This window comes from Sneathiella sp. HT1-7 (assembly GCF_020731145.1).
In the GTDB taxonomy this organism is placed as follows: Bacteria; Pseudomonadota; Alphaproteobacteria; order Sneathiellales; family Sneathiellaceae; genus Sneathiella.
Genome location: NZ_JAJFZN010000001.1, coordinates 803699 through 919041, shown reverse-complemented (window position 1 = coordinate 919041; position 115343 = coordinate 803699). Strand labels below are relative to the sequence as shown.

The 115343-nt window shown below is 54.2% G+C and carries 114 protein-coding genes, 1 tRNA gene and 1 riboswitch (2 of these 116 running past the window's edge); of the genes, 66 read left to right on the top strand and 49 right to left on the bottom strand.

The annotated features are described in order from the left end of the window. Positions 1-365 carry the 3' end of an AmpG family muropeptide MFS transporter gene (locus LKE13_RS04410; RefSeq protein ID WP_227948481.1) on the top strand. It extends 931 nt beyond the left edge of the window, so only the last 365 of its 1296 coding nucleotides appear in the window; its start codon lies beyond the left edge, outside the window; its stop codon occupies positions 363-365. A gap of 22 nt (positions 366-387) precedes the next feature. Further along, positions 388-1914 carry an acyl-CoA synthetase gene (locus tag LKE13_RS04405; protein WP_227948480.1) on the top strand — a complete coding sequence of 509 codons (1527 nt, stop codon included), beginning with the start codon at positions 388-390 and terminating at the stop codon, positions 1912-1914. Positions 1915-1928: 14 nt separating this feature from the next. Here the strand turns inward: LKE13_RS04405 and LKE13_RS04400 are convergent, their stop codons facing one another. Further along, positions 1929-2522 (bottom strand): hypothetical protein, encoded by a 594-nt coding sequence (locus LKE13_RS04400; protein ID WP_227948479.1) that lies wholly within the window; start codon positions 2520-2522, stop codon positions 1929-1931. 66 nt (positions 2523-2588) lie between these two features. Between LKE13_RS04400 and LKE13_RS04395 the strand changes: the two genes are divergently transcribed. Then, a complete protein-coding gene (locus LKE13_RS04395; protein ID WP_227948478.1) occupies positions 2589-3401 on the top strand; it encodes a phytanoyl-CoA dioxygenase family protein in 813 nt (270 codons plus the stop codon). Here LKE13_RS04395 and LKE13_RS04390 read toward each other — a convergent pair. Then, positions 3398-3862, bottom strand: coding sequence for a MarR family winged helix-turn-helix transcriptional regulator (locus tag LKE13_RS04390; RefSeq protein ID WP_227948477.1), 465 nt, complete (start codon positions 3860-3862; stop codon positions 3398-3400). The two genes, LKE13_RS04395 and LKE13_RS04390, sit on opposite strands and share 4 nt — an antisense overlap. A gap of 84 nt (positions 3863-3946) precedes the next feature. Between LKE13_RS04390 and hmgA the strand changes: the two genes are divergently transcribed. The 5 genes from hmgA to LKE13_RS04365 are packed head-to-tail and all read left to right on the top strand — an operon-like array spanning position 3947 to position 9036. After that, positions 3947-5254 carry a homogentisate 1,2-dioxygenase gene (gene hmgA, locus LKE13_RS04385; protein WP_227948476.1) on the top strand — a complete coding sequence of 436 codons (1308 nt, stop codon included), beginning with the start codon at positions 3947-3949 and terminating at the stop codon, positions 5252-5254. Next, complete coding sequence (locus tag LKE13_RS04380; protein WP_227948475.1) at positions 5251-6273, top strand: fumarylacetoacetate hydrolase family protein; 1023 nt, start codon at positions 5251-5253, stop codon at positions 6271-6273. Before hmgA ends, LKE13_RS04380 begins: the two co-directional genes overlap by 4 nt. Before the next feature lie 21 nt (positions 6274-6294). Then, the gene (locus LKE13_RS04375; RefSeq protein WP_227948474.1) at positions 6295-7245 is read left to right on the top strand and encodes an MBL fold metallo-hydrolase; all 951 of its coding nucleotides are present in this window, start codon (positions 6295-6297) and stop codon (positions 7243-7245) included. A gap of 7 nt (positions 7246-7252) precedes the next feature. Beyond that, positions 7253-8842 carry an FAD-dependent oxidoreductase gene (locus tag LKE13_RS04370; protein ID WP_227948473.1) on the top strand — a complete coding sequence of 530 codons (1590 nt, stop codon included), beginning with the start codon at positions 7253-7255 and terminating at the stop codon, positions 8840-8842. Continuing rightward, the gene (locus tag LKE13_RS04365) at positions 8839-9036 is read left to right on the top strand and encodes a DUF2783 domain-containing protein (RefSeq protein WP_227948472.1); all 198 of its coding nucleotides are present in this window, start codon (positions 8839-8841) and stop codon (positions 9034-9036) included. The genes LKE13_RS04370 and LKE13_RS04365 overlap by 4 nt, the downstream gene beginning before the upstream one ends. A gap of 20 nt (positions 9037-9056) precedes the next feature. On the opposite strand, the gene LKE13_RS04360 is transcribed toward LKE13_RS04365, so the two are convergent. Then, positions 9057-11459 carry an adenylate/guanylate cyclase domain-containing protein gene (locus LKE13_RS04360; protein ID WP_227948471.1) on the bottom strand — a complete coding sequence of 801 codons (2403 nt, stop codon included), beginning with the start codon at positions 11457-11459 and terminating at the stop codon, positions 9057-9059. Between the two features lie 210 nt (positions 11460-11669). Here LKE13_RS04360 and LKE13_RS04355 point away from each other — a divergent pair, with 210 nt between their 5' ends. From LKE13_RS04355 to LKE13_RS04345, 3 genes are read left to right on the top strand one after another with little or no spacing between them, the layout of a single operon-like run. Then, positions 11670-12449 carry a hypothetical protein gene (locus tag LKE13_RS04355; RefSeq protein WP_227948470.1) on the top strand — a complete coding sequence of 260 codons (780 nt, stop codon included), beginning with the start codon at positions 11670-11672 and terminating at the stop codon, positions 12447-12449. Between the two features lie 55 nt (positions 12450-12504). Next, positions 12505-12987, top strand: coding sequence for a MaoC family dehydratase (locus LKE13_RS04350; RefSeq protein WP_227948469.1), 483 nt, complete (start codon positions 12505-12507; stop codon positions 12985-12987). A gap of 18 nt (positions 12988-13005) precedes the next feature. Then, the gene (locus LKE13_RS04345) at positions 13006-13464 is read left to right on the top strand and encodes a MaoC family dehydratase (RefSeq protein WP_227948468.1); all 459 of its coding nucleotides are present in this window, start codon (positions 13006-13008) and stop codon (positions 13462-13464) included. A gap of 11 nt (positions 13465-13475) precedes the next feature. Here the strand turns inward: LKE13_RS04345 and LKE13_RS04340 are convergent, their stop codons facing one another. The 3 genes from LKE13_RS04340 to LKE13_RS04330 all read right to left on the bottom strand — a co-directional run bounded on the left by LKE13_RS04340 (position 13476) and on the right by LKE13_RS04330 (position 16303). Next, positions 13476-14012, bottom strand: a complete 537-nt coding sequence (locus LKE13_RS04340) for an ankyrin repeat domain-containing protein (RefSeq protein ID WP_227948467.1) — start codon at positions 14010-14012, stop codon at positions 13476-13478. Positions 14013-14059: 47 nt separating this feature from the next. Then, on the bottom strand, positions 14060-15016 hold the full coding sequence (locus LKE13_RS04335) for a hypothetical protein (protein WP_227948466.1): 957 nt from the start codon (positions 15014-15016) through the stop codon (positions 14060-14062). A 75-nt stretch (positions 15017-15091) separates the two neighbouring features. Further along, positions 15092-16303 carry an MFS transporter gene (locus LKE13_RS04330; protein WP_227948465.1) on the bottom strand — a complete coding sequence of 404 codons (1212 nt, stop codon included), beginning with the start codon at positions 16301-16303 and terminating at the stop codon, positions 15092-15094. 170 nt (positions 16304-16473) lie between these two features. Further along, positions 16474-16573: riboswitch (TPP riboswitch) on the top strand. Positions 16574-16625: 52 nt separating this feature from the next. Here LKE13_RS04330 and LKE13_RS04325 point away from each other — a divergent pair. From LKE13_RS04325 to LKE13_RS04310, 4 genes are all read left to right on the top strand, one after another. Then, positions 16626-17363 (top strand): hydroxyethylthiazole kinase, encoded by a 738-nt coding sequence (locus tag LKE13_RS04325; RefSeq protein ID WP_227948464.1) that lies wholly within the window; start codon positions 16626-16628, stop codon positions 17361-17363. After that, positions 17360-18448: a TRAP transporter substrate-binding protein gene (locus tag LKE13_RS04320; protein WP_227948463.1), complete on the top strand. Its 1089-nt coding sequence runs from the start codon at positions 17360-17362 to the stop codon at positions 18446-18448. Before LKE13_RS04325 ends, LKE13_RS04320 begins: the two co-directional genes overlap by 4 nt. 207 nt (positions 18449-18655) lie before the next feature. Beyond that, positions 18656-18913, top strand: coding sequence for a GlsB/YeaQ/YmgE family stress response membrane protein (locus tag LKE13_RS04315; RefSeq protein ID WP_227948462.1), 258 nt, complete (start codon positions 18656-18658; stop codon positions 18911-18913). 29 nt (positions 18914-18942) lie between these two features. Further along, positions 18943-19785 (top strand): alpha/beta hydrolase, encoded by an 843-nt coding sequence (locus LKE13_RS04310; protein WP_227948461.1) that lies wholly within the window; start codon positions 18943-18945, stop codon positions 19783-19785. Here the strand turns inward: LKE13_RS04310 and LKE13_RS04305 are convergent. From LKE13_RS04305 to LKE13_RS04275, 7 genes are all read right to left on the bottom strand, one after another. Continuing rightward, complete coding sequence (locus LKE13_RS04305) at positions 19775-25960, bottom strand: type I polyketide synthase (RefSeq protein ID WP_227948460.1); 6186 nt, start codon at positions 25958-25960, stop codon at positions 19775-19777. The genes LKE13_RS04310 and LKE13_RS04305 overlap by 11 nt on opposite strands. A gap of 72 nt (positions 25961-26032) precedes the next feature. After that, on the bottom strand, positions 26033-30541 hold the full coding sequence (locus tag LKE13_RS04300) for a MupA/Atu3671 family FMN-dependent luciferase-like monooxygenase (protein WP_227948459.1): 4509 nt from the start codon (positions 30539-30541) through the stop codon (positions 26033-26035). A 123-nt stretch (positions 30542-30664) separates the two neighbouring features. Further along, a complete protein-coding gene (locus tag LKE13_RS04295; RefSeq protein ID WP_227948458.1) occupies positions 30665-31300 on the bottom strand; it encodes a glutathione S-transferase family protein in 636 nt (211 codons plus the stop codon). 16 nt (positions 31301-31316) lie between these two features. Beyond that, a complete protein-coding gene (locus LKE13_RS04290; protein WP_415776480.1) occupies positions 31317-33008 on the bottom strand; it encodes a thiamine pyrophosphate-binding protein in 1692 nt (563 codons plus the stop codon). Positions 33009-33108: 100 nt separating this feature from the next. Further along, positions 33109-33906 carry a metal ABC transporter permease gene (locus tag LKE13_RS04285; RefSeq protein ID WP_227948456.1) on the bottom strand — a complete coding sequence of 266 codons (798 nt, stop codon included), beginning with the start codon at positions 33904-33906 and terminating at the stop codon, positions 33109-33111. After that, positions 33899-34684 (bottom strand): ATP-binding cassette domain-containing protein, encoded by a 786-nt coding sequence (locus LKE13_RS04280; protein ID WP_227948455.1) that lies wholly within the window; start codon positions 34682-34684, stop codon positions 33899-33901. Before LKE13_RS04280 ends, LKE13_RS04285 begins: the two co-directional genes overlap by 8 nt. Positions 34685-34687: 3 nt before the next feature. Continuing rightward, a complete protein-coding gene (locus tag LKE13_RS04275) occupies positions 34688-35152 on the bottom strand; it encodes a Fur family transcriptional regulator (RefSeq protein WP_227948454.1) in 465 nt (154 codons plus the stop codon). 90 nt (positions 35153-35242) lie between these two features. Here LKE13_RS04275 and LKE13_RS04270 point away from each other — a divergent pair, with 90 nt between their 5' ends. Continuing rightward, positions 35243-36253 (top strand): zinc ABC transporter substrate-binding protein, encoded by a 1011-nt coding sequence (locus LKE13_RS04270; protein WP_227948453.1) that lies wholly within the window; start codon positions 35243-35245, stop codon positions 36251-36253. Between the two features lie 2 nt (positions 36254-36255). Here LKE13_RS04270 and LKE13_RS18745 read toward each other — a convergent pair whose 3' ends face one another. Together LKE13_RS18745 and LKE13_RS04260 are read right to left on the bottom strand one after the other, a co-directional pair. Beyond that, on the bottom strand, positions 36256-36600 hold the full coding sequence (locus LKE13_RS18745) for a TraR/DksA family transcriptional regulator (protein ID WP_227948452.1): 345 nt from the start codon (positions 36598-36600) through the stop codon (positions 36256-36258). Positions 36601-36705: 105 nt separating this feature from the next. Continuing rightward, on the bottom strand, positions 36706-37269 hold the full coding sequence (locus LKE13_RS04260) for a TMEM165/GDT1 family protein (protein ID WP_227948451.1): 564 nt from the start codon (positions 37267-37269) through the stop codon (positions 36706-36708). Positions 37270-37591: 322 nt separating this feature from the next. Here LKE13_RS04260 and LKE13_RS04255 point away from each other — a divergent pair, with 322 nt between their 5' ends. After that, on the top strand, positions 37592-38488 hold the full coding sequence (locus LKE13_RS04255; protein WP_227948450.1) for a DMT family transporter: 897 nt from the start codon (positions 37592-37594) through the stop codon (positions 38486-38488). Between the two features lie 7 nt (positions 38489-38495). Here LKE13_RS04255 and LKE13_RS04250 read toward each other — a convergent pair whose 3' ends face one another. Further along, complete coding sequence (locus LKE13_RS04250; RefSeq protein WP_227948449.1) at positions 38496-39365, bottom strand: TauD/TfdA dioxygenase family protein; 870 nt, start codon at positions 39363-39365, stop codon at positions 38496-38498. A gap of 127 nt (positions 39366-39492) precedes the next feature. Here LKE13_RS04250 and LKE13_RS04245 point away from each other — a divergent pair, with 127 nt between their 5' ends. The 3 genes from LKE13_RS04245 (at position 39493) to LKE13_RS04235 (ending at position 43006) form a co-directional block, all read left to right on the top strand. Beyond that, the gene (locus tag LKE13_RS04245) at positions 39493-40221 is read left to right on the top strand and encodes a TetR/AcrR family transcriptional regulator (protein WP_227948448.1); all 729 of its coding nucleotides are present in this window, start codon (positions 39493-39495) and stop codon (positions 40219-40221) included. A gap of 105 nt (positions 40222-40326) precedes the next feature. Continuing rightward, the gene (locus LKE13_RS04240; protein WP_227948868.1) at positions 40327-41406 is read left to right on the top strand and encodes an NAD(P)H-dependent flavin oxidoreductase; all 1080 of its coding nucleotides are present in this window, start codon (positions 40327-40329) and stop codon (positions 41404-41406) included. 250 nt (positions 41407-41656) lie between these two features. Next, positions 41657-43006, top strand: a complete 1350-nt coding sequence (locus LKE13_RS04235) for a DEAD/DEAH box helicase (protein WP_227948447.1) — start codon at positions 41657-41659, stop codon at positions 43004-43006. 187 nt (positions 43007-43193) lie between these two features. On the opposite strand, the gene LKE13_RS04230 is transcribed toward LKE13_RS04235, so the two are convergent. Next, positions 43194-43269: transfer RNA gene (locus LKE13_RS04230), tRNA-Ala, on the bottom strand. A gap of 84 nt (positions 43270-43353) precedes the next feature. Then, a complete protein-coding gene (locus tag LKE13_RS04225; protein WP_227948446.1) occupies positions 43354-43812 on the bottom strand; it encodes an FYDLN acid domain-containing protein in 459 nt (152 codons plus the stop codon). A gap of 90 nt (positions 43813-43902) precedes the next feature. Here LKE13_RS04225 and aroA point away from each other — a divergent pair, with 90 nt between their 5' ends. From aroA to LKE13_RS04160, 13 genes are all read left to right on the top strand, one after another. Continuing rightward, positions 43903-45255 carry a 3-phosphoshikimate 1-carboxyvinyltransferase gene (gene aroA / locus LKE13_RS04220; protein ID WP_227948445.1) on the top strand — a complete coding sequence of 451 codons (1353 nt, stop codon included), beginning with the start codon at positions 43903-43905 and terminating at the stop codon, positions 45253-45255. Beyond that, on the top strand, positions 45252-45869 hold the full coding sequence (locus LKE13_RS04215) for a (d)CMP kinase (protein ID WP_227948444.1): 618 nt from the start codon (positions 45252-45254) through the stop codon (positions 45867-45869). Before aroA ends, LKE13_RS04215 begins: the two co-directional genes overlap by 4 nt. 147 nt (positions 45870-46016) lie before the next feature. Then, positions 46017-47756: a 30S ribosomal protein S1 gene (rpsA, locus tag LKE13_RS04210; RefSeq protein WP_227948443.1), complete on the top strand. Its 1740-nt coding sequence runs from the start codon at positions 46017-46019 to the stop codon at positions 47754-47756. Positions 47757-47811: 55 nt separating this feature from the next. Further along, positions 47812-48717: a signal peptide peptidase SppA gene (gene sppA, locus LKE13_RS04205; RefSeq protein ID WP_227948442.1), complete on the top strand. Its 906-nt coding sequence runs from the start codon at positions 47812-47814 to the stop codon at positions 48715-48717. A 55-nt stretch (positions 48718-48772) separates the two neighbouring features. Continuing rightward, entirely contained in the window at positions 48773-49057 is a 285-nt protein-coding gene (gene ihfB, locus LKE13_RS04200; RefSeq protein WP_227948441.1) for an integration host factor subunit beta, read from the top strand. A 68-nt stretch (positions 49058-49125) separates the two neighbouring features. Then, positions 49126-49503: a lipopolysaccharide assembly protein LapA domain-containing protein gene (locus LKE13_RS04195; RefSeq protein WP_227948440.1), complete on the top strand. Its 378-nt coding sequence runs from the start codon at positions 49126-49128 to the stop codon at positions 49501-49503. A 9-nt stretch (positions 49504-49512) separates the two neighbouring features. Further along, positions 49513-50451 (top strand): ornithine cyclodeaminase family protein, encoded by a 939-nt coding sequence (locus LKE13_RS04190; protein ID WP_227948439.1) that lies wholly within the window; start codon positions 49513-49515, stop codon positions 50449-50451. Between the two features lie 112 nt (positions 50452-50563). Next, positions 50564-51274: an orotidine-5'-phosphate decarboxylase gene (gene pyrF / locus LKE13_RS04185; RefSeq protein WP_227948438.1), complete on the top strand. Its 711-nt coding sequence runs from the start codon at positions 50564-50566 to the stop codon at positions 51272-51274. Continuing rightward, positions 51275-51931: a phosphoribosylanthranilate isomerase gene (locus LKE13_RS04180; RefSeq protein WP_227948437.1), complete on the top strand. Its 657-nt coding sequence runs from the start codon at positions 51275-51277 to the stop codon at positions 51929-51931. Positions 51932-51954: 23 nt separating this feature from the next. Beyond that, positions 51955-53166: a tryptophan synthase subunit beta gene (gene trpB, locus LKE13_RS04175; protein WP_227948436.1), complete on the top strand. Its 1212-nt coding sequence runs from the start codon at positions 51955-51957 to the stop codon at positions 53164-53166. Next, entirely contained in the window at positions 53163-53981 is an 819-nt protein-coding gene (trpA, locus tag LKE13_RS04170; protein WP_227948435.1) for a tryptophan synthase subunit alpha, read from the top strand. Before trpB ends, trpA begins: the two co-directional genes overlap by 4 nt. A gap of 12 nt (positions 53982-53993) precedes the next feature. Beyond that, complete coding sequence (accD, locus tag LKE13_RS04165) at positions 53994-54944, top strand: acetyl-CoA carboxylase, carboxyltransferase subunit beta (RefSeq protein WP_227948434.1); 951 nt, start codon at positions 53994-53996, stop codon at positions 54942-54944. A 12-nt stretch (positions 54945-54956) separates the two neighbouring features. Next, on the top strand, positions 54957-56258 hold the full coding sequence (locus LKE13_RS04160; protein ID WP_227948433.1) for a bifunctional folylpolyglutamate synthase/dihydrofolate synthase: 1302 nt from the start codon (positions 54957-54959) through the stop codon (positions 56256-56258). Positions 56259-56264: 6 nt separating this feature from the next. On the opposite strand, the gene LKE13_RS04155 is transcribed toward LKE13_RS04160, so the two are convergent. Next, the gene (locus LKE13_RS04155; RefSeq protein ID WP_227948432.1) at positions 56265-56954 is read right to left on the bottom strand and encodes a response regulator transcription factor; all 690 of its coding nucleotides are present in this window, start codon (positions 56952-56954) and stop codon (positions 56265-56267) included. 293 nt (positions 56955-57247) lie between these two features. Here LKE13_RS04155 and ribA point away from each other — a divergent pair, with 293 nt between their 5' ends. From ribA to LKE13_RS04140, 3 genes are all read left to right on the top strand, one after another. Then, positions 57248-58366 carry a GTP cyclohydrolase II gene (gene ribA / locus LKE13_RS04150; RefSeq protein WP_227948431.1) on the top strand — a complete coding sequence of 373 codons (1119 nt, stop codon included), beginning with the start codon at positions 57248-57250 and terminating at the stop codon, positions 58364-58366. A gap of 122 nt (positions 58367-58488) precedes the next feature. Continuing rightward, positions 58489-59322, top strand: a complete 834-nt coding sequence (locus LKE13_RS04145) for a hypothetical protein (RefSeq protein ID WP_227948430.1) — start codon at positions 58489-58491, stop codon at positions 59320-59322. A gap of 47 nt (positions 59323-59369) precedes the next feature. Next, positions 59370-59885 (top strand): L,D-transpeptidase family protein, encoded by a 516-nt coding sequence (locus LKE13_RS04140; RefSeq protein ID WP_227948429.1) that lies wholly within the window; start codon positions 59370-59372, stop codon positions 59883-59885. On the opposite strand, the gene LKE13_RS04135 is transcribed toward LKE13_RS04140, so the two are convergent. The 6 genes from LKE13_RS04135 to LKE13_RS04110 form a co-directional block, all read right to left on the bottom strand. Beyond that, positions 59886-60581, bottom strand: coding sequence for a YggS family pyridoxal phosphate-dependent enzyme (locus LKE13_RS04135; RefSeq protein WP_227948428.1), 696 nt, complete (start codon positions 60579-60581; stop codon positions 59886-59888). A gap of 102 nt (positions 60582-60683) precedes the next feature. Then, positions 60684-61523 (bottom strand): sulfotransferase domain-containing protein, encoded by an 840-nt coding sequence (locus tag LKE13_RS04130; RefSeq protein ID WP_227948427.1) that lies wholly within the window; start codon positions 61521-61523, stop codon positions 60684-60686. Positions 61524-61559: 36 nt separating this feature from the next. After that, positions 61560-62396, bottom strand: a complete 837-nt coding sequence (locus LKE13_RS04125; protein WP_227948426.1) for a sulfotransferase domain-containing protein — start codon at positions 62394-62396, stop codon at positions 61560-61562. Positions 62397-62422: 26 nt separating this feature from the next. After that, positions 62423-63253, bottom strand: a complete 831-nt coding sequence (locus tag LKE13_RS04120) for a sulfotransferase domain-containing protein (RefSeq protein WP_227948425.1) — start codon at positions 63251-63253, stop codon at positions 62423-62425. A 121-nt stretch (positions 63254-63374) separates the two neighbouring features. After that, positions 63375-64517: a porin gene (locus LKE13_RS04115; protein ID WP_227948424.1), complete on the bottom strand. Its 1143-nt coding sequence runs from the start codon at positions 64515-64517 to the stop codon at positions 63375-63377. Positions 64518-64932: 415 nt separating this feature from the next. Next, positions 64933-66078 (bottom strand): porin, encoded by a 1146-nt coding sequence (locus LKE13_RS04110; RefSeq protein WP_227948423.1) that lies wholly within the window; start codon positions 66076-66078, stop codon positions 64933-64935. A 341-nt stretch (positions 66079-66419) separates the two neighbouring features. Between LKE13_RS04110 and LKE13_RS04105 the strand changes: the two genes are divergently transcribed. The 6 genes from LKE13_RS04105 (at position 66420) to LKE13_RS04080 (ending at position 72441) form a co-directional block, all read left to right on the top strand. After that, a complete protein-coding gene (locus tag LKE13_RS04105; RefSeq protein WP_227948422.1) occupies positions 66420-66965 on the top strand; it encodes a DUF3576 domain-containing protein in 546 nt (181 codons plus the stop codon). A 114-nt stretch (positions 66966-67079) separates the two neighbouring features. Beyond that, positions 67080-69638, top strand: a complete 2559-nt coding sequence (gene leuS / locus LKE13_RS04100; RefSeq protein ID WP_227948421.1) for a leucine--tRNA ligase — start codon at positions 67080-67082, stop codon at positions 69636-69638. Then, positions 69625-70125 carry an LPS assembly lipoprotein LptE gene (gene lptE / locus LKE13_RS04095; protein WP_227948420.1) on the top strand — a complete coding sequence of 167 codons (501 nt, stop codon included), beginning with the start codon at positions 69625-69627 and terminating at the stop codon, positions 70123-70125. Before leuS ends, lptE begins: the two co-directional genes overlap by 14 nt. A 4-nt stretch (positions 70126-70129) precedes the next feature. Then, on the top strand, positions 70130-71149 hold the full coding sequence (holA, locus tag LKE13_RS04090) for a DNA polymerase III subunit delta (protein WP_227948419.1): 1020 nt from the start codon (positions 70130-70132) through the stop codon (positions 71147-71149). A 6-nt stretch (positions 71150-71155) separates the two neighbouring features. Next, the gene (locus LKE13_RS04085) at positions 71156-71803 is read left to right on the top strand and encodes an HAD family hydrolase (RefSeq protein WP_227948418.1); all 648 of its coding nucleotides are present in this window, start codon (positions 71156-71158) and stop codon (positions 71801-71803) included. Between the two features lie 17 nt (positions 71804-71820). After that, positions 71821-72441, top strand: a complete 621-nt coding sequence (locus LKE13_RS04080; protein WP_227948417.1) for a pyridoxamine 5'-phosphate oxidase family protein — start codon at positions 71821-71823, stop codon at positions 72439-72441. Positions 72442-72482: 41 nt separating this feature from the next. Here the strand turns inward: LKE13_RS04080 and LKE13_RS04075 are convergent, their stop codons facing one another. Both LKE13_RS04075 and LKE13_RS04070 read right to left on the bottom strand, forming a co-directional pair. Then, the gene (locus LKE13_RS04075) at positions 72483-73031 is read right to left on the bottom strand and encodes a GNAT family N-acetyltransferase (RefSeq protein WP_227948416.1); all 549 of its coding nucleotides are present in this window, start codon (positions 73029-73031) and stop codon (positions 72483-72485) included. Next, positions 73024-73269 carry a hypothetical protein gene (locus LKE13_RS04070; protein WP_227948415.1) on the bottom strand — a complete coding sequence of 82 codons (246 nt, stop codon included), beginning with the start codon at positions 73267-73269 and terminating at the stop codon, positions 73024-73026. Before LKE13_RS04070 ends, LKE13_RS04075 begins: the two co-directional genes overlap by 8 nt. Before the next feature lie 147 nt (positions 73270-73416). On the opposite strand from LKE13_RS04070, the gene LKE13_RS04065 reads away from it, so the two are divergent. Further along, on the top strand, positions 73417-74313 hold the full coding sequence (locus LKE13_RS04065) for a LysR family transcriptional regulator (RefSeq protein ID WP_227948414.1): 897 nt from the start codon (positions 73417-73419) through the stop codon (positions 74311-74313). Positions 74314-74343: 30 nt separating this feature from the next. Here the strand turns inward: LKE13_RS04065 and LKE13_RS04060 are convergent, their stop codons facing one another. The 7 genes from LKE13_RS04060 to LKE13_RS04030 all read right to left on the bottom strand — a co-directional run bounded on the left by LKE13_RS04060 (position 74344) and on the right by LKE13_RS04030 (position 81092). Next, positions 74344-74820, bottom strand: a complete 477-nt coding sequence (locus LKE13_RS04060) for a VOC family protein (protein ID WP_227948413.1) — start codon at positions 74818-74820, stop codon at positions 74344-74346. 48 nt (positions 74821-74868) lie between these two features. Next, positions 74869-75996, bottom strand: coding sequence for a ParB/RepB/Spo0J family partition protein (locus LKE13_RS04055; RefSeq protein ID WP_227948412.1), 1128 nt, complete (start codon positions 75994-75996; stop codon positions 74869-74871). 22 nt (positions 75997-76018) lie between these two features. Beyond that, positions 76019-76834 carry a ParA family protein gene (locus LKE13_RS04050; protein WP_227948411.1) on the bottom strand — a complete coding sequence of 272 codons (816 nt, stop codon included), beginning with the start codon at positions 76832-76834 and terminating at the stop codon, positions 76019-76021. Further along, positions 76827-77483, bottom strand: a complete 657-nt coding sequence (gene rsmG, locus LKE13_RS04045) for a 16S rRNA (guanine(527)-N(7))-methyltransferase RsmG (RefSeq protein WP_227948410.1) — start codon at positions 77481-77483, stop codon at positions 76827-76829. Before rsmG ends, LKE13_RS04050 begins: the two co-directional genes overlap by 8 nt. Beyond that, positions 77476-79338 carry a tRNA uridine-5-carboxymethylaminomethyl(34) synthesis enzyme MnmG gene (mnmG, locus tag LKE13_RS04040; protein ID WP_227948409.1) on the bottom strand — a complete coding sequence of 621 codons (1863 nt, stop codon included), beginning with the start codon at positions 79336-79338 and terminating at the stop codon, positions 77476-77478. The genes rsmG and mnmG overlap by 8 nt, the downstream gene beginning before the upstream one ends. A gap of 149 nt (positions 79339-79487) precedes the next feature. Continuing rightward, positions 79488-80819: a tRNA uridine-5-carboxymethylaminomethyl(34) synthesis GTPase MnmE gene (mnmE, locus tag LKE13_RS04035; RefSeq protein ID WP_227948408.1), complete on the bottom strand. Its 1332-nt coding sequence runs from the start codon at positions 80817-80819 to the stop codon at positions 79488-79490. A gap of 27 nt (positions 80820-80846) precedes the next feature. Next, complete coding sequence (locus tag LKE13_RS04030; RefSeq protein ID WP_227948407.1) at positions 80847-81092, bottom strand: DUF6489 family protein; 246 nt, start codon at positions 81090-81092, stop codon at positions 80847-80849. Between the two features lie 101 nt (positions 81093-81193). Here LKE13_RS04030 and LKE13_RS04025 point away from each other — a divergent pair, with 101 nt between their 5' ends. The 3 genes from LKE13_RS04025 to LKE13_RS04015 are packed head-to-tail and all read left to right on the top strand — an operon-like array spanning position 81194 to position 84714. Beyond that, complete coding sequence (locus LKE13_RS04025; RefSeq protein WP_227948406.1) at positions 81194-83236, top strand: thioredoxin domain-containing protein; 2043 nt, start codon at positions 81194-81196, stop codon at positions 83234-83236. Further along, the gene (locus LKE13_RS04020) at positions 83223-83702 is read left to right on the top strand and encodes a methylated-DNA--[protein]-cysteine S-methyltransferase (RefSeq protein WP_227948405.1); all 480 of its coding nucleotides are present in this window, start codon (positions 83223-83225) and stop codon (positions 83700-83702) included. Before LKE13_RS04025 ends, LKE13_RS04020 begins: the two co-directional genes overlap by 14 nt. A gap of 37 nt (positions 83703-83739) precedes the next feature. Then, complete coding sequence (locus LKE13_RS04015) at positions 83740-84714, top strand: quinone oxidoreductase family protein (RefSeq protein WP_227948404.1); 975 nt, start codon at positions 83740-83742, stop codon at positions 84712-84714. Positions 84715-84783: 69 nt separating this feature from the next. Here the strand turns inward: LKE13_RS04015 and rho are convergent, their stop codons facing one another. The 4 genes from rho to hemE form a co-directional block, all read right to left on the bottom strand. Continuing rightward, positions 84784-86043: a transcription termination factor Rho gene (gene rho / locus LKE13_RS04010; RefSeq protein WP_227948403.1), complete on the bottom strand. Its 1260-nt coding sequence runs from the start codon at positions 86041-86043 to the stop codon at positions 84784-84786. Positions 86044-86255: 212 nt separating this feature from the next. Continuing rightward, a complete protein-coding gene (hemJ, locus tag LKE13_RS04005) occupies positions 86256-86732 on the bottom strand; it encodes a protoporphyrinogen oxidase HemJ (RefSeq protein WP_227948402.1) in 477 nt (158 codons plus the stop codon). A gap of 28 nt (positions 86733-86760) precedes the next feature. Then, positions 86761-87792, bottom strand: a complete 1032-nt coding sequence (gene hemH / locus LKE13_RS04000) for a ferrochelatase (RefSeq protein WP_227948401.1) — start codon at positions 87790-87792, stop codon at positions 86761-86763. A gap of 9 nt (positions 87793-87801) precedes the next feature. After that, positions 87802-88839, bottom strand: a complete 1038-nt coding sequence (hemE, locus tag LKE13_RS03995) for a uroporphyrinogen decarboxylase (protein WP_227948400.1) — start codon at positions 88837-88839, stop codon at positions 87802-87804. Positions 88840-89234: 395 nt separating this feature from the next. Here hemE and LKE13_RS03990 point away from each other — a divergent pair, with 395 nt between their 5' ends. From LKE13_RS03990 to dnaQ, 5 genes are read left to right on the top strand one after another with little or no spacing between them, the layout of a single operon-like run. Beyond that, positions 89235-90068 (top strand): pyruvate, water dikinase regulatory protein, encoded by an 834-nt coding sequence (locus tag LKE13_RS03990; protein WP_227948399.1) that lies wholly within the window; start codon positions 89235-89237, stop codon positions 90066-90068. Continuing rightward, entirely contained in the window at positions 90065-90691 is a 627-nt protein-coding gene (locus tag LKE13_RS03985; protein WP_227948398.1) for a Maf family protein, read from the top strand. The genes LKE13_RS03990 and LKE13_RS03985 overlap by 4 nt, the downstream gene beginning before the upstream one ends. Beyond that, on the top strand, positions 90688-91554 hold the full coding sequence (locus LKE13_RS03980; protein ID WP_227948397.1) for a shikimate dehydrogenase: 867 nt from the start codon (positions 90688-90690) through the stop codon (positions 91552-91554). The genes LKE13_RS03985 and LKE13_RS03980 overlap by 4 nt, the downstream gene beginning before the upstream one ends. A 1-nt stretch (position 91555) precedes the next feature. After that, entirely contained in the window at positions 91556-92146 is a 591-nt protein-coding gene (gene coaE, locus LKE13_RS03975; RefSeq protein WP_227948396.1) for a dephospho-CoA kinase, read from the top strand. Next, positions 92139-92810, top strand: coding sequence for a DNA polymerase III subunit epsilon (dnaQ, locus tag LKE13_RS03970; protein WP_227948395.1), 672 nt, complete (start codon positions 92139-92141; stop codon positions 92808-92810). The genes coaE and dnaQ overlap by 8 nt, the downstream gene beginning before the upstream one ends. A gap of 9 nt (positions 92811-92819) precedes the next feature. Here dnaQ and secB read toward each other — a convergent pair whose 3' ends face one another. After that, positions 92820-93311 (bottom strand): protein-export chaperone SecB, encoded by a 492-nt coding sequence (gene secB, locus LKE13_RS03965; protein ID WP_227948394.1) that lies wholly within the window; start codon positions 93309-93311, stop codon positions 92820-92822. 96 nt (positions 93312-93407) lie between these two features. Continuing rightward, the gene (locus tag LKE13_RS03960; protein WP_227948393.1) at positions 93408-93905 is read right to left on the bottom strand and encodes an FxsA family protein; all 498 of its coding nucleotides are present in this window, start codon (positions 93903-93905) and stop codon (positions 93408-93410) included. A 169-nt stretch (positions 93906-94074) separates the two neighbouring features. On the opposite strand from LKE13_RS03960, the gene LKE13_RS03955 reads away from it, so the two are divergent. Genes LKE13_RS03955 through LKE13_RS03910 form a run of 10 tightly spaced genes read left to right on the top strand, consistent with a single transcriptional unit; the run spans position 94075 to position 101489 of the window. Further along, entirely contained in the window at positions 94075-94767 is a 693-nt protein-coding gene (locus LKE13_RS03955) for a Tim44/TimA family putative adaptor protein (protein WP_227948392.1), read from the top strand. 14 nt (positions 94768-94781) lie between these two features. Beyond that, positions 94782-96014 carry a murein transglycosylase A gene (locus tag LKE13_RS03950; RefSeq protein ID WP_227948391.1) on the top strand — a complete coding sequence of 411 codons (1233 nt, stop codon included), beginning with the start codon at positions 94782-94784 and terminating at the stop codon, positions 96012-96014. Beyond that, entirely contained in the window at positions 96014-96727 is a 714-nt protein-coding gene (locus tag LKE13_RS03945; RefSeq protein ID WP_227948390.1) for a TerC family protein, read from the top strand. Before LKE13_RS03950 ends, LKE13_RS03945 begins: the two co-directional genes overlap by 1 nt. Before the next feature lie 59 nt (positions 96728-96786). Further along, positions 96787-97560 carry a (Fe-S)-binding protein gene (locus LKE13_RS03940; protein ID WP_227948389.1) on the top strand — a complete coding sequence of 258 codons (774 nt, stop codon included), beginning with the start codon at positions 96787-96789 and terminating at the stop codon, positions 97558-97560. After that, positions 97560-98984 carry a LutB/LldF family L-lactate oxidation iron-sulfur protein gene (locus tag LKE13_RS03935; RefSeq protein ID WP_227948388.1) on the top strand — a complete coding sequence of 475 codons (1425 nt, stop codon included), beginning with the start codon at positions 97560-97562 and terminating at the stop codon, positions 98982-98984. Before LKE13_RS03940 ends, LKE13_RS03935 begins: the two co-directional genes overlap by 1 nt. Continuing rightward, positions 98984-99670 carry a LutC/YkgG family protein gene (locus tag LKE13_RS03930; RefSeq protein WP_227948387.1) on the top strand — a complete coding sequence of 229 codons (687 nt, stop codon included), beginning with the start codon at positions 98984-98986 and terminating at the stop codon, positions 99668-99670. Before LKE13_RS03935 ends, LKE13_RS03930 begins: the two co-directional genes overlap by 1 nt. Next, positions 99654-100337 (top strand): Smr/MutS family protein, encoded by a 684-nt coding sequence (locus LKE13_RS03925; RefSeq protein ID WP_227948386.1) that lies wholly within the window; start codon positions 99654-99656, stop codon positions 100335-100337. The genes LKE13_RS03930 and LKE13_RS03925 overlap by 17 nt, the downstream gene beginning before the upstream one ends. A gap of 24 nt (positions 100338-100361) precedes the next feature. Beyond that, entirely contained in the window at positions 100362-100727 is a 366-nt protein-coding gene (locus LKE13_RS03920; protein WP_227948385.1) for a helix-turn-helix domain-containing protein, read from the top strand. Further along, positions 100724-101176, top strand: a complete 453-nt coding sequence (locus LKE13_RS03915) for an MmcB family DNA repair protein (RefSeq protein ID WP_227948384.1) — start codon at positions 100724-100726, stop codon at positions 101174-101176. Before LKE13_RS03920 ends, LKE13_RS03915 begins: the two co-directional genes overlap by 4 nt. After that, the gene (locus LKE13_RS03910) at positions 101166-101489 is read left to right on the top strand and encodes a cupin domain-containing protein (RefSeq protein WP_227948383.1); all 324 of its coding nucleotides are present in this window, start codon (positions 101166-101168) and stop codon (positions 101487-101489) included. The genes LKE13_RS03915 and LKE13_RS03910 overlap by 11 nt, the downstream gene beginning before the upstream one ends. 283 nt (positions 101490-101772) lie before the next feature. Here LKE13_RS03910 and rfaD read toward each other — a convergent pair whose 3' ends face one another. The 7 genes from rfaD to LKE13_RS03875 all read right to left on the bottom strand — a co-directional run bounded on the left by rfaD (position 101773) and on the right by LKE13_RS03875 (position 108877). After that, positions 101773-102756 carry an ADP-glyceromanno-heptose 6-epimerase gene (rfaD, locus tag LKE13_RS03905; RefSeq protein ID WP_415776496.1) on the bottom strand — a complete coding sequence of 328 codons (984 nt, stop codon included), beginning with the start codon at positions 102754-102756 and terminating at the stop codon, positions 101773-101775. A 12-nt stretch (positions 102757-102768) separates the two neighbouring features. Continuing rightward, on the bottom strand, positions 102769-104244 hold the full coding sequence (gene rfaE1, locus LKE13_RS03900; protein WP_227948381.1) for a D-glycero-beta-D-manno-heptose-7-phosphate kinase: 1476 nt from the start codon (positions 104242-104244) through the stop codon (positions 102769-102771). Between the two features lie 5 nt (positions 104245-104249). Then, complete coding sequence (locus tag LKE13_RS03895; RefSeq protein WP_227948380.1) at positions 104250-104828, bottom strand: D-sedoheptulose 7-phosphate isomerase; 579 nt, start codon at positions 104826-104828, stop codon at positions 104250-104252. An 81-nt stretch (positions 104829-104909) separates the two neighbouring features. Beyond that, positions 104910-106148 (bottom strand): glycosyltransferase, encoded by a 1239-nt coding sequence (locus tag LKE13_RS03890; protein WP_227948379.1) that lies wholly within the window; start codon positions 106146-106148, stop codon positions 104910-104912. Between the two features lie 5 nt (positions 106149-106153). After that, positions 106154-106951 (bottom strand): DNA-methyltransferase, encoded by a 798-nt coding sequence (locus tag LKE13_RS03885; protein WP_227948378.1) that lies wholly within the window; start codon positions 106949-106951, stop codon positions 106154-106156. Positions 106952-106955: 4 nt separating this feature from the next. Beyond that, the gene (locus tag LKE13_RS03880) at positions 106956-107486 is read right to left on the bottom strand and encodes an ActR/PrrA/RegA family redox response regulator transcription factor (RefSeq protein ID WP_227948377.1); all 531 of its coding nucleotides are present in this window, start codon (positions 107484-107486) and stop codon (positions 106956-106958) included. 59 nt (positions 107487-107545) lie between these two features. Then, entirely contained in the window at positions 107546-108877 is a 1332-nt protein-coding gene (locus tag LKE13_RS03875; RefSeq protein WP_227948376.1) for an ActS/PrrB/RegB family redox-sensitive histidine kinase, read from the bottom strand. A 125-nt stretch (positions 108878-109002) separates the two neighbouring features. Between LKE13_RS03875 and LKE13_RS03870 the strand changes: the two genes are divergently transcribed. Next, on the top strand, positions 109003-109713 hold the full coding sequence (locus tag LKE13_RS03870) for a lipid-binding SYLF domain-containing protein (RefSeq protein ID WP_227948375.1): 711 nt from the start codon (positions 109003-109005) through the stop codon (positions 109711-109713). Between the two features lie 11 nt (positions 109714-109724). Here LKE13_RS03870 and LKE13_RS03865 read toward each other — a convergent pair whose 3' ends face one another. Beyond that, positions 109725-110270, bottom strand: coding sequence for an ankyrin repeat domain-containing protein (locus LKE13_RS03865; RefSeq protein ID WP_227948374.1), 546 nt, complete (start codon positions 110268-110270; stop codon positions 109725-109727). A 199-nt stretch (positions 110271-110469) separates the two neighbouring features. On the opposite strand from LKE13_RS03865, the gene phaZ reads away from it, so the two are divergent. From phaZ to LKE13_RS03845, 4 genes are read left to right on the top strand one after another with little or no spacing between them, the layout of a single operon-like run. Further along, positions 110470-112074, top strand: a complete 1605-nt coding sequence (gene phaZ / locus LKE13_RS03860) for a polyhydroxyalkanoate depolymerase (protein ID WP_321576131.1) — start codon at positions 110470-110472, stop codon at positions 112072-112074. Positions 112075-112080: 6 nt separating this feature from the next. Then, positions 112081-112530, top strand: a complete 450-nt coding sequence (locus tag LKE13_RS03855; RefSeq protein WP_227948373.1) for a YcgN family cysteine cluster protein — start codon at positions 112081-112083, stop codon at positions 112528-112530. Continuing rightward, positions 112520-113266 carry a M48 family metallopeptidase gene (locus LKE13_RS03850; RefSeq protein WP_227948372.1) on the top strand — a complete coding sequence of 249 codons (747 nt, stop codon included), beginning with the start codon at positions 112520-112522 and terminating at the stop codon, positions 113264-113266. Before LKE13_RS03855 ends, LKE13_RS03850 begins: the two co-directional genes overlap by 11 nt. Positions 113267-113294: 28 nt before the next feature. Further along, positions 113295-114506 carry a multidrug effflux MFS transporter gene (locus LKE13_RS03845; protein ID WP_227948371.1) on the top strand — a complete coding sequence of 404 codons (1212 nt, stop codon included), beginning with the start codon at positions 113295-113297 and terminating at the stop codon, positions 114504-114506. Positions 114507-114515: 9 nt separating this feature from the next. Here the strand turns inward: LKE13_RS03845 and LKE13_RS03840 are convergent, their stop codons facing one another. Beyond that, positions 114516-115343, bottom strand: partial view of a transglycosylase domain-containing protein gene (locus LKE13_RS03840; protein WP_227948370.1) — the end only. Its footprint extends 1287 nt past the window's final position; only the last 828 of its 2115 coding nucleotides appear in the window; the start codon falls outside the window, past its right edge; the stop codon is at positions 114516-114518.

The following is a 115343-nucleotide window of genomic DNA, read 5'->3' as shown; positions in this document are numbered from 1 at the left end:
GCGGATTGCTGCAAATGCTCTCCAACCTGATGTTTGCCGCGCAGGCCGCCATCGGTCATGACCTCGCCTTCCTCGCCCTTACCATCGGCCTTGAAAATATAGCGAGCGGGATGGGCACCGCCGTCTTCGTCGCGTATCTTTCCAGCCTCTGCAACACGGCTTATACAGCGACGCAATATGCACTCCTCACGTCCCTGATGGCGGTGGCACGCACTGTGCTGGTCTCTCCCGCCGGCTGGCTGGTCGAGCGCACCGGCTGGATCGAATTTTTCATCCTCACTACGATTGCAGCCTTGCCGGGTCTTGCGCTCCTCTGGTATCTTTCCTATCGTCAGCCGATTGAACAACAAGAAGGGGCCGCCTGAACCCCCTCGGGAGACAACCCATATGAATATCGCAAACCTGCTGGAACGCACGGCCAAAACCTATCCGGACTTGCCAGCCCTCGCCCATGGCACAAACATCACCGCGACCTACCGCGAGTTTGCCACGCAGGCAGCAGGGCTCGCAGGGGCACTTAGAGGCAAGCTTGGCCTTAGTGCCGGGGACCGGGTCGCGCTGATTATGAAGAACCACCCCGAATATTGGATCGCCCTTTTCGCTGTCTGGCGCGCCGGGCTGGTCGCCGTGCCGGTAAATGCCAAGCTGCATATCAATGAATTTCGCTATATTCTGGAAAACTCCGACAGTCGCCTCGTTTTTGCCACCGCGGAACTGGCGGACGAGATTACACCTCTCATACAGGATCTCCCCGAACTCAACACTGTAATTTCCGTCTATGACGAAAACTATCAAACACTGAAAAACGAACCGCCGCTCGCGTTGCAGGAAGCGGCGCCGGACGATCTTGCATGGCTGTTCTATACCTCCGGCACCACAGGCAAGCCCAAAGGTGCGATGATTAGCCACCGCAACCTGCTGACCGCCGTGCTCAGCTATTTCGCCGATGTTACCGCGCTCGACCCAGGTGATGCGGTTATTCATGCCGCGCCACAGACCCATGGCGCGGGCATGTATGGCCTACCCCTGATCGCCAAGGCGGGCATACAGGTGACACCTCTAAGCGGTGGTTTCGACCCAGCCGAAACGCTGGAGCTAATTGCGCATTACCCCAATTCCTGTTTCTTTTTTGCGCCAACAATGATTCACCGCCTGATTTCCAGCCCGGCGTTCGAAGGGGCGGATACGAGCAATCTAAAAATCATCGTCTATGGCGGCGGCCCGATGTATGAGGCGGATATCCGCCGTGCCATTGACGTGCTCGGCCCCCGTTTCGCGCAAATCTATGGACAAGGGGAGTCACCGATGACCATCACCGGCCTTTCCATGGCCCAGATCCGCGATGAAAACCATCCAAGGCGCAGCGAGATCCTCGCCTCCGTCGGGGTCGAGCGAACCGATGTCGAGGTAAAAGTGTTCGACGCCGACGATAATCCGCTTCCCGTCGGCGAAATCGGCGAGGTTGTGGTGCGCGGCGATGTCGTCATGCTGGGCTACTGGAAAAACCCGGAGGCGACGGCCGAAACCCTGCGTGGCGGCTGGCTTCATACGGGCGATATGGGCTGTTTCGACGCGGAAGGTTTCCTCACCCTGAAGGATCGCTCGAAAGATATGATTATCTCCGGTGGCACCAATATATATCCGCGCGAGATAGAAGAGGCGTTGCTCACCCACGCAGGCGTTGATGAAGTCTCCATCGTCGGGCGACCGCATGAAGACTGGGGCGAGGAAGTCGTCGCCTTCGTCGTCCCTCGCAAGGGAAGCGCCGTGACACCCGAAGAGCTGGACCGCCAATGCATCGAGCAGATCGCCCGCTTCAAACGACCCAAGGAATATTTCTTTGTCGATGAGCTGCCGAAGAATAATTACGGCAAGGTTCTCAAAACGGAACTGCGGGAAAGGCTGGGCGGATGATATTGGCCCCGTAATCAGGTCAGTTTGCGAATCGCCGCCGCCGCGACAGAAACATTATCGACACCCCAGAGGCCATCATTATACATGACAAAAGGAGCGGAGCCGTACCAACTCGCCCGGCCCCGCAAATATTTTTCCTTGTCATCTTGATAGGGGTTTGGTGCCTTCGCCTCGCTCAGCCGGAGGCGAATATCCCCTCGGTTTCCTGTAAGCCGTTTGAGTTGAAAGTTTGAAACCTCGCCTACAAGAAACGCCGTTTCATGCACCCGAAACAGGCCCTTGCGCAGAATGACCACGCGTTTGTCCGTCACGAAATAGGCGGTGCGATGGGCCCGCCATCCATAGCGAAGTGGGCTCAGCAAAAGCCAGAGAGACCCCAGTGCCAGCGTTATTTCCGGCAGGCGTGGATCGCTCACTCCGCCTGACACCCAAGCGAAAACGACGAGCAGGGCTGTCAGAAAGGTACCACAAATGCAAAACCAGAAATTAAAAAAGAGCGAGCGAAAAATACCCGGCCGTCCCGACCAGAGGAGGGTTTCATCCGGCCAGAGAACATGCGTCCGAAACCAGATTTCGGCGGAAGATGGCGATGGTTCTGCAGGGGTCATTTCACTTCCTCAGAATTTGCGGTATATATTAACGACAAAGGGCGCGCATACAACTCTGAGGCAAAAATGAATAATAATCTTATACGATCGGTCACGGATGAAGAAATCAGGACATTTCAGGAAGATGGCGTTGTCTGCCTTCGCGGGTTTTTCAATATGGACTGGATCAAGCGTCTGCGCGATTTGATTGATGAGGATATTGCCAACCCATCCGGCATGGTCAAGAGCATCGACGCGGAAGGGGCAACCGGGTTCTTTTTCGGGGACACCTTCGTCTGCCATCATCTCGACGGGTTCAAGGATGCGGTTTTTAATTCCCCGGCATCACAGATCGCCGCCTCGGTTTTGAAGGCTAATAAAGTCAACTTACTGTTCGATCAAATTCTGGTGAAGGAGCCCGATACCTCCACCCCGACCCCCTGGCATCAGGACTATACATACTGGCCCGTCGCCGGCGATCAGGTGGCAACGCTTTGGCTTGCCCTCGACCCTGTTACGTTCGAAAGCGGCGCGGTGGAGTATTTGCGTGGCTCTCATCGCTGGGGCAAGAAATTTCTCGCCATCAGCTTTGATCCTGATCAGAAGTATGAGGAGGAACTGCCAGAGGTCCCGGATGTAGAAGCCGCGCGTGAGGATTATGATATCGTCTCCTATGAGCTGGAGCCGGGCGATTGCACGCTGCATCACGGCCTGACCCTGCACGGGGCGCAACCGAACCGGACACCGAATGTCCGCCGCCGCGCCTATATCCAGCGCTGGGCCGGTCATGATGTCACTTATAATCCAAGACCAAATCTACAGAAAATGCTGCGCGATCCAATGATCCCGCCGGGGGCTCCTCTGGATAGCGATCTTTTTCCGGTCGTCTGGCAGGCTTAACCGGCTTTTCGCGAGCGCGACGCCGTTTCCTTATCTAGATACAACTCTTCAAGGGCCGCCAACCCCTTGAAGAGCGCTTCGCTGTTATCCTTGCCGAGACGCGCAATCAATTCATTCTCTATCCGCTGCATCTTGGGCACCAGATTCTTATAAGCTTGCTGCCCCTGTACCGTCAGGGAGATACGTTCCAGCCGCCGGTCATTTTCGTCTACTTCCCTTACAAGCCAGCGTTTCTGCTCAAGCGCGAAGATAGCGCGGCTGACTTTGGTCTTGTGCATGGTTGAATAATGAGAAATCTCGGTCGCGGTCATGGTACCCTTCTGCCCGAGTAGCGCGAAAGCCCGCCATTCCGGGCGACTCATTCCATATTCCGATTTATATGTGATACTCGCGTTACGACTGAGCGTTTCCGCCAACCGATTGAACCGATAGGGAAGAAATTCCTCTAATACGAGATTCATCAAAAATCTTTCTTGATAGTTACAGACCAGACTGTTACATATGTTACTAATTTAGACCGTAAAGATCAACAAGGATTTGTCCCTATGGCGCTCGCCTATATGACAGGGTTCAATAATGAGTTTGAGACGGAGGCACTTCCCGGTGCTCTGCCAGAAGGGCGCAACAGTCCCCAGAAATGCGTCTACGGCCTCTATGCAGAACAGTTTTCCGGCACTGCCTTCACCGCGCCCAATGCGACGAACGCCCGAAGCTGGCTTTACCGAATGCGGCCTTCAGTTCGCCATGTCCGGCATTTTACGTCCGTCGATCGCCCGCTCTGGAATTCCGCGCCTGCTGTGTATGAAGATGCGCCGCTCGGTCAGTTTCGCTGGAACCCAATCCCCTTGCCGGAGGACACGACAACATTCATTGCAGGCATGCGGACAATCACTACGGCAGGCAGCGTGCTATCGCAAGCCGGAATGGCAGCCCATATCTATGTTGCGAATAGCGACATGACCAATGACTATTTCTTCAACGCAGACGGGGAGATGCTGCTCGTCCCGGAAATGGGGCGGCTCAGGGTCATTACCGAACTTGGTATTCTGGAGATGGAACCGCTCGAAATCTGTGTTCTGCCGCGGGGCATGATGTTCCGGGTGGAACTGATGGACGGGAAGGCGCGCGGTTATATCTGTGAGAATTACGGCCCGCGCTTGACCCTGCCTGAAAGAGGCCCAATCGGTGCGAACGGCCTCGCCAATCCACGCGATTTTCAATACCCGGTCGCCGCCTATGAGGAAAAGGAAACACCCTGCCGGATTGAAACAAAATGGGGCGGGAAATTCTACGTCACTGAAATAGAGCATTCCCCGCTTGATGTGGTGGCATGGCACGGCAATTATGCGCCCTATAAATATGACCTCCGTCATTACAACACCATTGGATCTATCTCCTTCGATCATCCGGATCCGTCGATTTTTACTGTCCTGACGGCACCAACGGGTGAGCCCGGTACCGCGAACATCGATCTCGCTATTTTTCCGCCTCGCTGGCTGGTGGCAGAGGATACCTTCCGCCCGCCCTGGTATCACCGCAATATCATGAGCGAGTTCATGGGGCTTATTCAAGGCCAGTATGATGCGAAAGAGGAAGGGTTCGTGCCCGGCGGGATCAGCCTGCATAACATGATGCTGCCGCATGGACCGGATACATTCGGCTTTGAAAAGGCGAGCAATGCTACCCTTGCGCCACAGAAACTTGATGACACCATGGCTTTTATGTTTGAGACGCGCCTGCCGCAACTCGTCACCGAGTTCGCCGCCCACCATGACAGCCTCCAAAAGAATTACATCAATTGCTGGGACGGGCTGGAAAAGAAATTTAACGGAACCATTGAGGGAAAGAAATGAAGCTTGCGACTTTAAGGGACGGCAGCCGGGATGGCAGACTGGTCCTGGTCACGAAGGACCTCTCTCGCTGTGTTGCCGTACCGGACATTGCCGCCAATTTGCAGGGCGCCCTTGATAACTGGACGGCGTCCGCTCCAAAGCTTCAGAAAATTGCGGACAAGCTTGAAAGTGACGCTTCTATTGGAGAGAAATTTAGCGAAAGCAATGCCCATTCGCCACTGCCGCGCGCTTATCAATGGGCGGATGGTTCAGCCTATGTCAACCATGTAGAGCTGGTGCGAAAGGCACGCGGCGCGGAAATGCCCCTCTCCTTCTGGACTGACCCGCTGATGTATCAGGGCGGATCGGACAGCTTCCTTGCGCCCCATGACCCGATCCGGATGGCGGATGAAGCCTATGGTATAGATATGGAGGGTGAAATCGCGGTGATTATTGATGACGTGCCGATGGGCGCGAATATCGATCAAGCTCGGGCGGCCATTCGCCTCATCATGATCGCAAATGATGTGTCCTTGCGAGGCCTGATCCCGGCGGAACTTGGTAAGGGGTTCGGCTTTCTCCACTCCAAACCGTCTAGTGCCTTCGCCCCCGTCGCCGTGACGCCGGACGAACTTGGGGGGGCGTGGGATGGCGGACGACTGCATCTACCGCTTCTTGTTGACTATAACGGGAAGCCCTTCGGCAAGGCCAATGCGGGCATTGACATGACCTTCGATTTTGGCGAGCTGATTGCCCATGCGGCAAAGACACGCCCGCTCTCTGCGGGATCGATCATCGGTTCGGGCACGGTTTCTAACAAACTGGAGGACGGACCCGGAAAATCAATTGCGGAAGGCGGGGACGGCTTTTCCTGCATCGCGGAAATCCGCATGATCGAGACAATCAACGACGGTAAGCCCGTCACACCCTTTATGAAATTCGGGGATACCGTGCGGATAGAGATGAAGGATGCAGATGGCGCCTCAATCTTCGGCGCGATTGACCAAAAAGTCGAAAAATACACGCCCACTGGCGCATAACAAATCTAGAGGAAATTTATCATGAGCAAAGCATTTGCTTCACAAGGCGACATGGAAGAAAAAACCATCTCTTTTACCGAAATAGGCCCCGATCTCTGGGCCTTCACGGCAGAAGGCGACCCTAATACCGGCGTCATCATCGGCGATGACAGCGTGATGGTCATCGACACGCAGGCCACACCGCGTATGGCAAATATGGTGATGGAACGAATCCGCTCCGTTACTGACAAGCCAGTAAAATATGTCGTCCTTTCCCATTATCACGCCGTCCGCGTTCTTGGCGCCTCGGCCTATCAGGCAGAAGAGATCATTGCCTCCGACAAATGCCGGGCCATGGTCGCCGAACGCGGACAGGAAGACTGGGACAGCGAATTTGAACGCTTCCCTCGCCTGTTCGAAGGATATGAGAGCATTCCCGGCCTCACCTGGCCGACCATGACTTTTTCAAAAAAGATGACCGTCTATCTCGGCAAGCGGCGCGTTGACCTGATGCATCTGGGCCGGGCGCATACGGCGGGCGATACAGTTGTCCATGTGCCGGACGCAGGCGTGATTTTCTCCGGCGATGTGGTCGAGTATCACTCCGCCTGCTATTGCGGCGACGGACATTTCAACGATTGGGGCACCACACTCGACGCCATTGCCGCTTTCAACCCGAAATCCATTGTACCCGGGCGAGGCGATGCACTTGTCGGAGATAAGATGGTGACGGCCGCCCTCACCAACACCCGCGATTTCGTGGAAAGCACCTACCGCCCGGTCGCTGCTGTGGTTGCGCGCGGCGGGACGCTAAAAGAAGCCTGGGATGCGGTTCGCGCCGAATGTGACGCGAAATTCGGCGACTATGCCATTTATGAGCATTGCCTGCCGTTCAACGTCGCCCGCGCCTATGACGAGGCACAGGGCATCGATACCCCGCGTATCTGGACGGCGGAACGGGACAAGGAAATGTGGGCCTCCCTGCAAGGATGAACCAGACATGCACTATCAGAACCGGGAATATTCATTTGAAACGCCACCGGAGCTGAAGGGCGAGACCCCTGGAAAATACCCCGTTGCCATTGTCGGCGCAGGGCCCATCGGCATGGCCATGGCCATCGATCTTGCGCTGCAGGGGATCCGCACAGTCATTCTCGACGATAACAACGTGGTTTCCGTTGGGTCGCGCGCTATCTGCTGGGCCAAGCGCACCCTGGAAATTTTCGACCGCCTTGGCATCGGAGATAAGATGCTCGAAAAGGGCGTGACCTGGAAGGTCGGCCGTTTGTTCAATGGACAACAGGAGGTCTATAACTTCGATCTCCTGCCCGATGACGCCCACAAAATGCCCGCCTTCGTCAATCTCCAGCAATATTATGTGGAAGAATATCTGGTTGATCGGATTGCGGATTTCCCGGACCTCATCGATTTGCGTTGGCTCAGCAAGGTGGCGGGCGAAGATATCGCCGATGACGAAATTACCCTGCATGTCGAGACAGCGGAAGGGAACTATGATCTTGCCGCGGACTATGTTCTCGCCTGCGACGGATGCAACTCACAAATACGCCAACGCATGGGCCTCAATTTCGATGGACAAACCTTCGAAGAGCACTTCCTGATCACCGATGTGGATATGCCCGAAGCCCCATTCGAGAGCGATGAGCCAGAGCGCTGGTTCTGGTTCAAACCGCCCTTTCATACGGGTCAGTCGGCCCTCCTCCATAAGCAGCCGGACAATATCTACCGCATTGATTTACAGCTTGAACAGGGTGCCGATCCGGCTGAGGAAGCAAAGCCAGAGCGTGTAATTCCCCGTTTGAAACAGATTGTCGGTGACCGAGCGTTTGAAATTGACTGGGTCAGTGTCTACAGCTTCACCTGTGCCATGCTGGATAAATTCGTTCATGGTCGAATGATTTTTGTCGGCGATAGCGCCCATGTCGTCTCCCCTTTTGGCGCGCGCGGCGGTAATGGCGGCATTCAGGATGTCGATAATCTCGGCTGGAAACTGGCCGCTGTCCTGAAGGGAGAAGCCGCGCCGGAACTCCTCGAAAGTTATGATGAAGAACGGCGCCACGGCGCCCGCGAAAATATCATGAATTCCTCCCGCGCAACCAACTTCATGACTCCAAAATCGAAGATGGAAGCTGTTTTTCGCGATGCTGTGCTGAACCTCGCGAATGACCTCCCTTTCGCCCGCCGTCTGGTAAATTCGGGGCGTTTGTCGGTTCCTTGCGCTCTCGAGGGATTCGCGCTTCAAAGCCCGCGGAACACAACCCGGGGCCTCGCGCCCGGGACCCCCTGCCCCGATGCGCCGCTGGAGAATGGCTGGCTTTTAAATAAACTCGGTGGCGAGTTTATGTTGCTCACCGTCGGCAGGCGCGCAAAAATGACGGCGCCCGGCGGCGTGAAAGTCCTGCATTTTGAAGATCACCCCGGTGTGACCGCCCATTATGGCGATGACATGATCTATCTGATCCGCCCGGACCAGCATATTGCCGCCGCATTCGAGGCCGGAACTGGCGCCGAAAGCCTCAAATTTGCGCTCGCCCGTGCCATAGGCAAGTCTACATTGGAGACAACATCATGAACAACACGCTAAATACGGACGATCGTCTGCACCCACATGGCGATGATTTTTATGAATTACTGATGACCGCGCATGAAGGATTGGATTTCGACCAATCCGCCGCTCTCAATGCTCGGCTCGTCCTGCTTCTCGCCAATGAAGTCGGGGATTTCGACACGCTCGCTGCCGCCATAAAGCGCGCGTCTAAAAGCTGAATAGCGCGCGGGTCCCCCTGTCAGCTGGCGCCGAACTCGCCCCGCCACAAACCGATAGTCTCTGCTGCACCGGGAATCTGCTGCATCGGCTGTTCCGTAAAGCCATCCTTCAACTGACCGGTAAGATCGGTTTCGCTGACTTTCGTCATCAGTTTTTCGGAGACAACAACATCCGCATTCTTCGCGGCAACCGTCTTATCGAGCTTGCTTGCGAGCCCAATCGTATAACCGGAAACGCTAACCCTGGCATCTTCCCCTTCACCGTCAAGATGCGCTTTTACAGGGCCAAAATCAGCACAAATACAGAAATCTGCCGACTTGCCAGCAGGCAATTCCTGCTGCTCACCCCAATCGGAGAGAACAGACGCCAGTTCCCGCGCCGCCCGGAGACCATTCGATGCATCCTCTGAGCTTTCATCCGGTAGCCCAAAGATTGCCATAACGTCTTTCTCGCCGAACTGTTCCAGAAACCCGCCATGTTTGACCACTGTTTTTTCGATTAATTGAAAGAGTGCGTGCAGGAACTGCGCCGAACGAGTCGGTCCAAAACTCTTGGCCAGCGCCATAAAGCCAGCCATGTTGATATACAGCACAGCAACTTCAAACTCGTTATTGGCGGCAGGCGATTTTACCATACCCTCTGTCGAGGTGAGCGAGACCTTCTCCCCGCGCGCAGAGGTATCCATCATCGGGGCAAGGGACGCAGGTTTTTTGGGTTTTTGCGCAGGAACGGGCAAATCCGCTGGTTTCGGGCCCTCCGGTAGTGATTGATACGAGGGTTTTGGAGGCGGAACCGGCAATGGGCTTGGCTCTATCGGCGATGGTTTGGGTTTGGGCTTGGGTTTGGGTGATGGGAAAGGAGAGACATTATCTGCCACGGGTCCTTCAGACATCTCCTCGGCTTCTTCGATCTTGTCTTCTCTCGTCGCGGCACTTTCGTCCTGAAGGGGCTCTTCCTGAGTCTTTATTCCATCTTCGTCAGCGTTAAGACGCAAGCTTGCCTCGCCCTTTTCGTCCGGCTCGATCTCTGGATCACTTTCATCTTCACCCGCTTCCAGCGACGGCGTCTCTTCATCCACCACCTTGGCAACCCGATCAAACGTCCAAGGGGTAGTGAACTGCGCTTCTTCCGCCGCCTCCGCCTCTGTAAGGGCCGCGCGACGGCGCTTGGAGACGTGCTTTGCCGCCATCAGCACCGCTGTGCACAGGATCATCGCGAGTAGTGGGAAGCTCAACCCCAACCATAGGTTAAAGAGAATAAAGACCTGAATATTCCCCGCGACAAAAAGCACCATCGCAATCACCGCCAGGGTCAGAACAACCCATATACTCCGCGCAGCCGCCACCAGAGCAAAAAAGAGCCCCGTCAGTGCCAGCAACAAGATATCAAGGACGATAACCTGTTGTGACCGAACCAGCGGGTTCATCCGGTTGATATTGTCAATCACGTTGGCCAGATACTCAACCTCGGACATCGCGGGATCAAAGGGCGTGGACACATTATCCGGGGTGACTGAAGCTGCAAGTCCAACCAGCACCAGCTTGTCCTTGAAATTATCTGCAGGTAGACTACCGTCCAACAAATCGGAAAAGCGGGTCCGTTTGTAACTTCCGCCCGGCCCATGATAATTGACGGCGAGGCGCATCTGGTTATCTGTCGGCAAATAGAGACTGCCAATAGTCAGGCTTTCCCCGAAATTAACCTCTATTGCCTTCATCGGCAAATCGACCCAGCGACGATAGGCCTGCATGGCGAGCGATGGATAATACGATCCACCATAACCAATGACCGGATAGGCATATTGCCGGGTAAGCGTCCGTTGTTGTTCTTGAATAATATGGCCCGGCAGGGCGTTCTGCAGCAAATCCAAAGACGGTGCGAGATATCCACCCGCTTCCCCCGGTCGTTTAACCGACGGAGATTCGCGCTTGCGGAAGACGCTATACGCCGTTTTTTGAATAGCCACCGGCAAGGCTGAACGGGAGTTGGACGACGGGGTCATGGAAAAGACATAGGGAATGACCACGTTATCAAGGCGAGCCAGATCTGCCGCTAGATCACGTTCCCCCGTGGCATCTGCCGCCGCACCCGATACCTTCATTGGCAGTAGATTCGGATCGAGCACAACAATCCGCGCACCGCCCGTAGCGATGGCCTCTATCCCTTTTGCCAGATCAGCGGATGAAACAGGAATCCCCTTTGCCCCGTCCGATATTTTTTCAATCAGCACGAGTTCAATCGCCGGATCCGTAGCGATGGGACCGCGTAAGACAAACCGCGAGTCCAGAAGTTTTCCCTCAATCAATTGTATGAACGGCTTGTCGCGCAGGTTCACAAAGGCCACGATCAACGCGGCACAAATCCCCAGAACGATCATCGCCTGACTCATTCGGGTTATGGGGGAAGGAAGGCTTTTCGTCATTCTCTCGAAGAATTATCCGGATAATTGAAGGCCTTAACCTATCAGTATCGGATAAATTTGCTACTGATTTTTTGATCTCTAAACAAGAGGGTCCTGTGACAGCACCTTGACGCAGACCTTTACCTCCATCGATAAATTTGGAATACTCATCTTGCCGGTTAAAAACAATCAACAACTACCGGCCTGACCCGCCAGGGAAAGGGAGGAAAGATGCCATCCAATAATTATGTCCGGCTCCGGCAAATTTGTCTGGCCGCCGCCGATATTACTAAAACAGAGCAGGTTTTCAGCCATGTTTTCGGGCTAGATGTTTGTCACCGGTCGACGCTCGACAATTTTGGGCTGGAAAATATCATGTATGCGTTGAACGGCTGCTTTCTGGAGATTGTCGCCCCGACAAAAGAGAACACTGCCGTTGACCGGTTTCTCGCCCGAAACGACGGCCGGGGCGGATATATGGCGATCTTCGACTGCGCGGATATGGTCCGGCATAAAACACTCGCCGAAGAGGTCGGGGTCGCCCCGATTTACGAGAGGCGTAACGATAAAGCCGACCTTCTGCAGCTCAACCCCAAGCAGACCGGTGCCACCATGATGGAATTCGACCACCATTATGGTGATGATACGATGCTCGGCCATTATGAATGGGCGGGAGACGACTGGCATAAACATGTCAGCACGGATGTAACGGGCGATATTCTCGGTATTGAAATCTCCAGTCCCGGTGCCGAGGCGCGCGCCAAGCTTTGGAGCCATATTTGCGACCGGCCATTGACGATACAGGGCGGGACACGCGAGATCGACCTTGATTATGGTTATATTCAATTTACCGATACGACAGAGCAAGGGCGAGAACTTTTCACCGCAATTGATCTTACGGCAAAAAATCCGGAGGAAATGAAGCAGCGGGCAAAAGAAGCCGGCTGTCCGGTCACAGATGCAGGGTTCGATTTTTGCGGCGTCGAATTCCGTATTACACCCGCCGCCTGAAAATATTAGCAAACCGCGCTTCGGCGCCAATAACAACCCCGAGGAGGGGGACAGTATGACGATTTTGGATCTCGATAATTTTGAAACTGATTTCTGGAAGGATGTGGATAAACGCGCAACCTGGGACCAGATTATTCCGGGCGAACTGCGCGACACAACGCCGGTGACGCTTACCCAGGAGGTCATTGCCCGCTATGCCAAGGGTGTCGGGGAAGATAATCCGCTCTATTTTGACGAGGAATATGCAAAATCGACCATTTATGGTGGCATCATCGCGCCGCCTTCCATCCATATCCTGTTGATGTTCGCCTGCACCACCACGGAAGACTGGATGCGTTCCCCTGGCACCATCAATGCGGGGCAGAACTGGTCCTACCATGTACCGATCCGCCCGGGCGACACCATTACCATGCGCGGCACCGCGCTGGACCGCTTCATCCGGAAAGACAGGCTCTTCGCCGTGCATGAAAACACCTTCACCAACCAGCATGGTGAAGTTGTCTGTACTGGCCGCGGCCAAACCATCCGTCCCGCTTGATCGATAAAGGAATAGAAAATGACTGCAGAAGAACAGTTTAACCAGGTTAACGAAGGCGATGTGATCACCGGACGGCCCTTTACGGTTACCCGTGACACGATTCAGGCTTTCGCCGATGCCTCACTTGACTACAACCCGTTACATTTCGATGACAACTATATGAAAAACAAGTTCGGCAAGACGAGCTTTGACGGTGTTATCATGCATGGCATGCAAAATTTTGCGCTGATCACCCGCACGCTCACTGACTGGTTGATCCCGCGCGGCGGATTTCACCGGCGACTGGAGACACGCTGGCTGAAGCCGGTTCAGCTCGGCCATACCATCACACCCGTCGTCACCCTGCAAAGCAAAAAGAAAACGGATAAAGGTTACTGGCTGCTTTTTGATGTTGAGGTGAACAATCAGGACGGCATGCTCGTCGCTATGGGCAATGCCATGGCGGAATTTATCGATGTAATTCCGGGGAAGCGATAGAGAGACATGGCTCAAACATGGGCTTGATTTTTCAGGACTTCGACTATCTTATCGAGTCCGTTTCGCACCGCCTCTTCCAACGCTGTTGTTCCCTCGTCGATCCGTGTCTTGAGACACGGGTCGGCGCCACGCGCAAGCAGGATTTCTATCGCTTTTAAATCCCGTTGGACCACCGCATAATGAAGCGGCGTCCAGTCATTGATGCCTCGTTGGTGAATATCAGCCCCGTGATCAAGCAGGAGCGCTAACAATTCATACCTGTCTTCCCTGTCGGTTTCTAAAAGTGTGAAGAGCGCTGGAAAACCGTCCTCCACGCTGAAGTTCACATCCGCGCCTATATCGAGAAGCGCATGAATCAAAGAGGATGGTGACCAACAGAAAGCATATTCGAGAGGGGTTCCTGCGCAGCCCAGTTCATACGGTTGCTGGCTGTTGGGAAATCCCGGCGGGTCGTCAAGAAGGTGCCGGATCTCCACAAGATCGCCGGCCTGATAAGCGGCATGTAACGCAATGGCCCGCCGCTGTAACTCGAATAGGTCCTCTGCCATGCTCCTATGATATCAGGAAAAGGCGAATATAGCAGCGCAAAATTCGCTTATGGGTTTTCCGCCGTTGGTGCCGGATAGGCGCGGGTTATTACTTCTTTCCAGGCCGCATCGGTCCAAAAATCCTCCGGCTTTGAGACGGCAATGCCGCGCGCCGTCAGATCGTCACAGAATATATCGATGATAAGGTCCGAATTCAGGTCATGACTGTGATCGTCATAAGCCGCCGCTTCCGCCTCGTTCTTGAAGCAATAGCCCTTCCAAAGCACAGAAAGTCGCACTTCTTCAAACGGAAGCTTTGCAAATGGCTTGCCTCCATCATCCACCCGCCAGCTGTTATCTTCCGTCAAGGTGAGTGTGGCGTCATAACCTAAGTTATCATAGCGGTGATGCTCTGCCGTCGGGCCGACACTGCCGACCCGGTGGAACATATATTCATTATCCGCCAGAACACTGCAATTACTGTAGGGCGGCCGCTCGGTTTTTGATGGCGCACCAAGTCCATCTGGCCAATATTCGAATTCCCCGCCTTCACCGTCATAGAACCAAGTAATCGCTGAAGCGACGGGGACGGCCCAGTTATGGAACAGGCCGGAATAGCCCATCGGCGCCAGCATCCAACTTGGCACTTCGCGATTTTGCGCACCCCTGAAGAAAGGCAGATCCTGATGGGCGGGCAGTCCCTCTGCCGGCAGATTAAGGTTGGTCATCATCGCAACCGGACGGATCACCTCAGCCTTGAAAGATGTCTTTGCGGCCTCAATAAAGCGCGGATTATTAAAAAAAGGCTCCGCTCCATCAAAAACGACCTTACCGCCCAACGCCCAGAAATTGCGAAACCAGCCGCCGGACGTCTCCCCGACATCTTTATGGGCGGCGGAGAGGGTTTTATACGGGCTTCCCTTCTTGATCAGGTCAATTACCCCTTGCGGATCATCAAACGCCGGATCCAGCCGGACCGGCGGCGCCAATAGTTGTTTTGGCCGAACGATTGTATCGATACCCATAATCACTCCCCTTATTATTATTTTTCATAGAGTGTGTCACAATATCCATTTTCCAGCAAATGGTGGCGCTCGTGTCTACTCCGCCGGGCTGACGCTTGGCTGAATGGACCGGCGGACACGCCCCGGCAGAACCAGCGCCGCGAGAGAGATCAACATAGCGACAATGGCAACAACGGTAATCACACCTGAAAATCCAGCGCCCGCTTCCAGGATGTATCGCGCTGCCAGCAATGACAACGCGCCAATCACCAAATTAAGAAGTAGCTTGACCGACATGACTTTCGTTCGCCAGCCATCGGGCACATAACGCGCAATAACTGTATCGGTAATCGGGATCTGTCCGAAGACAAACGCCATGGCGAGCAAGGTTGCGAAAAAGAGCGCATAGTTCAATTGCGTCGCCATAATCCCGATCAGGATCGGCTGTGCGAGCGCAATAATAAACAGCACTGGTTTGATCCGGTATTTATCAATCAAACGACCGACCACGAGCTGCGCAAAGGCCGCAATTGCATAAACCAGCGCTGCGAGAAGACCCGTTGTCGCCACATTCTCGGTCACATCCGGCAAGCTGACTTCAAACATTCGGGGGATAACGAATGTCATGGTGCCAAAGACAAAACCGCCAGCGGAGGTGACCAGCGCAATGGCAATAAGGGCCCGTTTCCACCCCGGCGCAAAACCGACGATATCCTTCTCTCCCGCAGGAAAGGCGGGGGGGCGTGCCCCGCCACGCCGGGCAAAGATATAAAATCCAATGCCGGTAAGGATTGCGACAATGCCAGGCACGATAAATGCTAATTGCCAGTTATAGTCAGCAAGGATAAAGCCGGTAATCAACGGGGCCGCGGCAACGCCCATATTACCCCAGACACCATTCATTCCAACGCGCCAGCCAACACGGCCGCCGCCCTGAACCACCATGGCAAGACCCACCGGATGATAGATTGAGGCAAATAGCCCGATTGCCGCAAGACCAATGGCAATTTGCAACGGGGACTGGGCAAAACTGGTGGCAATGGCGGAAAGGCCGATTCCGATAAAGAAGACTGTGATCATGCCGACGCGATTCCATTTATCGGCAAGATAGGCGGCAAGCGGCGCCCCGGCACCAAAGAGAATAAGCGACGGGATGCCATAGGGTATCATCTCTGCATAGGCGCCATCTTCGGCAAGGCCAAAATAGAGCCCCGCGCTAAACGCCGCCTTTGCGAAGATCAGCATGAACAGATGATCAACAAAATGACCAAAATTGAGGAAGGTAAATCGCATCTGTTGCTGGGTCACGGAACTTATCCTGTTCTAGGGCGCCACCGCCGAACGGTATCCGCACATTTTTATAACACCAATTTATCATAAAGGCAGTCAGCCTGTCACAAGAGTTTTTCTACCTTGTCGGGTTAGAAAAATTGATCATATTTTCGCATTGCAAAGCAAATGAAAAACCCTAAGATAACAGCTGCTCATCGGGGTGCCTTAAACGGCTGAGAAGCATTCGCTGACCCGCAGAACCTGATCCGGTTAGAACCGGCGGAGGGAATTGAGGCCGGGTCATCCTAAAATATGTACATCGCGCCCTTCCCTTCAACGAATGAATGGAAGGAAAAGCATGCGCGAGGACCGAACTATACCGCTTTTACAGGCATTAAATACCCGTCGCCCGGCCGTTCACTGTCTCACCAATACGGTGGTGCAAGCGCTCACAGCCAATATGCTGCTCGCCATTGGGGCAATTCCTTCCATGTCTTCGGATCTGGAGGAAGTGGCCGGTTTCACGAAAAGCGCGGATGCGCTTCTCGTCAACATCGGCACCCTTGACGGAGATCTGAAAGCCTCGATCAAATTGGCCATTTCATCGGCAGATGACAATGGGCTTCCCTGGATACTTGATCCTGTTTTTATCGACCGCTCGCCGCCACGCGCTGCCTATGCGAGTGACCTTCTCACGCTTGGTCCGGCACTGATCCGGGGAAACAAGGGGGAAATCACCCTGCTTGGCGGCACTCCCGCCGATCTTGCCCAAAAAACCGGGGCCATCGTCGCTATGACCGGCGCAACGGATCTGATTACCGACGGGAGGGAGGAAATCACTCTGACCGGCGGCCATGAGATGATGAGCCGGGTCACGGGGATCGGTTGTGCAGGCACGGCACTTCTCGGGGCTTGCCTTGCGGTAGCGCCGCAAGATCAGCGACTGCAAGCCGTGGCAGCAGGTCTCTCTCTTCTGAGCAAAGCGGGTGAACAAGCCGCAAAGCAAGCAACCGGACCCGGCAGCTTCGCCTCACTGATCCTTGATAAAATATACCAGATTAGTCAATCCAGCCTTCAGGAAAGGAAGGAACCATGAAAAAACAGCCCCTCTCCCGCCGGAAATTTCTCACCGCCTCCAGTGTAGGCGTGGCGAGCGCAAGTGTTTTCCCTGCACCGTCCCTCGCAAGCGGCGCAATGCAGTGGAAAATGGTCACATCCTGGCCGAAAGGCGCACCGGGCGTCGGTGTCACCGCGCAACGACTCGCCGATCGAATTACTGCAATGAGCGATGGCAAGCTAACAGTTAAACTCTATGCAGCGGGCGAGCTGGTGCCCGCGCTTGAGGTTTTTGGTGCGGTTGGCGGCGGCACAGCCGAACTTGGACACACTGCGTCCTTTTTCTGGCAAGGTAAAGCGAAGGCAAGCGTCTTCTTCACCACTATTCCCTTCGGGTTGACGGCGCTGGAACATATGGCATGGATCAATCAGGGCGGCGGACAGGAACTCTGGGACACGCTTTATCAACCCTTTGATATCAAACCATTTATGGCCGGAAACACAGGCATTCAGATGGGCGGTTGGTTCAAGAAGGAGATTAAATCACTCGATGATTTGAGGGGCGTCAAAATTCGAAGTGCGGGCCTTGGCGGCGATTTGTTTGAAGAAATGGGCGCAACCTCCGTTTTGCTGGCGCCGGGAGATATCTTCCCAGGATTACAGAACGGACTGATTGATGCCGCAGAGTTTCTCGGCCCCTGGAGTGACCGGGCGTTTGGCTTTTACAAGGCTGCGCCCAACTATTACTGGCCATCATTCAACAAGCCGAACGGCACCGCCGAATGTCTTGTCAATCGCACGGCGTTTGAGGGATTGAGCGATGATCTGAAAGCCATCGTCGCCAATGCGTGCCAGTCAGAGAATGCGATCGGGCTTTCCGAATCCGACTGGGAAAATGCCCGCGCACTTGAAGATCTGGTGAAGAACAAAAAGGTGAAGCTTCGCAAGTTTCCGTCCGACCTGCTCGCGCGCGCACGAGAGTTAACGCCGGGCCTTCTGGACAAGTTCGTCGGCGGCGACCCGATGGCGGAAGAGATTCTTACCTCCTATCGCGCGGCACTCTCGCTTTCAAAAAGCTGGTCACGGATCAGCCGTCAGGCCTTTTTTGCCGCACGCGATACCTGAACACCACACCACCATTATGGTGAATGGAGCAAGAAATTACGGCAAATTCAGTACCATAATGGTGTCATTTTTGGCGAAACGCTGAGCCTTCGGCACCATAATGGAGAAGTTGCCATCTCCGACAGGATCAAGAAATCCATCTTGACACCCGCCCGCCCTCCCTTCCTAATGTTAGGAGTGCGGGAACTATGAAAGAGGTGGATTGTCATGGGAGTGGAAAGTCTTCTCATCTTCTTGCTGATCGGTGCTGTCGCTGGCTGGTTGGCCGGGCTGATCATAAAGGGCTTCGGGTTTGGCCTGATCGGCAACATCGTTGTCGGCATTATTGGCGCCTTCATTGCCGGGTTCGTCTTACCAAGAATCGGAATTGATATTGGTGGCGGCATTCTGGCGGCGATCATCCACGCAACGATTGGCGCAGTAGTGTTCCTGTTCATCATCAAACTCATCAAATCACGAGGCTGACGCAACCGAAAAGCGCGTCGGAATATTCTATGTCCCTGCAGAACGGCCTCATACTCCTTGGCGTGCTAATTGCCCTGATCGTGGTCGCCGGATTTGTTGGAATGCGCCTCTTTTACGGATCAATCTACAAATTCGATCAGGCGACCGACGGGCCAAAAAGCTATGGCCTTGACGGCGCTCGTGAAGTGACCTTCAAGTCTGAGGACGGAACGGAAATCACTGCCTGGATCAAGCCGCCGGACGAAGATACGCCGATAATACTATACTTCATGGGAAACTTTACCTCTATCGGCCCGTCCGTTGGGCGGCTGAAACCCTTTCTGGACAAGGGTTTCGGTGTGGCCGCTCTCGTCTATCGTGGATCAAGCGGTAAGGGCGGCACCCCGTCGGAAGAGGCTTTTGCCGCAGATGCTCGTGCGCTCTATGATCAGCTGAATGAGCTGATAGAGACAGAAATCCCCAAAAGCAGACGTATTGTCCACGGCTATAGTCTTGGAACAGGGATCGCCGTCCGACTCGCGGCGGAGCGGCCCATTGCTGCCCTGACCCTTGAAGCCGCTTTCGCCCGGTTTTGCGATTATTTCACAGATGCTTACCATGGATTGCCGTTTTGCCGTCTTATGTCGCGGGAACGCTATGATTCAATTGACCGGATAAAGGCGATAAACGCACCGCTCCTCATGCTGCATGGGGAGCAGGATACCGCCATCCGTATGACCACCGCCCGGCGGCTGTTTGACGAAGCGACGGAACCGAAATCATTCAGGATCTACGCAGATGGAAATCACACCAATCTCGCCGATCACGGATTGATCGAAGACAGCCTCACCTTTTATAAGGCACATGTCCCCGGCATGCCTGTCACTGATTAAGCAATAGCTCATTCAGAATCTTGCCAATCTCACTGATTGTCGGATCGATCATCATATTGAAATGGTCGCAATCAAAAATCATGACCTCGATATTGCCAGAGACGAATTCGTCCCAACCAAGTTTCGGGCCCGCCCGCAGGAAGTCCATGCTCGCCTGGCTGCCCTTGAACAAGAGCACATCGTTTGGATAATCAGACGGGCGATAGCGATGTTCGGCCGCCAGATAGGCACTCGTCATCCGCCGACCAACAAGCTCGTCCGGGATTTTGCTTCCCTTCTTGAGAAGTTCGGCGATTTGCTGCATTTCACGCCCGGCAGAACGGCTTTGCCACTTCCGAAGCGGCCACTTTAGCGCGAAGCTGAGGCTCCACTGGCGGGCCGTCCAGATTTTCTCAAAAATACTTGCAGGATGCGGATCAATGTCCGGCGCGAGGGTATCGAAGAAGATCAGGTTCCCGACCTCATGGCCTGCGGCGCGCAACTGTTGCGCCATCTCAAATGCAATCACGCCACCCCCGGAATAACCGGCGAGATTATAGGGCCCCTCAGGCTGGTTTTTCAGCACTGCAGCCAAATAGCAACTCGCCATCTCCTCGATGGTTTCATGAATTTCCGTCTCTCCGTCGGAGCCAAGCGCCTTGAGCGCATAAAACGGAATTTTTGAATCGATATAGCCGGAAAGGGACCGGAAATTGAGAACATTCCCGCCCGCTCCATGAACAAGATAAAGCGGCTTCACATGTGGTGCGCCCTTCTTGATCCGTACCAACGGAGACCAGCCATCCTCAACCGCAGACGTATCCGCACCGTCGGACGGTGATGTCACCTCGACATCAATATTGCCTTTCGCGATCACCACATCCGAGAGGAGGCGCAAGGTCGGTGCCTGAAATAGGGTGGCAAGCGGCAGGTCGGTTTCATATTCTTTGCGGATTTTCGCAAACAGACGCACCGCCGCCAGCGAATGACCACCAAGATCAAAGAAGTCTGCATCCGGATCGGCCTGATCTACACCGAGAAGGTCAGACCAGAAGCCAGCGATCGTTTTCTCAACTGAATTTGCATAAACGGTATCAACGCCGCCCTGTTCTTTACGGCTGCCATCAGCCTTTTTGCGTCGCTGAGCGCCGATCCGCGCCATTTCACGAGCGATATCAGCCATCGATGTCGGGGAGACGACGATCGCCCGCGCATCAGAGTTCAGCACACGGTTGAACACAGCAGGTGCATCTGCGGCGGCAATACCTTGCGCAATCATTATATCCACGAGTTGTTCCGGCGCACTGGCGGTATCGAAGCTGGTGCCTTCTATCCGGCTGAGTGCGAATCCCTCCAAAATCATCAGGGGCGTGCCTTTCTCATCGGAGAAAACAACGTCGAAGCTCGCGAACCGGCCCGGCGTTTCCGCAACAAGACGTGCCCGTGCCACAAACCGTGCCGGTAGCGGCCCCAGAATACGCAGGCGATCCACCGACATCGGCGCATAGAAAGCGCCTTCACTGCCAACATCGGACAGCAGGTTCAGGCCGATAGTTGCCGCCGTATCCGTCATTCCTGGATGGGCCGTATATTGACCAAGATCGGAAAGAAATGCCTCAGGCAGGGCGAAATCCGCCTCAACAATATTCGAACCAACGCGAATTTGCCCAACATTGTCCCAGCGTGGACCAAAATCGATCAACTCCTCTTGCGAATCCTGTCCGCTGCTATCGGAAATAGAGAGATTGCCCGTCGCGTGCAAACCTGCAGGCAGCTTACGATCCGTCAATCGCTTCAGAACAAGATTAGCGTGGCAATGCTCGATCAACGGCGCATCTGCGGAGGCGCTGCTCTGCACCTTGAAATCATAACCGCGCTCCGTCGGCGTGAGAGTAACCACAACCCGCGCACGGACGGCATCCGCAAATACCATCGGACTCAAAAGCGAGAGGGATTGGATTTCCCATTTGCGCCCCGATGCCGCCTGTTCCATTGCTACACGGGCAATCTCGATATAGGCCGTTCCCGGCAAAACCGGGACGCCCCCAACGACATGCTCGTTCAGTACCCAGAGTTCCGCCGGATCATAATAGGACGTGAAAGAGAACCCGCCTTTTTCATCCGTCTCCATCGGACCAAGCAGCGGATGGGAGCCAACAACATTCTCTTCCTGATTCCGATAGGCGCGTGCGGCCATGCCGATATCACGCCAGACACCCCAGGAAATTGCCAGGCCATCACGGCGCGACGCTGCGAGGCTTTCCAGGTAACTGTTCGCCGCGACATAGTCGACCTGACCCGGCGGCGCGGTAATGACGGAGGTAGAGGAAAAGACAGCAAAGAAATCCAGCTCTCCATCCGGCAACAGGGCCGAGAGATTTTCGCCGCCATCTACCTTCGGCGCGAGCACATTATGCGTATCTTCAAGGCTTTTACCGAGCATCGGCGCGTCGTCCATGATGCCTGCACCATGGAAAACCCCGTCAATACCACCGAATTCTGAACGCGCTTTCTCAATTGCTTTCCCGATAGCCGCCTTGTTTGTCACATCCGTGCTGAGGATCAGGACATCTCCGCCTGCCGCCTCTATCTCGCGGATCGCATGAATAGCATACGCCGTACGACTGTCTGGATGTTTCGCAAGAACGACGTCCCATTCCGCCCGGCCCGGGAATTTGGAACGACCGATTAACGCGACTTTCGCCTTGGCTGATGTGCCAAGATAACGCGCGAGTTCCAGCCCGATGCCGCCCACGCCGCCGGTAATCAGATAGCGCCCGCCATCTTTCACCCGTTTGGGCCGCCCTTCGGCCGGAGTGGCGGACAGAGAATCGAGTTGCTGCGCATACCGTTGATGCGCGCGAAAGGCGATGCAGTCATCTGCGGTGGCGCCGCCCTGTTCATCAAGAATAGCATGCGCCGCCCAGACCGGATCCTCCGCTGGCTCCAAATCAATATACTGGGCACTTAACCCCGGAATTTCCCGTGGCGCGACCCGCACAGGGCCGATCAACGTGCCAAGCGAGGGATACGGCGCCGTTTCTCCGGCAACGGAAAAACCGCCGCTCCCGATAAAGGTGAGACGCATGTCTTCCGACGGATCAGCAGACTGAATGGCACGAGCGAGGCAAAAGCCACTGTCGAACAACCCTTCCTGCCCCTCAACCGCCGCCGCCATCGGCCAGGCATGGATGATATAGCTTGGCATCTCCGGCAGATCGGCAAAGAGCGCGTCGTAATCCTCCGCCACGTCGGGGGCAAGTCGATAGCCTTCGTCTTCTTTGCGGAATTCATCCCCGGGCCGAACAATAATAACCGCCTCCCGCCGAGCGGAAAGCTCCGCCACGAGGGCGTCGGAAACCGGGTCGCCTCCATGAAAGATAAGCCAATGGCCGCCATGTTGCGCTTCAGTCGGGGGAACCGGAGAGAATTTCCAACTTTTCGTGACAAACCAGTCGTCAGGATTTTCCTGCCGGGTGAGATGCACAGCAATATCTGCGTCTGCCTCCCCGGCCCCTGCCGTTCGGCCAATTCCCGGCTCGATCCAGTGGCGGTCCCGCGCAAAGGCATAGGTCGGTAGGGAGACACGGCGCCCACCCGCCCCCGGCAAACTATCCCAATCGAGCGTGCCGCCAACTGTCCAGATATGCCCTGCCGCCGCCAGCGCCCGTGCCATATCGTCATCCGTCTCTTTCGGTGGACGGCCCGACGAAATCACGGCAAGCGGCTCATTCGCCCCCCGGCTCATCTCCGCGAGCGGACCCAGCGTTTGGCCCGGCCCCACTTCCAGCAGGATCCTGTTCGGCTTTTCAAGCACCGTCTGTATGGCATCGGCAAAGCGGACCGTCCGGCGCAAATGCTCGACCCAATAGTCAATGGTCGAAAAATCACCATTTTCCGGCCAATTCCCACGCAAAGTAGAGACAAAAGGGATCTCCGGCTCGGTCAATTGAATGCCCTGTATGCCATTTCGAAAATTATCAAGCTGATCATCGAGAATGCGGCTATGGGCGGCGACATTGATACGCACACGCGTGGCCTCATATTCCGTGCCCTTAAGCTCATTCTCCAGCGCGTCGATGGTCGCAATTTCACCTGAGACAACACAAAGATCAGGCGCATTCAGCGCGGCAATATCAAGCCGGTCACCAATCAGTTCCGTTACCTTTTCCCGTGGCGCCGGAATAATACTCATCGCGCCCGCGGCAGCAGCGTCCATTACCTTACCGCGCCAGACAACAATTTTGAGGGCGTCGGCGACCGACATTACCTTGGCGATCACTGCGCCTGCATATTCCCCCGCACTATGTCCGAGAACGGCGGCGGGCTCCACACCCCAGTTGATGAACATTTTCGCGTATGCATATTCAAGGATGAACAATGCCGGAATGGCATAACCCGACATCTCCATCTTCGCCCGCGCATCCGCATCATCGAGGCATTTTTCGAACATGACACTGCGAAGATCGGCAGGCGCATCCATCGACATCTGCGCGAAACAATCATCAACCGCCGCCCGAAACGCATCGGAACTTTCCAGTAAATTTGCGCCCGCGCCCGGATATTGCGCGCCGCCGCCCGGAAACATGAAGACAACCTCCGCCTTAGCGTTTCCAGCGGCACCCGACACGGCATGCTCCGCGACATCATTCCAAAGTGCAGCCTTGAGATCGTCTTTGGATTTTGCAACAAAAGTCCGACGCTCTGAAAACTCCCGACGCCCATGGCGCAAGGTATAAGCAGCATCGGCAAGCGAGGGCATTTCCGGCGTAGCGACAAATTCCCGCCATTTTTCCTGTAATCCGTCCAGCGCCTGTGTATTCCGCGCGGAAAAGGGAAACAGCCGCCAGCTCTCAGCGTCGATATTATCTGGTCGCTTGGGCGCTTCCTCGATAATCGCATGGGCGTTGGTGCCGCCAACGCCAAGCGAATTAATGCCGGCCCGGCGCGGAACGTTACCGCGCGGCCAGGGCTTGTTTTCCGCCACCACATAGAAGGGACTGTTTGCTATATCAAAACGGCTGTTCGGCGTCTTGTAGTTGAGCGAAGCAGGCAAGGTTTCATGGCGCAGGGCCTCCACCACCTTGATCAAGCTGGTTGCGCCCGCCGCCGTATCCAGATGGCCAATATTGCTCTTGACCGACCCAATCCCGCAATAGCCAACCCCGCCCTCACCATAGACCTGGGAAAGACCCGCAAGTTCGATCGGGTCGCCAACCGGCGTGCCCGTGCCATGGGCCTCGATATAGCTGACGGTTTCCGCCGGGATATCGGCGATGGCAAGAGCCTCGGCCGCCGCTTCCGCCTGCCCGTCTACGCTGGGGGCGAGGTAACCCGCCTTCTGCGCGCCGTCATTATTCACGGCGGAACCGATCAGCACTGCCTTGATATCATCGCCATCAGCAAGCGCATCTTCCAGACGGCGCAGAACAACAATCGCCGCGCCAGAACCAAACACCGTTCCCTCGCTGTCATCATCAAAAGGACGGCAAAGGCCATCCGGTGACTGAATTTCCCCCTCGACGAATTTATAGCCATGGCGATGTGGCAACTCGATGGACACACCACCGGCAATTACCATGTCACTCTCCATGGAAAGAAGACTAGCCGCTGCCTGATGCACAGCAACAAGCGATGTCGAGCAGGCCGTCTGCACCGCCACGGAGGGGCCCTGCAAATTCAGGAGATAGGAAAGACGTGTGGTGAGAAAGTCCTTGTCATTGCCTGTGTGACGAAGCAGGAACAGGCCAATTTCTTCCACAAGGTCCGGATTGGTAAGTAGATTGAACGGTAGATATGCCTGCAAACCAGAGCCCGCGAAAACACCGATCCGCCCATCGAAATTCTCGGGCATATGACCTGCATCTTCGAGCGCCTCCCACGCACATTCAAGGAAATGGCGGTGCTGCGGATCGAGGATAGAAGCCTCTCGCGGGGAAAAGCCGAAGAAACCGGCATCGAAGCATTCCATATCGGGCAAATAGTTTGCCGCGCGGACATAGTTCGGATCCGCCAATTCTCTCGGGCTGACGCCATTGGCAAGCATTTCCTCATCAGTGAACCAGCGCGTACCGATCCGCTCATTCACCAGCAGGTTCCAAAGCTGCGATACGCTGCGCGCAGACGGAAACCGGCCGGCCATGCCGACAATAGCAATCCTTTCAGAAGCCTGAATTCCCTCAATGCTGTCTGTCATTTTCTCGCTCATTTCCACCGTAACCGGCGGTTTGTTTACCTTGACAAGTTCTCATCCTGCCAAAAATCACATTTATTGTACAGTTGTCCCTGTTCTTCTCGTCATCCGGGCGCGCCGCGCCGCGGCGCGCTCTGCCCCGCGCTTGGCCGCCGACGACTCTCCATCCGCCTTGCCGTCACCATCGAGATGACCGGCCAGGGCCTGAATGGTTGAAAAACGGAACATATCGGTAATCGCCACTTCCTTGTCGAACAGTTCCTTCAACCGCCGCTGCACCTGCACTACCAGCAGGGAATGCCCGCCAAGATCAAAGAAATTATCGGTTACGCCCACTTCAGCAAGGCCCAGCGCCTCGCACCAGATTTTCGCAATAGCTGTTTCTGTGTCACTCTGGGCTGCTTCCGTTGCTGTGTTTGTCTGTCCTTGCGGTTTTGGCAGCGCCTTACGGTCAATCTTGCCGTTTGGCGTTTGCGGCATAACATCCAGCACGATCACTTGCGATGGCGTCATGAATTCGGGTAGCCGCTCTCCCAGTTTTTTGCGTACGTCTTGTGGGTCTATCTTGTGACCCGGTGCGGCCGTCGCAAACGCAACAAGACGTTTGTCACTCTCGCCCGTCTCAAAAACCGTGACCGCCGCATCTTTGACTTCATCCAGCGCACCAAGCTTTGCCTCAATCTCGCCAAGCTCAATCCGGTGACCACGCACCTTAACCTGATTATCCATGCGACCATGGAATTCCAGATTACCGTTCGGCATATGGCGGACCAAATCACCGGTCCGATAGAAGCGACCTTCAGCGGTATCGAGAAAGCGTTCCGCCGTCAACTCCTCACGCTTCCAGTAACCATCGGCGACGCCATCGCCACCAATCCAAAGTTCCCCGGCAACACCACTCGGTAGTGCCTGACCAAATTCATTGCGGACGGAATAGATCGTGTTGGCAATCGCCTCACCCAACGGAATCGTTTCTTCCACTGTTTCAAGATTGGCGACCGACGACCAAACGGCCGTCTCCGTCGTGCCATACATGTTCAGAAGCGACCCCTTTAAGTGGGAGCGTAAATTTCGCGCGAGATCGGGTGGAAAGCCTTCGCCGCCAACCATCATCACCTTGAGCCGGCCAAGCGCCGTCCGCCCTGCCTCTTCCGCCACCAGGAAGGAGGCCATCGATGGGGTACATTGGAAATGAGTGATGTCATGCTCGACAATCTGTTCCGCGACAGAGGCCTGACGTGCAACCCCGCCTTCGGCAAGCAGATTATTCTTCAGATCGTTGATATAGGTGAGATGTTTCAGCACGAGATCCGTATCAACACCAAAATCGATCAGGCAGGCAATCTCGTCCACACCCATGCGGGCAATCTCGCGCACCAGCTCCTGACAGCTGTCCGGTGTGCCAAACAAGCCACTGGTCTGGTAGTAGCGTTCAAACGCGTGATCAAGGAGAGCATCCGTCTCTTCGTCGGTAAGCTCTTGCTTTTCAAAGACTTCCTGCGGCGTCACGCCGCTTGCATCGGCCTTTTGCTTGAAGGTAGGAGAACTCCACGACGCCCGGCGGAGTAGATCGACCGAGCTTTTGAGATAGCCCTTCATCGGCCCGCGTACTGTTTCGCGCACCTGATCCTCATCCTCCCCCACAAACGTATGCAACATGAGAGAGACTTTTCCGTTACCGGGATGCCCGGCCTCACGCCAGGCCATGCGGTAGGCGCGGATTTTCTCGGCCACATCCTCGAATTTCTGGCCCAACAGATGGGTCAGCACATAACAACCCTTTGTGGCTGCTGCGGCGAAGGTTTCCGGGTTGCCCGCCGCCGTTAGCCAGAGCGGGATATCTCCGTTTACCGGATGCGGCAGGGTGGAAACTTCAATCTCTTCGCCCTTGTGGTTCGGTAATTTGATGCTCTCGCCGCGCCATAATTTGCGCAGGGTATCGACACCATCCAGCATCACATCTTTACGGTTTTCAAAATTTTCCGGTTGCAGCACAAAGTCATTAGGCTGCCAACCGCTAGCAAGGGCGATCCCGGCGCGCCCGGCGGAAATATTATCCACCAGTGCCCAGTCTTCAGCCAGCCGAACCGGATTATGCAGCGGCAACACGCAGGAGCCTGCGCGAATGCCGACATTCTTGGTCATCGAGGCCACGGCGGCGGAACTCACCGCCGGATTGGGATACAAACCGCCAAAGGCATGGAAATGCCGCTCCGGCGTCCAGACCGCCTCGAACCCGTTGTCATCGGCAAATTTCGCGCCCTGCAGCAAGAGACGATACGCCTCCGGCCCGCTTCCAGACGCTTCGGACGCAAAGTAGAACAGGCTGAAACCCGGAACCGTCGCCGAGGAAACGCCGTCCGTCTGCAGCACGATGGTAAAGCCACGCGCCAGCGTCCAGAAAATCTCCAACACCGAGATATCAAAAGAAACCGATGTGATAGCAAGCAACCGTACCTCTCCGTCATGGGGGACGGTCAGGTCGGTGCCAGTAAAGAAGTTGACGATATTCTGATGGGTCAGCATCACACCTTTCGGCGTGCCGGTTGAGCCCGACGTATACATCATATAGGCGAGGTCAGACGGCTCTCCGGTTGGAGCCGTGAAGTCACCATCGGTAGCATCCGGGTAAACAATTTTCTTTGGGTCGAGCCGGAATTTGAACTCGGTCGTCGGGCTGGCGACGATCAACGGCGCATTGCTGTCCTCAATCATGAAGGCAACACGTTCTGCCGGATAGGCCGGGTCAAGCGGCAGATACGCCGCACCGGTCTTCAAAATGGCAAGCAGGGAAACGATTAAATCGGTCGATCGTTCCAGACATAATCCAACGATTACGCCCCGTTTCGCACCGCGCGCCGCAAGAGCGGCAGCGAGCAGATCGGTGCGCGCCTCCAACTCCTCATAAGTGAGCACATCATCATCAGCTTTCAGTGCAATGGCATCAGGGGTTTTCGCCGCCTGTTCGCGAATTACATCGTGAATACGTTTATCACGCGGATAGTCGATGCCCATTGCATTCATGCCCGCCTGCTTCTCATTCGGATCAGTCAGCGGCAGGTCTTTTAACGCTGTGTCCTTCTGTGACGCAAAAGCATTCAGGAAGAAGGCAAGGTCACGCCCCATGGCAGCGAGGATATCGCGCGCGTAAAGCCCTGTCTTGGCGATCAGGCGCGGGGTATCCCCAAGCGCAAGAACGAGCAGACGGTCGCCTAATAGCTCCGCATCCGTTCTGTCATTCGCGGTGACCGCGACGTTCAACGCCCGCAAAGCTATATCGCGCGTCGCCGTATCGGGCAGGCGGGCAATCAGATCGATACTTCGGGGGCCTTTATTTTCCCCTTCCGTTTTGATTTTGGCAAATGACTGAAGTGTATCCTTCACACTGGCCGATGCCTCGACCGGCATAGTGACAAGCTGGCTCTCCGCGATCAGCGGATGCGCCATAGTGCCACCATCAACACCGCAGGAAACTGTCTTCGCCCCCATCAACAGGGAATGCCAGACGAGAAAACCGGCAGCCCCTTCGTCCAAGTCAAGCGGTTGATCGAGCGGCATGGGCGCAGAAATGACACCTGCTGCTGTATCCCGGTTCGACGGATAGGGTGATTGTAATGGCTGCGCGACCGCGAGCGCGTCCTGCCAATAAAGTTCTGCCTTTGCGATTGTCGTGAGGTCTTCATCGGAAAGGACTGGAACCAGTGGGATTTGCGCCCCTACCTGCAGCCCGACAGCGTTTGGGTGGCGTGGTTCTCCGGCGAGGCAGCGAAACGCCCCGACTGTGACATCATGATCGCTTGCGGATATCGTGATTCCATCGTTGTCCAGCGCAACAACTTGTCCCGGCGCGTTGGAGGCAGGACCATCCTTTATGGCGAGCGAGCCAACTAGAGAGACAGATTTTCCCGTCCATAGCTTCGCCGTGCCCAGCGGGTTGGCATAGGCTCCAAAATCAAGCGCGCGGACAATCCGATTAAGCTCACTGGCTGTTTTTGTGAAATCAAGTGCGCCCAAAGCTTCAGGCCGTTTCTCGGCTTCGTAGCGATTTCTCTCTGCGTCCTGCTCTTGCGGGCGGACGGTATCGGTTTTGAGTTCCCCGATCAACTCAGTGAAGGAGGCAAGCCCGGCCTCATAACATTTTGCATTGAGGCTCATTGAGGTTTCATCTGGCGAGATTTCAACCACGCGTGATTTCAGGATACGGCCCTCATCCGGGGAGGCGAGCATTTCATGCCAGGTGACGGCGTGGGATGTCTCGCCATTCATTAGCGCCCAGGACGTGACATTGATACCGGCATATTTTGGCAGCGGTCCATCAAAGAAGTTGATGGCAAATTTATTTGGTTGAACCGGAAGATGTTGCGGAAAAATCGTCAGATTGACGACACTGAAAAGATAATCGTAGGTTAGATCCTTGAGCCCTTCATCCTGTGGGTCGCCGAAAAGAGTTAGACCTTCCGCCTCGGCCCAAGCGCGAACACGCGGTTCACGGGTCATTATCGCGGTGATTTCACCGCCGGCACGCCGAAACTCTTCGGCACATTGAACAAGAAGCGTTCCTTCACCAATGAATAGCCCGTTCATTTTTCAAACCAGGTCCTTCGCCTTCGTATTTTTGTTGTTGTACTGAACTCCTTGAACTCAACATAGAAATAACCTGTTTATTAACCCTTAACGGTCGGAAATATTTCTAACTTATTCTCGTTATCATTCCGGAACGGGAACGTCAGATACATAATGAGGGATGTGATAACCCTTCTGCACTGCCGGACGACCCGCTATGCGGTTATACCAATCTTTTACATTCGGATACTGATTGAGATCAATTGTCTGCCACTCAAATCTTGATATCCAAGGCCAGATCGCAATATCCGCAACGCTATACTCTCCGGCGACATAGTCACGTTCAGATAGTGCGGTATCAAGCACGCCGTAAAGCCGTTTTACTTCATTGAGGTAGCGTTCCTCCGCATAGGGTGCCTTGCCCGGATTAAAGCGGACGAAGTGATGCGTCTGCCCCGCCATCGGCCCGAGACCGCCCATCTGCCACATCAGCCATTCCATCATCTGCCAATAACCGACGTCGTCCGACGGAATCAGCTTGCCGCCCGCCTTCTTTGCGAGATAGAGCATGATTGCGCCGGATTCCATCATCCGAACACCAGTGTCATGATCGACAATCGCCGGAATGCGGCCGTTGGGTGAAATCGCCAGAAATTCGGGCGTTTTCTGATCCCCGGCTGTGATATCAATGGGTTTCACCTCATAGGGCAGGCCCAGTTCTTCCAGCAGGATGGAGACTTTCCGGCCATTCGGCGTACCCCATGTATAGAGATCGATCATATTTCCTGTTCCTTCCTTAAGATGCTGTTGTTTTCTGCCCCTGTTCGCGCGCGGCCGAGAGGCTCTGTTCCGGGGTTAATACCTCCGGATCAACAATGATCTCAATTACCGCTGCCTTGCCGGAGGCCTGCGCCGCTGCAAAAACATCCGCAAAATCTTCCGTCCGGGTGACTTTCTCCCCGAAGGCCCCATAGGCTCGGGCGAGCGCCGCAAAATCCGGATTGGCGAGAGTGGTTGCGTGCACGCGGGCCGGATAGGTCCGCTCCTGATGCATACGAATAGTCCCGAGCATACCGTTATTGACGATAATAAAGATGACGGCGGCGTTAAACTGCATTGCCGTCGCCAGCTCCTGGCCCAGCATCATGAAACAGCCATCGCCATTGAAGCTGACCACGGTCCGCTCGGGTGCTGTAAGTTTGGCGCTGATCGCAGCGGGCACGCTATAGCCCATCGCCCCGCTGGTCGGTGCAAGCTGGGTGCGATATTTTTTATGTTGGAAAAAGCGATGCGCCCAAACGGCATAGTTCCCGGCCCCGGCGGTGATGATCGCATCTTCGGGTAAGGTGTCATTCAGGTAAGCGACGATCTTGCCAAGATTGACCGGACCCGGCACCTCGGTCGGCTTGATCCGCTCCAGATAGTCGGCGCGGGCATTCATGACCCAGCCTTCGCGCGCCTTCACACCCCCTGGCGCCATGGCGCGCGCAGCGGATGCAAATTCCGGCATTCGGGCGTTGATCGCAATATCGGGAAGATAAACACGCCCCAGCTCTGACGCCCCAGGATGGACATGGACCAACGGCATTGCCGGGTTCGGCACATCGATTAGGGTATAGCCCTGTGTCGTCATCTCCCCAAGGCGCGGCCCGACGACAAGAAGAAGGTCGCTCTCCTTAATCCGATTTGCAAGTTTTGGATTGATACCAATGCCTACGTCGCCCGCGTAATTTGGATGACGATTATCGAAACAATCCTGTGAGCGGAGCGATGCGCCAACCGGTATGCCGTGGCTTTCGGCAAACGCCTCAATATCTTTCACCGCCGCCTGGGTCCATGTCGCGCCGCCAACAATCATAAAGGGGCGCTCCGCCGCACCAAGTCGCGCCTCCAGCGCCATCATATCCGCAGCGGCCGGCGCAATGTTTGGGGCTTTTGCGGGGTGCGCGATGTCCGACACTTCCACCACATCGGTCAGCATATCTTCAGGCAAGGCAAGCACGACAGGCCCCGGCCTCCCTGACAATGCTGTATGAAAGGCACGGCTGACATATTCCGGAATGCGGCGGGCATCGTCGATTTCGGCGACCCATTTCGCCATTTCGCCGAAGACACGGCGGTAATCCATTTCCTGAAATGCCTCCCGATCAATGGCGTCGCGCCCGACCTGCCCGACGAAAAGGATCATCGGCGTACTGTCCTGAAAGGCGGTGTGCAGCCCAATCGAGGCATTGGTCGCGCCGGGCCCGCGTGTCACCATACAGATGCCGGGCCGACCGGTGAACTTACCATATGCTTCCGCCATGTTGGCCGCGCCGCCTTCATGTCGTGTGTTGATCATCCGGATGCTGTTGGCATGGTTATAGAGGCCGTCGATCACGGCGAGATAGCTCTCCCCCGGTACACAGAAAACTGTATCCGCTCCCTGAATTGCAAGTTGATCGGCGAGGATTTGCCCGCCCGTTCTGGCTTTCATCGACCCTGTCATTTCCATCCCTTGATCATGCCTGTTATATGGATGCGTGATCCTAACAGATTGCCCGGGCAAGCCAATGACAAGATTCAACTTTTCATCGCATTGACGGCAATCAAGAACGTCGGCGCATCGCCGCTACGATGGAAAGAAGCGCGAAGATGATCGCCGCCGCGGTGACAATACTCGGACCGGAGGGCGTGTCAAACTCAACAGAGCCGGAAATCCCGGCGACTACCGCGATCAGCCCGAAGACAGCCGCCCAGATCGCCATACTCTCCGGGGAGGAGACAAGCTGACGCGCCGTCGCCGCCGGAATGATCAGCATCGAAGTAATCAGAAGGATGCCAACGATACGAATGGACACCGCAACGACAATGGTCATCAACAACATGAGAAGGATATTCGCCCAGACTGTATTCACGCCTTCGGCGCGGGCGAGGTCCTCATGCAGGGTCATCAGGGTCAGCGACGACCAGTTGAAAACCAGCAAGCCTATTACGAGAAGACCGCCGCCATAGATCCAGTAAAGATCGCTGATCCGGACGGTCAGAATATCGCCAAACAAATAGCTGTAGAGATCGAAACTGACATTATTGAGGAAACTCAAGGCCACCATCCCGATGGAGAGCGCAGCATGGGCAAGAATACCCAGCAAGGTATCCGTCGCCAGTACCCGGCGTTGCTGCAGCCAAACGAGCAGAAGCGCAAACACAGTGCAGACGATGACTGTACCAAGATTGATATTAATGCCGTAAAGCAGGCCGAGCGCAATGCCGAGAAGGGCGCTATGGGCGAGCGAATCGCCGAAATATGCCATCCGCCGCCATACCACGAAGCAGCCCAGCGGTCCAGCAATCAGCGCAACGCCGATCCCCGCCGCAAGCGCGCGGAGGATAAAATCATCAACCATCAAGTTTTTCCAGGTGTTCGTGGGTATGGGATTGGGAGTGGTCGTGAGGGTGGGACGCCTCATCATGGTTGTGGTTATGATCATGGCTGTGGTTATAAACCGCCATAAGCCGTGCCATATCATTGCCGAACAGCGAAATAAATTCCGGATCGCGCGTCACCACGTTCGGCTCCCCATGGCAACAAATATGATGATAGAGGCAAACCACCTCCCGCGTGCTCGACATCACCAGATGCAGGTCATGCGATACCATCAGGATGCTGACATCTCGCTCAGCGTAAATTTTCTCAATCAGCTTGTAGAAAGCGAGCTGGCCCGTCACATCGAGATTCTGCGCCGGTTCATCCAGCACCAGAAGGTCCGGATCATCCAGAAGTGCGCGTGCCAACAATACCCTTTGCAGCTCCCCGCCAGAGAGCACATGGATCGGATGATCGAGTATCTCTTCTATCGCCGTTTCCCGCGCCACATTCAGCAAAACATCCTTCGGCGCCCTCTTGCGCAGGGTGAGAAACCGCCGTACCCGGATTGGCACCGTATGATCCGCCACCAACCGCTGCGGCACATACCCGATTTTTAGGCCGGCACGACGCACGACTTCTCCCTTGGACGGCGCATAGAATCCCATCATGCATTTCAGCAGCATGGATTTACCTGCGCCATTTGGCCCGATAATGGTGATGAAATCCTTTTCGCCAATGCTGAGCGATACATCCTCAAGGATGGTTTTTCCGTCGCGATACACGCTGATCTGACGGGCGGAGAGCAATTCAGTCATGTATTAGTGGACTCCGCGGCAGTCACTGCATTCGCCGGTGATCTCAAGTGTGACATTTTTTATTTCAAACTGGTTGCGCCAACTGGTCTTCGCCACCGCGTCTACGATATCGAGATTGCAGCATTCCTTCGCCTCCCCACAATCGGAGCAGATCAGGAAGTAACATTCGCGATGTTTTAAAGGATGACCGCAGCCAACAAAAGCATTCAGACTGTTAATCTTGTGCACGAGACCGTTTTCGGTGAGAAAATCCAGCGCGCGATAGACTGTCGGCGGCTTGATTGACGCAATCCGTTGATCCAATTGATCAAGAATATCATAGGCTTTGATCGGCCCATGGCTTTGCCAGACCAGTTCCAGAACCTTGCGCCGCACATCCGTAAAGCGTAAACCACGCGCGTCACAGATATCCTCTGCCCGCTGGAGCGCCTCCGCAATACAGTCGCTATGGGTTGTACAGTTATGCATTTCTTTTTTCCAAAAGGCAGGTTGACATGGTTATGTTATAATATAACATTTACGTTTCTTCGCAACCTTTAACTTGAAATTTGGACTTCCATGACGCGTTTTTTCTTCCGCCTTCTCATTCTATTCCTATTTCCCGCAACCGCTCTTGCCGCTGAAAAAGTGGCCGTTGTGACCACAATCAAGCCACTGCATTCCCTGGTTCAGGGCGTCATGGGCGAGACGGGGGAAGCCAAACTCCTCATCACCGGCATCTCCTCGCCGCATGGGTTCTCCCTTAAACCGTCACAGGTGCGCGACATGCAGGGGGCCGGGGCCATCTTTTACATCGACGAAGCGTTCGAAAGCTTCCTCAAAAATGCGTTGGAATCCCTGCCCGAAGATGTACGCAAGGTATCACTTTCCCACGCGGAGGGCGTAAAACTTCTGGAGCAGCGCGAAGGGGGCGCTTGGGACGAGCATGATCATGATCATGGTCACAGCCATGCGCATAGTGATGACCACGACGACCATGATGACCACAAAAAAGAGGGTCATGAGGATCACAAGGGTCATGAAAACCATGAAGGCCATGGCACTGAGGCAGATAACCTGCATCTTTGGCTGGATCCGGAAAACGCCATATATATAACCCGTGCTGTTGCTTACGAGCTGGGTCGCCTCTATCCGGAAAACCGGACGGTTTATAAAGAAAATGCACTAAAACAGATCGCCCGGCTTAACGATCTTGACACGACATTGCGCACCCGCCTCGCCCCGTTAAAGGGGAAGGCCTATATCGTATTGCATGATGCCTACCCCTATTTAGAGGCGCGCTACGACTTGATGGCAGTTGGCTCTCTCACGCTGGAACCGGACACACCCGCCTCGGCGAAGCGACTGAAGGAAATCCGGGAAAAAATACAGAAAACCAACGCTGTCTGCATCTTCCGGGAACCTCAGTTTGATGACCGACTGTTACAAACCGCCGCAGAAGGGCTCCCGGTCAGGCTCGGCACCCTCGACCCACTTGGTGCAGAACTCGAACCCGGCACGGAGCTTTACTTTACAATGATGAACACATTGGCGGATGGCCTCGCAGATTGTTTGCAGGATCCGTCCTGACCTTATGAGGCCCGGAGGATCTTCCCGCTTCTTTCCCGCGCGCAAGTAATACAAAGTGTCGTATAGGGAAGCGCCTCCAACCGGGCCTCATTGATCTGCTTCCCGCAAGCAGAACAGGTTTCATAGTTGCCAGCCTCGATCCGATCAAGCGCCGCCTTGATCATCTCAATCTCATGGATAATGGTTTCCTCCAGACGCTCATCAACCTCATCGCCCTCCCGCTCGATGGCCTGTTCCCCGAAGGAGGCACTGTGAGTGCCGCGAAGCCGCTGCTCAATCGATTCCAGCCGATTGACCTCCTCGGCGAGCTTGTCCCGTAATTGCTTTTCGACTGCTTTTGTATCCACGATGTATTCTCCTGAAAGACCATTTAGTTGATAGATAATCCCTTATCTTGGGGGTAAAGGCATTGATACGGATCAAACCCCCTGCGACCGCCGTATCAATGAAGATCAGGCTAGTTCTGTCATGAGCGAATAGACACCCGTCACTATAAATACCACAGCCGCGATGACCCGCGCGGCGCGCAAAGGTACATATCTCATAAGACCCGCGCCAAATAGGACGAGCGGTACATTGGCAAGAAGCATACCAAGGGTCGTGCCAAGAGTGACAAGAACCGGAGCGCCAAACTGCGCACCCAACAAGACCGTCGCGATTTGCGTCTTGTCGCCGATCTCGGCCAGAAAAAACAGTATCAGGGAAACCATAAGGGCGCCATAGGTATCCCACCGTGATGTCGGCGACTCCTCCCTATCAGGGAAGAGCAGCCAGAGTCCGACCGCGATAAAACTACCGCCGATGATCCATACCCCAAAGTCACTTTGAAGAAATTGTCCAAGCCACACCCCCGCCCAGGCCGATGCCGCATGATTAAGAACCGTTGCAATCAGGATCCCGGCGATAATGCTCCATGGCTTGTTGAAACGGGCAATCAGAAAGAGGGAGAGAAGCTGGGTCTTGTCGCCAATCTCTGCGAACGCGACAGTAATAACAGAGGTAATAAAGGCTTCCATAATTCTCTACCGGCGGGACAATAAACCGAAGACAAACAGCGGCCTCCCGCAAATGGGCCGTTATTTGCCTTAGGTCTTGTCGATACTGCATTTGTTTGCAATACGAACCTGCCACAAGCCTTGAGGGCTCGAGTATGTTGACAGGCTCACACAACCGAAATTGAGCGGACTACTCCCCTATGACGGCACAAAAGCTATCAATCTTCGACTCCCTTGTCCATGGGAAAGCCAAATTCGAATATCATACCTGATTTCGGATAGTTTTAGCGGGCGGGAAGTGACATTGTAGGCGCATCGAATGTTTCGGATATGAGGGTTAGGAATGTCGTCGCGTGCCTGGCTTATATTGCTGACGCTATCTGTCCTTTGGGGTGGCACTTTCTTCTTTATCGAGCTGGCGCTTGTTGATTTCACGCCCCTTACCATTGTCTGTCTCCGGGTGCTGCTCGCCGCGCTCGCCCTTTTTACTTATCTTAAGCTAAAAGGCGAGGCGATCCCGCGCGACCTGTCACTCTGGGTGATCTTTATGGTGATGGGACTGCTGAACAATATCATTCCGTTCAGCCTGATCGTCTGGGGACAGACGCATATCACGGGGAGCGTCGCCTCAATCCTGAATGCCACAACGCCGCTCTTTGCGGTCATCCTCGCGCATTTCCTTACGGCGGACGAGAAACTCAACCGTCATAAGTTTCTGGGCGTGCTGATTGGTTTTGGCGGCGTGGTGGTGATGATGCAACCGAGCCTGGCGGAGGGGTTCAATTTCGAAAGCATCGGGCAGATTGCCATTCTTGGCGCGGCGCTCTCATACGGATTCGCCGGGATCTGGGGCAAGCGCCTGAAGGGGACATCAGCATTGGTCAACGCTTTTGGGATGCTCGCCTGTTCCAGCGTGATCATGCTGCCGGTGGCGCTGATTGTCGATGAGCCTTTCGCGGCCAGCCCCGACTGGACCAGTCTCTCCGCCGTCGTCGCGCTCGCGATTTTTGGAACCGCGCTTGCCTATATATTCTATTTTCAGCTTCTCGCGCTGGCCGGCGCCGTCAATCTTCTGCTGGTCACCTTCCTGATCCCGGTGACCGCACTCCTCCTCGGAGTGGGTATCCTCAGTGAAGCGATCCACCCCCTTTCTCTAGTCGGGACCGCCATCATCTTCGCGGGCCTCGCCCTGATCGACGGCCGTATTCTCACCCTGTTCCGCAAACCAAAGAGGGTCTGACGCGACTTCAGAAGGGGCGGTCGCCCACAACCGTCACCCGTTCCAACAAACGATGCTCCGGAAAAAAGTCGCCAACCGCATAATGCTGGGTGCTCCGATTGTCCCAAAAGGCAATAGAATGAGGCTCCCAACGGAAACGCACCTGATAATCCGGCGTCGACGCGGTCCGGTAGAGTTTGGTCAGTAATTCCATACTCTCTTCCCTGGTCTTGCCTTTAATATTCGTCGTGAAAGGATTGTTCACATAGAGTGACTTGCGACCGGAAACGGGATGCGTGCGGACAATGGGATGCTCCGACGGCGGGTATTTGGCTTTCAGTTCCTTAACCAGATCCTCGGTTCCCGGCTGGGCATACATCGCCTGACGGAAGGGTTTCCAGTCATGCATGGCGGTCAGCCCTTCAATCTCCTCCTTGGTTTCATCATCGAGACCTTCATAGGCCGCCTCCATATCCGCCCATAGCGTATCGCCGCCGACTCTGGGTGAAATGATGCATCTCAGGATTGACCCAAGCGACGGGTCCTTCCGCCAGGTCACATCGCTATGCCATTCATCCGCAGTTATCTGGGACTTAGCAGTGCTTTCCACAACCATGATTTCCGGCGCGATATCCTGTGTCTTGAACCCTTCCTTATGCTGGGTGAGAGGGTGAATTTCCAACTCGCCAAACCGTCGGCCGAAGGCGAGATGCTGCTCGCGCGTAATATCCTGATCCCGGAAGAACAGAACCTTATATTTAACCAGAGCATCAGAAAGCAGGTCGATAACCTCCTGATCGAGGGATTCACGCAAATCCACGCCCGATACGACCGCGCCCAATCTCACCGTCATAGGTTCAAAATGCAATTTGTCCGCGACAATATTCAACATCACCATTTCCCTCTCCTTGTTTTTATGTGTTAATGGATCTTCATTAATTGATATTAATTAATCGGTTGTGATTATCTTGTCAAGACGATAATATGGGATTAGATATAGACCTTATTTTGGAAAAACGGCTCCCATGACAAACAGGAATATCCTTGAAAAGCGAGCAATTGATTCTCCGGACGCAATAGGCGAACCGTCACCTCCGCTTGACGGGACAAAACTCAGAATTGTCACCGCCGCGGAGAGGTTATTCGCCCTTCACGGTATTGATGGGGTTACCCTCCAGCAAATTTTAAAAGGGGCAGGGCAGCGTAATTCCTCTGCCATGCATTATCATTTTGGCACCCGCGATGCGTTGATCGAGGCCATTCTCATGTGGCGGGTCACCAAGATTGATACCCATCGCAACCAAATGATTGATAATCTGCTGGCAGAGGGCCGCGGCAATGATATCCGCGGGATTGTGGAGACGGCCGTCATTCCTTTCATCCGACCGATAGAGGAATCGGTGCAGCCAAGCTATTACAACCGATTTTTGCTGGAAGTGCATCGCAGTCCAACTGTCAGTTTTGACGACATCATCGCCGGTAAGGCCGACCGGGGAATCAAACGAATGAATGAGCTATTGCTGGGACAGCTTGAGAATATCCCCGCCGAATTGCGCATGACCAGAATCGCGACATTAAGATCGATGCTTATCTTCGCCGTTGCGGATATCGAGGCCGTGCGCTCCCGCAAGCTGAAGGAAAAAGGCGAATTCAATTTTGATCGCGCGGTCGAGAACCTGATCGATATGGCCAGCGCCGCCTTCATCGCCCCGATGTCCCTTGAGACCAGAAAGCAGCTGACACTCTCACCCTGATCGACAGGCGAACTCTCACTCTGTTGCACAAACAAAAAAGCCTGACCTCGTCGTCCTGAATTGCTACAACAAATTATCGGAATATAAGAAATGGGAGGGTGTGTGATGTGGCCGAACGAAAGACTACTTGATCTTCTGCAAATCGAGGTACCGATTATTCAGGCGCCCATGGCCGGTGCGAACGGCTCAGCGCTAGCGATTTCGGTAAGTGAGGCGGGCGGTCTGGGGTCTCTTCCCTGCGCCATGTTGAACGAGGACAAGATGCGCGCCGAAGCGGGCAATATTCGCCAGCAAACCGCAAATCCGTTCAGCATGAATTTCTTCTGCCATACCGCCGTTGCACCAACACCGGAGCAGCAGGCGGCCTGGACAGCACAGCTCACACCTTTCTATACGGAATACGGACTTGACCCGTCCGACATTGCGCCCGCCTCCATCCGCCGCGCCTTTGATGAAGGCATGTGTGAACTGGTCGAGGATATCAAGCCTAATGTGGTTAGCTTTCACTTCGGCCTGCCTGACGCCCCTCTGCTGGCGCGGGTCAAGGCCGTCGGCACGCGGGTTATTTCCAGCGCGACAACAGTTAACGAGGCCCGCTGGCTCGAAGCAAACGGATGTGATGCGATCATTGCGCAGGGTTATGAGGCGGGCGGTCATCGCGGCATGTTCCTGACAAAGGATATTACGGCGCAGGCGGGCACCATGGCGCTGTTACCGCAAGTGGTCGATGCCGTGAAAGTACCGGTCATCGCGGCCGGCGGCATTGCCGATGGGCGGGGTATCGCGGCGGCCTTTGCCTTGGGCGCTTCCGGTGTGCAAATTGGCACCGCTTATCTGTTTACGCCGCAATCCCTAATCAGCGATCTCCATCGCGCTGCCCTTCATCAAGCGACAGATGATCAAACCGTCATCACCAATGTGTTTTCCGGTAAGCCCGCACGCGGATTAATCAACCGGATTATTCGGGAGGTCGGGCCGATGTCGGAAGATGTACCGCCCTTCCCGACGGCCGGTGCCGCGCTTGCGCCCCTGAAAGCAAAAGCGGAAGAGGCCGGGTCGGGCGATTTCACCTCGCTCTGGTCAGGACAGGCGGCATCGCTTGCGCGCGATATGGATGCCAGCGAGCTTACCCGAACCCTCGCATCGGACGCCTTACAGCGTTTGCAACAGCTGGCCGGTAAATAGAGAAAGATTGACATTCCGTTATATTAGCGTATAAGTCGCCTCATTGCCGAAGCGATACCAGTAGAGTGTCGCGTTGCAGCTTTTCGCATGGCGCTAATTTCGATCTCTAATAATTAGTCCGTCGAAACCATCCCCGAAACAGCAATACATCTGCATCGATCGAGAAATTCGACCGGCCGTTTGTTTTGTCTGAATCTTGGAGCGTCTGCGCTGCAACAGGCCTTATAAAAACTGGAAAGTAACTAAAGTAATGACAAAATTTACAGACCTCGGTCTGAACCAATCCGTCCTTCGCGCAGTCGAAGAGGGCGGTTATGAAACCATGACACCCATTCAGAAACAGGCAATTCCCGCCGTTATGGATGGCAAGGACCTGATCGCCATTGCGCAGACAGGCACCGGCAAAACCGCTGCTTTCGCGCTTCCCCTGATCCAGAAGCTGCTGAGCGGCGAAGGCAAGCGGACGCCGAAAGCCGCCCGCGCCCTGATCCTCGCCCCGACACGCGAACTGGCGATACAGATTTCCGAAAATATCCAGGCTTATTCCAAATATCTGCACCTGAAGACTACGTTGATCTATGGCGGCGCAGGCGCCAAGCCGCAAATTAAGGCCATGGCCGCCGGTGTCGATATCCTGATCGCAACGCCGGGTCGCCTGCTCGATTTGATGAACCAGCGGCATGTCAGCCTCTCCAATGTTGAATATCTGGTATTGGACGAAGCCGACCGGATGCTCGATATGGGCTTTATCCGCGATATCCAGAAGATCATCGCGCAATTGCCAAAAGCGCGGCAGACCCTGCTCTTCTCTGCGACCATGCCGACATCGGTTGAAAAGCTCGCGAACAGCATTCTTCGGAATCCCCTCCGGATCGAGGTTGCCCCGGCGGCGACAACAGCGGAAAAGGTCGACCAGCATGTGCTGATGGTGCCGAAAGGCCGCAAGCGCGAACTGCTCGCCCATGTGCTGAAAGACGAAAGTCTGAGCCGTGTACTGATCTTCACGCGCACCAAGCATGGTGCGAACCGTGTCTCACGTCAGCTCGAACAGCTGGGCATCTCCTCTGCCGCCATTCACGGCAACAAGTCGCAGAATGCCCGCCAGAAAGCACTTAATGATTTCCGCGCCGGCGACACACGCGCCCTGGTGGCGACCGATGTGGCGGCGCGCGGAATCGATGTCGATGGCGTCACCCACGTGATCAATTTCGAGATTCCGAACGAGCCTGAAAGCTATGTCCACCGGATTGGCCGCACGGCCCGCGCCGGTGCGGCAGGCGCAAGCCTCTCCTTCTGTGATCATGAGGAACGCGCGTATCTGAAGGATATCGAAAAAAGCATCCGCCAGCCCGTCCCGGTGCTGGAGGACCACCCTTTTCATGCGGAAGGCATCGCTAATGCCCCGGCGGGCGAGGAAAGCAAGCCTTCGAACAACGGACGTGGGCGCCGTGGCGGTGGAAATGGACGCCCGGGGTCAGGGTCCGGCAACAGGCAGAATAATGGTGGCGGCCGCTCTGGCGCACCGAAAGCCCAACGCGCCGGTGCTGGTGCTGGCGGAGGCCGCCAACGTAACCGCCGCTCCCAACGAACCGCTGCGTAAGCTAGTCAACGCATAACGCGAAACTAAAAAGGCCCTGCCGAATTGGTGGGGCCTTTTTTAATGAACAATTTCGGCATTAGCGCCGCGCGAAGTAATTGCTACCGCCTAATGCACGGAAACATTCGCTCGTCAAAGCTTCAGGTACAACAAAAAAGCCCAACCGTTTCCGGTTGAGCTTTTGGAATAATGGTGGAGCCAGACGGGATCGAACCGACGACCTCTTGAATGCCATCCAAGCGCTCTCCCAACTGAGCTATGGCCCCATATTGGCGAGTAATCCCGCCGCGGGTTCGGAACCTATGCCGAAGCCCGCTTAGTTTCAAGTCAAAAATGCAGACCCGCTGAAATCAGCTTTCGTCGTCGCTTTTCGGCTTGATTACGACGCCGGAAAGATCGTCGTCATCATCGTCATCATCTGCAAGATCAACTGTATCCGGATCGATTAGATCATCATCGATATCGTCTTCGCGATCCGTATCGCCTTTCTCCAATGCCTCCGCAGCCTTCTTCTTAGCGGCGGCGGCCTTCTTTTCGGCCTCCGACGGCGTGGTTGGTGCCGACCGTCGTGGTTTCAGCAACCGCTCCGGTTTATTCTCCGCTCCGCAGGACGGACAGATAATCGGCGTTTTCTTCATGTCGTAAAAAGGCTTGCCGCAAGCACTGCAACGATGCTTTTCGCCCCATTCCGGTTTTGCCATTGTCACCTCATTCTCACCAGAGCGCCAATTTATGCAAAGGCGCCCAAACTCACCATTGAAGGAGGTGAAGTGCCAGAATAAAGGATCGCTGTCAAAAGTTTCTTTCATTTGGCCGCAGCTTTATGTGACATGTGTGGAAAAGCTTGCTAAAACCGAACGGATTTTTAAGCCTGTATAGAAAATTCTGGCAAGATATTTATGACGTCCCTTTCTTCCGCCCCCCGCCCCGTAACTGGACGGCATTCGCCGCCCCTGACCGGAACCGTCACGGTGCCGGGCGACAAGTCGATTTCCCATCGCGCCCTTATTTTTGGGGGGCTTGCAACCGGGACAACCCATATTTCCGGCCTGCTGGAGGGGGAGGATGTGCTTCGTACCGCCGCCGCACTCCGTCAACTCGGTGCAGAAGTTGTGAAGGATACCAATGGCAGCTGGCAGGTCACTGGCAATGGCGTCGGCGCCCTTGCCGAACCGGACGACGTTCTCGACATGGGAAATTCGGGCACGGCGGCGCGCCTCCTGATGGGACTGGTATCAAACAGCGCCTTCACCACTTTCTTTATGGGCGATGCCAGCCTGCATAAGCGCCCGATGAGCCGCGTGAGTATCCCGCTTGAGAAAATGGGCGCGCTTATTATAAGTCGATCTGGCGGGCGATTCCCCCTTGCGGTAACCGGCCGGACGCTGATGCCGATTGAGTATGAACTGCCTGTTGCCTCAGCTCAGGTAAAGTCTGCCATCCTGCTCGCCGCGTTGGATACGCCGGGCCTCACCCGCGTGACAGAGCCTAAGCCGACCCGCGATCACACGGAAAACATGCTCCGCCATTTTGGCGCAGACGTAACGGTGACCGACCTTGAGACAGGCGGCCGCCTTATTGAGTATCAGGGACAGCAGGAACTCACTGCCGCCGATATCGTCGTTCCGGGCGATCCGTCTTCCGCCGCCTTTATTGCGGTGGCGGCGGCGGTCCTGCCAGACTCTGACGTGACCATTACCAATGTCGGGCTAAACCCGCTACGCGATGGTATCTTTATTACCCTGGAGGAAATGGGCGCGAATATCGAAATTATGAACCCGCGCGAACAAGGCGGTGAGAAGGTCGGCGACATTCGTATTAAAGGCGGTGAACTTCAGGGAATTGAAGTCCCGCCAGAACGCGCGCCGACGATGATCGATGAGTTTCCTGTCCTCTTTGTGGCAGCCTCCTTCGCCAAGGGAACAACGGTAATGCGCGGATTGCATGAACTTCGCGTCAAGGAATCAGACCGAATTGCGGCGATGGCGGCGGGCCTTAAAACCTGCGGCGTTAACTTTGAGGAGCTGGACGACGGGTTGATCATCAAGGGCGACGGCAGCGCGCCGAAGGGTGGCGGGCATATCGAGACTCACCTTGATCACCGCATCGCCATGTCCTTCCTGATTATGGGTCTGGCGACACAAGAGCCCGTCACCGTCGATGATGGCCGGGTGATGGAGACAAGTTTTCCGGGATTTGTCGATTTGATGGGCACGCTTGGCGGCCAGATTACACCGGACAATCAGCCATGATTATTGCGGTCGATGGCCCCGTTGCTGCCGGCAAAGGCACCCTCGCCCGGCGAATCGCCGTGCATTATCGTCTTGAATATCTTGATACCGGGGCGCTTTACCGCGCCGTCGGACTAAAACTTCTCCGCGACGGACATGATCCGCATGACGAGGAGGCTGCGGTTAATGCGGCACGTCATGTGGGAGAGGTCCCGCTCGATGATCCCGCGCTTCGCGATGAGGCAACGGGGGAAGCAGCGTCTATCGTCGCGGCCAATCAGGGGGTCCGCGCGGCGCTTCTCCAATATCAGCGGGACTTTGCAAAAATTAAGGGTGGCGCGGTGCTGGACGGGCGTGACATCGGCACGGTTGTCTGCCCCAACGCGGATGTAAAGCTGTTTGTGACCGCAAGTGCCGAGGTGCGGGCGCGCCGCCGTTTCGACGAACTTGTCGCCAAGGGTGTAGAGACAACCTTTGAGGCCGTGCTGGAAGATTTGCACGCTCGTGACACCCGCGATATGGGCCGGGGCGCGGCGCCACTTAAAAAAGCTGACGATGCGCACTTGCTTGATACCTCAAAATTGGATATAGAAGCGGCAGTTACGGCGGCTTGCATGATTATTGATGCCGCCTGAATATAAAGGAGACCGTTCCGACCACGCCGGAACATTACATTAACAGCGCTTCTCTTGCGTGCGTATCCTGATTTGGAGAAGCCAGTGGCCATCGATCCGCCGGAAGACCGGTTTGGCCTGATACGAGGATCTTGAAGGAAATCAAATATGTCAGATACATCTCTTGCTGAAGAAGGCATGCCTGCTGTCGAGGATTTCGCAGCACTTCTCGATGAATCCTACGGCGCCAGTGACAGCCTTGAAGGCACAGTCATCAAGGGCACCGTTATCAATATCGAAAACGACCTTGCCATCATTGATGTCGGACTGAAGTCCGAAGGCCGTATTCCGCTCAAAGAATTTGCCGCGCCCGGTCAGGATTCAGACCTGAAAATTGGCGACACGGTCGAAGTCTTCCTTGAAAGAATTGAAAACTCCGCTGGTGAAGCCGTTCTGTCTCGTGACAAAGCCCGCCGCGAAGAAGCTTGGGAAAAACTCGAAGTTGCCTTTGGCGAGAACGAACGCGTCGATGGTATCATCTTCGGTCGCGTGAAAGGCGGCTTTACGGTCGATCTCTCCGGCGCTGTGGCCTTCCTGCCCGGCAGCCAGGTGGACGTTCGCCCCGTGCGCGACATCGGCCCGCTCCGCGGTATTCCGCAGCCTTTCCAGATCCTGAAAATGGATCGCCGCCGTGGGAACATCGTTGTTTCCCGCCGTGCCGTTCTGGAAGAAAGCCGCGCCGAAGCCCGCTCTGAGCTGATCGGCACGTTGGAAGAAGGCCAGACACTGGAAGGTGTGGTCAAGAATATCACCGATTACGGCGCCTTCGTCGATCTGGGTGGTGTTGATGGCCTGCTCCATGTTACCGATATTGCATGGCGCCGGGTCAACCATCCGTCAGAAGCGCTCACCATCGGTGAGACCGTCAAGGTACAGGTTATTCGCCTGAACAAGGAAACCCAGCGCATCAGCCTCGGCATGAAACAGCTTGAGGAAGATCCTTGGGAAGCTCTTGAAGCGAAATACCCGGTTGGCGCCAAATTCACGGGCCGTGTCACTAATATCACCGATTACGGTGCGTTTGTTGAACTTGAAGCCGGTGTTGAAGGCCTCGTCCATGTTTCCGAAATGAGCTGGACGAAGAAGAACGTTCATCCAGGCAAGATTGTCTCCACCTCTCAGGAAGTGGAAGTCATGGTTCTGGAAGTCGATCAGGCACGCCGCCGTATCAGCCTTGGCCTGAAGCAATGCATGGATAACCCATGGGATAGCTTCGCGCAGACAACGCCAGTTGGTACCGAGATCGAGGGTGTGGTCAAGAACATCACCGAATTTGGTCTGTTTGTCGGTCTTGAAAACGACGTCGACGGCATGGTTCACATGTCAGACATCGACTGGAGCCAGCCAGGTGAGCAGGCGATCCAGGAATATAAGAAGGGCGATACGGTAAAGGCGAAGGTTCTCGACATCGATGTTGAGAAAGAACGCGTCAGCCTCGGCATCAAGCAGTTGAGCGAAGATCCGTTTGCCGGTGCCGCAGAAATGAAGAAGGGCGCCGTCGTCACTTGTACGGTTTCCAAGACTCAGGACGCCGGACTTGACGTTGAAATCAGCGAAGGTGTTGTTGGCTTCATCCGTAAGGGTGAACTCAGCCGCGATCGTGCCGAGCAGCGTCCGGACCGTTTTGCCGTTGGCGACAAGATCGATGCCAAGATCACGGCCATCGACAACAAGACCCGTAAAGTCACTCTGTCGATCAAGGCACGCGAAGTTGCAGAAGAAAAACAGGCTGTTGCACAGTATGGTTCTTCCGATGCCGGTGCGTCTCTTGGCGATATCCTCGGGGCTGCCATGCGCAGTGCCAACAAGGATGACGACGCGGGTTCCGACGACAAAGCAGACGGGTAAACACCCATGTTGATATCCGCTATCGATCGTCATTCCTTTATTCGAAAGGCTGAAAATGTCTGTCGATAGCGAAAACTACGATATCAGGCGCCGCCTCAAGCGGCGCCTGTCTCTTTGGCGCCTGCTGGCAATTTTGCTGGTCATTGTCCTCGGCGTCTGGATTTTCAACGAGATGAGCGAAGAAGAGGTCAGAGACCATATCGCTCGCCTTGATGTTACCGAAATCATTGTCGAGAATGACCGCCGCGAGGAGGCCATCGACGACATTATCAAAGACCCGTCTGCGAAGGCGTTGATCGTTTATATCAACAGCCCCGGCGGCTCTACATACGGCAGCGAACGGCTTTTCAAAGCGCTGCGCCGCGTCGCGGAAACGAAACCCGTCACAACTGTGATCGGCACAGTTGGCGCGTCAGGCGGATACATGACAGCACTCGCCGGGGACCGTATTTTTGCGGGCGAATCCTCCATTGTCGGCTCCATCGGCGTAATTGTGCAGCTAACAGAAATCTCCGAATTGATGAAAAAGGTCGGCGTCAGCGCTACCGCCATTACCTCGGGCGCGTTAAAAGGCGAACCCTCCCCCTTCAAACCGATATCTGAGGCGGGACGCGAAAACCTTCAGGAAATGGTGACAGCGACTTATGACTGGTTCGTCTCCATGGTGACCCAGCGCCGTCCGCTGGATGAAACACAGGTCCGCGCTCTCGCGGATGGACGGGTCGTCATTGGCCTCGTCGCCGTGAAAAATGGCCTGATTGACGAGATCGGCGGCATCACCGAAGCGCAAAGCTGGCTGGAATCGGAACAGCAGATTCCGTCCGGCCTACCACTCCGTACCGTCGATTACAGCGAGCCAAAACCTCTGATTGCAAGGCTTTTGGGGGAAATGATGTGGAAAAGCGTTTTATCAGAAAGACTTACACTTGACGGACTGCTCTCCCTTTGGCAACCTGACTGATATTGGGAAAAGGCTAGACAAACGATAAAAAATTATCACTGACGGGGAGTGTCGAATGATAAAATCTGAACTTATTGCGATTATCGCGGAAAATAATCCCCATCTGTACCAGCGCGATGTGGAGCGTATCGTTACCACCATATTTGACGAGATTTCCGACGCCCTTGCGCGCGGCGACCGGGTCGAACTGCGCGGTTTTGGGGCGTTTTCCACCAAGGAGCGGGCCGCACGTGTCGGTCGCAATCCGCGCACCGGGGAGGCTGTGCAGGTGGATAAAAAATATGTGCCCTATTTCAAATGTGGCAAAGATCTGCGCGATCGGCTTAACACCGACGCTTAAAGGGTTCGCCATCGGCCCAAAATACCGTTAATCTGGCGGCAACAGTTGTCTGAACCAGAAGGACGTCCATGCTGAAATTATTTTTCTGGATACTTTTCCTTGTCATCGCCCTTGTCGTGGCGGCGCTAAGCATCGCCAATCGGGAAGTGGTGACTTTTTCCCTCGATCCGTTCCCCTTTGCGTTTGATTTACCGCTCTATGCCCTACTGCTGGCCGCGGGTTTTGTCGGCCTGATCGCCGGTGCCGTTGTGACCTGGCTGCGTGGACATACCGCACGCCATGAAAACCGCCTTTACAAGCGGGAGGTGGAGGAACTTAAAGGCAAAAACGTCCGCCTCACCCGCGAACTGGAAGAAGCCCATGCGCGAGAGAGCAAAGGCCCGGCGCCCGATGCACTGGCGCCGCCTATCACGGGGAAACAACAGCTTGAGCATCATGTCGGCTGATTGACCCAAATGCAGATTATCGACAATGCTAAAATCGCTGACGCGCTTCAATACCCGGCACTGATCGATGCCCTTCGCCGAATGTTTATCGATGGCTGTACCCAGCCGCTTCGTCATCATCACGGGCTGGACCCCGAAGATGAGAAAAAAGGCACCCTCCTCATCATGCCTGCCTGGCAATCAGGCGGGTTTCTCGGCCTCAAGACCGTAACGGTGATGCCGGAAAACGGCGCAAAGGGCCTGCCCTCTGTTCAGGGAACCTATATGCTGTTCGATGCTGTTGATGGCCGCGCGCTCGCCCTGATGGATGCGGGCGAACTGACAATCCGCCGAACAGCGGCTGCCTCTGCGCTCGCCGCCTCCTATCTTGTCCGAAAGGATGCATCTACCATGCTGATGGTCGGGGCTGGCGCCATGGCGCCCTGCCTTATCCGGGCGCATTCTGCGGTGCGGGACCTTAAAGAGATATCGATTTGGAACCACCGCCCGGAAAAGGCGGAAAAGCTCGCCGACGACCTCACGCGAGAGGGGTTTTCCGCCCAGGTTGTCACAAATTTAGAAGACGCCGCCCGGCACGCCGACCTCATTTCCTGCGCGACACTTTCCACCGAACCGCTGATCAAAGGCGAGTGGCTGAAGCCGGGCGCACACCTCGATCTGGTCGGCGCCTTTACCCCAGCCATGCGCGAAAGCAATGATGATGCCGTGAAAATCGCGACGCTGTTCGTGGATACGCGCGAAGGCGGCCTGAAAGAGGCAGGCGATATTGTCCAACCGCTGCAAACTGGCGTCATCAGGGAAAGCGATATTCAGGCCGATCTTTATGATCTCTGCAAGGGAACGCATGCCGGTCGCGCGTTGGATGATGAAATCACCCTCTTCAAGTCGACCGGTGCTGCCCTTGAGGATCTCGCCGCTGCCATTCTCGCCTATGAGGCAAACGGATAGGGCTATAGCCCCACTTTTTCGATAATTCTGCCGCTATCACTTTTCATTTTGCCAAAAGCCTCTATTATCGCCGCAGATTTCACCTATATCTCAGAAAATAGGAGGCCTTGCCATGAGATTGACGCCGCAAAATGCCGTTTTCACCGCAATTGACACAACCAACCTCGACGCCGCCGTCGCGCTTGGACGTGCGCTCGCGCCGATTTCGGGCGGCATAAAGCTCGGCAAGGAGTTTTTCACCTCCCACGGACCGCAGGGCGTCATGGCCGTCGCAGGCGAGACAACACCGCTCTTCCTCGATCTCAAGTTCCACGATATTCCCAACACCGTTGCGGGCGGCGTACGCGCGGCGGCAAAGTTTATCAAGCCGACGATGCTGACCATCCACGCAAGCGGCGGCCCCGCCATGATCCGCGCCGCTGCTGATGCCTCCGCTGAATTTGGCGAAGGCCGGCCCCTGATCCTTGGCGTTACCGTGCTCACCAGCATGGATGACGCAGACTTGAAAGCGGTCGGTGTGGATAGCCCGGCGGAAGAACAGGTCCTCCGCCTTGCCGAACTGGCGCAAAAGAATGGTGCCGATGGCGTGATCTGTTCCCCGCGCGAGATTCAGGCACTCCGTCAGACATGCGGGCCCGATTTCAAGCTGGTTGTTCCCGGCATTCGCCCTTTGGGTTCCGATCATGGCGATCAGAAACGGGTAAAAACCCCGATTGAGGCGATGACTGACGGCGCAAGCTATCTGGTAATCGGTCGGCCGATCACGGGCGCAGAAGACCCCGCCGCCGCCGCAAGTGCCATCGTCGGGGACATCGCCGCATAAATGCCTGTATCAGCAAAAATATGCGGCCTCAATGACGCCGCCGCGCTTGAGGCCGCCATTTTAAACGGGGCCGCCTTCGTGGGTTTTGTCTTTTATGGCCCAAGCCCGCGTAATATCTCGGCGGATGAGGCCGCCTTGCTCGCCTCGAAGGTGCCTATTCATGTAAAGAAGGTCGGCCTGTTCGTTAATCCGGACGATCAGTTGATCCACGACGTTCTCACCACCGTATCATTAGATTGGATACAGTTGCATGGAACGGAATCGCCTGATCGGGTGCGCGAGATCAAGGAAGCCTATAGCCTGCCCGTGATCAAGGCGATCAAGGTTGACAGTGCGGCATCACTTGAAGAAGTTGACCGCTATGACGGCGTGGCCGACATGTTGCTGTTTGATGCAAAAGAGCCTAAAAACATGGAAAACGCGCTTCCGGGTGGCAATGGACTGGCGTTTGATTGGGAATTGCTGGCGGACGCGAAAATCACCACCCCGTGGATGCTGGCGGGTGGGCTTGATGCAGAAAATATCGCCGAGGCAGTGCGCATATCGGGCGCGACGATCGTCGATACCTCCTCTGGCGTCGAATTCGAGCCCGGGCGCAAAAACCCCGCCGCGATTGAGGCCTTTCTGGTGGCAGTTGCCGCCATCGAGATAGAATGAAGAAATTTAAGGCGTAATACGACATGGTGAAACTGAACAGCTATCGCACCGGACCGGATGAAACCGGTCATTTCGGCATTTTCGGCGGGCAATTTGTCGCCGAGACGCTGATGCCGCTTATTCTGGAGCTGGATGCCGCCTATGAGGCATCGAAGAAGGATCCGGAATTCGCGAAAGAGCTTTCCGGATTGCTCAAGCATTTTGTGGGACGGGAATCCCCGCTTTATTTCGCCGAACGACTGACCGAGCATTATGGCGGCGCGAAGATTTATCTCAAGCGCGAGGATTTGAACCACACCGGCGCGCACAAGATCAACAATTGCATGGGACAGATCCTGCTCGCCCGCCGTATGGGCAAGAAACGCATTATCGCCGAGACCGGCGCAGGCCAGCACGGGGTTGCCACCGCCACCGTCGCCGCGCGGTTTGGTCTTGAATGCGCGATCTATATGGGCGAGACGGATATCGAACGGCAGAAACCCAACGTTTTCCGCATGAAACTGCTGGGGGCAGAGGTTGTCCCGGTGAAATCCGGCGCGCGGACCTTGAAGGACGCGATGAACGAGGCATTGCGCGACTGGGTGACGAACGTGGAGGATACCTTCTACATCATCGGCACCGTCGCCGGGCCTCACCCCTATCCTGAGCTTGTCCGCGATTTTCAATGCGTGATCGGGGAAGAAACCCGCCGCCAGATCATGGAGGCCGAAGGCCGCCTGCCCGATACCTTGCTTGCCTGTATTGGTGGCGGATCGAACGCCATGGGCCTGTTCCATCCCTTCCTTGATGACGAGAGTATCGACATTATCGGCGTTGAGGCCGCGGGCCACGGCATCGATACGGATAAGCACGCCGCGTCGCTTAAAGGCGGACGGCCGGGCGTGCTGCATGGCAACCGTACCTATTTACTTCAGGATGACGATGGCCAGATTTTGGAGGCGCATTCCATCTCCGCTGGCCTCGATTATCCCGGCATCGGGCCGGAGCATTCCTGGCTCAACGATATCGGGCGGGTCAAATATGTAAATGCGACGGATGCCGAGGCGCTGGAGGCGTTCCAGCTCTGCTGCAAGCTGGAGGGAATTATCCCCGCGCTGGAGAGCGCCCATGCCCTCGCCTATCTGGAAAAGCTCGCCCCGGACCTGCCGAAGGAGCATATTATCGTCGTTAACCTTTCCGGGCGCGGCGACAAGGACATTTTCACCGTTGCCGATGCGTTGGGAGTTGAGTTGTGAGCGAAACCCGTATTGACCGCCGTTTCAAAGCCCTGAAGGCTGAGGGGCGCGCCGCCTTTGTCACCTATGTGATGGCCGGCGACCCGAACCTTGAGACCGCGCTGAAGATTGTAAAAGGTCTGCCCGGCGCGGGCGCAGATATTATTGAGGTCGGCCTGCCTTTCACCGACCCGATGGCTGACGGACCCGCGATCCAGCAGGCGGGGCTTCGTGCGCTCGCCGCGGGCACCACACTCAAAAAGACGCTCAAGCTGATTTCGGAGTTCCGCATCGGTGATGACGAGACGCCAATCGTGCTCATGGGCTATTACAACCCGATCTACAGCTACGGCGTCGATCAATTCCTGATCGATGCGAAAGCCGCCGGGGTCGATGGCCTGATCGTTGTTGATCTGCCGTCCGAGGAAGACAAGGAACTTTGCCTTCCCGCGCGCGAGGCCGGGCTTAACTTCATTCGCCTCGCCACGCCGACCACAGATGACAAGCGCTTGCCGAAGGTTCTCGCCAATTCGTCGGGCTTCCTTTATTATGTCTCGATTGCCGGAACGACGGGCGCCGCGGCGCCAAAGCCAAGTGATGTGGCGATCGCTCTCACCCGGTTCCGCAAAACGACCGATCTGCCGATTGCGGTAGGCTTCGGGCTTCGGACCGGAGCACAGGCGGCGGAAATTGCGAAGATCGCTGATGGCGCAGTTGTCGGCACGGCGCTGGTGGAGCAAGTCGCGCTCGGTGATGGTGATGAAGACAAAGTAAAACGGGTGCTCGATCTGGCGCGCGAGATTTCAGCGGGTATCCGCAGCGTAAAAAAGACGTAACAGGACGCAAATATGAACTGGTTGACGAACAAGGTCCTGCCGAAATTCCGGCAACTGACAACAAAACAGGATACTCCCGATAATCTCTGGGTGAAATGCCCCGATTGTGGCCAGATGCTGTTCCATAACGACCTGCAAGCCAACCAGAATGTCTGCGCCCATTGCGACTATCATCTCCGTATTTCGCCAGTGGAACGGTTCGAAGCGCTGTTCGATGAGGCAAAGTATGATCTGATTGAGCTACCGGAAGTACCGGTCGATCCCCTGAAATTCCGTGATTCCAAGCGCTATACCGAGCGGCTGAAGGATGCGCGCCATAAAACAGGTGATATCGACGCGATGAAGGTTGCCCACGGCAAGATGAACGGCAACGCTGCCGTTATCGCCGTGCAGAATTTCGACTTTATGGGTGGATCCCTGGGCCTCGCAGTGGGGGAGGCCATTGTTGCCGCCTCCAAACTTGCAATTTTACAGAAAGCGCCACTGATCCTCTTTTCCGCCGCCGGGGGCGCGCGGATGCAGGAAGGCATTCTCTCCCTCATGCAGATGCCGCGCACAACTGTTGCAATTCAGCGCCTGAAAGAGAACCGCCTGCCTTTTATTGTCGTCCTTACCGATCCAACGACGGGCGGGGTCACGGCCTCCTATGCGATGCTGGGTGATATCCAGATTGCGGAACCTGGCGCGCTTATTTGTTTTGCTGGCCCCCGGGTGATTGAGGAAACGATCCGCGAAACCCTACCCGACGGATTCCAACGCGCGGAATTCCTGTTGGAGCATGGCATGCTGGATATGGTCGTCCATCGCAAGGATATGCGCGAAACCCTCTGCCGGATTATCGATTTGCTGGGTACAAAGCTGAAACTTCCGCCTGCTGTGATGAAGAATAGCGACAAGAAGACCGTCGCCAAGCCTTCTGTGGCGAAAGAGGAAAGCGCGGCAGCCAGCAGTTCCAAAAAATAGACTGGTTCCCTCGTGACCGGAACCCATAGCGATCGGATTCTCGCGCGGTTGATGTCGCTGCACCCGAAGGTCATTGACCTGACTCTCGATCGGATGCTCCCCCTGCTCGCAAAACTCGATCACCCGGAGCGGCGCTTGCCCCCCGTTATCCATGTGGCGGGCACCAACGGCAAAGGCTCCCTGCTGGCCTATCTTCGCGCCATGCTGGAGGCGGCAGGCTATCGCGTGCATGTCTATACCTCACCGCATCTGGTGCACTTTGCTGAACGCATTCGTCTCGCCGGAAACATTATCGACGAAGAGGCATTGAGCGAGCTTCTCCTTACGTGTGAAGCCGCCAATGGCGACATCCCTATTACTTATTTCGAGATTACTACTATTGCTGCGTTTAAGGCCTTTGCCGACACGCCTGGCGATATTCTTTTGCTCGAAACCGGGCTTGGCGGGCGCTATGACGCCACCAACGTGGTGGCACGACCCGCGCTAACCGCGATTACGCCGATCTCTCAGGATCACGCAGAATTTTTGGGCACCGATCTCGCCGGAATTGCCTGGGAAAAGGCGGGGATTATTAAACCAAACGCGCCTGTCGTCATCGGCCCCCAGGATCCTATCGCCCTCAATGTGTTACAAAAAACAGCAGAATCTCTAGGATCTCCGGCACATATATATAACAGAGACTGGTCCTGCCATAAAGTCGCGGATGGTTGGCAGTATGACGGAATGCAAGGCGCGCGCGTCTTTCCCCTGCCCGCCCTTCACGGAGTTCATCAGATTGAAAATGCGGGAACAGCGGTGGCCTGCCTCCACCATCTTGGTGGATTTACAGTCTCCGACGCGGCAATTCGTGAGGGGTTGCAAAAAGTTAACTGGCCCGCACGCATGCAACGGCTCTCAACAGGGCCCATTGTGGAGGCTTTGCCCGATAAGGTCGAGGTTTGGCTGGACGGTGGGCATAATCCGGCAGCGGCGGTACAAATCGCAAAAAGCTTTATAAGCTGGAATGAAACCGACCCGAAACCGACCTATCTGATTGCTGGAATGCTGAACACCAAGGACCAGAAAGCCTTCTTCAGCCAACTTGCACCCATAATCGAAAAGGGACATTGCATCACCATACCGGAGGAAGCGGCGGCAACACCAGCAGCGGATCTGGCGAATATGGCGCGAGGGGCCGGTCTCGAAATGACGGAAAAGCCATCCCTGAAGGCGGCGGTAGAGGATTTGAAACCCACACTCAGTGAGAAGCCCTGCCGCCTGCTGATAGCGGGCAGCCTTTACCTTTCCGGACAGATTTTACGCGATAACGGCTGAAATATGTTATGGAACGAGACGATAACCGCCCGGTTCTGTAATCAATATCTTCGCATCTGACGGTTCTGCCTCTATTTTCTGCCGCAGCCGATAGATATGGGTTTCCAAGGTATGTGTCGTCACCCCGGCATTATAACCCCAGACCTCATTTAAGAGGATATCGCGGGTCACCACCTTGTTGCCAGCGCGATAGAGATATTTCAGGATCGCCGTTTCCTTCTCGGTCAGGCGGACCTTTTGGGCCGTTTCCTTATGCAGCATCAGCTTCGCCGCCGGGCGGAAGCTGTAGGGACCAATGTTGAAAACGGCATCTTCACTCTGTTCATGCTGGCGCAACTGCGCACGAATACGGGCGAGCAGCACCCCAATGCGGAAGGGCTTGGAGACATAGTCATTCGCCCCGCTTTCAAGGCCGAGAATCTGATCACTGTCGCTGTCCTGCGCGGTAAGCATGATGATCGGCGCTTTGTTGCCGGTTTTGCGGATCAATTTGCAGGCCTCTCGCCCGTCCATATCGGGCAGGCCCACATCCAGCAGGATCAGGTCGAAATGGCTCTTCTTGATCTTGTCCAGCGCATCGCACGCGGTTTCTGCCTGCTGGGTCAGGAATTCCTCATGCAGGTCGAGTTGTTCCGCCAACGTTTCCCGTAAGGCATTATCATCATCGACCAGAAGAATCTTTTTGCCGCCCGTCATATGTTTTCCCCACTGTTATTATGCAACGGGACGCTTTCATACGTTCCGCTGCCTTAAAAATTGGTATCATATGGGGGTATTCAAGGGCAAGTAGGACAGATGGACGATGGTTTTCACGTTAAAGTGAAGGTTGGTGATACAAAAGCCAAAGGTCGGGGCGGTTTTTTGGGTCGCGAATTGGAAAAATGCTGGCTCCAAATCAAATGTGATAATATAACATTTGCAGCCCGCCATCTCCGCCTGCTAATAGTCTTGATACATCGCTGAACTCGCGAACCGGAAACCAGAATAATATGAGTAACAACAAGAACAAGACAGAGCTCAAACGGCTGCGCACCGTCGACCGCGCCATTGCAGACCTGCGCCGCGGACTGAGTGTAGTGGTGACAGGAAAAGACGAAGCCTCCCTTATACTCTCTACCGAGATGGCCTATGATGCGGAGCTTGAAACTCTCGCTGCGCGCAGCGGTGCGGAACCCGTTCTGGCCCTTACGGCCCATCGCGCAAATGTCCTGCATATCCAGCCGACTGGAGATGACACGGTCCGCCTGGTGATCGAGGATTGGATGGATGCACCATTGATGCGTGCGCTCGCCGATGCGGTTCATGATCTCGATCAGCCCTTTCGTGGGCCCTTCACCCGAATAAAGGAGGGGTTGCCGCCCTCAGTTTCTGGCGCGATTAAAATTGCCAAGCTGGCCCGATTGCTACCTTCTGTTCTGGCTGCCCCGCTGTCGATTGACAGGGTGGAAGCCGTTGCAACCGAACATGATTTATCGATTGTCAGTCTGGAAGATATTCTCGCGTTTGAGGATACCGCTGCGCTTAAACTGAAGTCTGTTGCCTCGGCCCGCGTACCACTTCAGGCGGCGGAAGACAGCACCTTTCACGCTTTTCGCCCCGAAGACGGGGGGATTGAGCATCTGGCAATTGTTGTTGGTGAGCCCAACCGGCGGGAGCCCGTGCTGGCGCGGCTGCATTCGGAATGTTTTACCGGCGATCTCATCGGCTCTCTCAAATGTGACTGCGGGGAGCAACTGCGCGGCGCACTGAAGGCAATAGCTGAGGAAGGCGGCGGCGTCCTCCTCTATCTCGCACAGGAGGGGCGCGGCATCGGGCTCATCAACAAACTCCGCGCCTATAAACTGCAAGCGCAGGGTTTTGATACAGTCGATGCCAATGAACGGCTCGGCTTTGATGCGGATGAGCGGGTGTTTCGCCCCGCCGCCGAGATGCTGAAACTGCTCGGCTTCAAGAAAACCCGCCTGATGACCAACAATCCGGAAAAGGTTGAGGGATTGGAGCGGCATGGCATCACGGTAACCGAGCGTGTCTCACATAAATTCCCATCCAACACCCATAACGAGCTGTATCTCGCGACCAAAAAGAAGCGTAGTGGGCATTATTTATAGGCGTGGGCAGAGTTAGGCGGCAATTTTTGCCGCAACATTAACACTTCCCGCCCCGCAGCCCGCAGATTCCAGCGAGTAATACTGGCACGCTCTTTGCTGATAATCTGAGCAAGGAGTACAATATGTCGATTAACGCCGTCACCCATGACCCATACGCCTATCTCGATCGGGCCCTGCCGAACGAGCAGGTCGCAATGTATGTGCCGCAGGAGCGGGTCGATACCTATGGCAACAAAGTATCCGACGAGGATGGCTTTGGTGAGGACGGTTTCGGTTTCGACGATTTTCTCGATATCATCAACCCCTTGCAGCATATCCCCGGCATTTCATCCCTCTATCGGGAAGTTACCGGCGACGAAATCAGCCCCGGCGCCCGCAATATTGGCGGCACTATTTATGGCGGGGCGATTGGACTGGCAGTTTCCGTCGTCAACTCCACGATTGAAGAAATAACCGGCAAGGATGTTGGCGGCCACGTACTCAGCCTGTTCTCCACCGACGAGGACGAGGCTGCGCCCGAAGAAATGATCGCCACCGCGCCGCCCGCAGCAGAAATATCACCTGCTCCGGAAGAGGCCGTTGCAAATGTGGCAAAAGCTCCTGGCGCTGTGGCGCCAATTGATAGCGCACCACTCGCAGCTCCCATCGTGCCGCAGGATCTGCCAAAAATGACGATAGAGGAGAAAATGCCTATGGCCTCTCCCATCGGACTGGAATGGAAAGGCAACAAACCCGCCCTTCTGCAACAGCTTGAGACAGCAAAAACACAGGATCTGAGCGAAGAGCAGCTCCATGCCGTGTTCAGAAGCTTTAATACTGCGCCCGCCGCCTTGGCTAACCCCGCGATAGATGCCAAAGCAGCCAGTATTGCCTATCAGAAAACCACCACCGCCATGGAAAATAGCGCAAGGCCCGTTGCAAGACCGATCGAACCCGCTGAGCGGCAGTCTCCCTAATGCATTCCGCGGATGACTTTGGTGCTTTGGCGCCCTAGACTTCTCCCATGAATATCGAAATCACGGATATAGACGGTGCCCGCGCACACCTGCGCTACGGTACTCTCACTTTTGACTGTGCCCTTGGCAAGGCTGGCATCACCTTGGCCAAACGGGAAGGGGATCACGCGATCCCCGCCGGACGGTTCCCGCTTCGTCAGTTATATTACCGGCCCGACAAATTCCCAAACCCTCCCGAATGTACGCTTTCCACACAAGAACTGAACAACCATGACGGCTGGTGCGATGCGCCGGATGATCCGCTCTATAATCAGTATGTCCGCTTACCGTTCAAGGCAAGCCATGAACAGCTCTGGCGGACAGATGAGGTGTATAACCTCATTGTTGTGATCGGATATAACGATGATCCGCCTGTAGCGGACGCGGGTAGCTGCATTTTTATGCATGTGGCACGAGATAATTATGCACCGACGGAAGGGTGTATCGCACTGGCGCAGGATGATCTTCTGACACTTCTTGCGGCAATCGAGCCATCAACCGAAATCGTGATCCCGGCCCCATAGTTACGGCGCGCTGCGGGCACCGAAAAGCGCCGTTCCGACCCGAACCGAGGTCGCCCCGAACTGCACCGCTGTCTCAAAGTCCGCACTCATTCCCATACTGAGGCGGGCAAGATTATTGCGCGCAGCAATTTTCCCAAGTAGCGCGAAATGCGGCGCGGGTTGCTCCTCCACCGGAGGAATGCACATCAGCCCGATGACATTTAGGCCGAGCCCCTCCCGACATTCGATGATGAAATTGTCTGCATCTTCCGGAAAAATACCGGCTTTCTGTTCTTCCTTGCCGGTATTGACCTGGATATAGACCGGAAGATGGCGCCCCGCCGCTGTCATTTCCTTGGCAAGGACCCGCGCAAGCTTTGGTCGGTCGACTGTTTGAATAACATCAAAAAGTGCCACGGCGTCTTTTGCTTTGTTAGTTTGCAAGGGGCCGATTAAATGTAGCTCGATATCGGGATAGCGGGCTTTCAGGTCAGGCCATTTTTCCTGAGCCTCTTGCACCCTGTTTTCCCCAAAATGCCGATGTCCAAGAGAGAGCGCCACTTCAATCGCCTCAACGGGCTGGCGTTTGCTGACCGCGATCAGGTCAACGTCGCCCGGAACCCGCGCCCATGTTTCGGCCGCTTTATGAATACGGCCCGTAATTTCTTCGAAATTATCGGCGATATCACTCGTGGAACTTGACGATGCGGTATCCATTTTTCTCTCCGGACTTTAAAATCCTAAATCCTGTAAAATATTGCCTTTAAGAGGACAAAATAGTCTCAATCTGCCAATTATGGTTAAAAATTGGTAAATTTCCTACTTATATCCCGGCGGCAGATATTTGAATTCTTTCATTACATCTTGATGAGCAGCAACAATTTTCTCAACCTGCTCCGGCGAAAGAGCCGTTTTCCACTGCCCGGATTTCCCAACCCTGAAGAATTTTTCTGCCTTATCAGATCGTTCGTTAAACCCTTTTTCCGCCTCTAGCTTTCGCGAGGTTTCAAAGGAGGAAAATTTAATTGCCCGTTTAAGCCGTTCCTTTGGCGGCTTAAGGCCTAGAAACTTTGCCAATTCGCTGAATGTTTTCTCCGGCTTATAAAGCATATCTTCGTATCGCAAGATATGACGGGCGGATTTATCCATCGCCTGCCAGGAGGTGACATGGTTTGACCAGGAACTCAGGAAATCCGGGAGTTTACGATCCGTTTCTCCACTATAGGCTTTGTCATCATTCATCATTTCAATGCCCTGATCAATTTCCAGCCCGTAGTGATCCGAGAGGGAAATCACCACATCCAGCGGATTGCGGACAATATAAATCGCGCCGGCCGTGAATTCCGGCGTTATCAATGAAATCCCGTGCTTTTTACCAAGCCAGTTATGGGTTTTTACAAAAACGGAATCGGGACGTGTGCGGGCATATGCCTGATGAACCCTCGGTATCAGCGCCGCACTTTCTTCGTCCGTAAAGCTGCTGAACGGTTTACCTGTCACCTGCTTATACCAAACCTTCTCCCCATCGCCGATGGTAAATCTGGTGAGTTCGTTAATATCCGCCGGTCGGTCGGCGTTGAGCAGCAAATTGTGCAGAAAAGTCCGCACCCAGGTATTTCCCGATTTCGGATAGGAGGCCAGCCAGATTATTCCGCCCATAAGTCAGCTTTCGCTTTGAAGTTTAAAATTGCTACCTTATTCAGGCAGATATCCGAAATATTTCATCGTCACCTGATGCGTATTGGTGATCTGATCGATCTGCGCATCCGTGAGTTTGTCCTTCCATTGACCGGCCTTGCCCACGCGGAAGAATTTGTCATTCTTTTTCGACTGCTCTTTAAAGCCTTTTTCATCTTCCTGTTTGCGCGCAACATCAAAAGAGGAAAATTCAATCGCCTTTGCGATCCGCTCCTCCGGCAGATCCAGGTTGAGGAATTTTACCATCTCCCCAAAGGTTTCCTCAGATTTGTCCTGCATATCTTCATACCGCATGACATGCATTTTTTCCCGGTCAAAATGTGTCCAGCTGTTGGCGTGTCCCGACCAGGAGCCGAAATACTGCCGTATATTTCCAAGTGCCGGAGCTTCATCGAGGAAGGCATTTGGGTCACCCATCAATTTGATCGCCCCGTCGATCGGAAGCCCAAAATGAGAAGAAACGGAAATCACCACATCCAGAGGATTGCGGATAACATAGATGGCACCCGCAGTGCAATCCATGTTGATCTGCGGTACCCCGTGCAACTGACCGTAAATTGAATGCGTCTTTACAAAAACCTTGTCTTCCTGCAAATCAGCAATCAACTGATGAACCTTGGGTCGCAAGGTGATCACCTGACCCATGGAAAGGCGATGATACGGCATCCCGGCCGCTTTTTCATACCAGGATTTTCGGGCATCGCCCGGCGTCAGATCGGAAAGGATGTTGATATCTACCGGTTTTTCCGGATCAAGCAGTAGATTATTTATGAAAGTTCGCGTCCAAGTGTTGCCCGACTTTGGGTAGGACGCCAACCAGATTATTTTACCCATGAAACTCGCCCAATCTTACTATTAATCTAGTCTGGGAGATAACCAAACTGATTCATTGTTTGATGGTGGCATTTAACAACTTTATTGACCTGCTTGCGAGACAAGATACTTTTCCATTGGCCTGATTTTCCAACACGAAAAAAATTCTCGTTTGTATCAGGGTTTTCGGTAAAGCCCTTCATATCTTCTTGCTTGCGCACTGCGTCAAAAGAAGAAAATTCAATAGCTCTAAGAAGGCGTTCCTTTGGTGGGCGCAGCCCTAGGAAATTAGCTAAGCCACCAAATACTTCCAAGGGTTTATCTAACATATCTTCATATCGCATAACATGTTTGTATTGAGGATTAAACGGCATCCAAGAATTCACATGATTAGACCAAGAGCCGTAAAATTGTTCAATATTGCTTTCAATTTCTGCAGATTTTGCTTTTGGATTATTTAGCATATGAATTGCTTGATCCAAACTTAGATTATAGTGACTAGCTAACGAGATGACGACATCAAGTGGGTTGCGGATGATATAAATCGCGCCGGCCGTATGTTCCATTGTTATCAAGGGGACCCCAAGGAAGTTTGCCAAGGCACTATGCGTTTTCACAAACACTGAATCGGGGTGTGATTTTGTAAAGATCTCATGAACCTTGGGTATCAAAGCTGCGATCTCTCGCCGGGTTAATTCTTCAAACGGCTTTCCACTCGCTTGCTCATAAAACTTCTTACCGCCATCCCCTAAAGTGAAATGATGCATACTGTTAATATCTGTTGGTTCTTTGGGATTTAGAAGCAGGTTATGAATAAAGGTCCGCGTCCAGGTGTTTCCTGACTTTGGGTACGATGCCAACCAGATAATTCCGCCCATAGCTTTTGCGCTTTCTTAAAAACAACCGTTCGAAGACAAAATAATCAACAGGATACAAACAGACAACAAAAAAGGAGGGCAGGAAAACCTGCCCTCCTCTGTCTTTAGAATTTCCTTCAGATTAGAAGGAAAGAGCTGTACCAACAAAGAATGTGCTTGTGTCGCCAGCCATACGAGTAGCTGAAGATGCTGCCAAATCATTGTCATCATACTGCCAACCACCGAATGCGGTGATTCCCGGGCCGAGTGTATACTGACCACCGACGAGCCAAGTTGTCTGGTCGGTGTCGCCACCGGCAGCAGGTTCAAAGGTCGTTTTGGAGTACTGTACACCAACTGCCCATGGGCCCATGCCGTATTTAACGCCAGCGGACCATGCTTTGCTATCGTTGTCGGAAACACCAGAGATGTTTTTGTCAACACCGTAACCACCACCAACTGTGAAGCCAGCAACACCGATAGATACGCCGAATGCATATTCTTCGTAATCGTCGCCATCACCTGTTACAGCAGCAGTTACAAGAGTAGAACCACCTGTTCCAGGGTTGAATGCGTAGACAGGAGCCGTTACGACAACTGTCGTATCAGCCTGCTGGTATGCAGCAGATGCTGCTACGTCGACTGAACCGAACTTGTTGACATAGTTAGCAGCTACTGACCAACCACGATCTGTACCAGAATCGTATGAAGGTGCAGCATACTGGGATTCGCCTGTGCCAGTCTGGCTAGATCCATCAGGAATATAAGAAGCACCCAACTGGAAGCCAGCGAAACGCGGCGTAAAGTAGGTGATCTTGTCTGAGTCAGAGAACATGTTCGGACGAGTCGTGTTGCCTTGGCCCGTAGGATAGATGTTAGCTGAGTCAGCAGAATACATTGGAACCGGTGATGGGCTCGTGTAATGCATCAGGTATGCAGCAGAGTCTTCAGAACCGAGAAGAACACGACCGAAAGAGCCTTGAACATAGATGTATGTTTCGTCGACCTGATCTGTTGCTTCATAAGCTTCAAGCTGAACGTTGACACCGAATTTCAGGCCATTGTCCAAAGTTGTTGAACCGGTGAAGAAAATTTCACCTTCTTGCGTTACACGGTCAGAAGTACGATCCGGCGTACCAGCTGGCTCATCGGAACTCTGATAGAAATAGGTGGACTGCATATAGCCGCCTACACCCAAGGCGATTTTTTCAGACGCGGAAGCCGGTGCTGCAGCGAGTGCACCAACGGCAACGAGCGCTGTCGTACCCAAGATTGCTTTTTTCATTTTGTCTCCCCTCTGCTCACAACAAGCTAGAGAACTAAGATTAAAATACAGACGCAAGGCCAAACGGCCCGTAAGTCAAGAGGGAGTAAAGAAGGTTAACGGCCATCTGGTCAAGCGCAAGACGATGGCCTTTTCTCCAAATTCGAATGACTGTGCTCAAAAAGTCACAATTAGGTCATACTTCGTTAATCATGTTTGCATTGGCACATCAGGAATGAGGCATAACCTATTTTATTTTCGTCGTTTTTAAAGGTCGCCAGCAAAAACAGTATCGACGCCCGGTTATATCAATATTTCTGCTATTTTCATGCCAAAACTGCGGCAAGTGCAGAATCCTGCTGCCGTGTCAGAATCTAATAAAAAAGAGGGCAGAATCTTTGCCCTCTTTCATATGCCATTCAAATTGAGTAGGGGTTTAGAAGCTTACAGCTGTACCCACAAAGAATGTGTTTGTTTTTCCGGCCATACGAGTTGCCGTACTTGCTGCCAGGTCGTTGTCATCGATTTCAACACCTCCGAATGCGGTGATTCCCGGGCCGAGTACATATTGACCGCCGATGATCCATGTCGTCGCATCAATATCGGCACCCGCGGCGGGCTCATCGGTACTTTTTGAGTACTGTACGCCAACTGCCCAAGGGCCTTGACCGTATTTCAGACCAGCGGACCAAGTTTTTCTATCATCGCCTGAAACACCTGATAGGTTTTCAATCTTTGAATAGCCCGCACCGACTGTAAATCCGGCGACACCAACGGATGTGCCGAAGCTATATGCTTCCTGATCTTCGCCATCAGCCGTAACTGCCGGAGTTACGAGCGTAGACCCACCTGTTGACGGATTAAACGCATAAACTGGAGCTGTAGTAGTGACTGTTACATCAGCTTGTTCATAACCGGCGGAGACACCTACATCAACGCCACCGAATTTGTTAACATAGTTGACAGCGACAGAGTAACCACGATCAAGACCGGTTTCCAACGCAGGCGCCTGGAACTGGGTATTACCGCTTGAGCCGGTTTCAGCATTTCCGTCGGGAACATAGGACGCACCAAACTGGAAGCCAGCAAACCGAGGCGAAAAGTATGTGATTTTGTCGGCATCGGAGAACATATTGTTATAGGTCGTGTTGGCCTGACCTGTCGGTGCAATGTTATTCGAATCCGCCGAATACATCGGAACTGGCGACGGGCTGGTGTAATGCATCAGGTAAGATGCACTGTTTTCAGAACCAAGAAGAACACGGCCGAAAGAACCTTCAACATAAATGTAGGTTTCGTCGATCTGGTCAGTCGCCTGATAAGCTTCGAGCTGAACGTTGACACCGAATTTCAGGCCATTATCGAGTGTTGTTTCGCCGGTGAAATGAATTTCACCTTCTTGAGTTACCCGGTCGGAAGTACGTGATGCTGTGCCTGCTGGCTCATCGCTGTCTTGGTAGAAGTAAGTGGACTGCATGTAACCACCAACTCCTAGCTGAATTTTATCAGACGCGGAGGCCGGTGAGGTAGCGAATGCGCCAGCGGCAACAAGCGCTGTCGTACCCAAAATTGCCTTTTTCATTTTGACTCCTGGCAGCCGAGCAACAGCTGCATAATAGATTGATAATAAAAGCGAATGACCGAGGCGCCCCAGCGGTCCGGCGGAATTAATGAGCAATGAATTGTGGCACGTCAAGCGATCCGGGATCACTTGTGACTAGCATCACAAACTTTCCCATGAAGTTTTTGTGAAGAGCGTTTTTATCGCTGACCTGATGGCGGACCCCCGGTTCAGGGGATATATTGGTTCACGGCCATTTTCTCCTGTTCTCAAAAGCGGAAAGCTGGCATAAACTCACCTTTTCTTGATTTCGCCCAATTTTGAGCGTTTAGTGGCCAGAGGAAATAAGGATTCAGACAGATATGACACGACAAAAATTATATGCATTAGCAGCCGGCTGTTGCTTGGCATTATTGCTGGCGGGTTGTGAATCTGATTTGAGCGCAAAATCCAACTTCCCGGAATCCAGCCGCGGCGTCGTTTATCAAACAGGAAATGTGCCGGACGATACAATTTTTGGAAAAGGCGGAATTTTTGGCGACGATGATAAAGATCTGCAGAATGGCGTCGGTTCCGGCGGTGGTCTTGGGGTTAATGCCTATCTGTGGCGCGCCTCGCTCGACACTCTCTCCTTTATGCCGCTTTCCTCGGCAGATCCTTTCGGTGGCGTGATTATCACAGACTGGTATTCCTCCCCCGATTCCCCAAATGAGCGTTTCAAGGTAACCGTTTATATTCTCGATCGGCGTCTGCGCGCAGACGGGGTACGCGTCACCGCCTTCAAGCAGAACCTCGATACCGTCAACCAGTGGATCGCTGTCCCGCTTGCACCCAAGGTTACGGCGGATCTTGAAAATGCCATTCTTTCCAAGGCACGCAGCCTTAGGGTAGCGCGCGAAGGCGAATAACCTTATAAGAACCGGGCCCATAAGAGTTCGCACCCCAATCTTTTATGAGAATGAGGAAGGCGGGCACAGGCGCCTTTTAGACACTTAAGATCAAGATGGAACGGGAAACAGCCTATGTCCCGCTATAATGCGAAAGAAGTAGAAACCAAATGGCAGGCCAGCTGGGCCGAGCATAAAAGTTTCGAGGTAGAGGCCGATCCGGCCAAGCCCAAATACTACGTGCTGGAGATGTTTCCCTATCCGTCAGGGCGCATTCATATCGGCCATGTCCGCAATTACACCATGGGCGACGTCGTCGCGCGTTACAAAACGGCGCAAGGCTTTAACGTGCTTCATCCCATGGGTTGGGATGCCTTCGGCCTGCCCGCCGAGAACGCCGCCCGCGACAAGGGCGTCCATCCCGCCGACTGGACTTACGCCAATATCGCCCATATGCGCGACGAGTTGAAGGGCATGGGCCTTTCCCTCGACTGGAGCAAGGAAATCGCGACCTGCCATCCGGGTTATTACGGGCATCAGCAAAAGCTCTTCCTTGATTTCTTCAAGAAAGGCCTCGTCTACCGCAAAGAAACCTGGGTCAACTGGGATCCTATCGATATGACCGTGCTCGCCAATGAGCAGGTGATCGACGGCAAGGGCTGGCGTTCCGGCGCCGTGGTCGAGAAACGGAAACTGGATCAATGGATGTTCCGCATTTCCGACTATAGCGAGGAGCTCTTAACTGCCCTCGACACACTCGACCGCTGGCCTGACCGCGTCCGCCTGATGCAGCAGAACTGGATCGGTCGCTCACAGGGCGCACATATCGCGTTTGATATCATTGGCGAGGATGACCCGCTCAATATCTATACAACGCGCCCCGACACCCTGTTCGGCGCGAGTTTCATGGCGGTGTCCGCCGATCATCCGCTGACCCAGCGGCTGGCGAAAGACAACCCCGAGATTGCCGCCTTCGTCGCCGAATGCCATCAGATGGGCACCAGCGAAGAAGCCATTGAAAAGGCGGAAAAGCGGGGCGTCAACACGGGCCTTGAAGTCGCCCACCCTTTTATTTCCGGCAAAACACTGCCTATTTATGTCGCCAACTTCGTCCTGATGGATTATGGCACCGGCGCAATTTTCGGCTGTCCTGCCCATGATCAGCGCGACCTTGATTTCGCGCGAAAATACGGCCTGGAGGTCACTCCTGTTGTGGCGCAGGACGGTGCGGACCCGGAAATTGGTGACGAGGCGTATACCGGCCCCGGAAAAATCATCAATTCCGATTTCCTGAACGGCATGGAGGTTGAGGCCGCAAAGTCCGAGATTATCCGCCGACTTGAGGAAATGGACAAAGGCACGGAAAAGATCAATTACCGGCTGCGTGACTGGGGCCTCTCGCGGCAGCGCTACTGGGGCTGCCCTATCCCGATGATCCATTGCGCTAAATGCGGCACAGTGGCCGAAGCTGAAGAAAATCTCCCTGTTAAGCTCCCTGATGACGTGACATTTGATAAGCCGGGCAATCCGCTCGACCATCATCCGACGTGGAAGCATGTCGATTGCCCGGAATGCGGCGGTGAGGCAACGCGCGAGACGGACACAATGGATACCTTCGTGGATTCATCATGGTATTTCGCACGCTTCTGTTCCCCGCGCGCCGATCAGCCGGTGGAGCGCGAGAAAGTCGACTACTGGCTGCCCGTTGATCAGTATATCGGCGGGATCGAACATGCGATCCTGCATTTGCTCTATTCTCGCTTTTATTCACGCGCGATGATGCAAACCGGCTGGTCCGATGTGGAGGAACCCTTTGCCGGGCTGTTCACGCAGGGCATGGTGACCCATGAGACCTATAAATCCACGACCGGCGAATGGCTGCTGCCCGATGAGGTGGATCATAATGACGCCGGGGAACTGATCGAACTCTCAACCGGCAACGCCGTCACCGTTGGCGGCGTCGAGAAGATGTCGAAATCGAAGAAAAATGTTGTTGATCCCGGCGCGATTATCGAAAAATTCGGCGCCGATGCCGCGCGTTGGTATGTCCTCTCCGACAGCCCGCCTGATCGCGACATGGAATGGACCGATGCGGGCGCAACCGGTGCCTGGCGCTTCGTCCAGCGTCTCCATCGTTATATCCTCGAAAATCAGGAAATGGCTGCCGCCTCCGGCACGGCAATGCCTGAAAAATTTTCCGAAGAAGCGATCAAGCTCCGCAAGGCCGCGCATAAAACGGTGGCACAGGTCACGGACAATATCGAGAATTTGCATTTCAACAATGCCATCGCGCGTATTTATGAGTTTATGAAGGCCCTGAGCGATTATAAATTCGAAGAAGATGCCAGCGGAAAGTGGGCTCTGCGCGAGAGTATGGAGATCATGGTCCAGCTCGTCGCGCCGATGATGCCTCACCTTGCAGAGGAACTCTGGCAGACATTGGATCATGACACCATGTTGGTGGAGACGCGCTGGCCGCAAGCTGATCCAGCGCTTATCAAAGAGGACCAGATTACCATGGCTGTGCAGGTAAAAGGCAAGCTGCGCGGCACCATAGAGGTGGCACTCGATGAGGACGCGGCAAAAGTGGAAGAAATTGCGCTCGCGCAAAAATCAGTCCAGAATGCAATTGGCGAAAATACCATTCGCAAAGTCATCGTTGTACCGAACCGGATCGTCAATGTCGTTATTTAGAGTCAGTCTTGTATTCCTCATTATGAGCCTCGCGGCTGCCTGCGGTTTTCAGCCGCTCTATGGCAGCGCGACGCGAAACGCCGGGGTACAGGAAAAGCTCGCTCAAATCTATGTGGAGCCGATCGGCGGACGGACGGGCCAGATCCTTCGCAATGAATTACTTGATCTTGCCAATCCGGGCGGCATTCCGAGAACGCCGGCCTATCGTCTTGCCGTCGTTATCGAGGTGCTGTCCGAGGGCCTCGCCATCCAGAATGACGACACCAAGACCCGCTATAACCTGACGCTCAACAGCAAATTTCGCCTGACCGATGCCACCGGGAAAGAGGCAATTTACTCCGGCTCAACACAAAATATTGCCTCCTACAACGTGGTGCAGTCGGAATTTGCCAACCTCGCCGCCGCGAATAACGCGGAAAAGCGCGCCGCCCTGGTCGCCGCCGAACAGATCAATCAACAGCTTTCCGTCTTCTTCGCAGGGCGATGATCCGGTGGAGCTGAAAAGCAACCAAATTCCCGCCTTTCTTAAGTCCCGCGACCCGAAATACCGCATTTTTCTCCTGTTTGGGCCCGATGAGGGCCTTGTGCGAGAGCTTTCCCGCGCGATTTGCGTGAGTATCGTTGAAAGCCTCGATGATCCGTTCCGTTATATAGAGATGGAGGCCAGCGATCTCAGCTCGGACCCTGCGCGGCTGTTGGATGAGGTGACGGCCATCTCCATGATGGGCGGGGAACGCGTTGTCCGCCTGCGCGGCGCGAATAACAACGCCAAAGGCTATATCGAGCCTGTGTTGGAGCTGGACCTCACCGACAGCGTACTGGTGATCGAGGCGGGGGACATTCGTAAAGACAGTGCCCTCGTTAAAATGATCAGCAAGGCGCCGAATGGTGCCGTGACGCCCTGTTTTCATGACAAGTCGCAGGATATCCTTAGCCTTATCAACGAGGTATTGGGCGCGGCGAACCTCACACCGTCGCGCGAGGTGATGGAGTATTTGCGCGAAAATCTCGGCGGGGACCGGGCAATTTCCCGGGGAGAGCTTGAAAAACTGGTGCTGTATATGCGCGGGCGGACAGATCCGATGACCCTTGCCGATGTGCGGGCCAATATCGGTGATTCCAGCGCGCAAAGTATCTTCGATGTGATTGATGCGACCTTGCTGGGCGATCTGAACGGGCTGGAGAAATACCTCAACAAGGCATTTTCTGCGGGGGAAAGCCCCATCGGCTTTCTTCGCATGATCCAGAATCAGCTGAAACAGCTGCACAAGGCCGCCGCAATCCGCGATGCCGGGGCCCGCGCCGAGGATGCGATCCGCAAGGCGGGCATTCCGTTTTTCAACCAGAAAAAGGCGGCGGCGGAGATTGGCGGCAAGTCGAGTGCGCATTTCGCGACCTGCCTCGACATCACGCTTGATGCGGAAATTAAATGCAAATCAACAGGTTATCCGGATGAAGCGATCTGCCGCCGGGCACTTATGCGCATTGCCATGGCCAACCGGAGGAGATAACGAGTCATGGCGCGCCCTGATCTGATTATTTTCGATTGCGACGGCGTCCTGGTGGATACGGAACCCACGTCCAACGCTGTCCTTGCTGAAAATCTCACTCGCCATGGCCTTTCCCTCTCCGCTGAGGAATGCACGGCCCTATTCACCGGGTGGAGCATGGTGAATGTGGAAAAGGAAGCAAAAAAGCTTGGCGCCTCGCTCCCGGAGGGGTGGATAAAGGAAGTCTACGCCGAAGAATTTGCTGCGTTGAAGCAAGGCGTGCCCGCCATGGCGGGAATCCACGACATTCTGGACCGTCTCGATGCGATCCGCCTTCCCTTTTGCGTTGCCTCCAACGGGAGTGAGGAAAAAATGGCTATTACCCTCGGCCAGACCGGCCTTCTCCCGCGATTTGAGGGGGCGATGTTCTCCGCCCATACGCTCAAAACCTCGAAACCCGATCCGGCGCTGTTTCAGGCGGCACTCGCTGCCTTCAAGGTGGAACCCGCCCGTGCCGTGGTGATTGAGGATAGCGTCCTCGGCTCGACCGGCGCCGCCCGCGCCGACATCCCCTGCTATGGCTTCGCCCCCCATCACAACGGTGCCGACCTCGCCGCCACCGGCGCGAAAGTATTTAAGGACATGTGTGAGTTAGTAGAGCTATTGAAAATTTGATTTTGGAATATACGACAATGCCGGATTCGCATGAAATTACGTCAATTGAGGCGTTAGAGGCGCTTTATGACGCCGTTAATCCCATTTCACTTGCGAAGGAGACACCGTCGCTCACACCGGAATACCGGCAATGGATCGAGAAATCGCCGTTCTTTGCTTTGGCAAGCTGCGGGCCGGACGGGCTTGATTGTTCGCCGCGCGGCGACGCAGTGGGCCAGCTTTTTCACGTTCTGGATGACCGGCATATCGCCATTCCGGACCGGCGCGGCAATCACCGTATCGATACCTTGCGCAATATTGTCCATGATCCGCGCATCGCGCTTCTCTTCCTGATCCCGGGGATTGAGGAGTGCCTGCGGATCAACGGACACGCCGTCATAACAACGGAACCTCAATTAATTCAAAGCTTTAAGGTTGGCGCCACGACGCCACGGTCGGTTGTTCTGGTTGAGATAGACGCTGTCTATTTCCAGTGCGCGCGCGCACTGAAACGCTCGAAACTCTGGGATCCGGCCGCACAAATTGACAAAAAAGACGTGCCGACGGCCGGTCAGATGACGAAGGCTGCCAAACCCGACTTCGACGCCAAGGCATATGATGCAGAGCTCCCCGCCCGCCAAAAGTCCACCCTATATTAAGGGCTGACAGGTTGAGCGGCGGGCGGGGTCACCAGAGCAAACTATTGCGGTCGCTTGGACCCGGCAACATCCGCAAAGTTTCGGCCTGACAGAGAGAAAATACCCTTTGTTAGACCCGTCTGGTGGGAGAAACTTGCACCAAACTTCCAGGCAAGGCGGCGCATGGCCGCATTATGAGGCAGAAAATTCACCTCAAGCCGGGCAATCCCGTTGTCCCGAGCACACCGTAACGCGAGCGCCATCAGGCGCGTGCCGATACCAATATCCTGCCAGTCGTCTTCGACACTAATGGCCAATTCGGCCGTATGGCGTGGCTTATCCCGATCAAACCGGAGTTCCACCACCCCACGAAGTGTATCTCCGATAAAGGCACCGCAGATAATTGGCATTGGCTGCCCTTCATTGCGGGCGTAATTGACAATTATCCGCTCAGAAACGGGCCCACCAAAACGCCACGCCCTGGTTTCCGGGCTTAGGCGGATCAGGTGATCCTGCAGCATATAATGCTCCATTGGGCGTAATTCCCGGTAAATCGGGGTGAGAATGCCATGCCGGGGCTGTAATAATGCCGTTTTTACAGGGTTAGTCATAATGCACCCTGGTTTGCTGATGCCGTTCCGTCATGGTCTCCATTTTACGGATTATCCATACACCGGCGTGTTTGCTCGCTTGCGCAAACTGTTGAATTTCTTTGCGGACCCACATCATGGCAACTCCAGACAGCCGGTGAACTTCTTCACTTCTAAGCCGTCGTGCCTCCCGAATGCCGCTGTTGATGTCCGCAAGTGTGATATTTCCGTCCGTTTTGCCTTGAAACAAATCATTCATCGAAATTTCCTCTTTTACTCTTGCGAAAGAAATCGTCTGCAGCCATATTTATGCTGCACTGCAATACATATGTTGCGTTGCGGTATTTGAAAAGGCCGACTTTGGTCATAGCTGCTGTGCCTGAGAGGAATAGATAGAGAATAGCCCATGGATATTGCCAGTCAGATGATCCTGTTCGCCAATGTGGTGGATCACGGCAGCTTTTCTGCTACGGCCCGCAGCCTTGGCCTCACACCGTCCGCGGTGAGCAAGCAGATCAGCCAGCTTGAGGATAAGCTCGGCGTGCGGCTTCTCAACCGTTCAACCCGGCATGTCACCACCACGTTGGAGGGGCGCAGCTTTTACGAACGCTGCGCACAAATTTCCGCGGAAGTGCATCGCGCCGAGGAATTGGCGCAGTCATTTAGCGGCCGTCCGCAGGGGAATTTGCGAATTGCTGCGACGGTTGCCTTCGGAAAAGCGCGTCTGATGCCACTTATGCCTGCCTTTACCGCCAGTTACCCCGCCTTAAAGGTGGAATTGGAACTTACCGACCGGCATATAGACCTTTCTGATTCTGAATTTGATCTCGCCATCCGCTTTCCGGAGCAAATCACCGATACGTCCCTGGTTGCCTGCAAGCTTGGGAGTAGTAAGCGTCTCCTCTGCGCCGCACCTTCCTACATCGCCGCCCATGGAATGCCCAAGTCCCCTGCAGACCTTAAAAACCATAATTGCCTCAGGATTTCTACAGTATCTCATTGGAATGACTGGCATTTTAAACGCGGAGATGAGACCTGGACTTATGCCGCGAGCGGTAATTTCAATGCCAACAGTGCCGATGCCGTTTATCATGCGACCCTTGCCGGGCTTGGTATCGCGCAGCTTTCGTCTTACCTTGTTGAGGCGGATATTGCCTCAGGTAATCTAATCACCCTCCTCCCCGACTATGAGGAAGACCCAACGGACATTTTCGCCGTCTATTCCGACAAAAGAAATCTCTCCCCCAAGGTACGCGTCTTTATCGACTATATGGTAGAGCATTTCCGTACCCTGCCGCACTAATTTTTTTGAGATAACTACCTGGTTTTACTCCTAATTTTGGGCCGGTCTCTCACCAAGTGCCTGATAGAGCATTAAAAGGTAACCATCAGGGTCGAGAACAAATATTTCACGTTGGCCCTGTTCCCTGTCACCAACGGTTCGCCAAATGTCACGAAGCGAGCTATGTATTGGCCAATTTGCGCACGCAAGAGCATCCTGAAGACTAGAAATATCGTCAACGCAGATCTGAAACATCACCCCCTGACCCAAAGGGGGTGTCATTGGCCCTGTTTCCCAACGGCCAGAGCGCTGACACAGCATAACCTGTGCTCCGCGGCCATCTTTAAGCTGTCGTTCAAGATATACGAATTTTTCGGATTCACGCTCATATGCGACACGAAATCCTAAAACATCGCACCAGAACGCCTGGCTTTTCGAAATTTCTTCCACCAAAAGCTCACAGACCAATGCATGCCAGCCGGAAGATAGCGGCCCGCCCTTATCATCGCTGTGGTTTCCTGCAGTCATATGGAATATATTGACGATCAATCGCTTTCGGAACAATTTTAAATTGAATTATTCTTTCAATGCGTCGCCAAGAGCGTCCTTGATTTCATCGTCGTAATCATATTCGGAACCGGCGTCTTCTATTTCGTCCGTTTCTTCAGCCGTAGTCTCTTCGGAGGCATCTTCCGCCGCGTTTACATCGGCTTCGGCGTCTTTTTTAAAGGCCGCGAACTCATCGCGGAGGTCATCCCCTTCTTCGATGGGGTCTTCCTCCTTGCTTTCATTGAGCGTCGGAAGGGGTTCACGGGTCAAACGCCGGCACGCATCGTCAAGCTGGTCGAGATTTCCGTAATTAATGGTCACCGTGCCGCGACCGTCGGCGAAATGATCAATCTCCACCGCCATGCCGATTGCATTTGTAAGATCATCTTCAAGTTCCCGTACATCCGGGCTCTTCTCAACCTTGGCCGCCTTGGGGACACGAGCGATTTTTGTCTCTGTGCGCGGTTCCTCATCGCCCCTTTTTGCCAGCTTTTCTGCGGCTCTTACACTTAATCCTTCTGCGACGATCTTTTTCGCCAGCTTCTCCGCATTGTCATGATTAATCAATGTACGCGCCGCACCGGCGGAGAGGCTTCCCTCCCTCACCATCGTCTGAACCGACGCGGGCAGGGTTAGAAGGCGCATCATATTTGCGACATGTGTCCGGCTTTTGCCAACATGCTGCGACAGACTTTCCTGGGTATGGTCAAATTCACCCATCAACCGCTTGTAGGCTTCCGCTTCCTCGATCGAGGAGAGATCTTCACGCTGAATATTCTCGATCAGCGCAATTTCCATCGATTCCGCGTCGGTCAGCTCCTTGATGATGACCGGCACCGTGTGAAGCTGTGCCTGCTGGGCCGCACGCCAACGCCGCTCGCCCGCAACAATTTCATATTCGCTATAGCTGCCGGGATTACGGCGCACTAGAATAGGTTGCAGAACCCCCTTTTCCGCGATGGAGGCAGACAGGCTCTCGAGCGCCTCCAGATCCCAGTCGAGACGCGGCTGATACTTGTTCGCACGGAGTTGCTCCACCGGAACTTCCTTGGCCGAGCGGACTTTATCCAGATCGGCATAATCCGTGGCGGCATCATCGCCAAGAAGGGCGGACAATCCCCGCCCCAGTTTCTTTTTTGAATTATCGTCAGACATCACTTATTCACATTCCAGCCCGTCAGGCTGCGTTCAGATGGCGTTCCCGCCGGATCACTTCACTGGCAAGGCGGATATAGGCCTGACTTCCGGCACAGCGATGATCATAGATCAGCACGGGCTTGCCATGGCTGGGCGCTTCCGAAATCCGTACGTTGCGAGGGATTACAGTCCGGTAAACCTTTTCGCCGAGGAAATCCCGGACATCCTGTGCGACCTGCAGGGAAAGATTATTCCGCTTATCGAACATGGTCAAAACAACACCCTGGATCTCCAGCGCCGGATTGAGAGTCAGACGCACCCGCTCAATCGTTTTTATCAGCATGCTGAGTCCTTCAAGAGCGAAAAACTCGCACTGCAGCGGCACGACCACCGCATGGACGGCCACCATGGCGTTGAGTGTCAACAGGTTTAGCGATGGCGGACAGTCAATCAGGATATAATCATAGTCGCCGCGGACTTCAGACACCGCGTCATAAAGGCGATGGCTTCGACGCGGAAGCTCAATCAGCTCCAATTCCGCGCCGGAAAGATCGGCGGTGGAGGGTACCAGGTCAAGCTGGGGGATATTTGTCTTATGGATAGCCGTCTGGATCAGCGTTGTTCCCATCAGAACGCCGTAAACATTGTGTTCCCGGTCTTCCCGGCCGATTCCGAATCCCGTGCTGGCATTTCCCTGCGGATCGATATCAATAATCAGGACGCGTTGCCCAATTGCGGCAAGGGCCGTTGCCAGATTGATAGTTGTGGTGGTTTTGCCGACACCGCCTTTTTGGTTTGCAATGGCCAGAATACGCGCCGTTGCCGAATTTCGAAGACCTGCAACATCCTTACTCATGATTTTCTGCCTCTCTTGACGATGATCGGCGGCGTAATCCCGTAATTTTCAGGATGTGACCGTCTTCACTTGTTAAACTACAACGTTTTTCGACGTCCATAATCCAACATTTAGAGGCTTTGGTCAATTCCTCATCTACATCTTGTCCCTTTAAAAAGAGAAATTCTGTTTCCTTATGAGCAAAGGGTGCCGCAAGATCGAGCAGTTTATCGAGGGGCGCCAACGCGCGGGCCGAAATTACATCGGCCGAAAAGGGCGAAATCTCTTCAATCCGGCCGCGATGGAGAGTAAGATTGGCCGATGTTTCACGTGAAACATTGCTCATGAACAGGCATTTGCGTTGATCGCTTTCAATGGCGTGCACATCGAACTCACTACAGATTGCCACTACCAAGGCCGGAAAGCCTGCCCCGCTCCCTAGATCAATCCAGCTTCCACTTTTTTTCGACGCCAGATCGAGAAGTTGATAACTATCCAGCATATGCCGCCGCCAAAGATCCTTGAGAGTGGATTTTCCAACGAGATTGATCGCCTTTTGCCATTTTTCAAGCAAGCCGCCATAAATAATCAACTTGTCCAATGTTTCACGTGAAACATTGCTGACATTCTGAAATCCGCCTGATCCAAGAGCCTTTGTTTGATCAGCCATGATGGCGATGCGCACCGCGCTTAACATGAGACAAAAGTGCCGTAAGAGCCGCCGGAGTTACCCCTGAAATACGCGCCGCCTGCCCGAGGGTTGTTGGCCTGACATCAGAAAGTTTCTGCCGAACTTCATTCGAGAGACCCGCCACCTGTTCAAAGCGCAGCGAGTCAGGAAACTGAAGAGATTCATCTTTGCGAAAATCCTGAATATCAGATTTTTGTCGTTCCAAATAGCCGCTATACTGAGCGTCAATGGCAAGTTGTTCCAAAATATCCGCCTTGATCTCCGAAACTTCTGGCCAAATGCGGGAAATATCCTCAACCCCAATGTCCGGATAGGCCAACAAATCACGCGCGGAACGGCGCACCCCATCCTGATTCACATTGAGCCCGTATTTACGCGCTTCGTTGGGTGTGAGGTTAAGATCATCAAATAGGGCCCGCGCTGTCGCGAGATCCTCTCGTTTTTCTGTAAATTGACTGGCTCGCTCGGATCCGACACATCCAACCTCCATCCCAAGGCCGGTCAAGCGTTGATCCGCATTATCCGCGCGCAAAATCAACCGGTATTCCGCACGAGATGTAAACATGCGATACGGTTCTTTCGTCCCGCGCGTGACCAGGTCATCGATCATCACACCAATATAGGCATCGGCGCGATCGAGAATAATATCCTCACCGCCGCCGGCCTGCCGCGCAGCATTGAGGCCTGCCATCAGGCCTTGGGCTGCTGCCTCTTCATATCCCGTTGTGCCGTTTATCTGTCCGGCAAGAAAAAGGTTCTTCAGGCGGCGCGTCTCCAATGTTGGCTTTAATTCGCGCGGATCAACGAAATCATATTCAATGGCGTAGCCTGGACGATACCATTCGACTTTTTCCAACCCCGGAATGGAGCGGAGAAACGCCATTTGAACATCCTCAGGCAATGACGTCGAAATACCGTTCGGATAAATCGTATCATCATCAAGCCCTTCGGGCTCCAGAAAAATCTGATGGCTTGATTTATCGGCAAAACGGACGACTTTATCCTCAATGGAGGGACAGTAACGCGGCCCCGTCCCTTCTATCTGGCCCGAATACATCGGGGCGCGATGCAGGTTGTCACGGATAATCCGGTGGGTTTCCTCGCTGGTGCCCGTAATATGACAATTGACCTGCGGTGTTGAAATTTCTTTGGTAAGAAAGGAAAAAGGCACAGGCACATCATCCCCGGCTTGTTCCTCCAACACGGACCAATTAATTGTTTTCCCGTCCAACCGGGCGGGTGTGCCGGTTTTAAGACGCCCGAGTTCAAAGCCAGCGCGCTCAAGCGTGATAGATAAGCCGTTCGACGGTGCATCACCAATTCGGCCCGCTGGAATTTTTGTTTCTCCCATATGGATCAGGCCACGGAGAAACGTCCCGGTGGTCAGAATCACTTTACCGGCTTGAATTTCCTCTCCGTCTGCTGTGATTACCCCGGAAACGGATCCATTATTAACAATCAAATCCTCGACCGCAGCCGCATGGATAGTCAGGTTCTGCTGGTTATGAAGGGCCGCCTGCATAGTCTCGCGATAGAGTTTCCGATCGGATTGCGCGCGCGGGCCTCTTACTGCGGGACCTTTCCGGCGATTAAGAAGACGGAATTGAATACCGGCCGCATCGGCAACCCGACCCATCACCCCATCCAACGCGTCAATCTCTCGCACCAGATGGCCCTTGCCCAACCCGCCGATGGCAGGATTACAGGACATTTCGCCAATGGTCTCGAGTTTGTGCGTGATCAGGAGAGTGGCCGCCCCAAGACGCGCGGAAGCCGCCGCCGCCTCGCAGCCCGCATGCCCCCCGCCAATGACAATCACATCATATTTGCTCATAGTCAGACCCTAATGAATAAGTCACCCTACATATAGAGTTGCCTGGTTTAAGACAAGCAGGGAAAGTATCGCGATTTCGAAATTTTTCACGTGAAACATCGTAAATGGCATTTTGGTCAATGTTTCACGTGAAACATCTCTTCAGTTCCCTATTTTCCGATGCAAAAATCACCGAAGATAACATCGAGGATGTCTTCGACATCTACCCGGCCGGTAATCCGACCCAAGGCCCGGACGGCAAGCCGTGCATCTTCGGCCGCTAGCTCAGGCTCCCGCGCCGATTCAAATCGGTTAAGAGCAGAGACACATTCTTCCAATGATTGACGATGACGGAGCCGTGTGAGTGCGGGCGCGCCAGAGAGATCGAGGCGGTTTATTATATCCGCCTCCAATGCGGAGATTAAATCATCGATTCCCTGCCCCATTTTCACGGAGAGGGAGAAAACATGGCAGGCCGAGTCTGATATAGCCCTATTCTCCGCGAGGTCCGTCTTATTTATCAAACGATAATCAGTCTTCTGAAACAGATCTGCAAACTCCGCAGGAATTTCAGGCGCATCAGCCGTTGTCATGAAAAGGCGTATATCTGCTGCTTTTGCCCGTTCTCTTGCCCGTCTAACACCCTCTCGCTCAATCATACTATCGGATTCCCGCAATCCCGCTGTATCCGCGATGGTTACAGGAAAACCCGCAAGATCCATAGGTACTTCAATAATATCACGGGTCGTTCCCGCTTCATCAGAAACAATCGCCGCGTCCCGGCGGGCGAGTAAGTTAAGAAGACTGGATTTTCCGACATTCGGTTCACCGAGAATGACAACATCCAGTCCCTCCCGAATTTTTTCTCCCCGATGCCCATCGGCAAGATGCGTTTCAATTTCCCCTCGCAAAGCCACTATTTTCGGCGCTATTGCTGTCGCAACCCCGTCAGGCAAATCTTCATCCGGGAAATCAATGTCAGCCTCCAGATGCGCAAGCGCCCCAATCAATTGCTCCCGCCAGCCATCATAGAGCCGCCCGAGTTCCCCCTGCATCTGACGAAGGGCTTGTCGGGCCTGCGCGTCCGTCTCGGCATTCACAAGATCGCCGAGCCCCTCTGCCTCAGTCAAGTCCATCTTTCCATGCTCGAATGCGCGACGAGTAAACTCACCAGGCTCCGCGGGGCGGAAATTTGGAAATCCTGATAGTTCCTCAAACAGCGCGGTCAGGATAGCCGGGCCCCCATGTAAATGCAGTTCCACAACATCCTCACCAGTGAAACTGTTTGGGCCCGGAAATAATATAGCAAGTGACTGATCTATAAGAGATTTATCAATCATCCTGAAGAGAGGACAAAGGACAGCGCGGCGTGGTTCTGGCCGAGATTTCCCGCTCAACGTCTCCAGCGCGTCAACAGAGCCGGGACCGGAGATCCGCACCACCGCCACACCGGCACGCCCTCTCCCGCTGGCGAGCGCGAAGATCGTTTCGGAAAAACTCATCGAAGTAACCAATCCAGAATGGCGCGGCTATTTACTGCCATTATCACCGTTGTTAAATTGAGACCAGAACATCTTTTGCATCTGCTCCAACCCTTGTACACCCGCGGGTAACCAGGTTTTCATCATATTTTCCGGATCGAGATTGGCGATATTTTCGAGCATCTTCGCCTGAAGCTCTTTCATCACCGCCTCCTGCATTTTCTCAACTTCGGGAAGCCCGAGAAAAGATCTTGCTTCCTGCGGCGTACAGTCAATATCAACAGTTATCTTCATGAGCGGCTTACTCCTCATTGATCCGGCGGTGGTTGCTCTGCTACAACAAACGACAATAGCCTCCTATATACCGGAATTGGGGGCCAAGAACAGGATTATAGATGAAAAATTTACTGAAGTTTGAGACCAGTCCCTATCTGCTTCAGCATAAAGACAATCCCGTGCATTGGCAGCCCTGGAGCGCGGAAACGCTCGCGCTCGCCAAAAAAGAGGGGAAACCAATCCTGCTCAGTGTTGGTTACGCGGCCTGTCATTGGTGCCATGTAATGGCCCATGAGAGTTTCGAGAATGAGGAAACCGCCGCGCTGATGAATGATTTGTTTATCAATATCAAGGTGGATCGCGAAGAACGGCCGGATATCGACCAAATCTACCAAAGTGCCCTCGCTCTTTTGGGTGAACAAGGCGGCTGGCCTCTCACCATGTTCCTCAATTCCAATGGAGAGCCTTTCTGGGGCGGGACATATTTTCCACCTGAGAACTCATATGGCCGGCCCGGCTTTCGCAATGTTCTACAGACAGTTTCGGACATCTTCAAGAATGAGCCGGAGAAAGTCACCAAGAACCGCGATGCGCTAAAAACGGCGCTTAAGAGCCTCAATGACACGCAAGAGGGAGAGCGGCCTAAGCTCACATTAGAGGTGCTGGAGCGGATTGCCGCCCGATATGCTGACGAAGCGGACCCGGTTCATGGCGGAATCGGATCGGCGCCCAAATTCCCCCAAACCTATGTATTGGAAAATATCTGGCGGAGCTATCTCCGCACAGGCAATGCGGCACTCTCCGAAGCCGTGATAAAGGCGCTCACCGGCATGTCGCAAGGCGGGATATATGATCATCTGGGCGGAGGTTTCGCGCGCTATTCCACTGATGCAGAGTGGCTCGCACCGCATTTCGAGAAGATGCTCTATGATAATGCGCAAATTCTTGATCTACTCCTGACCGTTCACCATGAAACAAAATCAGAGCTGTTTGAGGAGCGTATCCGCGAGACCGTAGGATGGTTGCTCCGTGAGATGGTGACGGAGGAAGGCGGCTTTGCGGCGACAATCGATGCCGATTCAGAAGGCGTTGAGGGAAAATTCTATACCTGGTCAAAGACGGAAATTGATGAGATTCTCGGGGAACATGCGCCGCATTTCAATGAAGTTTATGGCATTCTTCCTGAAGGGAATTGGGAAAATACTAATATTATCAATCGGTTAAAATATCCGGAACGGCTGGATGAGGAAACCGAAGCGACAATGGCGCCATGGCGCCAGGCGTTATTCGACCATCGTGAAAACCGCATCCGTCCGGGGCTGGATGATAAAGTCCTGACCGACTGGAACGGCCTGATGATTGCCGCCCTCGCCCGCGCGGGACAATATTTTGAGGAGGTGCACTGGATTGATGCGGCGGAGCGCGCCTTCGTCGCCCTCACAACTCATTCCATGGAACCAAATGGTCGGCTTTACCATAGTTACCGACTTGGACGGGCGATGCATACGGGCCTGCTGGATGATTATGCCAATATGGCGCGCGCGGCGCTCACCCTCCGTGAGATCACTGGCAAAGCCTTCTATCTGGAGCGCGCCGAACAATGGACAGAAATCCTGAATGAGCATTTCTGGGACGAGAAAGGTGGCGGATATTTCTATACGGCGGATGACGCAGAGGCATTAATCGTCCGGAGCAAGAATGCGCAGGATAATGCAGTGCCCTCCGGCAATGGCACGATGCTGGAAGTTCTGGCGAAGCTGCATTTACTCTCCGGTGCGCGGGAGCCATTCGAGAAGGCGACCAATCTCTTGCGCTGTTTCTCGGTCGAGCTCGCCCGCAATTTCTTCCCGCTCGCGACCCTTCTCAATAATTTTGAGACGCTGGTCAACGCTCGACAAGTGGTTATTGTTGGCCGTCGGAGTGATGCGGAAGTTATTGATATAATTAATGTTTTAAAGGATATTAGCCTCCCCTCCAAAGTTGTGAATATACTGGAAGATACGGAAAACCTACCCTTCGACCACCCGGCAAAGGGAAAAGGGAAACTCGACGGGAAGCCAACTGTTTATCTCTGCACCGGGCCAACTTGCTCTCCACCAGCAAATAATGTTGCTGCCTTTGCCGCCCTTTTGAAGGAGACCACCGCGCATGGCGCAACTTAGTTTGCATAGCCCTATTGGAGATCTCACCGTGACCGAGGAAGACGGGAAGATCATCTCACTCGATTGGGGATGGGTGCCAACAGAATGGCAACGCACAACACCGCTACTTGAAAAGGCTGTGGCGCAGCTAAATCTCTATTTTGATGGGGAAATTGGCGATTTCGATCTCCCGCTTGATCCACCGGGTACAGAATTCCAGAAAAAAGTCTGGGCAGAGATGCTGAAAATCCCGGCGGGGGAAACCAAAAGCTATGGGGACATCGCCAAAATCCTGAAATCCGCGGCGCAGCCGGTGGGGACTGCCTGTGGCGCGAACCCCATCCCTATTATCATTCCCTGCCACCGGATATTGGCAGCGGGTGGCAAGATGGGCGGATATTCCGGTGATGGAGGTCTGGACACGAAGGAAGCGTTGCTTCGGCTCGAAAAAGCCTTGCCAACTGAGCAACAATCGCTTGATATATAATAGAAATTCGCGGGCGCGATAGATAAAGGACAAGAAAATGACAAAAGCAATCGTACAGCATGAACATGGCGGTCCGGAAACCATGAAATGGGAGGATGTGACCGTTGGTAGTCCAGGTCCTGGAGAGGCACGCGTCCGTCATACAGCTGTTGGCCTTAATTTCATAGATGTATATTTCCGCACGGGTCTTTATCCCGCCCCTCTCCCCATTACGACAGGAATGGAAGCTGCCGGCGTGATTGAGGAGCTGGGCGACGGAGTTACAAATTTCAAGGTTGGGGATCGTGTGGCCTATGCGGGTCGGCCGATCGGGGCCTATTCAGAAGAACGGATTATGCCCGTTGATAACCTGATTGTCCTGCCCGATAGCATTGATGATCAGACGGCCGCGGCGATGATGCTCCAGGGGATGACAACGGAATATCTACTGCAGCGAACGTTTCACGTGAAACAAGGCGATACGATCCTGTTTCACGCGGCGGCGGGCGGTGTTGGTCTCTTTGCCTGTCAATGGGCGAAGCATATCGGCGCGACCATCATCGGCACAGTCGGATCGGAAGAAAAAGCGGAACTGGCCAAGGCCCATGGCTGCACCCATACAATTTTGTACCGGGAAGAAGATTTTCATGAAAAAGTCATGGAAATCACCGACGGCAAAGGCGTTCCCGTGGTTTACGATTCCATAGGCAAGGATACCTTCGAAAAATCCCTCGATTGTCTGTCCCCGCGCGGCCTGATGGTCTCCTTCGGGAATTCGTCGGGGCCGGTTACTGGTGTTGATCTGGGTATTTTAGGCGCAAAAGGCTCCCTCTATGTCACGCGCCCCTCGCTGATGACCTATAACGCGACCCGCCCGGAACTTGAAAAATCTGCAGGCGACATGATGAAACTGGTCGGCAGCGGCGCAATCAAGGTCAATATCGGCCAGACCTATCCCTTGAGCGAGGCCCGCAAGGCCCATGAAGACCTTGAAGGACGCAGAACAACAGGATCAACCGTCTTCACCGTCTGATCCATTTTACTTCCCGACAAAAAAGGCGCCTCAATCGGGCGCCTTTTTTAATGTAACAGTATGATTTTATTACGTATTCATGGAATCGAAGAAGTCGTCATTGGTCTTGCTGGATTTAAGTTTATCGAGCAGGAATTCCATGGCGTCGGTCGTGCCCATCGGGTTGAGGATACGTCGGAGAACCCACATTTTTTGCAAGGTGGCCTTATCAACCAGCAGCTCTTCCTTACGCGTACCGGATTTGGTGATATCGATGGCCGGGAAGACGCGCTTGTCGGAAAGTTTCCGATCAAGGATAATTTCAGAGTTACCCGTGCCCTTGAATTCCTCGAAAATAACTTCGTCCATGCGCGAACCTGTCTCGATCAGGGCGGTGGCGACGATAGTCAGCGATCCCCCCTCCTCGATATTACGGGCGGCACCGAAGAAACGTTTTGGGCGCTGCAGGGCATTGGCATCTACACCACCAGTCAAGACTTTACCACTTGATGGCACAACCGTGTTATAGGCGCGTGCGAGACGCGTGATACTATCGAGCAGGATCACGACATCGCGTTTATGCTCAACCAGGCGCTTCGCCTTTTCAATCACCATTTCGGCAACCTGTACGTGGCGCGAGGCTGGCTCATCAAAGGTGGAACTCACCACTTCGCCGTTTACGGAGCGCTTCATATCCGTCACTTCCTCGGGCCGTTCGTCGATGAGAAGAACGATGAGATAAACTTCCGGGTTATTGGTGGTGATGGAATTGGCAATATTCTGCAACAGAACAGTTTTACCAGTCCGCGGCGGCGCCACGATCAAGGCGCGCTGGCCCTTGCCCTGCGGTGAGACGAGGTCGATCACGCGGGCGGAATTGATATTGTTATCAGTGGGATCAGGGGTTTCCAGCTTGATGCGCTCATCTGGATAAAGCGGGGTCAGGTTATCGAAATTGATCTTGTGACGGGCTTTTTCGGGATCTTCGAAATTAATCTTCTGCACTTTGAGGAGGGCGAAATAACGTTCGCCATCTTTCGGGCTTCTAATCTGCCCTTCCACCGTATCGCCTGTTCGAAGTGAAAAACGTCGTATCTGGCTTGGGCTGACATAGATATCATCCGGTCCGGCGAGATAGTTCGCATCGGGTGAGCGCAAGAAACCGAATCCATCCTGCAAAATTTCAAGCACCCCGCCGCCGGTAATTTCGGCGCCATTTTCGGCCTCATATTTAAGAATGGCGAAAAGCTGTTCCTGCTTACGCAGGGTGGAGGCGTTTTCAATTTCACGCGTTTCCGCCAGTTCAAGGATTTCTGCTGGGGATTTTTTCTTAAGCTCTTGAAGATTCATCTATTTTACTACGCTGTATATGGAAGATAAAGGGATTAAAGGATCAGAATATGACGAGAATGTCGGAAACCGATGAGGTTGGGTCTTATGAAAATTGCTTATGTATTCGTAATGCAATGAGACCGTGGAACAGAGATTGTCCAGTGAAGTTAAGCCTCTATTGCCAGTTTTATCGGAATTAGTCAAATGAAATATGCGAAATTCGGCGGTCGTCAGAAAGGTTTAACAACCACCAAAATCACAATCCCGATTACCAGAACGGTCGGTATCTCATTGACGAGACGGTAGAATTTCGCGGGGCGAGTATTCTCATCCCTCTCAAACTCTTTTCGCCATTTTGACAAATTTCCGTGAAAACCGGCCATCAGAAAGACAAGGGTTAGCTTGAGCCATATCCAGGGCTCACTCCAGTCAACAATGCCGGGCGTGAACAACAGTAAACTGCCAAAAATGAACGTAAATATCATCGCCGGATTGATAATCCCGCGCAAAAGCCGCCGTTCCATGATCTTGAAAGTTTCCGACATCTCAGATCCCGGCGCCGCATCCGCATGATAGACAAAAAGGCGCGGCAGATAAAACATCCCCGCCATCCAGGCAATGACCGAGATGATATGCAGGGATTTCACCCACGGGTAAATATCAGCCAGAATGTCGTCCAAGGTCGGCCCCTCTTGATAAACCGTCAATCACATCCGCTATTTACGGGATTATGCGTCATGACGCCAGCATCAAACAATCTTTAAATCCGGAGGGACAGATCCGGGCGCCACTTTCACTGCCAATACCCGGGCCTGACACGCGTTTCACCATTCCGGCCAAACCATCAATAAAATCCGCATGAACCCCGACCGTATTTACCCGGAGATATTCGTCAACCCCAGCTTTCTTGGCAAGTTTGGCATATTCGATATCCAACTCGACCAGGGTTTCCGAATGCTCTGACACAAAAGCGATGGGAACGATCACCAGACTGATCCCTTCTTCGCCAGCGCGATGGATTTCAGTTTCTGTCGAGGGTTCCAGCCATTTCATCGGCCCGACACGGCTTTGGTAGCAGACTTTCCAGTCAATATTTTCCGCACCCAGTTTTTGGGCGACCTTGTCCGCCGTTTGCTCCACCTGCCATTGATACGGATCACCTTCATCAACGATCTTTTGCGGCAATCCATGCGCAGAAAAAAGCAGCCGGAAGGGTTTACCCTCTAATTCAGCGAGTTTTGGCGCAATCAACTCCGCATAGGCAGAAATCAGACCTTTTTCAGTCGGATAACAACAAAGACCGCCAGTTGGCGCATCAAGACCCACCTTGCTGGCCGTTTCCTGCCAATCTTTCAGGGAAGAGGCGCTGGTTGTTGAAGAAAACTGCGGATAAAGCGGTAGCAATATTACCTCGTCCGGGTTCCAGTCTTTGACCTTCCGCGTAACTTCATCGGCAAAGGGATGCCAATAGCGCATGCAGATAAAAGTCTTATATATATCGCTTGATCCCTCATTGAGCTTGGCTTCGAGGGTGTCGGCCTGCGCCACCGTTTGGGGAAGGATTGGCGAAGATCCACCCAGAAAAGCATAAATTTCCTGCGCGACGGGCGCGCGCCGACGGGAAATCAGCTTTGCCACCAACCAGCGAAGCGGTGTCGGCAAACGGATGATCGCTGGATCATAAAAGAGGTTGAACAGGAAAGGTTCCACCGCCTCCGGCTTATCGGGACCGCCAAGATTGAACAGGACAACCGCTTTTTTTGCCATGGCTTTTCCTTAATCCCCCCGAACAATTTCGGCCAACCGGGCAACATGCTCTGGCGGCGTTTGCGGGACAATCCCGTGACCGAGATTGAAGATAAAAGGATTTTTCCCAAGGGTTTCAAGGATTTGATTGATGCGGTCTTCCATCGCCGAACCACCAGAAACCAGCAGCATCGGATCGAGGTTTCCCTGTACCGGCACCAGGGATTGAACTTCGCGCGCCGCCCAGTCGAGCGGTGTACCCGTATCAAGGCTGACCGCGGTGACTCCTGTCTCTCTCACGAAGTCGATAATGTTACCGCCCACGCCCTTGGGAAAGCCAATGACGGGTAATTCCGGATGTTGGGTACGCAGACCCTCCACAATGCGTTTTGTCGGCTCTATGGCCCATTTCTTAAATTCATTATCGGGGAGTACACCGGCCCAGGTATCAAAAAGCTGGATGACCTCTGCCCCGGCGGCCACTTGCTTGAGAAGATACTCTGTTGTCGACTCAACAAGAATATCCATCAAGGCGCCGAAACCTTGCGGATCACTGTAGGCCCAGTTCTTGATATTGGCATAATCCTTCGATCCCCGACCTTCAACCATATAGGTTGCCACAGTCCAGGGAGATCCGGCAAAGCCGATAAGCGTGCAATCTTTCGGAATTGACTGGCTCAAACGTCCAACAGTCTCATAAACAGGATCGAGGGTTTTATGAATTGCCGTTACATCCAGCTTGCCAAGCTCTTTGGCTGAACGGATGGGATCAAGCACCGGTCCCTCGCCTTCCTTGTACGCAAGCGGTTGACCGAGTGCATGAGGGATGAGCAGAATATCAGCAAAAAGGATAGCGGCGTCCATGCCATAACGACGGAGGGGCTGCAAAGTAACTTCTTCCGCAAGTTTCGGGTTATAGCAAAGATCGAGAAAGTTACCTGCATCCGCGCGGGTTGCACGATATTCGGGAAGATAGCGTCCTGCCTGACGCATTAGCCAGAAAGGTGGTCTTGCTTGTACGTCTCCTGACAGGCTTTTCAGCAGGGGCTTGTTTGATGAAACTTTCACGCTTCTTCCTTCCCGGAATCTTATCCCTTTAAATAATATATTTAAATAAAAGGTAGTAGTTGTTGTTGTATGCCGTGGGTAACGGGGATTAAATTTTATCCCCGCCCTTTATAGAAATTCTGGGGATAAAATCCAGTTTTTCACATAGTCGTTGATATCTACGTGATAAAGGCAGTTTTGGCTCACATAAAAATCGGGGATAACGGGGATAAGTCATTTTCGTTTATCAAACATCAAAAATATACCCGTTTTTCGATAACGCGATTTTCCTTTTCCCACAGACGGACAAGTAGGCACCTAAAAAAAGCTCTAGCGGGGAGAAAAATTTTGGGTTTTCCCAGATAGCCATGTTATCCCTGTTATTCACATTACTCACAGGATAACCACGCAGCAATATGGATCAATTTCATCTTCATCTGGTGTCGGATTCAACCGGGGAAACCTTGCAATCCATGACCAAAGCCGCCTTGGTTCAGTTTGAGGGGATTTCACCTGTCGAGCATGTCTGGACATTAACACGGACTGTACGTCAATTGGATGATATCCTTGAATCCATTGTAAAAAAACCGGGGCTCGTGCTCTATACGCTGGTCAATAAGGAAATGCGCGATGTGCTGGAGCTGGGTTGCCAGAGGGTCGGCGTACCTTGCGTCTCTGTGCTGGATCCCGTGTTGGCGGCCTTCTCCAATTTTCTGGGTCAGGAAATTCGTCGCCTGCCCGGTCGGCAGCATATGCTGGACAAGAATTATTTCGGCCGGATCGAGGCTTTGAACTTCACCATGGCTCATGATGATGGCCAGATGACGGATGATTTGTATGAGGCGCAGATCGTTCTTGTCGGGGTGTCGCGTACGTCGAAAACGCCGACGTCCTTCTATCTTGCCCATCGCGGTTATAAGACGGCGAATATCCCGATCGTGCCCAGTATACCCTTGCCGGAGTCCCTTTTTAACCTCAATAAAAGGACAATGGTCGTTGGCCTGACAACTAGCCCGGACCGCCTCTCGCAGATCCGCAAGAACCGCTTGCTTAGCCTCAACCAGAAGGTCGATACGGACTATGTAGACCGCGAACGGATCAAGGAAGAGGTGATTTTTGCGCGTAAACTCTGCACCCGGGAAGGATGGCCGGTCATTGATGTTTCCCGCCGCTCGGTGGAGGAAACAGCAGCCCAGATCATCACCCTTTTTAACCGCCGCACGGAAGAAACCAGGGACAGAATGCTGTGAGTGGGGAAAAATTGGAGAATTCTGGGCCAGAACTTGTCCTGGCATCGCAGAGTATGTCTCGCGCCCGGATATTGGAGCGCGCGGGCCTTAGTTTTAATATCTTACCGGCAAATGTAGATGAGGATGAGGTCAAACACGCCATGCGGGGCGCCAAGGCGCCCGCGTCAGACACGGCAGTGGCATTGGCTGAACTCAAAGCATCCCGCGTGTCCCGGCAAATACCGGAAGCGTTTGTCATTGGCGCAGACCAGATCCTTGATTGCAACGACATCTGGTTCGACAAACCGGTGGATATGGATCATGCGCGGGCGCATTTGCTCAGTTTGCGAGGGAAAACGCATCGTCTCGCCAATGCGGTCTGCGTTGCCAAGGGCGGGGCCGTTATTTGGCGGCATGTGGATGAAGCACGCCTGACCATGCGCAATTTCGACGAAGATTTTCTCGACCGCTACCTCGCAGGGGCGGGAGAAGATATCCTCTCCTCCGTCGGAGCTTATCAGCTCGAAGGGTTGGGTGCGCATCTTTTTGCGAAGGTGGAGGGGGATTTCTTCTCCATTCTCGGGCTGCCACTCCTGCCATTGCTTGACTTCTTGCGCGGTCATAAAATCGGGATATCTGCATGATGGATGACAAGAAAAAAATCGCTGGTGTGATGGGGTGGCCGATCAGCCATTCCCTTTCCCCCCGACTGCATGGCTACTGGATTGAAAAATACGGCCTTAATGCGGATTATCGTGCCTGGCCAGTGAAGCCCGAAGACCTTCGTGAGACGTTTTCGCAGTTAAAAGAAGACTGCGCGGCGGAAGGTGGCATTTTTCGCGGCACAAATCTCACCATCCCGCTTAAGGAAACGGCGTTTGAGGTGGTTGATATCCTCGATCCGTCCGCAAAACGCATCGGCGCGGTCAATACAGTTGTTGTGGGTGAAGATGGCGCCCTTACGGGGCGGAATACAGACGGGGTCGGCTTCACGGACTCGCTTGGTGAGGAAATGGACGTCACGACGCTTTCGGGCGGAACGGCGCTTATTCTGGGCGCGGGAGGTGCGTCGCGCGCGATTGCCGTCGCGTTGAGTGATCTCGGCCTTGAGAAAATTATCATCTGTAACCGGTCGGAGGCGCGGGCGGAAATTCTCGCGGGGCATATCGGTGACATTGCCCGCGCTGGCCCATGGGATCGTCGTTCCTCCCTATTGGAGGGGGCGGATATCCTTGTCAATTGCACCAGTCTTGGCATGACCGGTCAGCCACCGCTCGAAATCTCGCTTGGGGGATTGAAAAAGACGGCAGTTGTCAGCGATATTGTTTATGTCCCGCTGGAAACGGACCTGTTGAAAAGGACGCGGCGACAGGGAAATATCGGAGTGGATGGCCTCGGCATGCTGCTGCATCAGGCAAAGGCGGGGTTTGAGGCCTGGTTCGGTGTAACACCCGAAGTGGACAACGGGTTGCGCCGTCATGTGCTGGATGGATTGAAAGGGAATTAACATGTTGCTCGTGGGCCTGACCGGATCTATCGGCATGGGAAAATCAACCGTGGCCGGGATGTTTCGCAAACTCGGCATTCCCGTTTATGATGCGGATGCGGAAATTCACAAGCTTTATGCCAAGGGGGGCGCCGGCGTAGAGCCGATCCGGTCGGCCTTTCCCGATGCGGTGGTCGATGATCAGGTGGACCGCCAACGGCTCAGCAAGCTAGTCGTTGGCAATGACGCAGAGATTGAGCGGCTGGAGAAGGTTATTCATCCGCTTCTATCCGATGGCCGCGCGGCCTTTTTTGAGCAGGCGCAGAAAGAGGGCCATACTCTTGTCGTGCTTGATATTCCGCTGATATTTGAAACGGGCGGTGAAGACCGGGTACATAAGATTGTTGTTGTCTCCGCCCCTGCCCATGTGCAGCGGTCGCGGGTGCTGGACCGGCCTGAAATGACGGAGGATAAGTTCGAGGCGATCCTCGCCCGTCAGGTTGATGATGCGGAAAAGCGCGAAAAGGCGGATTTTGTTATCGACACCCATCGCAGCATGGAAGAAACTTTTATGCAGATCAAGGAACTGGTGGAACATTTAAAAGATGCGTGAAATCGTCCTGGATACGGAAACAACGGGATTTGAGCCCGCGGACGGGGATCGGATCGTCGAAATCGGCTGTATCGAGCTCTACAATCATATCCCGACGGGAGAGACCTATCATCGATATATCAATCCGGAACGCGATATGCCTGAGGCGGCCTTCAAGGTGCATGGCCTCAGCGCGGAATTTCTAAAGGGCCATAAAGTGATCGCGGAGGAAATCGATGGTTTCCTCGACTTTATTGGCGATGACAAGCTCGTTATTCACAACGCGTCGTTCGATATGAAGTTTCTGAACGCGGAGCTGGCCCTTCTTGGTCGTCCGACCCTTCCCATGACCCAGAGTATTGATACTGTCACTATGGCGCGGAAGAAATTTCCTGGCGCACAGGCCAATCTTGATGCGCTTTGTCGCCGTTTCGGCATCGATAACTCGGCGCGAACCAAGCATGGCGCGCTTCTTGATGCGGAATTGCTGGCAGAAGTCTATCTGGAGCTGATCGGCGGGCGGCAGCGCGGGCTATCGCTTGAGGATAGCGGCGCTGGTGTGGTCTCCAATGTTGCGAAGGAAGTCCGCCCGCCCCGCCCGCATAACGCGAGCGATGCGGAGCGCGCCGCCCATGCCGCCTTTTTAGAGAAGATCAAGGACCCCCTCTGGCGGCAATCGTCGTAAAAGACGTCTTTAGGCGTGACCGGCGGGCTGCTGTTGCGCGGCGATCTGGTTTTTATGGTCCTGATACAGCCGGTTGAAGTCAATTGGATCAAGCATCAATGGGGAATAGCCGCCGTCCCGTGTGGCATCGGCAATAACACGCCGGGCAAACGGGAAAAGAAGCCGTGGGCATTCGATCATGCACACCATTTCGAGGGTGTCCGCCGGGAAATCCTTGAGCATGAACAAACCGCCATAGACCAGCTCGACCACGAAAGCCGCTTCTTCGCCATGATTGCCTTTTGCTTCAATGCGGAGTTCCACCTCATAGAGGTCATTGCCGCCTGCACGCGCCTGAATATTGACCGCAAGCTCGACCTGCGGCTGACCTTTGTCGGGATCGAGGCTGGCGGGTGCATTCGGGTTCTCGAAGGAAATATCTTTTACATACTGGCGAACAATCGCAAGGGAAGGCTGCGTCTGGCCTTCTGTTCCGCCGGGGGCGGTTCCTTCATCTGACATGAACGGGTCACTCCTATAAATATATGGGCCGTCTCGGCCTGCGGGATTTGCCAAAGTGGCTATCATGGATGCGTCGGACCGGCAAGTCCGGAGCGATTATTTTTCTTTATTCCAGGGACTGTCGGGGTTGGGTTCACTGCGATTCTCGATCGATGCGGGATCATCCTCAATCACTTCATATTCGCCATCGATAACGGTGCCGCCGCTTTTACGCCGGGTTTGATGCATGCCGGCGGCGACAAAATTTGAATGCTGCGCCATATAGGCGGCGAGCGCCCGACGGAGAGGCGGAATCAGCAACAAAAAGCCGATCGCATCAGTCACGAAGCCCGGTATAATCAGGAACAGACCGGCCAGCGCCAGAAATATTCCTTCAAAGATTTCATTGACCGGCGTTTCCTGTCGATCGAGCGCCGCGCGTGCGCGCATAAGCACGCCAAGACCCTGTATTCGGATCAGGAAAACGCCGATAAGAGCCGTGACGATGGTGATGATGACGGTGTTGAGCGCCCCGATTTCGCTACCGACTTGCACGAAGACCAGGATTTCGATCAGGGGAATACCGATCAGGGCCGCTAAAAACAATAAAGCCAAACTTGTTTATCCCTAACAAAGTTTCTATGTAACAGACAGGCGTGCAGGAAGTGGAGCGGTTGATAAGATACTGGACCTTGACCAACTAACCCTTTAACTTCTTATACAGACCTATCCTTTACATAAGGGTTATTGGACATTTTACCAAACCCAATTTGAAGATATCATTATGGACAACGGCTTTCAGTTCCTGGACATTATTTTGCTCGCGGCAGTTGCCGGATTTATTTTCCTACGGCTTCGCAGTGTGCTGGGCCGACGCATGGGCCATGAACAATCCCCACGCGAGGAGAAGCCACGCCGCCCGGTTGAAGGGCACAAAGGCGACTTAGAAGATAAGCCGAAGGAGGATAATGTTGTCCTTTTGGGTGACAATGCCCGAAACGTGGAGCCAAGCCCGTTTGCGGGCGCGCCCCTGATGATGACGCTTAGTAAAATACGGCAGCTCGACAAGACATTTGATCAGCGAACATTCGTTGAAGGGGCCCAGGCCGCCTATGAGGCGATTGTTGTGGCGTTTGCCAAAGGTGACCGAGACACGCTGAAAATGCTGCTTTCCGAGACAGTGTATGAGAATTTCGAACGCTCCATTCAGGAACGTGAAGATCGCAATGAAGTCATGTCGACGGATATCATCGCGGTTCATTCCGCTGAAATCACGGACGCTACGCTGGAAGGCAAGGAAGCCGAGATCACTGTCACGTTCGAGGCTGAGATGATCAGCATGACCAAGGATGAGGAAGGTGTCGTCGTCGCAGGGGATCCGCAGCCGCATACGGTGAATGAGCTCTGGACGTTCGCGCGCAACCTTAAATCCCGCAATCCGAACTGGCTGTTGATTACCACCCGCCGCGCAAACTAGGTCTCTGCTTAAAAATGCTGTTGCGTCCGTTCTTTTCCATCAATCGAAAAACCGGCGCCGGGCTGATTCTGATTACAGTTCTTCTTGTGGCGATTGCTATCTGGTATTTTCAGGTAAAACCACCAGCGGAAGATAACCTTACCCTTGAAAAAGCGGATTTTTCCTCCCTTCCCGGCTGGGATAAAGAGGACTTTACAGGCTTCTTTCCTGCTCTCCTGAAATCCTGCGAAAAAATAAATCGTCTGCCTGAAACCCTCGGAATGGGCGGCATTGGCTTGGCGGGCACCGCCGGGGATTGGCAACCGCTCTGCGCTGCCGCCATGGCGCTACCGCCTGATAATAGCGTGCGGCGACATTTTTTTGAAAATAACTTCACGCCTTTCCAGATCCTCAATAATGAGCAAAAATCCGGCCTTTTCACCGGCTATTACGAAGCGAGCCTGAAAGGTAGCCGCGAAAAAGAGCCCCCTTATCTTACGCCGCTTTACTTGCGCCCACCCGAGTTGGTGATGGTTGATCTTGGTCGGTTTCGTGACGAACTTAAAGGGCAGCGCATCGCCGGCAAGGTAGAGGGTGGAAACTTGCTCCCCTATCCGGACCGCACGGACATTGAAAGCGGAGCCCTTGCTGACCGGGAGTTGGAACTTGTCTGGGTGGATAGCGATATCGACGCCTTCTTCCTGCATATCCAGGGGTCTGGGCTGGTCGAGATGGCAGATGGCAGCGAACTCCGTGTTGGTTACGCCGCGCAGAACGGCCATCCCTATTTCGCCATTGGTCGCGACCTGATCGAAAATGGCTATGTCCCGCGCGAAGAAATGTCGATGCAGGCAATCAGGACTTGGCTTGAGGAAAACCCCGATAAAGCAACGGAACTGATGCAGAAGAACGCGTCCTTTGTGTTTTTCCGCGAGCTTGAAACGGGTGGCCCTATCGGCGCGCAAGGGGTGGAGCTGACGCCTGAGCGTAGCCTCGCCGTGGATCGCAAATGGTTGCCGCTTGGTGTACCGCTCTGGCTCGCAACCGAAGTTGCTCCTGCATCCAGCAGTGCGGAAGTTGAAAAATTCGAACGATTGATGATGGCGCAGGATACGGGCGGGGCCATTGTCGGCCCGGTGCGCGGTGATGTCTTTTGGGGCCATGGCGACTATGCTTATGATATGTCCGGCGGCATGAAGAGCGAAGGCGAACTCTGGATCTTGCTGCCGAACGCGCTGGCCGCGGCGGTAGCGGGCACAGAAGGCTAATGGAATTCCTGACCGACTATGCGCTTTGGGCAAGTTTTCTGTCGCTTACCGCACTGGAAGTTGTGCTTGGCATCGATAATGTTGTTTTTATTGCTCTGCTGGTCAATCACCTGCCAGAAGAGAAACGCCAAAAAGCGCGGGTTATCGGGATCTTGCTCGCGTTGTTCATGCGGATTGCGTTATTGTTCTGCGCCATCTGGCTAATTGGCCTGAAAGAACCCTGGGTCGAGTTTTTTGGACATCCCTTTTCCGGCAAGGATTTTCTCATGATAGGGGGCGGGCTGTTCCTGATCGCGAAGGGAACGACAAGCATCCATGATGAAATTTCCGAAGATCCGAAAGAGAACTACAAAAGTTATTCTGCGGGCTTTCAAATGACTATTCTGCAGGTCATTTTCATAGATTTCATCTTTTCGTTCGATTCCATCATCACGGCTGTCGGCCTGACTAACAATATCTGGGTGATTATCGCGGCAATGGTTGTTGCGATGCTGGTGATGCTGTTTTCATCAAAATTCATAGCAGAATTTATCGACGAACATCCAACCCTTAAAATGCTGGCCCTTTCCTTCATTATGATGATTGGTGTTTTTCTCGTTGCGGAGGGTCTCGGGTTTCATGTACCGAGAGGGTATATCTATTTCGGCATGGCCTTTTCCCTCGGGGTGGAAATCCTCAATATGTTGGTCAAGCGTCGGAAAACCCCACGCTAAGATTACTGGCGAAATCAGTGAGCAGACGGTATAGTTTTTTGAGTAATCGGGAGAAGTACATGTCCGCTCCGAATGAGAAGAAAAATGTGGCGCTTTTCGTCACCTGCCTAGTCGATTTGAACCGTCCCTCCATTGGTTTCGCTGCAGTCAAACTGCTAGAGGCGGCAGGGTGCACCATTGTGGTGCCAGAAGTACAAACATGCTGTGGCCAGATCGCCTATAATTCCGGGGATAAAGAAAGTACGAAAACCATCGCAAAGGCCGTCATCCGTGCGTTTGAAGGCTTTGACTATGTGGTTGCGCCCTCCGGCTCCTGTGCCGGGATGATCCGTCATCACTATAAAGAGCTATTCGACGGTGACGACACCATTATGGCGGCGGTCGAGGAGCTTTCCAGCCGGACCTATGAGCTGATGTCCTTCCTGCATGATGTTTGCGGCTACAAACCCGAGGATGTCCAACTTGACAGTACCCTCACCTATCACGATAGCTGCAGCTCTTTGCGGGAAATGAAGGTGCGGGATCAGCCGCGTGCGCTTCTGAGCGGCGTTAAGGGGCTGGAAATAAAGGAGGCGGAGGATCGGGAAGCTTGCTGTGGGTTCGGCGGGACCTTTTGTTTGAAATATTCCGAAATTTCGGAATCTATGGTCGATACCAAGATCGATAATTTGCTCGCAAGCGGCGCAGACACTCTCGCCGCCGGTGATTTGGGTTGTCTGATGAATATCGCGGGGCGCTTAAAACGCCGTGGCTCCGACATGAAAGTGATGCATGTCGCAGAGATTCTCGCCGGGATGGGGGATAAACCGGGCCTTGGGGAGGGCGATAACTGATGCAGGTTACCAGCCGCCGTTTCAAGGAAGGCGCTCATGACGCGCTTCATGATAAAAATATCCAGGAGGCTTTTTCCAAGGTAAAGAGCGGATTTCCGCTGGCCCGTGCGAAATCGGCCAGCGAACTCCCGGAATTTGAGGGGCTGCGCGATGAAGCCCGCGATCTCAAGAATCATATCCTTGAAAATCTCGACTATTATCTCGAATATTTTGAGGATCAGGTCCTGCTTCAGGGTGGGCGTGTGCATTGGTGCAGCTCTTACACCGAAGCGCGGGAAGTTGTGCTTCATATCTGCCGGGATGCCAATGCGAAGACAGTGACCAAGGGCAAATCCATGATCACTGAGGAGATGGGCCTGAATGATTACCTCTCCGAGCACGGGATAGAGCCGATCGAGACAGACCTTGGCGAATATATCATCCAGCTCGCCGATGAACATCCCAGCCATATTATTGCCCCGGCCCTGCATAAGACAAAAGATCAGGTAACAGAGCTTTTCCACGAAAATCACGCGAAATACGGGTTAAATGAGCGAATTACCGACCCACAGGCGCTGGTGAACGAGGCGCGGAGTGTCCTTCGCGATAAATATGTCGCCGCCGACGTTGGCATCACGGGTGCAAATTTCCTCATCGCCGAGACGGGATCGACCGTGATCGTCACCAATGAGGGCAACGGCGATCTTACCCAAAGCTTGCCGAAAACTCATATCGCCGTTTCCAGTATTGAAAAAGTTGTCCCGACGCTGGAGGATGCGAGCCTTTTCCTCCGTTTGCTGGCGCGGTCTGCAACGGGACAGGAAATGTCCGTCTATACCACCCTTTCCACCGGCTCCAAGCGGATGGAGGATATCGACGGCCCGGCAAATTTCCATGTGGTACTTGTCGATAGCGGGCGCAGCGACCTTCTGGGGAGTGACAAGCAGGATTTGCTCCGCTGTCTTAAATGCGGGGCCTGCATGAACCATTGCCCGGTTTATCAGGCTGTTGGCGGCCATACTTACGGTTGGGTTTATCCCGGGCCGATCGGTGCGGCTCTTAATCCGCATATGGTGGGCCTGGAAGAGGCGCGGCATTTGCCCAACGCCTCCACTTTCTGCGGACGATGTGAGGAAGTCTGCCCGGTGCGTATTCCCTTGCCGAAGATTATGCGGCACTGGCGCGAACAGGCGTTCGAGACGCAGATCACCCCGAAGCCGGAGCGTTGGGGGATTGGTGTGTGGGCCTATTTCGCAAAAAGACCCAAGCTTTACCGTTTGATGACCCGAATAAGCGCTCGCGCATTGAAATTAATGGCCGGAAAAAAGGGTGTGATCCGAAAACTGCCGCTGATGAAGGGTTGGAGTTCTGTGCGTGATTTCCCGGCACCGGAGGGTGCGACTTTCATGGAACAATGGAAAAAACAACAGCGGGAGGGGAAATAATGCCATCCCGCGACAGGATTTTCGCCCGTATCCGTCATAATCTGGGCCGCGGGCCGGTTAAAGAAGATGCCGCAAAGCTGTTAAAGGCCCGGATTGAGGGGCACGTGCCTCACACCATCCCAAAACGCACCGATATTCCCCATAAGGAACAGGTTGATCTGTTCCAGGCGAAGGCCGAGGCCCTCGACGCGACTGTCGCGCGCCTCTCAAATTTGGAGGAGGTGCCGGAAGCGCTCCGTGATTATCTCACGGCCCATAATCTGCCGCCCCGGATCAAGATGGCGCCCGATCCGGCACTTGATGACCTGCCGTTCGACAAAACCCCGATGCTGGAAATCACGCGCGGCGCGGCGGCGCCAAGCGATGAAGTCAGTCTGACCCCTGCCTTCTCGGGGATTGCCGAGACGGGCACGCTTTGTATGGCGTCGGGGCCGGATACACCCTCAACCCTTAATTTCCTGCCTGAAAACCATGTGGTGGTGATCAAGGCGAGCCAGATTTCCGGCACGATGGAAGAAAGCTGGGCGCGCCTCCGCAAAAAGTTCGGTGCGGGCAACCTGCCGCGCACCGTCAATTTCATTTCCGGCCCATCTCGTACTGGGGATATCGAACAGACTCTGATTATGGGCGCGCATGGGCCGCGTCGCGTGCATATCCTGATTGTTGACGATGGCCCGCAAGACTAACCGACCGAAAGGCCTGTCGAGAGCCGACCGCGATCTATGGGATCATGTTGCCCGCGGTATCAACCCGATTAAGTCGAACCGCTATAGCGGAACGGAAAATGACACCATAAAGGTGCCGTTGTCAGCAAGCCCTAAGAAAAACGCCACCACAATGGTGTCAAAATCGGCAAGAACAGACCCAAATACACCATCAGCTCGCCGTTCTCTCGACCCGGAGGCGCTCAAAAAAGCGATGGAAAGCTGGCCAAACGCCCATATTGACCGAAAGTTGACAGAGGTTAAGCCGTCGCTCCGCCAGAATGTGCCGGGGCTGGATAAACGCACGGCGGAACGGCTCCGCAAGGGTAAAATGGACATCGATGGAAAGCTCGATCTGCATGGCCTCACCCGCGCGGAAGCGCACCGGCGCCTCAGAAGTTTCATTACCGCGCAGCAGATTCAGGGAAAACGCTGCGTACTTGTCATTACAGGCAAGGGCTCCTCCCGCCAAAAAACGGATGACGCTCCCTTTATGGCACCGGAAAGAATAGGCGTTCTGCGCGAAGCTGTCCCAAAATGGCTGACCGCGCCGGATTTGCGCCATCTGGTTATTGACATCCGCAACGCACAGCCGAAACATGGGGGCAGCGGCGCGCTTTATGTTTTGCTCCGGCGCAGCCGCCCCTGATTTTGAGAGAATAAGGACAGTTCCATGACCCCCTTTGGCCTTCGCGTGCGGACTCTTCGCAAAAGCCGTGGGATTACGCTTAAAAAAATGGCCGCCGATCTGGATATCAGCGCTGCTTATCTTTCCGCGCTGGAGCATGGCCATCGCGGCCGCCCGTCCTGGTCCCTCGTCGCGCAGATCTGCGATTACTTCAACATCATCTGGGACGATGCGGAGGAATTGCAGCGCCTCGCCTCCCTCTCCCATCCGAAGGTGACAGTGGATACCAGCGGATTAACCTCGACAGCCACGGAATATGCTAACCTGCTGGCGAATGAGATCCGCGCCCTGCCGGAGGCGCGGCTGAAGGAAATGCTCGCCTATCTTAATAGCAACAGGTCAGAAAAATGAGCGACGCCCGCTCCGATAAAGGGGTCAAACTCGCGCGCGGGGTGCAAAAACTTCTCCATGACATGGGGTATGACAGCCTGATGGAGGTAAAACTCCGCATTCGCCGCCGCGTCGATGTGATGGGCATCAATGACAGGGGCCGGATTATCATTGTCGAGGTGAAATCAGGCCCCGCCGACTTCCGCGTGGATGAGAAATGGAGTGAATATCTCGATTTTTGTGATGAATTCTATTTCGCCGTCGATGCGGAATTCCCGCAAGGCCTCCTGCCGGAGAGCCACGGCCTGATCATCGCGGATAACTTTGGTGGTGCAGTTGCCCGCCCCTCAACCGATTTTAATCTCAACGCCGCGCGGCGGCGCAATGTCACCCTCCGTTTTGCGCGGATCGCCGCCCGGCGACTTCTTGAAACCGAAAACCCCCTACAGGAGAAATATCATGTGCTCTAACACCCCCGAAGGAACCGCTATCCCGAGCGTTTTTATCGATAACCCCCGCACCCGCGTGACCGAATGGCGTTTCAAAGAGCGCGGCGACGCCACCGGATGGCATACCCATGAATATGATTACGTCGTCGTCCCGCTGTTCGATGGTTTTCTCGAAATCGAGCTGCCGGGCGGAGAAATCACCCGCGCCGAGCTTAAAACTGGCGTCCCCTATTTCCGCGAGACCGGCATCGAGCATAACGTGAAAAACGGCAACGACTTCGAATGCGCCTTTATCGAGGTGGAGTTTCTAACCGTGCAGCCGAAGGGGTTTTAGTAAGTTATTCATTCATTCTATTGATAAAATCGTTCCAACTAATGGCATTCCCATTAGCTCGGGTTGTTCTTCCTTCACACCAAGTTATTCCAGTGCGTGTAAGGTAACAGTTGCCGCGAAAGGTATCATCGTTGTCACGAACTTCGAACTTTATGCCGTTGTTTTTTACCTTCATATCAACAGAGAACGTTCTTATATTTACTTTCATACAACCCTCCCGAATTTTTAATAAAGTAATTTACTATCAGTAAATGAGGTGCTGTATATTAGTCAAAATAAAATTTCACCGATATGGATCATCCTTCGCAAGATAATTAGTGACGTAGTCGCTGATGCCGTCCTCTAAACTGCGGAAATTGCCGCCAAAACCAGCGGCTCGGAGTTTTTGCATATTGGCTTCGGTGAAATACTGGTATTTATCGCGAATTTGTTCCGGGGTATCCACGTAATTGATCTTTTCGGGCTTGTTTGCGGCGGTGAACACGGCGGAGGCGAGATCCTTGAAGCTGCGCGCCTTTCCGGTCCCGAGGTTAAAGAGGCCGGAGGCTGATCCGTTATCGAGCAGCCAGAGAACCACATCGACGCAGTCCTTCACATAGACAAAATCACGAAGCTGTCCGCCATCCTCATAATCCGGGTTGTGGGACTTGAACAGGGTGACGGCCTCCCCTGCGGCGACTTTCGGGTAACTCTGGGCAATGACGCTTTTCATGCTGCCCTTGTGATACTCATTCGGGCCATAAACGTTGAAAAACTTGAGCCCTGCCCATTGCGGTGGCGTCATGGCGCCACGGGAAATCTCCCGCGCGACGAACTTGTCAAAGGCATGCTTGCTCCATCCATAAAGATTGAGCGGTTGCAGTTTGGCAAGCGCGGCCTCGCTCATATCATCATCAAACCCGGCCGTCCCGTCGCCATAGGTCGCGGCGGAGGAGGCATAGATAAACGGGATCTTGTTATCGGTCGCAAAGCGCCAGAGCATCTTCGTCGGGCGGAAGTTACGTTTCAGGATCAAATCGCCGTCTGTCTCGGTGGTGGCGGAGATTGCGCCCATATGGATAATTGCGCGCAGGCGGCTGTCATTCTTATGCAGCCAGCTTTCGAGATTATCCGGATCAATAAAGTCGGCAATCGTTGATTTTGCGATGTTTTTCCATTTATCGCCCTGCTCCAGCCAGTCGCAGACGATGATCTTCTCGCCCCGTTCCGAGAGCGCCGCGACAATATTGGAGCCGATAAAGCCCGCGCCGCCGGTCACCAGGATCAAATTCCCCATGTTTTACGCCTCTTTCTTCGATGCGAGAAGCCGCTCGATCGTGCCGGTGGTGCTGAACCCCTCTTTGAGGTTCGCCAGATGCACCCGCCCGCCGTAGGCTTCGACAATATCCGCGCCGACAACTGTTTCCTTGGTGTAATCCGCACCCTTGGTGAGCACATCGGGCTTGATCGCCTGGATCAGCTTGATCGGCGTGTCTTCACTGAAAGGAACGACAAGGTCTACATCGGAAAGGCCCGCAATCACAATGGCGCGGGAGTTTTCGTTCGTGACAGGCCGTCCCTCGCCTTTAAGGCGGCGGATGCTGTCATCGGTATTGAGTCCGACGATCAGCCGGTCGCATTCGGCGCGGGCCTGCCGCATGAGCGAGATATGCCCCGGATGCACCAGATCGAAGCAGCCGTTGGTAAAGCCGACTTTAAGCCCGCGGGAGCGCCAGTTCGATACCCGTTCCAGCGCCATGTCGAGACTGACGATCTTCGCATCCATATCGCCAATTTCCTGGCTGTGCAGGGCCTGGCGGATCTCCGCTTTGGTTACTGCCGCTGTCCCGGACTTTGAGACTGCGATCCCGCCCGCCAGATTGGCGATCCGCGCCGCATCGGCCAGGCTTGCCCCGGCGGCCAACGCCAGGGAGAGCGCCGCAATGACACTATCGCCCGCACCGGAAACATCGAATACTTCCTGCGCCTCCGCGGCGATATGATGCGCCTCGTCCTTGGTAACCAGGCTCATGCCTGCCTCCGACCGGGTGACGAGAATGGCGGAAACCCCGGATTTGCGCATGACATCCCTTGCCGCCTGCTCCACCTCATGGTTGGTGCCGCAGGGCATGCCACTCGCCGCAATCATCTCTTTACGGTTTGGGGTCAGCAGAGTGACGCCTGCATAGCGGCTGAAATTTCTTGATTTCGGGTCAGCGATAATCGCGATGTCATGCTCTTTCGCGTAAGCAATAACATGGCGCAGCACCGTATCGGAGAGGACCCCCTTCGCATAATCAGAAAGAACGATGATATCGGTGCCTTTTACGGCCGCCTGAAAGGCCTTGATGACATTTCCGGCGGTTTGAGGCTGCAGCTGGTGGGTCGCCTCATGATCACTGCGCAAGAGCTGCTGGCCATCGGCGATGAAGCGTGTTTTTACTGTAGTCGGTCGTCCGACCGATTTTACCAGATGGGGTGTCGTGGCGCCCTGGGAGCTGAATATCTGCTCAATTTCGCGCCCTTCCGGATCTTCCCCAACAACAGAGATGAGCTGCGCTTTCCCGCCGAGAGAGGCGACATTGCGCACTACATTCCCCGCGCCGCCGAGCATTTGCGACTGATGGGTGATGCTGAGGATAGGGATTGGCGCTTCGGGTGAAATGCGTGTGGTGCTGCCATAAACAAATCGGTCCAGCATCACATCACCAATCACCAGTGCATCGATTGAGGCGGCTTTGTCAAGAATATCAAGAAGGGTGGAACGATTTTCCATATGATTCAGACCAGTTTCAACGATTGTTCAAGGGCGCCGCAGAGCATATGGCCGAAAGTGATATGCATTTCCTGTATCCGCCGGGTGGACTGCGCCGGTACGATCAGCGAGATATCTGTAAGTTCCGGCATCCGCCCCCCATCCCGCCCGGTAAACGCGGTTGTAACCAGACCTTTTTTCCGTGCCATTTCAAGGGCCTTCACCACATTTGGGCTGGTGCCTGACGTCGTGATGCCAACGGCAACGTCGCCAGGCTTGCCAAGCGCGTCGATTTGGCGGGCAAATACGTCTTCAAAGCCAAGGTCGTTGGCCCCGGCGGTCAGCGCGGAGGTGTCTGTATTGAGCGCGATGGCGGCGATGGGCTTGCGATCTTCGATAAAACGGATAACGAGTTCGGCCGCGAGGTGCTGGGCATCCGCCGCGCTGCCACCATTGCCGAAGAAGAAAATTTTGTTGCCGTTCTGAATGGCAGTAACCCAGAGCGCGAGCATCTCCTGAAATGGCTCTGCGAGCGCTGCGTGGCATTTTGCCAGCACCTCGCCATGGTCTTCCAACTCGCGGTTAAAATAATCTAGCGGATCCAAAATGCCTCGCTTTGAATAGAATAGAGTGTATTGGTCATAATATAATCTCACTGCCCCTGCAAACACGGAGTTGCTCTTTGCCTAATTCGCCGCCTTTTCGCGTGGCGGAAGACGGCCTGCCGCAACGTCTTCGATCAGTCGAAGTTGGCGAGGCAATAGTTTGCTATGTGCATATTTTTCGATAGCCGATTTCCTTGCGGCGTCGCGGATGTCCTGCAGGTCGTCCACTGTGTCGAGCACTTTTTCAATCTCTTCGGCGAAAGCCTCAACATCGTTAAAAGGAGCAAGAAAACCATTCTCCCCGTGCCGGATTACCTCGCGTACCGGAGCAGTATCGGATCCGACAATCAAGCCGCCGCAGGCCAGACTTTCAATCAGTGACCAGCTTAGCACGAATGGCACGGTAAGATAGGCGCGTACAGTTGAAAACTGCAAGACTTTCAAATATTCAGCATAAGAAAGCGGGCCCGTGAAATGCAGGCGCTTCGGGTCAGGGTTTAGTTCTGCCACCATCCGCTTGCCCCAACCGTCACCCTCGGGGAGTTTTTTGCCATAGGCAACTCGATCTTCTCCCACCACCAAGACATGCAGGCCGGGACGGCGCTTCATCAACAATGCCGCCGCGCGCATAAACTCGGGAAAGCCTCGATAAGGTTCCATTCCCCTTGTTGCATAGGTTAAAATTTCCGCCGCTCCGGAAAGGTCGATATTGCCGATTTTTGCTGTCGCCTTCGGATCGGGTTCGAAGAAATCCGTATCCACACCGTCATGCAGGAGCGATAGTTTGGAGTGAAAAATCTCTGGTATTTGGGAAAGTTGAAACCGGGTTGGCACCTGACCCCAATCAGACGTGGCAAGATCCATCAGGAGCGGCATGTTCTTGCTGTGTATTCGCGCGGCGTCATCGTAGCCCAGGGCTTCCGGATCGAGAAAATCTGCATCCGATCCGTGCGCGTGGTAGTACCATTCGAAATAATTGAGTAAGCGCGCTCTCGGAAAGGCCTCCTTCACATAGAGGCTGTTGCCCCAACCAGAATGGGCGCAAATGATGTCGGGCTCAAAACCACTTTTCTTGAGATCGAGACAGGTTCGGAAGACAGCCTGCGCGTTCAGGACGGCGATTTCGGTCGGCCGAAGATAATGATGGGTATCTGCCTTTGTCCCGCGATGCGGCTTATATATGACGTTGGTGACGCCGGGAATGTTATGGGGCACCCGGTGGGATGCAAACACAACTTTGTTATTCTTGTCAGCGGCAAGATGGCGTGCGACATGCCTATACTGTGCCGGAAAGTTATTGTGCAGAAACAAAATGTCCATCGGGCCTAATTCTGCGTCTTCGGGAGGTCTTTTGAAGTGCGGGCGGCGCGGGGATCGGTGCTGTCGAAGGCCTCAAAAGGTTCTTTCAGGCGGGCGTGGGCCATTTCGATATAATCGGGGTTGATCTCGATGCCCGCCGCTGCCCGTCCGAGCACAGAGGCGACACGTACAGTCGTTCCGCTCCCCAGAAACGGGTCCAGCACCACATCTCCAGGGTTGGAGGAAGCTTTTACAATCCGTTCAAGCAATGCTTCGGGCTTTTGCGTGGGATGGGGCAACCGCTCTGCCGCGCAATAATGCACATGGCTAAACTGCCAGACATCGCCCGGATTGGCCCCGGCCATATTGTTGCGCTTGCGGTAATATTTTTGCGGAACCCGTACGTCATCGAGATTAAAACGTGCGTCTTCTCCCTTCGAGAACCAGAGAATATCCTCATGGCGCGAGGAAAAGCCCTTTTTTCGGCCCATGCCTTGTGTGTAATGCCAGGTGATCCATCCCTGAGGCGTGAGGTTGAACTCTTCTTCCAGCATCAAATAGAGCCGGGCAATGAATTTCACACCCATAAAGCAATAGAGCGATCCGCCGGGTTTTAACAGGCGGACAGCCTCCCTGAGCCAGCCTTCGGTGAAGGACCGATAGTCGGCGCTGTCTTTCAGGTCGATATTGTTGCCGTAGTTCTTTCCCAAATTATAGGGTGGGTCAGCGATGATCAGATCGACGCTCTCTGCTTTGAGTTTCGCCATTTCGGTTGCGGCATCGCCGCAGATCAGGGTGCTTCTTTTTGAGACAATCTGATCCATCCGGTTATTGCGGGGAGCGTTTCGCCATGATGCGCTGTAACGTGCGTCGGTGCATATTCAGACGGCGGGCGGTTTCCGAAACATTATGATCGCAGAGTTCATAGACACGCTGGATATGTTCCCAGCGGACACGGTCTGCGGACATCGGGTTTTCCGGCGGTGTCGGCATGGCGTCCTTATCCGCCAGCAGGGCGTTGACGATATCCTCGACATTGGCGGGCTTGGCAAGATAGTCGATGGCGCCGGCCTTCACGGCGGCGACGGCGGAGGCGATATTTCCATAGCCGGTCAGCATGACAATGCTGGCATCCTCATTCATCTTGCGGATGGCCTCCACCACTTCAAGGCCATTACCATCCTGAAGCCGAAGGTCGACAACGGCGTAATCAGGCGCGTTCTGCGCGGCGTATCTCTTGCCTTCCGCCACTGAATTGGCAAGCAACGGCGTAAAGCCCTTTCGCTCCATCGAGCGGCCAAGCCGGTTCAGAAAAATCTCATCGTCATCCACGATGAGCAATGATTTCTTGTCGTCCATTTCCCGCTCTTTACTTCTACACCGTTAATCAAGCTGCCTTGGGCAGATTAGCATATTTTCTAATTACTGAAAGGATCAGATTTCTCAAGTGCGCGCCGTGACCAGAGAATTTCCACAATCGCGCCGCTGTCTTTCTGGTTGCGGAAATTAACCTCTCCACCGCTCCGTTTGATTAGCATGTTGGCGATAAAGACGCCAAGGCCCATGCCGCCGCGCCCGCGCCGGGTGGACATATAGGGTTCTCCCAGCCGGTCGAGAATTTCTTCCGAAAAGCCCGGTCCGTCATCGCGGATTTCCGCCCGCACCAGCTTATCGTTCCAGTATAGATCAATGGTCACTTTGCTGGCGGCGAATTCGGCGGCGTTGCTGATAAGATTGCCGAGGCCGTGGCGTAACTCCGCCGTCAAGAACAGCCGGGGGATATCCGCGGTATCTCCATGTGTTTGAATTGCGAAGCTCTTGTCGCTGTCCTTGTATTTCTCTGCTATCAGAGAAAAGAGGTTGTCTAGCGAAAGGAAGTTATGATGGGCTGAATCCGTGATAAAGCGCTCTGTTTGTGGCCCCTTGGAGAGCTGCGCCAGCACTTCGGCGCATTTTTTCGCCTGATCGTGAAGCAATGCGGCGTCTTCGGCTGAGTCACTTCCTTCGGGCAGGGCCTGTCGCAATTCCTCCGATACCAGCAAAATTGTGTTGAGTGGGGTGCCAAGTTCATGGGCAGCGGCAGCGGCAATCCCGCCCACGGCGGAAAGCTGTTGCTCCCGCGCAAGTTCCGCACGGGCGATGGTCAACGCATCTGACATTTTCCGCGAGTCCGCCGCGATTAACCAAGCATAGCCGGAAAGAAACGCGGTGCCCAGCACCAGTGCGGCCCAAATTGCAAGAATATAGGTGTTAGAGAGGATCAGTGATCCTTCGGGTAGCGGTAGCGGCTCATAAAAAAGCGCCAGAACGGAAATGCAGGCGAGCGTCGTCAAACCGAGAAAAAAGGTCCCCTGCCGCGTGAGGTTGGTTGCGGAAATGGTAACAGGCACCAGAAACAGCACCGAAAAGGGATTGGAAAGGCCGCCGGTAAAATAGAGTAGACCCGCAAGCTGTAGAATATCATAAAACAGATAGAGGATCGCACCGCGATTTGGCAATCGCGCCGACGGCTTACGGTTGAGGCTGACCAGCAGGTTGAGAATGGCACTTGCACTGATCAGAAGGGCGATGGGCAGTAGTGGCAAATCATAGCCGAAGACGAAATACACAATAACGACGGTCAGGGCTTGCCCCAGCACGGCCAGCCAGCGGATATAGACCAGAGTTTGCAGCCGCATCCCACTCGCGGCAAGGTGAATGGCATCAGATTCAATGTGGGGGACGGACGTCAGGGGCGTATTTTCTGCCATATTCACTATTTCACGCGCACCAGCTTATTTTTCTCAAGAATATTAGACATATTAATGCCATCATTGATGCCTTATCTAATAGAAGTATCCTGTTTTCCAACGATGAGTCAAAAAGGATTAAGAAGATGCAGATGACATTCAGGGCAAACCGTCGAAAATTCCTCTCTCTCGTAGGTGCAAGCGCGCTCCTCCTCGGGGCCGGGGCTGGTAATCTTGCGCTTGCCGGTGAAGCTCAGGATCAGCTGGTCGAAAAAGCGAAATTCACCATTACCAATGTTGCGGGTCGATCAGAAATGGAGGAGTTTCGCAAACTTCTCGCTGTTGCCAAGGGCGTAGTTGTCTTTCCGCAGGTTCTGAAAGCTGGCTTCTTTGTGGGCGGTGCGGGTGGAAGCGGCCTTCTTTTGGGCAAAAATGAAGCCGGGGAATGGTCTTCGCCCGCCTTTTACAGGATGGGTCAGGGCAGCATCGGGTTGCAGTTTGGCGCGCAAGCGAATGAGCTGGTACTGGTGATCATGACAGAGAAGGGCCTGAAAGCCATCATCGACAATCAGGTCAAACTCGGCGGGGATTTGAGTGCCGCTGTTGGTCCGGTGGGCACGACAGTTGGTGCCTCGACCACCACAAACCTTAAAGTTGACGTCTTTTCTTTCGCTATTTCGAAGGGACTCTTTATCGGGGCATCCGTGGAAGGGTCGATCCTGTCATCGAACTCGGATTCCAACGAGTCATACTATGGCAAGCCGGTAACTTCTCAGCAAATCGTTCTCGACAGAACGGTCAATAATGCACAGGCTGATGGCTTAAAGGCAGCCTTAACGGCGGCAGAGGCCAAGTAAAGCTAAGCTGTTTATTCTGCCGCGTCTGAAAGCAGACGCACAACATCGGAATGGCGGTTCTGTTTCGCATGATCCAGAGCCGTCCGTCCGGTGAAATCCGTAAGATCCAGCGTCGCGCCCTTTGCAAGCAGTAACTTCGTAACCTGGGCATGCCCGCTTTTGGCTGCCTTTATCAGCGCAGTCTCTCCTTGCCGGTTTTCCTCATCAATTTTTGCCTTCCCCTCAATCAGGATCTCTGCCGCCGCGGTTGATCCATAGGCGGCAGCCTGAATCAGGGCGGTATTGCCAAATGGATCAGGGATGTCGACCTGAGCACCATTGCGGATCAGGACGCTGACCGTTTTGGGCACGCCGGCAATGGCGGCATGATGTAACAGCGGAATCTTCTTCAAATCGCGGATATTGGGGTTATTCCCGGTCAGCAGATACTCTTCTACTGCGGCGGTATCGCCTCTATCAGCACTTTGAAAAACCTCGTTTTCACCCAAAATAGATTGGGCAGGAGCGGGCGGGATAACCAGAAAAACCAATAAGAAAACAAGCCAGTAGAAACGCATCAGTCATCCCTCACAAAAAAAACCGTGTTGCAATCCCCATAGAACGGCAGCAGATTATTAATCAATTATCCGTAATATTGCAAAAAATGCTGACATTCTGCTGATTATTCATATATTATGTTGCACTGCAGCGAAACTAGGCGCAGAGAAACCCGACAGAAACCAACATATGTTTTCTGTTAATTTAGGAGAGTACGACGTGCTTTACCAGTTCAATGAAATGCAAAAATTGGCGCTTTCACCTGTACGGATGGCCGCACAAATTTACTCTCAAGTTTTGAAGAGTCCATTTAATCCGATTTCCGAAACGCCACAGGCGCAGACCCTGGCCGCAGGCTTCGACCTGTTTTCAGAAACCACACAATATCATGGCAAGCCGGCCTTTGGCCTGACCGAAACCAAGATCGACATGCGAACCGTCGCCGTGACCGAGGAAATTCTGCATCGCAAGACATTCTGCCAGCTTAAGCATTTCAAGCGGGATACGACCCGTAAGGATCCCAAATTGTTGATCGTCGCGCCCATGTCGGGCCATTTTTCTACATTGTTGCGCGGCACGGTCGAGACAATGATGCCAAATCATGATGTCTACATCACCGACTGGCGGGATGCAGCGAATGTCCCTCTCTATGAGGGAGAGTTCGATCTCGACGATTATATCGATTATGTGATCGACTATCTCAACATCCTTGGCCCCGATACCCATGTGATGGCCGTGTGTCAGCCGGGCGTGCCCGTTTTGGCCGCGATCGCGCTGATGTCGGAGGACAATAATCCGAACGCACCCCTATCCATGACTTTGATGGGTAGTCCGATTGACACTCGCCGTCACCCGACGGATCCTTGCAAGCTTGCGATGAACCACTCCATCGAATGGTTTGAACATACGGTGATCAACCATGTTCCGCTCGGCTATCCCGGTGCATTCCGGCGTGTTTATCCCGGTTTTCTGCAGCTCAGCGGTTTTGTCAGCATGAATTTCGGTCGCCATATGGAAGCCCATATGAAACAGTTCGATCATCTGGTCGAAGGCGATGGCGACAGTGCGGACAAGCATCGCGCCTTTTATTCCGAATATAATGCGGTGATGGATCTAACGGCAGAATATTACCTTCAAACGATCGAGACTGTGTTCCAGAAGCAGGCGCTGGCCAAGGGAGAGATGATGTATCGTGGCGAACGACCAGTTCGCACGGGTCTGATCAAGAAAACGGCACTGATGACAGTTGAAGGCGAACTTGATGATATTTCCGGTATCGGCCAGACCGTTGCCGCCCATGATATCTGTAGTAATCTGCCAGACAGCATGAAAGCCCATTATGAACAAAAAGGTGTCGGTCACTACGGTGTGTTCAATGGCAGCAAGTTCCGAAGTGAGATTGCACCGCGAATAAGTGACTTTATCCTCAATAATGAGCCACGCAACCGCGCCCGGATCACAGCTGGTTCGGCAGAGGCGGCCTCCAACGTTGCGGAAAAGCCTGCAGTTGCAAAACCAGCCGTGAAAAAAGCACCAGTGAAAAAACCGGTTGCGAAAAAGGCCGCACCATCCAAAACATTGAATGGTGCGAAGCCAACCGCCCAGAAAACAGCGGCAAAACCGTCTCGCGCTAAAACGCCCACGGCCAAAGCCTCTTCGGTAAAGGTAACAGCTGACACATCGACGCCTCAAAAGGCCACGCCCGCAAAGGCGGCGTCCGTGTCGGCAACGGTAAAGTCTGCAAAGGCCCCGGTCGCCCGGAAATCCCGGGCTGCGGCCAAACCGGCAACGCGGACACAGCGTAAACCAGCGAAAAAGGTCTGAGGTGGCGTGAGCGAAAAACCATTCTGGGAGACCGTTGCGCTTGAAGACATGACGGCGTCGCAGTGGGAATCCCTCTGCGACGGCTGCGGTAAATGCTGCCTGCTGAAGCTGGAAGACGAAGATACGCTTGAGCTGGCCTATACCGACGTTGTTTGCCGGTTGCTTGACCTTGGAAGTTGCAAATGTACCCGTTATCCGGAACGCTCCCGCCTTGTACCGGATTGTATTACCCTGACTCCTGATATCATCCCGAAATTGCGCTGGATGCCGAAAACCTGCGGATATCGGTTGGTTTCTGAGGGGAAACCGCTGCCTTGGTGGCACCCGCTTGTCTCCGATGACCCTGATACTGTCCATCAGGCAGGTATATCGGTGCGCGGTCGCGCCATTTCAGAGCGGCGCGCGGGTGATTTAGAAGATCATATCGTCGACTGGCCCGATGAAGATGTCGGCTAACGGCCGCAATCTGCAACTGGTGGCGGGCTGCCCGCCGCATCTCGTCTATGACGGACGGAAAATTTCCATCGAAGTGAAACGATCTCCCCGTGCGGCACGGATCAAGCTCCGGATCGATCCGCGGCGGGGCGTTGTCCTGCTTCTCCCGAAGCGCGCTTCGCTTGCGGCAGGCATGACGTTCCTGCGTCAGGAAATTGACTGGGTTGCCAGCAATATCAACAGGATACCAGAAACGGTGCCATTTCGGGATGGCGTCATGCTGCCTCTTCTGGGTCGGCCGCATCGGATCACTCACGCTCCGGATCAACGCGGATTTGTCTGGGCAGAGGGTGGGCATATCTATGTTGCTGGCGGGGAAGAGCATCTACCGCGCCGGATGAAGGACTGGACCCGCAAGATGGCAAAAACTGAAATCAGCGTCTGGGCCGCTGACTATGCCGAGAAAATTGACGTGAGTTATAGCGGCATTACACTCCGCGATCAGGTGTCACGCTGGGGGAGTTGTTCCTCAACCGGGCGCCTTAATTTTTCCTGGCGCTTACTGCTGATGCCGGAGGAGGTCATGACCTACATCGTCGCCCATGAGGTGGCGCATTTACGGCATATGAACCATTCCGCCGCCTTTTGGGCGCTTGTTGACGAAATTCATCCGCGCGTTGATCAAGCCAAAAAATGGCTGAAAAGGCACGGTGCGGATCTACATAAGTATGGCGTTGAAAGAGTAGAGGGAGTATGACATTTCCGTTCTCTTTCGAAAGCCTTTCATGAAACGCCTTGCCCCTTCTTCTGTTCCCTTTACGTTATATCTTGCGGCAGCGGTAGCTCTTGGGCCGTTGTCGACGGACATGTATCTGCCAACCTTCCCGCAGCTGGCGGAATTTTTCAGCGCAACCGCGGCGGAAGTGCAGCTCACGCTTAGTATTTTTACCTTCGGTATTGGCGGGTGTCAGCTTATTTACGGGCCATTGACGGATCGGTTCGGGCGCAAGCCGGTCATTGTCATCGGGCTTTTTATCTATGTTTTGGCAAGCATCGCTTGTTTATTTGCCGTGCAAATCGACCAGTTGGTGATATTGCGCTTTGTTCAGGCGCTCGGCGTATGTGCGGCGATTGTCGTACCGCGCGCCATGGTACGCGATCTGTTCAAGCGGGAACAGGCGGCGCAGCAGCTTTCCCGAATGGGAACGATTATGGGCCTTGCGCCCGCCATTGCGCCGGTTTTGGGCGGATATATTGCCGCTTTTTACGGTTGGCAGTCGGTGTTTTTCGTGCTTGGCCTCGTGTCCTTGATTGTCGGGCTGGTGACTTTGCTGCTTGTCGATGAGTCCCTTGCCGAGAAGAACCCCAACGCGCTAAGGCCCAGCCATATTGCCCGGAACTATTTCGAACTGCTCCGGCATCGCGAATTTTTGGGGTATGCGTTGACGGGCGGACTGTGCTTTGGCGGGCTTTTCTCCTTTATTTCCGGCTCTCCCCTCGTTCTCATTGAAGTACTTGGTGTGCGTGCCGAGAACTTTGGCTATTTTTTCGGTGCCGTCGTACTTGGATTTATGAGCGGGACACTGCTCGGCCCCAAGATGACCCATGCGAAGGGTCTTTCTTTCTCGGTTGGAGTGGGAACAGTGATTTGCGCCATTGGCGGCGGCAGTATGGTGCTGGCGGCTTGGGCGGGGTTTAACACAGTGAGTGCCATCGTCTTGCCGATGATTATTTATACGGTCGGGATGGGGGTCGTCCTGCCCCAATCACAGGCGGGCGCCATGGCGCCATTTCCCGAAAAAGCAGGTTCCGCCTCGGCCTTGATGGGCTTTTTAATGCTTGGTTTCGCGGCCTTCCTTGGCTTTATGATCGCGCTTTTCTATGACCAGACGCAGTTTTCGATGGTTTATTCCATCGGCCTGATGGGGGTAAGTTCGGCTCTGGTCTTCCGTCTGACGGTTTATGGCACAAGACAAGAGACATTTGACGAGGAATAATCCAATCCCTCAGGGTTGCTGCCGTTGTTTATCCATATAGTCGAATGAATTCTTCTTTTCGGATGTATTCGGGTCGCTGGCGGGGCTCTCACCACCCGCCGCCGGGGCGTTCTTGCTGGAAAAGGCCCGAACGATCTTATCCCAAATGCTCGAACTGGAGTTTTGTTCCTCCTGCCTGCTGAAGGCAATTGCCTGACTTGTCTCCGAATGGGTAATGAAATCTTTCCAGGTTACGGCGGGAAGGTTGCTGCCGTTCACCCGCTTGGTGGCCGATCCGTCATCATTGCCAAACCAGACACCGGCAACCAGATCTGGCGTAAAGCCGATAAACCAGGCATCGCGGTAGTCCTGTGTCGTGCCGGTCTTGCCTGCCGCCGCAAAGCCCGGGTTGGCGGCCTTGCCGGTACCCCATTTTATGGTTGCGGTCATGACATCCCGCATTTTGTTGATGGTTCCTGCACTGATGATCCGCCCCTGACCGGAGGTTTGCCGTTGATACAGTACGGGGCCGTCTTTCTCGCGAATTTCAAGCACACCATAGGGCAGCACTGCCCGCCCACCGTTCGCAATAACCGCGTTTGCGGCTGTCATCTCAAGGAGGGAGACTTCATACGTGCCGAGCGAAATGGAGGGATGCAGCGGGAAATTGCCGGTGAGGCCAAGGTTTTTCGCCATTCCGGCAACCTTGTCGCGGCCAACCCGTTCCGTCACCCGCACCGCGACCGTATTGATGGACCGGGCGTAGGCTTCCCGCAGGCTCATATCGCCGTTATAGCGCTTGGTATAGTTTTTCGGGGTCCAGCCGTCGATATTTATCGGCCCATCATTGAAAATATC

Bases quoted from the DNA above. Each gene is read 5' to 3' on its own strand.
- LKE13_RS04405 (WP_227948480.1), top strand. From the start codon at position 388: ATGAATATCGCAAACCTGCTGGAACGCACGGCCAAAACCTATCCGGAC.
- LKE13_RS04400 (WP_227948479.1), bottom strand. From the start codon at position 2,522: ATGACCCCTGCAGAACCATCGCCATCTTCCGCCGAAATCTGGTTTCGG.
- LKE13_RS04395 (WP_227948478.1), top strand. From the start codon at position 2,589: ATGAATAATAATCTTATACGATCGGTCACGGATGAAGAAATCAGGACA.
- LKE13_RS04390 (WP_227948477.1), bottom strand. From the start codon at position 3,862: ATGAATCTCGTATTAGAGGAATTTCTTCCCTATCGGTTCAATCGGTTG.
- hmgA (WP_227948476.1), top strand. From the start codon at position 3,947: ATGGCGCTCGCCTATATGACAGGGTTCAATAATGAGTTTGAGACGGAG.
- LKE13_RS04380 (WP_227948475.1), top strand. From the start codon at position 5,251: ATGAAGCTTGCGACTTTAAGGGACGGCAGCCGGGATGGCAGACTGGTC.
- LKE13_RS04375 (WP_227948474.1), top strand. From the start codon at position 6,295: ATGAGCAAAGCATTTGCTTCACAAGGCGACATGGAAGAAAAAACCATC.
- LKE13_RS04370 (WP_227948473.1), top strand. From the start codon at position 7,253: ATGCACTATCAGAACCGGGAATATTCATTTGAAACGCCACCGGAGCTG.
- LKE13_RS04365 (WP_227948472.1), top strand. From the start codon at position 8,839: ATGAACAACACGCTAAATACGGACGATCGTCTGCACCCACATGGCGAT.
- LKE13_RS04360 (WP_227948471.1), bottom strand. From the start codon at position 11,459: ATGACGAAAAGCCTTCCTTCCCCCATAACCCGAATGAGTCAGGCGATG.
- LKE13_RS04355 (WP_227948470.1), top strand. From the start codon at position 11,670: ATGCCATCCAATAATTATGTCCGGCTCCGGCAAATTTGTCTGGCCGCC.
- LKE13_RS04350 (WP_227948469.1), top strand. From the start codon at position 12,505: ATGACGATTTTGGATCTCGATAATTTTGAAACTGATTTCTGGAAGGAT.
- LKE13_RS04345 (WP_227948468.1), top strand. From the start codon at position 13,006: ATGACTGCAGAAGAACAGTTTAACCAGGTTAACGAAGGCGATGTGATC.
- LKE13_RS04340 (WP_227948467.1), bottom strand. From the start codon at position 14,012: ATGGCAGAGGACCTATTCGAGTTACAGCGGCGGGCCATTGCGTTACAT.
- LKE13_RS04335 (WP_227948466.1), bottom strand. From the start codon at position 15,016: ATGGGTATCGATACAATCGTTCGGCCAAAACAACTATTGGCGCCGCCG.
- LKE13_RS04325 (WP_227948464.1), top strand. From the start codon at position 16,626: ATGCGCGAGGACCGAACTATACCGCTTTTACAGGCATTAAATACCCGT.
- LKE13_RS04320 (WP_227948463.1), top strand. From the start codon at position 17,360: ATGAAAAAACAGCCCCTCTCCCGCCGGAAATTTCTCACCGCCTCCAGT.
- LKE13_RS04315 (WP_227948462.1), top strand. From the start codon at position 18,656: ATGGGAGTGGAAAGTCTTCTCATCTTCTTGCTGATCGGTGCTGTCGCT.
- LKE13_RS04310 (WP_227948461.1), top strand. From the start codon at position 18,943: ATGTCCCTGCAGAACGGCCTCATACTCCTTGGCGTGCTAATTGCCCTG.
- LKE13_RS04305 (WP_227948460.1), bottom strand. From the start codon at position 25,960: ATGACAGACAGCATTGAGGGAATTCAGGCTTCTGAAAGGATTGCTATT.
- LKE13_RS04300 (WP_227948459.1), bottom strand. From the start codon at position 30,541: ATGAACGGGCTATTCATTGGTGAAGGAACGCTTCTTGTTCAATGTGCC.
- LKE13_RS04295 (WP_227948458.1), bottom strand. From the start codon at position 31,300: ATGATCGATCTCTATACATGGGGTACGCCGAATGGCCGGAAAGTCTCC.
- LKE13_RS04290 (WP_415776480.1), bottom strand. From the start codon at position 33,008: ATGACAGGGTCGATGAAAGCCAGAACGGGCGGGCAAATCCTCGCCGAT.
- LKE13_RS04285 (WP_227948456.1), bottom strand. From the start codon at position 33,906: ATGGTTGATGATTTTATCCTCCGCGCGCTTGCGGCGGGGATCGGCGTT.
- LKE13_RS04280 (WP_227948455.1), bottom strand. From the start codon at position 34,684: ATGACTGAATTGCTCTCCGCCCGTCAGATCAGCGTGTATCGCGACGGA.
- LKE13_RS04275 (WP_227948454.1), bottom strand. From the start codon at position 35,152: ATGCATAACTGTACAACCCATAGCGACTGTATTGCGGAGGCGCTCCAG.
- LKE13_RS04270 (WP_227948453.1), top strand. From the start codon at position 35,243: ATGACGCGTTTTTTCTTCCGCCTTCTCATTCTATTCCTATTTCCCGCA.
- LKE13_RS04260 (WP_227948451.1), bottom strand. From the start codon at position 37,269: ATGGAAGCCTTTATTACCTCTGTTATTACTGTCGCGTTCGCAGAGATT.
- LKE13_RS04255 (WP_227948450.1), top strand. From the start codon at position 37,592: ATGTCGTCGCGTGCCTGGCTTATATTGCTGACGCTATCTGTCCTTTGG.
- LKE13_RS04250 (WP_227948449.1), bottom strand. From the start codon at position 39,365: ATGGTGATGTTGAATATTGTCGCGGACAAATTGCATTTTGAACCTATG.
- LKE13_RS04245 (WP_227948448.1), top strand. From the start codon at position 39,493: ATGACAAACAGGAATATCCTTGAAAAGCGAGCAATTGATTCTCCGGAC.
- LKE13_RS04240 (WP_227948868.1), top strand. From the start codon at position 40,327: ATGTGGCCGAACGAAAGACTACTTGATCTTCTGCAAATCGAGGTACCG.
- LKE13_RS04235 (WP_227948447.1), top strand. From the start codon at position 41,657: ATGACAAAATTTACAGACCTCGGTCTGAACCAATCCGTCCTTCGCGCA.
- LKE13_RS04225 (WP_227948446.1), bottom strand. From the start codon at position 43,812: ATGAAAGAAACTTTTGACAGCGATCCTTTATTCTGGCACTTCACCTCC.
- aroA (WP_227948445.1), top strand. From the start codon at position 43,903: ATGACGTCCCTTTCTTCCGCCCCCCGCCCCGTAACTGGACGGCATTCG.
- LKE13_RS04215 (WP_227948444.1), top strand. From the start codon at position 45,252: ATGATTATTGCGGTCGATGGCCCCGTTGCTGCCGGCAAAGGCACCCTC.
- rpsA (WP_227948443.1), top strand. From the start codon at position 46,017: ATGTCAGATACATCTCTTGCTGAAGAAGGCATGCCTGCTGTCGAGGAT.
- sppA (WP_227948442.1), top strand. From the start codon at position 47,812: ATGTCTGTCGATAGCGAAAACTACGATATCAGGCGCCGCCTCAAGCGG.
- ihfB (WP_227948441.1), top strand. From the start codon at position 48,773: ATGATAAAATCTGAACTTATTGCGATTATCGCGGAAAATAATCCCCAT.
- LKE13_RS04195 (WP_227948440.1), top strand. From the start codon at position 49,126: ATGCTGAAATTATTTTTCTGGATACTTTTCCTTGTCATCGCCCTTGTC.
- LKE13_RS04190 (WP_227948439.1), top strand. From the start codon at position 49,513: ATGCAGATTATCGACAATGCTAAAATCGCTGACGCGCTTCAATACCCG.
- pyrF (WP_227948438.1), top strand. From the start codon at position 50,564: ATGAGATTGACGCCGCAAAATGCCGTTTTCACCGCAATTGACACAACC.
- LKE13_RS04180 (WP_227948437.1), top strand. From the start codon at position 51,275: ATGCCTGTATCAGCAAAAATATGCGGCCTCAATGACGCCGCCGCGCTT.
- trpB (WP_227948436.1), top strand. From the start codon at position 51,955: ATGGTGAAACTGAACAGCTATCGCACCGGACCGGATGAAACCGGTCAT.
- accD (WP_227948434.1), top strand. From the start codon at position 53,994: ATGAACTGGTTGACGAACAAGGTCCTGCCGAAATTCCGGCAACTGACA.
- LKE13_RS04155 (WP_227948432.1), bottom strand. From the start codon at position 56,954: ATGACGGGCGGCAAAAAGATTCTTCTGGTCGATGATGATAATGCCTTA.
- ribA (WP_227948431.1), top strand. From the start codon at position 57,248: ATGAGTAACAACAAGAACAAGACAGAGCTCAAACGGCTGCGCACCGTC.
- LKE13_RS04145 (WP_227948430.1), top strand. From the start codon at position 58,489: ATGTCGATTAACGCCGTCACCCATGACCCATACGCCTATCTCGATCGG.
- LKE13_RS04140 (WP_227948429.1), top strand. From the start codon at position 59,370: ATGAATATCGAAATCACGGATATAGACGGTGCCCGCGCACACCTGCGC.
- LKE13_RS04135 (WP_227948428.1), bottom strand. From the start codon at position 60,581: ATGGATACCGCATCGTCAAGTTCCACGAGTGATATCGCCGATAATTTC.
- LKE13_RS04130 (WP_227948427.1), bottom strand. From the start codon at position 61,523: ATGGGCGGAATAATCTGGCTGGCCTCCTATCCGAAATCGGGAAATACC.
- LKE13_RS04125 (WP_227948426.1), bottom strand. From the start codon at position 62,396: ATGGGTAAAATAATCTGGTTGGCGTCCTACCCAAAGTCGGGCAACACT.
- LKE13_RS04120 (WP_227948425.1), bottom strand. From the start codon at position 63,253: ATGGGCGGAATTATCTGGTTGGCATCGTACCCAAAGTCAGGAAACACC.
- LKE13_RS04115 (WP_227948424.1), bottom strand. From the start codon at position 64,517: ATGAAAAAAGCAATCTTGGGTACGACAGCGCTCGTTGCCGTTGGTGCA.
- LKE13_RS04110 (WP_227948423.1), bottom strand. From the start codon at position 66,078: ATGAAAAAGGCAATTTTGGGTACGACAGCGCTTGTTGCCGCTGGCGCA.
- LKE13_RS04105 (WP_227948422.1), top strand. From the start codon at position 66,420: ATGACACGACAAAAATTATATGCATTAGCAGCCGGCTGTTGCTTGGCA.
- leuS (WP_227948421.1), top strand. From the start codon at position 67,080: ATGTCCCGCTATAATGCGAAAGAAGTAGAAACCAAATGGCAGGCCAGC.
- lptE (WP_227948420.1), top strand. From the start codon at position 69,625: ATGTCGTTATTTAGAGTCAGTCTTGTATTCCTCATTATGAGCCTCGCG.
- LKE13_RS04085 (WP_227948418.1), top strand. From the start codon at position 71,156: ATGGCGCGCCCTGATCTGATTATTTTCGATTGCGACGGCGTCCTGGTG.
- LKE13_RS04080 (WP_227948417.1), top strand. From the start codon at position 71,821: ATGCCGGATTCGCATGAAATTACGTCAATTGAGGCGTTAGAGGCGCTT.
- LKE13_RS04075 (WP_227948416.1), bottom strand. From the start codon at position 73,031: ATGACTAACCCTGTAAAAACGGCATTATTACAGCCCCGGCATGGCATT.
- LKE13_RS04070 (WP_227948415.1), bottom strand. From the start codon at position 73,269: ATGAATGATTTGTTTCAAGGCAAAACGGACGGAAATATCACACTTGCG.
- LKE13_RS04065 (WP_227948414.1), top strand. From the start codon at position 73,417: ATGGATATTGCCAGTCAGATGATCCTGTTCGCCAATGTGGTGGATCAC.
- LKE13_RS04060 (WP_227948413.1), bottom strand. From the start codon at position 74,820: ATGACTGCAGGAAACCACAGCGATGATAAGGGCGGGCCGCTATCTTCC.
- LKE13_RS04055 (WP_227948412.1), bottom strand. From the start codon at position 75,996: ATGTCTGACGATAATTCAAAAAAGAAACTGGGGCGGGGATTGTCCGCC.
- LKE13_RS04050 (WP_227948411.1), bottom strand. From the start codon at position 76,834: ATGAGTAAGGATGTTGCAGGTCTTCGAAATTCGGCAACGGCGCGTATT.
- rsmG (WP_227948410.1), bottom strand. From the start codon at position 77,483: ATGGCTGATCAAACAAAGGCTCTTGGATCAGGCGGATTTCAGAATGTC.
- mnmG (WP_227948409.1), bottom strand. From the start codon at position 79,338: ATGAGCAAATATGATGTGATTGTCATTGGCGGGGGGCATGCGGGCTGC.
- mnmE (WP_227948408.1), bottom strand. From the start codon at position 80,819: ATGAGTTTTTCCGAAACGATCTTCGCGCTCGCCAGCGGGAGAGGGCGT.
- LKE13_RS04030 (WP_227948407.1), bottom strand. From the start codon at position 81,092: ATGAAGATAACTGTTGATATTGACTGTACGCCGCAGGAAGCAAGATCT.
- LKE13_RS04025 (WP_227948406.1), top strand. From the start codon at position 81,194: ATGAAAAATTTACTGAAGTTTGAGACCAGTCCCTATCTGCTTCAGCAT.
- LKE13_RS04020 (WP_227948405.1), top strand. From the start codon at position 83,223: ATGGCGCAACTTAGTTTGCATAGCCCTATTGGAGATCTCACCGTGACC.
- LKE13_RS04015 (WP_227948404.1), top strand. From the start codon at position 83,740: ATGACAAAAGCAATCGTACAGCATGAACATGGCGGTCCGGAAACCATG.
- rho (WP_227948403.1), bottom strand. From the start codon at position 86,043: ATGAATCTTCAAGAGCTTAAGAAAAAATCCCCAGCAGAAATCCTTGAA.
- hemH (WP_227948401.1), bottom strand. From the start codon at position 87,792: ATGGCAAAAAAAGCGGTTGTCCTGTTCAATCTTGGCGGTCCCGATAAG.
- LKE13_RS03990 (WP_227948399.1), top strand. From the start codon at position 89,235: ATGGATCAATTTCATCTTCATCTGGTGTCGGATTCAACCGGGGAAACC.
- LKE13_RS03980 (WP_227948397.1), top strand. From the start codon at position 90,688: ATGATGGATGACAAGAAAAAAATCGCTGGTGTGATGGGGTGGCCGATC.
- coaE (WP_227948396.1), top strand. From the start codon at position 91,556: ATGTTGCTCGTGGGCCTGACCGGATCTATCGGCATGGGAAAATCAACC.
- dnaQ (WP_227948395.1), top strand. From the start codon at position 92,139: ATGCGTGAAATCGTCCTGGATACGGAAACAACGGGATTTGAGCCCGCG.
- secB (WP_227948394.1), bottom strand. From the start codon at position 93,311: ATGTCAGATGAAGGAACCGCCCCCGGCGGAACAGAAGGCCAGACGCAG.
- LKE13_RS03955 (WP_227948392.1), top strand. From the start codon at position 94,075: ATGGACAACGGCTTTCAGTTCCTGGACATTATTTTGCTCGCGGCAGTT.
- LKE13_RS03950 (WP_227948391.1), top strand. From the start codon at position 94,782: ATGCTGTTGCGTCCGTTCTTTTCCATCAATCGAAAAACCGGCGCCGGG.
- LKE13_RS03945 (WP_227948390.1), top strand. From the start codon at position 96,014: ATGGAATTCCTGACCGACTATGCGCTTTGGGCAAGTTTTCTGTCGCTT.
- LKE13_RS03940 (WP_227948389.1), top strand. From the start codon at position 96,787: ATGTCCGCTCCGAATGAGAAGAAAAATGTGGCGCTTTTCGTCACCTGC.
- LKE13_RS03935 (WP_227948388.1), top strand. From the start codon at position 97,560: ATGCAGGTTACCAGCCGCCGTTTCAAGGAAGGCGCTCATGACGCGCTT.
- LKE13_RS03930 (WP_227948387.1), top strand. From the start codon at position 98,984: ATGCCATCCCGCGACAGGATTTTCGCCCGTATCCGTCATAATCTGGGC.
- LKE13_RS03925 (WP_227948386.1), top strand. From the start codon at position 99,654: ATGGCCCGCAAGACTAACCGACCGAAAGGCCTGTCGAGAGCCGACCGC.
- LKE13_RS03920 (WP_227948385.1), top strand. From the start codon at position 100,362: ATGACCCCCTTTGGCCTTCGCGTGCGGACTCTTCGCAAAAGCCGTGGG.
- LKE13_RS03915 (WP_227948384.1), top strand. From the start codon at position 100,724: ATGAGCGACGCCCGCTCCGATAAAGGGGTCAAACTCGCGCGCGGGGTG.
- LKE13_RS03910 (WP_227948383.1), top strand. From the start codon at position 101,166: ATGTGCTCTAACACCCCCGAAGGAACCGCTATCCCGAGCGTTTTTATC.
- rfaE1 (WP_227948381.1), bottom strand. From the start codon at position 104,244: ATGGAAAATCGTTCCACCCTTCTTGATATTCTTGACAAAGCCGCCTCA.
- LKE13_RS03890 (WP_227948379.1), bottom strand. From the start codon at position 106,148: ATGGACATTTTGTTTCTGCACAATAACTTTCCGGCACAGTATAGGCAT.
- LKE13_RS03885 (WP_227948378.1), bottom strand. From the start codon at position 106,951: ATGGATCAGATTGTCTCAAAAAGAAGCACCCTGATCTGCGGCGATGCC.
- LKE13_RS03880 (WP_227948377.1), bottom strand. From the start codon at position 107,486: ATGGACGACAAGAAATCATTGCTCATCGTGGATGACGATGAGATTTTT.
- LKE13_RS03875 (WP_227948376.1), bottom strand. From the start codon at position 108,877: ATGGCAGAAAATACGCCCCTGACGTCCGTCCCCCACATTGAATCTGAT.
- LKE13_RS03870 (WP_227948375.1), top strand. From the start codon at position 109,003: ATGCAGATGACATTCAGGGCAAACCGTCGAAAATTCCTCTCTCTCGTA.
- LKE13_RS03865 (WP_227948374.1), bottom strand. From the start codon at position 110,270: ATGCGTTTCTACTGGCTTGTTTTCTTATTGGTTTTTCTGGTTATCCCG.
- LKE13_RS03850 (WP_227948372.1), top strand. From the start codon at position 112,520: ATGTCGGCTAACGGCCGCAATCTGCAACTGGTGGCGGGCTGCCCGCCG.
- LKE13_RS03845 (WP_227948371.1), top strand. From the start codon at position 113,295: ATGAAACGCCTTGCCCCTTCTTCTGTTCCCTTTACGTTATATCTTGCG.